Source organism: Nocardiopsis potens DSM 45234 (assembly GCF_000341105.1).
Lineage (GTDB): Bacteria > Actinomycetota > Actinomycetes > Streptosporangiales > Streptosporangiaceae > Nocardiopsis_A > Nocardiopsis_A potens.
Genome location: NZ_ANBB01000035.1, coordinates 1 through 115,343, shown reverse-complemented (window position 1 = coordinate 115,343; position 115,343 = coordinate 1). Strand labels below are relative to the sequence as shown.

The 115,343-nt window shown below is 74.3% G+C and carries 89 protein-coding genes and 1 other RNA gene (1 of these 90 running past the window's edge); 39 read left to right on the top strand and 51 right to left on the bottom strand.

The annotated features are described in order from the left end of the window. The 6 genes from D459_RS0113370 to D459_RS0113345 form a co-directional block, all read left to right on the top strand. On the top strand, window positions 1-94 hold the final stretch of the coding sequence (locus D459_RS0113370; RefSeq protein WP_026120357.1) for an ABC transporter ATP-binding protein. It extends 629 nt beyond the left edge of the window; 94 of the gene's 723 nt are visible here — the last part of the coding sequence; its start codon lies beyond the left edge, outside the window; the stop codon is at window positions 92-94. Beyond that, window positions 91-2,277: a YhgE/Pip family protein gene (locus tag D459_RS0113365; protein WP_017593515.1), complete on the top strand. Its 2,187-nt coding sequence runs from the start codon at window positions 91-93 to the stop codon at window positions 2,275-2,277. The genes D459_RS0113370 and D459_RS0113365 overlap by 4 nt, the downstream gene beginning before the upstream one ends. Before the next feature lie 80 nt (window positions 2,278-2,357). Continuing rightward, complete coding sequence (locus tag D459_RS0113360; RefSeq protein ID WP_026120356.1) at window positions 2,358-2,948, top strand: TetR/AcrR family transcriptional regulator; 591 nt, start codon at window positions 2,358-2,360, stop codon at window positions 2,946-2,948. Between the two features lie 133 nt (window positions 2,949-3,081). Then, on the top strand, window positions 3,082-3,873 hold the full coding sequence (locus D459_RS0113355) for an ATP-binding cassette domain-containing protein (protein WP_017593513.1): 792 nt from the start codon (window positions 3,082-3,084) through the stop codon (window positions 3,871-3,873). Then, complete coding sequence (locus D459_RS0113350) at window positions 3,874-6,312, top strand: YhgE/Pip family protein (protein WP_017593512.1); 2,439 nt, start codon at window positions 3,874-3,876, stop codon at window positions 6,310-6,312. A 401-nt stretch (window positions 6,313-6,713) separates the two neighbouring features. Further along, the gene (locus D459_RS0113345; RefSeq protein ID WP_017593511.1) at window positions 6,714-7,112 is read left to right on the top strand and encodes a DUF3592 domain-containing protein; all 399 of its coding nucleotides are present in this window, start codon (window positions 6,714-6,716) and stop codon (window positions 7,110-7,112) included. 88 nt (window positions 7,113-7,200) lie between these two features. On the opposite strand, the gene D459_RS0113340 is transcribed toward D459_RS0113345, so the two are convergent. From D459_RS0113340 to D459_RS0113315, 6 genes are all read right to left on the bottom strand, one after another. Further along, the gene (locus D459_RS0113340) at window positions 7,201-8,427 is read right to left on the bottom strand and encodes a cytochrome P450 (protein WP_017593510.1); all 1,227 of its coding nucleotides are present in this window, start codon (window positions 8,425-8,427) and stop codon (window positions 7,201-7,203) included. A gap of 62 nt (window positions 8,428-8,489) precedes the next feature. Then, window positions 8,490-10,115, bottom strand: coding sequence for an AMP-binding protein (locus tag D459_RS0113335; RefSeq protein WP_017593509.1), 1,626 nt, complete (start codon window positions 10,113-10,115; stop codon window positions 8,490-8,492). Between the two features lie 48 nt (window positions 10,116-10,163). After that, a complete protein-coding gene (locus tag D459_RS0113330; RefSeq protein ID WP_017593508.1) occupies window positions 10,164-11,321 on the bottom strand; it encodes a thiolase domain-containing protein in 1,158 nt (385 codons plus the stop codon). After that, window positions 11,318-12,349 carry a hypothetical protein gene (locus D459_RS0113325; protein WP_017593507.1) on the bottom strand — a complete coding sequence of 344 codons (1,032 nt, stop codon included), beginning with the start codon at window positions 12,347-12,349 and terminating at the stop codon, window positions 11,318-11,320. The genes D459_RS0113330 and D459_RS0113325 overlap by 4 nt, the downstream gene beginning before the upstream one ends. Continuing rightward, window positions 12,346-13,305, bottom strand: a complete 960-nt coding sequence (locus D459_RS0113320; protein WP_017593506.1) for a Zn-ribbon domain-containing OB-fold protein — start codon at window positions 13,303-13,305, stop codon at window positions 12,346-12,348. The genes D459_RS0113325 and D459_RS0113320 overlap by 4 nt, the downstream gene beginning before the upstream one ends. Then, complete coding sequence (locus D459_RS0113315; RefSeq protein ID WP_017593505.1) at window positions 13,295-14,854, bottom strand: acyl-CoA synthetase; 1,560 nt, start codon at window positions 14,852-14,854, stop codon at window positions 13,295-13,297. The genes D459_RS0113320 and D459_RS0113315 overlap by 11 nt, the downstream gene beginning before the upstream one ends. Before the next feature lie 161 nt (window positions 14,855-15,015). Here D459_RS0113315 and D459_RS0113310 point away from each other — a divergent pair, with 161 nt between their 5' ends. Further along, window positions 15,016-15,828, top strand: coding sequence for a crotonase/enoyl-CoA hydratase family protein (locus D459_RS0113310; RefSeq protein ID WP_017593504.1), 813 nt, complete (start codon window positions 15,016-15,018; stop codon window positions 15,826-15,828). Window positions 15,829-15,873: 45 nt separating this feature from the next. Here D459_RS0113310 and D459_RS0113305 read toward each other — a convergent pair whose 3' ends face one another. Then, a complete protein-coding gene (locus tag D459_RS0113305; RefSeq protein ID WP_017593503.1) occupies window positions 15,874-16,977 on the bottom strand; it encodes a VanZ family protein in 1,104 nt (367 codons plus the stop codon). Between the two features lie 512 nt (window positions 16,978-17,489). On the opposite strand from D459_RS0113305, the gene D459_RS0113300 reads away from it, so the two are divergent. The 6 genes from D459_RS0113300 (at window position 17,490) to D459_RS0113275 (ending at window position 24,173) form a co-directional block, all read left to right on the top strand. Beyond that, window positions 17,490-20,096, top strand: a complete 2,607-nt coding sequence (locus D459_RS0113300) for a sensor histidine kinase (RefSeq protein ID WP_017593502.1) — start codon at window positions 17,490-17,492, stop codon at window positions 20,094-20,096. 20 nt (window positions 20,097-20,116) lie between these two features. Beyond that, window positions 20,117-20,506, top strand: a complete 390-nt coding sequence (locus D459_RS0113295) for a roadblock/LC7 domain-containing protein (RefSeq protein ID WP_017593501.1) — start codon at window positions 20,117-20,119, stop codon at window positions 20,504-20,506. Between the two features lie 12 nt (window positions 20,507-20,518). After that, entirely contained in the window at window positions 20,519-20,893 is a 375-nt protein-coding gene (locus tag D459_RS0113290) for a DUF742 domain-containing protein (protein WP_017593500.1), read from the top strand. Further along, window positions 20,874-21,476 (top strand): GTP-binding protein, encoded by a 603-nt coding sequence (locus D459_RS0113285; RefSeq protein WP_017593499.1) that lies wholly within the window; start codon window positions 20,874-20,876, stop codon window positions 21,474-21,476. Before D459_RS0113290 ends, D459_RS0113285 begins: the two co-directional genes overlap by 20 nt. Window positions 21,477-21,635: 159 nt before the next feature. Then, window positions 21,636-22,604, top strand: a complete 969-nt coding sequence (locus D459_RS0113280; protein ID WP_017593498.1) for an oxygenase MpaB family protein — start codon at window positions 21,636-21,638, stop codon at window positions 22,602-22,604. Between the two features lie 192 nt (window positions 22,605-22,796). Continuing rightward, window positions 22,797-24,173: an MFS transporter gene (locus D459_RS0113275; protein WP_017593497.1), complete on the top strand. Its 1,377-nt coding sequence runs from the start codon at window positions 22,797-22,799 to the stop codon at window positions 24,171-24,173. A gap of 93 nt (window positions 24,174-24,266) precedes the next feature. Here D459_RS0113275 and D459_RS0113270 read toward each other — a convergent pair whose 3' ends face one another. The 5 genes from D459_RS0113270 to D459_RS0113250 all read right to left on the bottom strand — a co-directional run bounded on the left by D459_RS0113270 (window position 24,267) and on the right by D459_RS0113250 (window position 29,561). Then, window positions 24,267-25,382: an NAD(P)H-dependent flavin oxidoreductase gene (locus tag D459_RS0113270; protein WP_026120353.1), complete on the bottom strand. Its 1,116-nt coding sequence runs from the start codon at window positions 25,380-25,382 to the stop codon at window positions 24,267-24,269. A gap of 90 nt (window positions 25,383-25,472) precedes the next feature. Further along, window positions 25,473-26,243, bottom strand: coding sequence for a decaprenylphospho-beta-D-erythro-pentofuranosid-2-ulose 2-reductase (locus tag D459_RS0113265; protein WP_017593495.1), 771 nt, complete (start codon window positions 26,241-26,243; stop codon window positions 25,473-25,475). 30 nt (window positions 26,244-26,273) lie between these two features. Further along, complete coding sequence (locus tag D459_RS0113260; RefSeq protein WP_017593494.1) at window positions 26,274-27,632, bottom strand: FAD-binding oxidoreductase; 1,359 nt, start codon at window positions 27,630-27,632, stop codon at window positions 26,274-26,276. Between the two features lie 50 nt (window positions 27,633-27,682). After that, window positions 27,683-28,627: a decaprenyl-phosphate phosphoribosyltransferase gene (locus D459_RS0113255; RefSeq protein ID WP_017593493.1), complete on the bottom strand. Its 945-nt coding sequence runs from the start codon at window positions 28,625-28,627 to the stop codon at window positions 27,683-27,685. A 10-nt stretch (window positions 28,628-28,637) separates the two neighbouring features. Then, complete coding sequence (locus tag D459_RS0113250) at window positions 28,638-29,561, bottom strand: DUF3068 domain-containing protein (protein ID WP_026120352.1); 924 nt, start codon at window positions 29,559-29,561, stop codon at window positions 28,638-28,640. A 152-nt stretch (window positions 29,562-29,713) separates the two neighbouring features. Between D459_RS0113250 and D459_RS0113245 the strand changes: the two genes are divergently transcribed. Beyond that, the gene (locus D459_RS0113245) at window positions 29,714-30,991 is read left to right on the top strand and encodes an acyltransferase family protein (protein ID WP_020380163.1); all 1,278 of its coding nucleotides are present in this window, start codon (window positions 29,714-29,716) and stop codon (window positions 30,989-30,991) included. 14 nt (window positions 30,992-31,005) lie between these two features. Here D459_RS0113245 and D459_RS0113240 read toward each other — a convergent pair whose 3' ends face one another. Then, window positions 31,006-33,051, bottom strand: coding sequence for a hypothetical protein (locus tag D459_RS0113240; RefSeq protein WP_017593490.1), 2,046 nt, complete (start codon window positions 33,049-33,051; stop codon window positions 31,006-31,008). A 172-nt stretch (window positions 33,052-33,223) separates the two neighbouring features. On the opposite strand from D459_RS0113240, the gene D459_RS0113235 reads away from it, so the two are divergent. Beyond that, a complete protein-coding gene (locus D459_RS0113235) occupies window positions 33,224-33,997 on the top strand; it encodes a methyltransferase domain-containing protein (RefSeq protein ID WP_017593489.1) in 774 nt (257 codons plus the stop codon). Next, window positions 33,994-34,767, top strand: a complete 774-nt coding sequence (locus tag D459_RS0113230; protein WP_017593488.1) for a class I SAM-dependent methyltransferase — start codon at window positions 33,994-33,996, stop codon at window positions 34,765-34,767. Before D459_RS0113235 ends, D459_RS0113230 begins: the two co-directional genes overlap by 4 nt. 234 nt (window positions 34,768-35,001) lie before the next feature. Here D459_RS0113230 and D459_RS0113225 read toward each other — a convergent pair whose 3' ends face one another. The 5 genes from D459_RS0113225 to D459_RS0113205 form a co-directional block, all read right to left on the bottom strand. Continuing rightward, window positions 35,002-36,081, bottom strand: a complete 1,080-nt coding sequence (locus D459_RS0113225) for a DUF3068 domain-containing protein (RefSeq protein WP_017593487.1) — start codon at window positions 36,079-36,081, stop codon at window positions 35,002-35,004. Beyond that, a complete protein-coding gene (locus tag D459_RS0113220) occupies window positions 36,081-40,529 on the bottom strand; it encodes an alpha-(1->3)-arabinofuranosyltransferase (RefSeq protein ID WP_017593486.1) in 4,449 nt (1,482 codons plus the stop codon). Before D459_RS0113220 ends, D459_RS0113225 begins: the two co-directional genes overlap by 1 nt. A gap of 40 nt (window positions 40,530-40,569) precedes the next feature. Further along, window positions 40,570-41,922, bottom strand: coding sequence for a glycosyltransferase family 4 protein (locus tag D459_RS0113215; RefSeq protein ID WP_017593485.1), 1,353 nt, complete (start codon window positions 41,920-41,922; stop codon window positions 40,570-40,572). A 205-nt stretch (window positions 41,923-42,127) separates the two neighbouring features. Beyond that, the gene (locus tag D459_RS36140) at window positions 42,128-42,268 is read right to left on the bottom strand and encodes a hypothetical protein (RefSeq protein ID WP_017593484.1); all 141 of its coding nucleotides are present in this window, start codon (window positions 42,266-42,268) and stop codon (window positions 42,128-42,130) included. After that, window positions 42,265-44,094 carry a hypothetical protein gene (locus D459_RS0113205; protein WP_026120350.1) on the bottom strand — a complete coding sequence of 610 codons (1,830 nt, stop codon included), beginning with the start codon at window positions 44,092-44,094 and terminating at the stop codon, window positions 42,265-42,267. Before D459_RS0113205 ends, D459_RS36140 begins: the two co-directional genes overlap by 4 nt. A gap of 115 nt (window positions 44,095-44,209) precedes the next feature. Here D459_RS0113205 and D459_RS0113200 point away from each other — a divergent pair, with 115 nt between their 5' ends. After that, window positions 44,210-44,626, top strand: coding sequence for a peptidase inhibitor family I36 protein (locus D459_RS0113200; RefSeq protein ID WP_040709968.1), 417 nt, complete (start codon window positions 44,210-44,212; stop codon window positions 44,624-44,626). Between the two features lie 11 nt (window positions 44,627-44,637). Further along, a complete protein-coding gene (locus D459_RS0113195) occupies window positions 44,638-45,060 on the top strand; it encodes a peptidase inhibitor family I36 protein (RefSeq protein WP_017593481.1) in 423 nt (140 codons plus the stop codon). A gap of 384 nt (window positions 45,061-45,444) precedes the next feature. On the opposite strand, the gene D459_RS31555 is transcribed toward D459_RS0113195, so the two are convergent. From D459_RS31555 to D459_RS0113170, 4 genes are all read right to left on the bottom strand, one after another. After that, window positions 45,445-46,863, bottom strand: coding sequence for an AfsR/SARP family transcriptional regulator (locus D459_RS31555; RefSeq protein WP_017593480.1), 1,419 nt, complete (start codon window positions 46,861-46,863; stop codon window positions 45,445-45,447). A gap of 1,752 nt (window positions 46,864-48,615) precedes the next feature. Next, window positions 48,616-49,626, bottom strand: coding sequence for a GNAT family N-acetyltransferase (locus D459_RS0113185; protein ID WP_017593479.1), 1,011 nt, complete (start codon window positions 49,624-49,626; stop codon window positions 48,616-48,618). Between the two features lie 174 nt (window positions 49,627-49,800). After that, window positions 49,801-51,450, bottom strand: coding sequence for a GDSL-type esterase/lipase family protein (locus tag D459_RS0113175; protein WP_017593477.1), 1,650 nt, complete (start codon window positions 51,448-51,450; stop codon window positions 49,801-49,803). 8 nt (window positions 51,451-51,458) lie between these two features. Beyond that, window positions 51,459-53,711, bottom strand: coding sequence for an acyl-CoA dehydrogenase (locus tag D459_RS0113170; protein WP_017593476.1), 2,253 nt, complete (start codon window positions 53,709-53,711; stop codon window positions 51,459-51,461). Between the two features lie 210 nt (window positions 53,712-53,921). Between D459_RS0113170 and D459_RS0113165 the strand changes: the two genes are divergently transcribed. Continuing rightward, the gene (locus D459_RS0113165; RefSeq protein WP_017593475.1) at window positions 53,922-54,824 is read left to right on the top strand and encodes a hypothetical protein; all 903 of its coding nucleotides are present in this window, start codon (window positions 53,922-53,924) and stop codon (window positions 54,822-54,824) included. Between the two features lie 79 nt (window positions 54,825-54,903). Here the strand turns inward: D459_RS0113165 and D459_RS0113160 are convergent, their stop codons facing one another. Next, window positions 54,904-55,422, bottom strand: a complete 519-nt coding sequence (locus tag D459_RS0113160; RefSeq protein ID WP_017593474.1) for an NADPH-dependent FMN reductase — start codon at window positions 55,420-55,422, stop codon at window positions 54,904-54,906. A gap of 608 nt (window positions 55,423-56,030) precedes the next feature. Between D459_RS0113160 and nagA the strand changes: the two genes are divergently transcribed. The 6 genes from nagA to D459_RS0113130 all read left to right on the top strand — a co-directional run bounded on the left by nagA (window position 56,031) and on the right by D459_RS0113130 (window position 63,493). Beyond that, window positions 56,031-57,179 (top strand): N-acetylglucosamine-6-phosphate deacetylase, encoded by a 1,149-nt coding sequence (gene nagA / locus D459_RS0113155; protein ID WP_017593473.1) that lies wholly within the window; start codon window positions 56,031-56,033, stop codon window positions 57,177-57,179. 248 nt (window positions 57,180-57,427) lie between these two features. Next, entirely contained in the window at window positions 57,428-59,911 is a 2,484-nt protein-coding gene (locus D459_RS31545) for a glycosyltransferase family 4 protein (RefSeq protein WP_051065419.1), read from the top strand. A gap of 111 nt (window positions 59,912-60,022) precedes the next feature. Further along, the gene (locus tag D459_RS0113145) at window positions 60,023-60,334 is read left to right on the top strand and encodes a hypothetical protein (protein ID WP_017593472.1); all 312 of its coding nucleotides are present in this window, start codon (window positions 60,023-60,025) and stop codon (window positions 60,332-60,334) included. A 470-nt stretch (window positions 60,335-60,804) separates the two neighbouring features. Then, window positions 60,805-61,119 (top strand): TetR/AcrR family transcriptional regulator C-terminal domain-containing protein, encoded by a 315-nt coding sequence (locus tag D459_RS31540; RefSeq protein ID WP_017593470.1) that lies wholly within the window; start codon window positions 60,805-60,807, stop codon window positions 61,117-61,119. A gap of 111 nt (window positions 61,120-61,230) precedes the next feature. Next, the gene (locus tag D459_RS0113135) at window positions 61,231-62,157 is read left to right on the top strand and encodes a LysR family transcriptional regulator (protein ID WP_017593469.1); all 927 of its coding nucleotides are present in this window, start codon (window positions 61,231-61,233) and stop codon (window positions 62,155-62,157) included. Between the two features lie 67 nt (window positions 62,158-62,224). Further along, window positions 62,225-63,493, top strand: a complete 1,269-nt coding sequence (locus D459_RS0113130) for an MFS transporter (protein ID WP_017593468.1) — start codon at window positions 62,225-62,227, stop codon at window positions 63,491-63,493. A gap of 81 nt (window positions 63,494-63,574) precedes the next feature. Here the strand turns inward: D459_RS0113130 and ssrA are convergent. The 8 genes from ssrA to D459_RS0113095 all read right to left on the bottom strand — a co-directional run bounded on the left by ssrA (window position 63,575) and on the right by D459_RS0113095 (window position 76,530). Continuing rightward, window positions 63,575-63,947: a transfer-messenger RNA gene (ssrA, locus tag D459_RS34350) on the bottom strand. Window positions 63,948-64,428: 481 nt separating this feature from the next. Then, complete coding sequence (locus tag D459_RS0113125; protein WP_026120349.1) at window positions 64,429-66,492, bottom strand: penicillin-binding transpeptidase domain-containing protein; 2,064 nt, start codon at window positions 66,490-66,492, stop codon at window positions 64,429-64,431. 23 nt (window positions 66,493-66,515) lie between these two features. Next, on the bottom strand, window positions 66,516-66,980 hold the full coding sequence (gene smpB, locus D459_RS0113120) for an SsrA-binding protein SmpB (RefSeq protein WP_017593466.1): 465 nt from the start codon (window positions 66,978-66,980) through the stop codon (window positions 66,516-66,518). 102 nt (window positions 66,981-67,082) lie between these two features. Beyond that, entirely contained in the window at window positions 67,083-67,991 is a 909-nt protein-coding gene (gene ftsX, locus D459_RS0113115) for a permease-like cell division protein FtsX (protein WP_026120348.1), read from the bottom strand. 90 nt (window positions 67,992-68,081) lie between these two features. Further along, on the bottom strand, window positions 68,082-68,771 hold the full coding sequence (ftsE, locus tag D459_RS0113110) for a cell division ATP-binding protein FtsE (protein ID WP_017593464.1): 690 nt from the start codon (window positions 68,769-68,771) through the stop codon (window positions 68,082-68,084). 328 nt (window positions 68,772-69,099) lie between these two features. Then, window positions 69,100-70,218 (bottom strand): peptide chain release factor 2, encoded by a 1,119-nt coding sequence (gene prfB, locus D459_RS0113105; RefSeq protein ID WP_026120347.1) that lies wholly within the window; start codon window positions 70,216-70,218, stop codon window positions 69,100-69,102. Between the two features lie 156 nt (window positions 70,219-70,374). Continuing rightward, window positions 70,375-75,285, bottom strand: coding sequence for an NAD-glutamate dehydrogenase (locus D459_RS0113100; RefSeq protein WP_017593462.1), 4,911 nt, complete (start codon window positions 75,283-75,285; stop codon window positions 70,375-70,377). 546 nt (window positions 75,286-75,831) lie between these two features. Continuing rightward, a complete protein-coding gene (locus D459_RS0113095; protein WP_017593461.1) occupies window positions 75,832-76,530 on the bottom strand; it encodes an HAD family hydrolase in 699 nt (232 codons plus the stop codon). Window positions 76,531-76,666: 136 nt separating this feature from the next. On the opposite strand from D459_RS0113095, the gene D459_RS0113090 reads away from it, so the two are divergent. Then, window positions 76,667-78,259, top strand: coding sequence for a hypothetical protein (locus D459_RS0113090; RefSeq protein ID WP_040709964.1), 1,593 nt, complete (start codon window positions 76,667-76,669; stop codon window positions 78,257-78,259). A gap of 99 nt (window positions 78,260-78,358) precedes the next feature. On the opposite strand, the gene D459_RS0113085 is transcribed toward D459_RS0113090, so the two are convergent. The 4 genes from D459_RS0113085 to D459_RS31535 are packed head-to-tail and all read right to left on the bottom strand — an operon-like array spanning window position 78,359 to window position 80,142. Continuing rightward, on the bottom strand, window positions 78,359-78,844 hold the full coding sequence (locus tag D459_RS0113085) for a hypothetical protein (RefSeq protein ID WP_017593460.1): 486 nt from the start codon (window positions 78,842-78,844) through the stop codon (window positions 78,359-78,361). Then, window positions 78,841-79,092 (bottom strand): DUF397 domain-containing protein, encoded by a 252-nt coding sequence (locus tag D459_RS0113080; protein ID WP_081620554.1) that lies wholly within the window; start codon window positions 79,090-79,092, stop codon window positions 78,841-78,843. Before D459_RS0113080 ends, D459_RS0113085 begins: the two co-directional genes overlap by 4 nt. After that, window positions 79,034-79,237 (bottom strand): DUF397 domain-containing protein, encoded by a 204-nt coding sequence (locus tag D459_RS34345; RefSeq protein WP_081620553.1) that lies wholly within the window; start codon window positions 79,235-79,237, stop codon window positions 79,034-79,036. The genes D459_RS0113080 and D459_RS34345 overlap by 59 nt, the downstream gene beginning before the upstream one ends. A 5-nt stretch (window positions 79,238-79,242) precedes the next feature. Beyond that, on the bottom strand, window positions 79,243-80,142 hold the full coding sequence (locus tag D459_RS31535; protein ID WP_338044417.1) for a helix-turn-helix domain-containing protein: 900 nt from the start codon (window positions 80,140-80,142) through the stop codon (window positions 79,243-79,245). A gap of 101 nt (window positions 80,143-80,243) precedes the next feature. Between D459_RS31535 and D459_RS31530 the strand changes: the two genes are divergently transcribed. From D459_RS31530 to D459_RS0113050, 4 genes are all read left to right on the top strand, one after another. Beyond that, on the top strand, window positions 80,244-80,705 hold the full coding sequence (locus tag D459_RS31530) for a hypothetical protein (protein WP_051065417.1): 462 nt from the start codon (window positions 80,244-80,246) through the stop codon (window positions 80,703-80,705). A gap of 43 nt (window positions 80,706-80,748) precedes the next feature. Beyond that, a complete protein-coding gene (locus tag D459_RS0113060) occupies window positions 80,749-81,192 on the top strand; it encodes a hypothetical protein (RefSeq protein ID WP_017593456.1) in 444 nt (147 codons plus the stop codon). 274 nt (window positions 81,193-81,466) lie between these two features. Next, entirely contained in the window at window positions 81,467-81,763 is a 297-nt protein-coding gene (locus tag D459_RS0113055; protein WP_017593455.1) for a DUF1330 domain-containing protein, read from the top strand. A 607-nt stretch (window positions 81,764-82,370) separates the two neighbouring features. Then, window positions 82,371-83,486 carry a methyltransferase domain-containing protein gene (locus D459_RS0113050; RefSeq protein WP_017593454.1) on the top strand — a complete coding sequence of 372 codons (1,116 nt, stop codon included), beginning with the start codon at window positions 82,371-82,373 and terminating at the stop codon, window positions 83,484-83,486. A gap of 331 nt (window positions 83,487-83,817) precedes the next feature. Here D459_RS0113050 and pruA read toward each other — a convergent pair whose 3' ends face one another. From pruA to D459_RS0113030, 3 genes are all read right to left on the bottom strand, one after another. Then, window positions 83,818-85,446 (bottom strand): L-glutamate gamma-semialdehyde dehydrogenase, encoded by a 1,629-nt coding sequence (pruA, locus tag D459_RS0113045; RefSeq protein ID WP_017593453.1) that lies wholly within the window; start codon window positions 85,444-85,446, stop codon window positions 83,818-83,820. 191 nt (window positions 85,447-85,637) lie between these two features. After that, the gene (locus tag D459_RS31525) at window positions 85,638-86,090 is read right to left on the bottom strand and encodes a DUF6912 family protein (protein ID WP_017593452.1); all 453 of its coding nucleotides are present in this window, start codon (window positions 86,088-86,090) and stop codon (window positions 85,638-85,640) included. 82 nt (window positions 86,091-86,172) lie between these two features. Next, window positions 86,173-86,835: an HAD family hydrolase gene (locus tag D459_RS0113030; RefSeq protein WP_017593451.1), complete on the bottom strand. Its 663-nt coding sequence runs from the start codon at window positions 86,833-86,835 to the stop codon at window positions 86,173-86,175. A gap of 161 nt (window positions 86,836-86,996) precedes the next feature. Here D459_RS0113030 and D459_RS0113025 point away from each other — a divergent pair, with 161 nt between their 5' ends. After that, window positions 86,997-88,193 (top strand): acyl-CoA dehydrogenase family protein, encoded by a 1,197-nt coding sequence (locus tag D459_RS0113025; RefSeq protein ID WP_026120343.1) that lies wholly within the window; start codon window positions 86,997-86,999, stop codon window positions 88,191-88,193. A 95-nt stretch (window positions 88,194-88,288) separates the two neighbouring features. On the opposite strand, the gene D459_RS0113020 is transcribed toward D459_RS0113025, so the two are convergent. From D459_RS0113020 to D459_RS0112990, 7 genes are all read right to left on the bottom strand, one after another. After that, entirely contained in the window at window positions 88,289-89,944 is a 1,656-nt protein-coding gene (locus D459_RS0113020) for a glycoside hydrolase family 3 protein (RefSeq protein ID WP_017593449.1), read from the bottom strand. A 345-nt stretch (window positions 89,945-90,289) separates the two neighbouring features. Continuing rightward, on the bottom strand, window positions 90,290-91,972 hold the full coding sequence (gene ptsP, locus D459_RS0113015) for a phosphoenolpyruvate--protein phosphotransferase (RefSeq protein ID WP_026120342.1): 1,683 nt from the start codon (window positions 91,970-91,972) through the stop codon (window positions 90,290-90,292). An 11-nt stretch (window positions 91,973-91,983) separates the two neighbouring features. Further along, a complete protein-coding gene (locus D459_RS0113010) occupies window positions 91,984-92,241 on the bottom strand; it encodes an HPr family phosphocarrier protein (RefSeq protein WP_017593447.1) in 258 nt (85 codons plus the stop codon). 27 nt (window positions 92,242-92,268) lie between these two features. After that, on the bottom strand, window positions 92,269-92,943 hold the full coding sequence (locus D459_RS0113005) for an HAD family hydrolase (protein WP_017593446.1): 675 nt from the start codon (window positions 92,941-92,943) through the stop codon (window positions 92,269-92,271). Then, complete coding sequence (locus tag D459_RS0113000; RefSeq protein ID WP_026120340.1) at window positions 92,940-93,389, bottom strand: PTS sugar transporter subunit IIA; 450 nt, start codon at window positions 93,387-93,389, stop codon at window positions 92,940-92,942. The genes D459_RS0113005 and D459_RS0113000 overlap by 4 nt, the downstream gene beginning before the upstream one ends. A 61-nt stretch (window positions 93,390-93,450) precedes the next feature. Then, window positions 93,451-93,741: a PTS glucose/sucrose transporter subunit IIB gene (locus D459_RS0112995; protein WP_275041853.1), complete on the bottom strand. Its 291-nt coding sequence runs from the start codon at window positions 93,739-93,741 to the stop codon at window positions 93,451-93,453. Between the two features lie 98 nt (window positions 93,742-93,839). Then, on the bottom strand, window positions 93,840-94,883 hold the full coding sequence (locus D459_RS0112990) for an SIS domain-containing protein (protein WP_026120339.1): 1,044 nt from the start codon (window positions 94,881-94,883) through the stop codon (window positions 93,840-93,842). A gap of 208 nt (window positions 94,884-95,091) precedes the next feature. On the opposite strand from D459_RS0112990, the gene D459_RS0112985 reads away from it, so the two are divergent. Further along, on the top strand, window positions 95,092-95,832 hold the full coding sequence (locus D459_RS0112985) for a GntR family transcriptional regulator (protein WP_017593442.1): 741 nt from the start codon (window positions 95,092-95,094) through the stop codon (window positions 95,830-95,832). Between the two features lie 85 nt (window positions 95,833-95,917). Further along, window positions 95,918-97,312 carry a PTS transporter subunit EIIC gene (locus tag D459_RS0112980; protein WP_017593441.1) on the top strand — a complete coding sequence of 465 codons (1,395 nt, stop codon included), beginning with the start codon at window positions 95,918-95,920 and terminating at the stop codon, window positions 97,310-97,312. 1,600 nt (window positions 97,313-98,912) lie between these two features. Here the strand turns inward: D459_RS0112980 and secA are convergent. Continuing rightward, the gene (gene secA, locus D459_RS0112970) at window positions 98,913-101,801 is read right to left on the bottom strand and encodes a preprotein translocase subunit SecA (protein ID WP_017593440.1); all 2,889 of its coding nucleotides are present in this window, start codon (window positions 101,799-101,801) and stop codon (window positions 98,913-98,915) included. Window positions 101,802-102,022: 221 nt separating this feature from the next. Between secA and D459_RS0112965 the strand changes: the two genes are divergently transcribed. After that, window positions 102,023-102,388 carry a hypothetical protein gene (locus D459_RS0112965; RefSeq protein WP_017593439.1) on the top strand — a complete coding sequence of 122 codons (366 nt, stop codon included), beginning with the start codon at window positions 102,023-102,025 and terminating at the stop codon, window positions 102,386-102,388. Window positions 102,389-102,468: 80 nt separating this feature from the next. On the opposite strand, the gene hpf is transcribed toward D459_RS0112965, so the two are convergent. From hpf to mtrA, 5 genes are all read right to left on the bottom strand, one after another. Further along, window positions 102,469-103,128, bottom strand: a complete 660-nt coding sequence (gene hpf, locus D459_RS0112960) for a ribosome hibernation-promoting factor, HPF/YfiA family (protein ID WP_017593438.1) — start codon at window positions 103,126-103,128, stop codon at window positions 102,469-102,471. Between the two features lie 600 nt (window positions 103,129-103,728). Next, the gene (locus D459_RS31520; RefSeq protein ID WP_020380156.1) at window positions 103,729-104,523 is read right to left on the bottom strand and encodes a ComF family protein; all 795 of its coding nucleotides are present in this window, start codon (window positions 104,521-104,523) and stop codon (window positions 103,729-103,731) included. Window positions 104,524-104,961: 438 nt separating this feature from the next. After that, complete coding sequence (locus tag D459_RS0112950) at window positions 104,962-106,728, bottom strand: LpqB family beta-propeller domain-containing protein (protein ID WP_017593436.1); 1,767 nt, start codon at window positions 106,726-106,728, stop codon at window positions 104,962-104,964. Further along, on the bottom strand, window positions 106,725-108,476 hold the full coding sequence (mtrB, locus tag D459_RS0112945; RefSeq protein WP_017593435.1) for an MtrAB system histidine kinase MtrB: 1,752 nt from the start codon (window positions 108,474-108,476) through the stop codon (window positions 106,725-106,727). Before mtrB ends, D459_RS0112950 begins: the two co-directional genes overlap by 4 nt. 18 nt (window positions 108,477-108,494) lie before the next feature. Continuing rightward, window positions 108,495-109,172 carry an MtrAB system response regulator MtrA gene (gene mtrA, locus D459_RS0112940; RefSeq protein WP_017593434.1) on the bottom strand — a complete coding sequence of 226 codons (678 nt, stop codon included), beginning with the start codon at window positions 109,170-109,172 and terminating at the stop codon, window positions 108,495-108,497. 424 nt (window positions 109,173-109,596) lie between these two features. Here mtrA and D459_RS0112935 point away from each other — a divergent pair, with 424 nt between their 5' ends. The 5 genes from D459_RS0112935 to D459_RS0112915 all read left to right on the top strand — a co-directional run bounded on the left by D459_RS0112935 (window position 109,597) and on the right by D459_RS0112915 (window position 115,113). After that, window positions 109,597-110,925 carry a glycerophosphoryl diester phosphodiesterase membrane domain-containing protein gene (locus D459_RS0112935; RefSeq protein ID WP_017593433.1) on the top strand — a complete coding sequence of 443 codons (1,329 nt, stop codon included), beginning with the start codon at window positions 109,597-109,599 and terminating at the stop codon, window positions 110,923-110,925. Next, window positions 110,922-111,557, top strand: a complete 636-nt coding sequence (locus D459_RS0112930) for a DUF4129 domain-containing protein (RefSeq protein WP_017593432.1) — start codon at window positions 110,922-110,924, stop codon at window positions 111,555-111,557. Before D459_RS0112935 ends, D459_RS0112930 begins: the two co-directional genes overlap by 4 nt. Next, window positions 111,554-112,717, top strand: a complete 1,164-nt coding sequence (locus tag D459_RS0112925) for a DUF4350 domain-containing protein (RefSeq protein ID WP_017593431.1) — start codon at window positions 111,554-111,556, stop codon at window positions 112,715-112,717. Before D459_RS0112930 ends, D459_RS0112925 begins: the two co-directional genes overlap by 4 nt. A 67-nt stretch (window positions 112,718-112,784) precedes the next feature. After that, window positions 112,785-113,768, top strand: a complete 984-nt coding sequence (locus D459_RS0112920) for an AAA family ATPase (protein ID WP_017593430.1) — start codon at window positions 112,785-112,787, stop codon at window positions 113,766-113,768. A 43-nt stretch (window positions 113,769-113,811) separates the two neighbouring features. Further along, entirely contained in the window at window positions 113,812-115,113 is a 1,302-nt protein-coding gene (locus D459_RS0112915) for a DUF58 domain-containing protein (RefSeq protein WP_017593429.1), read from the top strand. Window positions 115,114-115,343: the final 230 nt, after the last annotated feature.

Genomic DNA, 115,343 nt, shown 5'->3' with positions numbered 1-115,343 from the left:
GGCACTGGCCGGCGACGAGCAGGGCCCGGCGGGCCGGCACGCCCGCGCCCTGGCCCCCACCCCCGAAGACCTGTCCGACAAGGAGAACGCGTGAAGCTCCGGAAGCCCCGGGCCCTCCCCTCGCTCAGGCTGGGCGGACTGTCCGTCCGCTCGTTCTTCCGCGCCCGGCTCACCGCCGCGGCGATCGCCGCGCTGACCATCATCCCGCTGCTCTACTCCGGGCTCTACCTGTGGTCCTTCTGGGACCCCTTCGACCGGATGAGCAACCTCCCGGTGGCGCTGGTCAACGAGGACCGCCCGGTGAAGGTCGACGGCGAGGAGATGAACGCCGGCGCCGAGATCACCGACGAGCTGCTCGAAGGCGGCGACCTCAACTGGAAGGTGATGGACGCGGAGGAGGCCGAGGCGGGGGTGGCCGACGGCCGCTACTACGTCTCGCTGACCATCCCCTCCGACTTCAGCGAGCGGCTCTCCTCGCCCAGTGAGGACGGGGCCGAGCCCATCCCGGCGATGCTGGAGGCGCACTACAACGACGCCAACGGCTACATCGTCCGCCAGCTCATGTCCTCGGCGTTCAAGGAGGTCCGCTCGGCCGCCGCGGACAGCGCCGTCGCGGAGTACCTGGACTCGATGTTCGTCGGCTTCAACGACGTCCACGAGGCCACCGAGAAGGCCGCCGACGGCGCGTCGCAGCTGGCCGACGGCGCCTCCGACGCCAAGGACGGCTCCTCCCAGCTGGCCGACGGCACCTCCGACGCCAAGGACGGCGCCGACGAGCTGAACGGCGGCCTGTCCGACGCCAAGGACGGCTCCTCCGACCTCTCCTCCGGCCTCGGGCAGCTCTACGAGGGCTCCAAGACCCTGGCCGACGGCGCGGGCACCGCCTCCGACGAGGTCTCCGACGCCGTCGACAAGCTCGACCCGCTGGCCGACGAGTGGATCCCGGTGCTGCGCGAGAAGGCCCCGGAGATCCAGTCCGGCGCGCAGGCCGCCGCCGACGCGGCGAGCGCGCTCTCCGACGCCCTCTCCGAGCTCCCGGCCGACTCCGCCCAGGCGGCGCAGTCCGCCCGCGACCTCTCCGGGCGGATCCAGGCCCGGCTGGACTCCTCCCCCGACCTGGAGCAGACCGACCCCGGCCTGTACACGCTGCTCACCGACGCCAAGGCCGCCGCCGACGAGGCCGCGAAGCTCAACGACTTCGTGCAGACCAACCGGGAGAGCATCACCTCGGTCAAGGACGACGCCGACGCGGTCGCCTCGCTCGCCTCCGACCTCGCCGAGAGCGCCCCCGACCTGGCCGACGACGCCGAGGACGCGCGGGACAAGGTCGACGAGCTCAACGACGGGCTGTCCCAGCTGGCCGAGGGCAGCCGGGAGCTGCGCGACGGCCTGGAGGAGGCCTCCGGCGGCGCGGGCGAGCTGGACTCCGGGATCGGGCAGCTCAAGGACGGCTCCGGCGACCTCTCCGACGGCCTGGGCCTGCTCAAGGACGGTTCGTCCGAGCTGGACTCCGGCATCGGGCAGCTCAAGGACGGCTCCGGCGACCTCTCCGACGGCCTGGCCGAGGGCGTCGAGGAGATCCCCACCTTCGACTCCGGCGACCGCGAGTCCCGCGGCGACATGATGAGCCAGCCGGTGCGGCTCTCCTCGGCCACCTCCAACGAGGCGCCGAACTACGGGACCGGCTTCGCCCCGTTCTTCATCGCCCTGTCGCTGTGGGTCGGCGCGATGATGGTGTTCATGGTGCTGCCGCCGCTGTCCCGGCGGGCGCTGGCCTCCACCGCGCCGTCCTGGCGGATCGCGCTCGCCGGCTGGGTCCCGGCGCTGCTGATCGGGATCGCCCAGGTCGTGGTCAGCCTGGCCGCCCTGCACTTCCTGCTGGGGCTGCAGGCCTCCCGGTGGGCGGCCACCGCCGGGCTGCTCACGCTGACCGTCGCCGCCTACACCGCCGTCGTGCAGTGGGCCAACGCCCGCTTCGGCGCGGCCGGCCGGGTCGTCGCGCTGGTGCTGCTCATGCTCCAGCTCACCTCCGCCGGCGGCACCTACCCGATCGAGACCAGCCCCGGCTTCTTCCAGGCGATCTCGCCCTACCTGCCGATGAGCTGGGTGGTCTCCGCGCTGCGGGTGCTGATCAGCGGCGGCGACACGGGCATCGTGCTGGGCGCGTGCGGCGTGCTCACCGCCTACCTGGTGGTGTTCCTGCTGCTCACCTGGCTCACGGTGGCCCGGAAGCGGATGTGGACCATGACCGAACTGCACCCGGCGCTGAAGCTGTGACCGGGGCTACAGGAAGGGGCGCGATAATGATGGCGGGCAGCACCGCTGCCGATCCGGTCCCCCGCACCCAGGAGCAGCACGTGAGCGCGCGACGCGAGGCCACCCGGCAGCGGCTGTTCGAGGCCACCCTCGAACTGGTCTCGGAGAGCGGGTTCGAGCACGTCACCGTGGACCGGATCGCCGAGCACGCCGGGCTGGCCAAGGGCACCGTCTACTACAACTTCGGCGGCAAGACGGAGCTGTTCACCGCCTTCATGGAGTGGGGCGTGGACCGGTTCGCGGCGATGCTGCGCGAAGGCGCCGCCGGGCCGCCGCGCGAGGCGCTGTCCGGGGTGATCCGCGCCGAGCTGCTGTTCATCCGGGACCGGGAGGGGCTGGCGCGGCTGCTGCTCTCCGAGGCCTGGCGGTCCAACCAGGCCTGGGAGGCCACCGCGCTGCGCATCCGCCGGCAGGCCATCGACGTGCTCACCGGGCTGCTGGACACCCTGGTCGAGGCGGGCGAGCTCCGCTCGGACCTGGACACCGGCGTGGCCGGGTCGGCGTTGTTCGGCATGGCGCTGACCGCGGCCCTGGAGTGGCGCACCCTCACCCCGGACCGCCCGCTGGAAGAGGTGCACGCGGCGCTGATGCGCCTGGTCGACGCGGTCCTGGCGGCCGAGCGCCCGGCCTGACCTCGGGGCGGCAAAGGGGGCGCCAAGTCGCAGCGCGCCGCATTGCCCGCACCCCGCCCGTATTCCACCCTCGTGTCCTGAAAAGGGGCGCACCGCGCCCTTCCCGACCGCTCGGGGCGAGGGGGGCGAGCCGATGCGCCGTGCCACGGGGGCGCTCGTGCAGGCCGACGGGCTGGAGCTGCGGACCGGCGAGGGGCCGGTGTTCTCCGGGGTCGGCTTCACCGCCGAGCCCGGATCGCTCACCGTGTTCGAAGCGGACGCCGGCGGCGGCCGCACCGCCCTGCTGCTCGCCCTGGGCGGGCGGATGCGCCCCACCTCCGGGACGCTCCGGGTGGACGGCTACGAGCTGCCCCGGCAGGCCCGCCGGGCCCGGCGGGTCGCCGCGCTCGCCCTGGCCCCCGGGGTCAACGACCTGGACGAGCGGCTGCGCGTCTCCGAGCACATGGCCGAGCGGCTGCTGCTCCGGTTCCGCCCGGCGCCGCGCTCGGCCTCCGAGCCGGCGCTGGCCGAGGCCGGGCTGTCCGAGCTGGACCCGCGCACCCTGGTGAAGGACCTGACCGCGGTGGAGCGGCGCCGGCTCGGGGTGGCCCTCGCCCTGCTCGAAGAGCCCCGGCTGCTGCTGGTGGACGACGCCGACGCCGGCCTCGGCGAACGGCACCGGCGCGCGTTCTGGGGCCTGCTCCGCGACCTGGCCGGCACCGGGCTGACCGTCATCGCCGCCTGCGCCGACGCCCGCGGCGCCGGGGACGGCGTCCCGGTGCACCCGGTCCCCCGGCCGCCGCGCCGGGCCCGCGCCGCCAAACCGCTGGCCCGGTCGGTGCTGAACGCGCTGCGCCCGGGGGCGCAGGCCAAGGGCCGGCACAGCAGGGGCGGCGACACCGAGCCGCTCTCCCTGGGCGAGATCTTCCCCCGGGCGGAGGAGTGAATGCCCGCCACCCCGTTCCGCACGCTGCCCGCGCCGCGCCTCGGGTGGCTGTCGGTGCGCTCCTTCTTCCGCCACCCGCTGCTGATCGCCGCGGTGGTGGCGCTGGCCGTGATCCCGCTGCTGTACACCGGCATGTACCTGTGGGCGTTCTGGGACCCGTTCGGCAGGGTGCACAACCTCCCGGTGGCCCTGGTCAACGAGGACCGCCCGGCCACCGTCGACGGCGAACCGGTGCACGCCGGCCGGGAGCTGACCGAGCGGCTGGTGGACCGCGGCGACCTGGAGTGGCGGGTGACCGACGCCGAGGACGCCGCCGCGGGCGTCGCCGACGGCCGCTACTACGCCTCGGTGACCGTCCCCGCCGACTTCAGCGCCGACCTGGCCTCCCCCGCCGACACCGGGCGCGACCCCACCCCGGCCATGCTCCAGGTGCACTTCAACGACGCCACCAACTACATCGCCACCGAGCTGCTCGCCATGGGCTTCCGCGAGATCGAGCAGGCGGTGAGCCGGACCGCGATCGCGGAGTACCTGGACACCCTGTTCATCGGCTTCAACGAGATCCACGACCGGACCGAGGAGGCCGCCGACGGCGCCGGGGAACTGGCCGACGGCGCCGCGCAGGCCGAGGAGGGCGCCGGCGAGCTGGACGGCGGGCTGGGCGACGCCGAGGACGGCGCCGGGGCGCTGGACAGCGGGCTCGGCGAGGCCGAGGACGGCGCCGGGGCGCTGGCCGACGGCGCCGGGACCGCGCAGGACGGGGCGTCCGCCCTGGCCGGCGGGGCCGCCTCGGCCGAGGACGGCGCCGGGGCCCTCCTCGACGGGCTGGAGAGCGCCGAGAGCGGGGCCTCCGACCTCGAATCCGGCCTGGACGAGCTGCACGGCGGGTCGGTGGAGCTGGCCTCCGGCGCGGGCGCCGCCTCCGCCGCGGTGGACGAGAAGACCGAGGAGCTCAACGCGCTGGCCGACGAGTGGATCCCGCTGCTGCAGGAGCACTCCCCGGACATCGAGGCGGCCGCCACCGCGGTGGCCGACGGCGCCGATCTGCTCGCCGACGCGCTGGAGGGCCTGCCGGTCCTGACCGACGAGGAGGCGGCGGTGCTGTCCGGGCTCCGCGACCGGCTCGCCGCCCACCTCGCCGCCCACCCGGAGCTGGAGACCGAGGACCCCGGCCTGTACCTGCTGCTCTGCGACGCGGAGTGGGCCGCCGGCGTCGCCGTTGACCTGCACGGCTTCACCACCGAGCACCGGGACGACATCGATGCGGTCGCCGCCGACGCCCGCACCGTCGCCGACCTGGCCGGGGAGCTCGCCGACGCCGCACCGGACCTGGCCGACGACGCCGAGGACGCCCGGGACCAGATCAACGAGCTCAACGACGGCCTCAAGGACCTCGCCGAGGGCTCCCGGGACCTCCGCGACGGGCTGGAGAGCGCGCACGACGGCGCGCAGGACCTGGACGACGGGCTGAGCAGGCTGGTCAACGGCGCCGACGAGCTCCACGGCGGGCTGGGCGACCTCCGCGACGGCGCCGACGAGCTGGACGCCGGGCTCGGTTCGCTCTCCTCCGGCGCGGACGAACTCGACTCCGGCCTGGGCGAGCTGTCCGGCGGCGCGGGCCGGCTCTCCGAGGGCATCGCCGCGCTGCACATCGGCGCGGGCGAGCTCGACTCCGGGCTGGGCGACCTCCGCGACGGCGCGGACGAACTGGCCGAGGGCCTCGACGAGGGCGCGGAGGAGGTCCCCGTCTTCGACCGGGACTCCCGCGACGCCCGCGGCGACATGATGAGCGCCCCGGCCCGGCTCTCCGCCTCGCACGACAACGCGGTCCCCGACTACGGGACCGGCTTCGCCCCGTTCTTCCTCGCCCTGTCGCTGTGGGTCGGCGCGATGGTGGTCTACATGGTCCTGCCCGCCACCCCCGATCGCGGCCTGGCGTCCACCGCGCCGTCCTGGCGGCTGGCCCTCTCCGGCTGGCTGCCCGCCCTGGCCCTGGGCACCGCGCAGGGCTTCGTCATGGTCGCCGCCCTGCACCTGCTGCTCGGCCTGCAGGCGGTGAACTGGCCGGGCCTGCTCGGCTTCCTGGCGCTGACCGCCGCCGCCTACACCGCGATCGTGCACTGGGTGGACGCCCGGTTCGGCGCACCGGGGAAGGTGGTCGTCCTGGCCCTGCTGATCCTCCAGATCACCTCGGCGGGCGGCACCTACCCGCTCCAGACCAGCCCCGACTTCTTCCAGGCCATCGCGCCCTACACCCCGATGTACTGGGTCGTCTCCGCCACCCGCCACCTGATCAGCGGCGGCGGCGGAGCGGTGGTCCTGCACGCCTGCCTGGTCCTCGGCGCCTACACCCTCGGCGCCCTCCTGCTCGGCTGGGCCGCCACGGCCGGGCGGCGCACCTGGACGATGTCCCGCCTGCACCCGGTCCTGAAGATCTGAGCGCACAACGGGCCGGAACCCCTGTGCGAGGTTCCGGCCCGGGCGATTCCGGGGTCCGAGCGCGCCCGTCCGGGCCCCGTACGGGCGGGTGCGCGGCCCCGTATTCCGCGCTTCCGCCGTCATCGAAGAAGGTACGGGGAGGTCCGGGGTCCGCGCATCGGCCGAGGAGCGTATCCGCTCTACGACCAAAGGCGGTGCCCGAAGGCCCCGGGTGTCGTCCTCCGGAGGGACCGGTGTCATGGGCCGGCCGGGACCGGTGTCATGGGTCCCTCATGGCCTGCCCCGGCCGCCCCTCCTCCCTGCGGGCGGCCGGTGCTCTAACCTGGGCCCCGGACGCCGGTGCCCCGCGACGCACCGAAGGCCGTGCCGGACGCGGAACCGAGACCGACGGAGCTCACACGATGGTCGACCTCTACCCGCTGCTGCCCATCCTGGCCGGGCTCGGCATCCTGGGCGTCTACTTCCGGCACGTGCTCTGGACCGGGCTGCTGCTGCGCAACGGACTCTACGCCGAGGGCGAGATCGTCGGCTACGCCGAGTCGAGCACCGCCGCCCGGATGATCGTGCGGTTCGAGACGCACGAGGGCGAGGAGGTGCACGCCACGCACGAGAGCACCGGCTGGACCGCCTCCAAGCACGGCGACGCCGTCACCGTCACCTACCACCCCAACCGGCCGGAGCAGGCCCGCATCATCGACGCCCCGTGGCTCAGCACCTGGGTGCACGGCATGTTCGGGGTGGTCGGCTGCGCCCTGATCGGGATCGGCTGCTTCCTGGGCTACCTGCAGTGGTGGGCATGACCCCTTCCCCGCGCCGGCCTCGGCGCCGTCGCCGCCTCGACGGGCTTCGAGACGGCGACGGGGTCGGGATCGGCGCAGGGGGCCGGCGTCAGGTGTAGCGCGCCGGGAGGTGCTTGACCCCGTTGATCCAGGACGAGCGGAACCGCTCCGGGCCGCCGGTGACCTCGATGTCGGGCATCTGGTCGGCGATGGCGTTGAAGATCAGGTCGATCTCCATCCGGGCCAGGTTGGCGCCCAGGCAGTAGTGCGCGCCGGTGCCGCCGAAGCCCAGGTGCGGGTTGGGGTCCCGGGTGATGTCGAAGGTGAACGGGTCGTCGAAGACCTCCTCGTCGAAGTTGGCCGAGCTGTAGTAGAGCCCGACCCTCTCCCCCTCCGCTATGGCCTGGCCGCCGATCTCGGTGTCGGCGGTGGCGGTGCGCTGGAAGGCGATCACCGGGGTCGCCCAGCGGACGATCTCGTCGGCGGCGGTGCGCGGCCGCTCCCGCTTGTACAGCTCCCACTGCTCCGGGTCGGAGTGGAACGCCAGCATGCCGTGGGTGATGGCGTTGCGGGTGGTCTCGTTGCCGGCGACGGCCAGCAGGATCACGAAGAAGCCGAACTCGTCGTCGGTCAGCCCGCGGCCGTCCACGTCGGCCTGGACCAGCTTGGAGACGATGTCGCCGCGCGGGTCGGCGCGGCGCTCGCCGGCCAGGGCCATCGCGAAGCCGAGGATCTCCGTCGAGGCGACGGCCGGGTCCATGCCGAACTCCGGTTCGTCGTAGCCGAGCATCTCGTTGGACCACTGGAAGAGCTTGGCCCTGTCCTTCTGCTCCACCCCCATCAGCTCGGCGATGGCCTGCAGCGGCAGCTCCATCGCCACGTCGGCGACGAAGTCCCCGCCGCCCTTCTCGGCGGCCCGGCTCGCGATGCGGGCGGCGCGCTCGCGCAGCGCCTCCTCCATCCGCCCGATGGCGCGCGGGGTGAACCCGCGCTGCACGATCTTGCGGAGCTTGGTGTGCGCCGGCGGGTCGAGGTTGATGAGCAGGCTGTCCTTCTGCACCTGCATCCCGTCCGGCCCCATGCCCGGGTAGTAGCGGACGATCGAGGTGTTGGCGTTGCTGGAGAACAGCCGGGAGTCCACCGAGGCGCGGCGGACGTCCTCGTGCCTGGTGAGCAGCCACAGGCCGCCGTCCTCGAAGCCGTACCCGCCGGGCTGGGGGTTCCACCGGACCGGGCTGGTGCGGCGCAGGGCGGCGAACTCCCGGTGCGGTACGCCGCGGACGATCACGTCGGGGTCGGTGAAGTCGAATCCTTCGGGCACGGGCGTCTCGGTCATGTCCTCTCCCGGGTCGTGCTGGTCGCGCCCTCGGTCTGTCGCTCGGCCGGCGCGCCCCGCGGTCAGCGCGGGGCGGGCTCCTCTCCTGCGGCGGCGGCCTCCCTCGCCCACCGGTAGTCGGCCTTCCCGCTCGGGGACCGGCGCACCTCCTCCACCAGGCGGTACAGCCGGGGCGCCTTGTATCCGGCCACCCGGCCGCGGACGTGCGCGTCGAGTTCGGCGGGCGCGGGGCCGTCCCCGCCCCGGCCCGCCACCACCGCGGCGACCCGCTGGCCGTACCGCGGGTCCGGCACCCCCACCACGACCGCGTCGGCCACCCCGGGGAAGCCCTTGAGGACCGCTTCGACCTCCTCGGGGTAGACCTTCTCCCCGCCGGTGTTGATGCAGACGGAGCCGCGGCCGAGCACGGTGACGGTGCCGTCCTCGGCGACGGTGGCCATGTCGCCGGTGAGGGTGTGCCGCACCCCGTCCACCTCGACGAAGGTGCGCGCGGTCTTCTCCGGGTCCTTGTAGTAGCCGATCGGGACCCGGCCGGCCCGGGCCACCTGGCCGATGTCGCCCGAGCCGGGGGCGACCGGGCGCAGGTCCGGCCCGAGGACGGTGATCAGCGGGTCGTCGAAGCGGAACCGCAGCCCGGTCTCGGGGGCGGAGCCGGGCACCCCCCAGGCGGCCAGCCCGGCCTCGGTGGACCCCAGGTTGTCCAGGATGAAGCGGTCCGGGAGCGCCCGCTCCAGCCGCTCCCGCACCGCCCCGGAGAGGATCGCCCCCGAGGAGCTGACCACCACCAGCGAGGAGGGGTCGTGGCGGCCGGCCTCCAGTTCGTCGGCGAGCGGGGCGGCCATCGCGTCGCCGACGATGTTGACGGTGGCGACCCGCTCCCGCTCGATCGCCCGGAGCACCTCGGCGGCGTCGAAGGAGCGCACCAGCACCACCCGCCCGCCGCCCCAGAACCCGATGAAGCTGGCGAACTGGGCGGCGCCGTGCATCAGCGGGGCGGCAGGCATGATCACCGCGCCCTGCGCCAGGGCGGCCTTGTCCACCAGCTCCTCGGGGGAGGCGACCGGCTCCCCGCCGGGGTTGCCGCCGCCGTGCCCGGCGAAGAACAGGTCCTCCTGGCGCCACATCACGCCCTTGGGCATGCCGGTGGTGCCGCCGGTGTAGATGATGTAGACGTCCGAGCCGGAGCGCTCGGGGAAGCCCCGCTCGGGCGAGGAGCCGGCGAGCGCCTCCTCGTAGTCGGCGGAGCCGAGCAGCGCGGCGGGCCCGGGGGACTCCGGGCCGGACCCGGCCGCGGCGCCGACCCGGACCGTGTGCCGGAGGGTGCGGGCGGCCGGGGCGGCCCGGGCGACCCGGGCCTCGAACTCGGCGTCGTAGACCAGCGCGGCCAGGTCGGCGTCGGCGTACAGGTGGGCCAGTTCCCGGGGCAGGTAGCGGTAGTTGACGTTGACCGGCACCGCGCGGATCTTCAGCGCGCCGAGCAGGGTCTCCAGGTACTGCGGGCCGTTGTAGAGCTGGATGCCCACGTGCTGCCCGGGGCGGACGCCGGCCCCGGCCAGGTGGTGGGCGACCCGGTTGGCGCGGGCGTCCAGTCCGGCGTAGCTCCGGCGGTCGGCGCCGCAGACGAGGGCGGTCCGGTCGCCGAGGCGGTCGGCCACCCCCTCGTACATGTCGGCGAGGTTGAACTGCATCCGGCCTCCCTGGGTCGGATCCTGCGGACGGGGGTGAGAGGGGGCCGGTCACGGGCGCTCCGCGCCCACGACCCACATGGCGAAGAACTGGGATCCGGCGCCGTAGGCGTGGCCGAGCGCGGTGCGCGCCCCGTCCACCTGGTGCCCTCCGGCGAGGCCGCGGACCTGCTGGGCGGCCTCGGCGAAGCGGATCATTCCGGAGGCGCCGATGGGGTTGGAGGAGAGCACCCCGCCGGAGGGGTTCCACGGGATGTCGCCGCCGGCGGCGGTGGCGCCGGACTCGGTGAGCCGCCAGCCCTCGCCCGGGGCGGCGAAGCCGAGGTTCTCCAGCCACATCGGCTCGTACCAGCTGAACGGCACGTACACCTCGGCGGCGTCCAGGTCGCGGCGGGGGTCGGCGATGCCGGCCTGGGCGTAGACGTCGGCGGCGCAGTCCCGCCCGGCGCGGGGGTCGACCGCGTCCCGGCCGGCGAAGGTCATCGGTTCGCTGCGCATCGCGGAGCCGAGGATCCAGGCGGGCGGGCGCGGTGCGGCGCGGGCCTCCTCCTCGCCGGCGATGACCAGCGCGCAGGCGCCGTCGGAGGAGGGGCAGGTCTCCAGGTAGCGGATCGGCTCCCAGAGCATCGGGGTGGCCGCCACCGCCTCCGGGGTGATGTCGGGGATGCGCAGGTGGGCGTAGGGGTTGCGGAGGGCGTTGCGCCGGTCCTTGGCGGCGACCAGGTGGCCGATGTGGCCGGGGGCGCCGGACCGCTCGATGTAGGCGCGGATGAACGGGGCGAAGTAGCCGCCGGCGCCGACCACCAGGGAGGTGGAGAACGGGTGCGCCATGGTCAGCGCCCAGGTGGCGTTGGACTCCGACTGCTTCTCCCAGGCCACGGCGAGCACCCGGCGGAACGCGCCGCTGTGCACGTGCCCGGCGGCGACCACCGCGGTGGAGCCGCCGACCGACCCGGCGGTGTGCACCCGGAGCAGCGGCTTGCCGCGCGCGCCGAGCGCGTCGGCGAGGAACAGGTCGGGCATGGCGACGCCCTCGAACAGGTCCGGGGCCTTGCCCAGCACCACCGCGTCGATGTCGGCGAAGCCCAGCCCGGCGTCGTCCAGGGCGCGCAGTGCGGCCTCGCGCACCAGGCCCGGCATGGACACGTCGTCGCGCCTGCTCCGGTAGCGGGTCTGGCCGACCCCGATGACCGCCGCGGACCGGCTCATCGCGCGCCTCCTTCCAGGACGGCGACCAGGTTGTGCTGGAGGCAGGGCCCCTGGGCCGCGTGCGCGGCGGCCCGGCGGGCGGTGCCGTCGGCGATCCGCCGGGCGGCCTCGCCGATCCGGATCAGGCCGGTGGCCATGACCGGGTCGGCGGCGAGCGGGCCGCCGGAGGGGTTGACCGGGACCTCCGGGCCCAGGCCGAGCGCCTCGCGGAGCAGCACCTCCTCGTGCGGGTGGCGGGTGTGCAGCTCGGCGAGGTCGACCGGGGCGCCGGGGAGTCCGGCCCCGGCGGCGGCGCGCTCGGCGGAGGGGCAGCGGGCCAGGTCCCGGCCGGCCGGGGAGTGGCCGTCGATCCGCTGGTCCAGGCCGCGGATCCAGACCGGGACGGTGCCGTGCTCGGCGGCGAGCCGACGGGCGGTGTCCCCGGCGGCGAGCACCACCGCGGCGGCGCCGTCGGCGGGCCGGGCGGTGTGCCCGGGCAGCAGCGGCAGCGGCGGCGGGTCCTCCCCGCCGCCGGGTGCGGGCCGGCCGGAGCGGGCGGCGATCGCGGCGAGCCCGGCCTCGTCGGTCCGCCCGGCGTCCAGCACCGCCCTGGCCTGCAGCGCGGCCAGCGAGACGGCGTCCACGCCGAGCGGGGCCAGGTGGTAGGGGTCGAGCTGGCGGGCGAGCACCTCGGGCAGCGAGCCCTGGGTGGCCTTGCCGAACCCGTAGACCAGGGCGGTGCCGATGTCGCCGTGGCGGAGCCGCAGCCAGGCCTCGTACAGCGCCCAGGCGGCGTCCATCTCGACGTGGCTCTCGCTGATCGGCGGCCAGGCGCCGATCGCGTCCAGGGCGCCGACGAAGGAGAACGGGGTGCCGGACAGGTAGTCCAGGCTGCCGGAGACGGTGAACCCGATGCCGGTGCGGTCCAGTCCGGCGTCGTCCAGGGCGCCGGTGACCGCGGTGTGCACCAGTCCGGCCTCGCTCACCGCGGTGCCCTCGGGGTGGATCCGGGCGGCGTAGCCGACGACGGCGATGTCGGGGGCGCTCATCTCGGCCCCTCTTCCGCCCCGGCGCCCTGGTCGGGGACGAACCAGCGGATGCTCGGCCGGGTGCGGGTCCGCTCGTCCGGCGGCAGCCATTCGGCGCGCACCCGCATGCCGGCGTGGACCTTCTCCGGTTCCACCCCGCTGATCAGGGCGAGCAGGTCGACGTCGGCGCCGTCCAGCCGGACGTACCCGGTGACGAAGGGGACCTCGGGTGCCCGGGGGTCGGGCACGTGGTTGACGGAGAAGGTGGTGAGCACCCCGGTTCCGGGCAGTTCGACCTCGCCGGCCATCGGGGTGCCGTCCACCGGGTCGAGGTCGCGCAGCGGGACGTGGACCCGGCCGCCGCGGGTGCGCGAGCCGAGGATGCGGCCGTGCAGCTGCGCCTCCAGGTAGCGGGTGAGCGCGGCGTCGGCGCGGACGGTGTAGTCCAGCCGGCGGTCGTCGATGATCCGGTCGACCTCGGGGCGGAAGCAGCGGATGTCGGTGATGGAGCCGGTGCGCTCGTCCTCGGGGCGGAGCCGGGCCCGGACCCGCAGCCCGGTGCGGAGCCGCGCGGGCGGGCGGTCGGCGGGGGCGTCCGGGCCGAAGTCGAGGGCGTGCAGCACCGCGGTGTCCGCGCCGTCCAGCCGCACGGCGGCCCAGGCGAAGGGGTGGTCCAGCGGGTGGGCGGGGCGGGGGGCACCGACCCAGCACCAGGTGCGCACGGTGCCGCCCGGTCCGACCTCGGGGAACTCCGGCGGGTCGGGCAGCGGCGCGCCGTCGCCGGGGTCGTACTCGACCGGCGGGAAGAGCACCCGGCCGGCGGCGGTGCGCACCCCGACCAGGCGCCCGTCGCGCAGCTCGGTGAGGAAGCGGCCGATGACCGGCCCGGTGCTGCGGGTGTAGCCGCCGGGGAAGCGCACCGTGTGCGTGCCGACGAGCTCCCCGGGGGCGTCCTCCCCGGTCCGGTCAGATCGCATCGGCCCGCCCCTCCCAGTAGGGGGCGCGGAGTCTGCGCTTGGGCAGCTTCCCGTTGGGTTCGCGGGGCATCTCCGCGATGAAGTCGATGGAGCGGGGCCGCTTCATCCGGGACAGCCGGCCGTCCAGCGAGGCCAGCAGCCGCTCGGCGAGCTCCGGGCCGGGTTCGCTGCCCTCGGCCGGCTCCACCACCGCCTTGACCTGCTCGCCCCAGTCGTCGTCGGGGATCCCGAACACCGCGGCGTCCATCACCTCGGGGTGGGCGAGCAGCGCGTTCTCGATCTCGGCCGGGTAGATGTTGGCGCCGCCGGAGATGATCACGTCGGCGGCGCGGTCGGTGAGGTAGAGGTGGCCGCCGCCGTCGAGGCGGCCGATGTCGCCGAGGGTGAAGAAGCCGCGGAGCCGGGCCGCCTCGGTCTTGGCGGGGTCGCCCTTGTACTCGAAGGACGGCCCCTGCATCCGCATGTACACCAGGCCGGTCTCGCCGGCGGGCAGCTCCTCGCCCTTCTCGTCGGCGATGAGGAGTTCGGTGATGGGCCAGGGGCGGCCGACCGAGCCGGGGTGGGCGTGCCGGTCCTCGGGGCGCTGGATCGTGCCGCCGCCCTCGGTGGCCGCGTAGTACTCGTAGACGCACTCGCCCCACCAGCCGATCATCGCCTCGCGCACCTCCGGCGGGCAGGGCGCGGCGCCGTGCACCAGCCAGCGCATGGAGGAGAGGTCGTAGCGGGAGCGGGTCTCCTCCGGCAGGTGCAGCATCCGCTTGAAGTGGGTGGGGACCATGTGGGTGCTGGTCACCCGGTGCCGCTCGACCAGGCGGAGCGCCTCCTCGGCGTCCCAGCGGTCCATGAAGACCAGGGTGTGGCCCATGTGCAGCGCCGTGGTGCCGAACCGGGCGACCGCGGTGTGGTAGGTCGGCGAGGTGACCAGGTGCGCGTGGTCCGGCCCGGGTTCGATGCCGAAGAACCCGAGGAAGGCGGTGGACAGTTCGGCCGCGGTGTCCGGGTCGAGCCCGTTCAGCGGCCGGCGGACCCCTTTGGGCAGGCCGGTGGTGCCGGAGGTGTAGTGCATCGCCTCGCCCGCGGTGCGGTCCGGGGGCGGCGAGGCGGGGCGGTCGGCGATGAACTCCTCCAGGCCGGTGCAGCCGGGCACCTCGCCGATGCCGATCCGGGCGGGCCCGGGCAGGGCGGCCAGGTCGGCGCCGCGCAGCCCTTCGGCGGCGAACCGCTCGTGCAGGAAGAGCGCCTTGGCGCCGCTGTCGGAGAGGATGTGCCCGATCTCCGGCCCGGTCAGGTGCCAGTTGAGCGGGGTGTGGTACAGGCCGGCCTGCATCGCGGCGAGGTGCACGGTCAGCCCGGCCGAGCCGTTGGGGGTGAGCGCGCAGACCCCGTCTCCGGCGCGCAGGCCCAGCGCGCGCAGCGCGTGCACCAGGCGGTCGGCGCGCTCCAGGATCCGTCCGGCGGTGTGTTGCGACCCGTCGGGGTCGACGCACGCGATCCGCTCGGGGTCGGCGCGGGCGATCTTCCAGAAACCGAGCAGGGGGGCGTCCGCCATGGAGACCTCCGTTGCGGGGGGTGCCCTTCGAGTGCGAGTAGAGCACGTTCTCTTTTTACTGCCAACCCCCTGTCAGCCTGTGACTTTCCTATCTAGAATCAGTTCTCACAGGAGAACCGTGAACGGCGTTCGCGAATACGCAGCGCAGCAGGGAGGACACGATGGTCGAGCGGCTGGACATCTCCACCCCGCACTGCGAAGTGGTGCGCGACGGCCCGGTGGTGACGGTGGTGATGGACCGCCCGGAGGCGCGCAACGCCCTCTCCACCGACATGCTGGTCGGAATGGCCGACGCGTTCGGCTACATCGACGCCGAGCCCGGCGTCCGGGTCGGGATCCTCACCGGCGCCGGCGGGGTGTTCTGCGCCGGCGCCGACCTGAAGGGGATGGGCGCCCCGTCCGAGGACGAGCGGGTGCGCCGCCGCGCCGCCGAGATCGAGAACTTCCACTGGAAGGGCCTGCTCCGCGAGGCCCGCCCGGGCAAGCCGCTGGTCTGCGCGGTCGAGGGGCCGGCCGTGGCGGGCGGCACCGAGCTGGTGGTCGGCACCGACGTCCGGATCGCCGCCGAGGGGGCCGTCCTCGGCCTGTACGAGGCCCGGCGCGGCCTGTTCCCGATGGGCGGCTGCGCGGTGCGCGTCCCCCGCCAGCTGCCCTACGCCCACGCCATGGAGATGCTGCTCACCGGCCGCTCCTACACCGCCCGGGAGGCCGCCGACATCGGCCTGGTCACCCGGGTCGTCCCGGACGGCACCGCCCTGGCCGAGGCCCGCGCGGTCGCCGACTCCATCGCCGCCTGCGGCCCGCTCGCGGTCCAGGCGATCCTCCGCGTCCACCGCGAGACCGAGGGCCTGCCCGAGGCCGAAGCGCTGGAGGTCAGCGACGCGCACGGCTGGAAGGTGATGGCCTCCGCCGACGCGAAGGAGGGCGCCCGCGCCTTCGCGGAGAAGCGGCCGCCGTCCTTCACCGGCGAGTGACCCGGATGCGCTCCTTGCCCCGAGCCCGGGGCGGGGCCCCGTTCGTCAGCCGGCCCGCGGGGCCGGGGCGCGGGGTTCGGCGGGCGGGGCGTACCGGATGAGCTTGGCGGGCAGGCCGCCGCCCTCGGTCCAGGCCCGGGTGGCGGTGCGGGTGCCGCAGATCAGGTCGGCCAGGCCGGCTCCGTCCGCCCGGGCCAGGGCGGGCAGGCCGTGCACGATCGGGACGAGCAGCGCCCACCAGTGCAGGCCGGCCGCGAAGAGCACGGTGACCGGGGCGTACAGCAGCAGCGAGCGGACCAGGACCCGTGGCCGGGAGGCCGGTTCGGGCAGCGGGCCGGCCGCGGCGGTGGCCAGCATCAGGCAGGCCCGGCCGGGCGTGCACCGGTCGCCGCGGAGCACCGGCTGCACCAGTCCGAACAGGACCGCCGCCGCGATCAGGGCCGCGGCGTGCAGCTCCGATTCGGGCAGCGGGGCGTACCCGGCGCGCACGATCAGGGCCGCGGCCAGCAGGGTGCCGTACCACCACAGCGCCAGGTCGATCAGGTGCCCGGCGGCGCGGCGGCCGAGCCCGGGCGGGAAGATGTCGGCCAGGCCGCCCGGCCAGGGCCGGGGCAGCACCCGGTCGGCGGCCAGGCCGAGCAGCCACCCGGCCAGCGCGCCGGCCGTGCCGAGCAGCACATCGTCGACGGCGGCGACCCGGTGCGCGCAGGGCAGCGCGCCCAGCACCCCGGTGGCCTGGACCGCCTCGATCGCCAGCGCGGTCAGCGCGCCCAGCGCGGCGGTGGCGAGGACGCCCCTGCGGTACCGGTGCCGGGCCAGCAGGCCGACCGGGACCAGCACCGCGAAGGCCAGGGCCGCGTGCCGGAGCGGCCCGCCCGGCCGCCCCTCCAGGGCGCCCAGCGAGAACGGCGAGGCCAGCGGATCCGCGGCGCATTCGGCGGGGCCGGGCAGCGGCCAGACCGCGTACGCCCCCACCCCGATCCCGGTGAGCAGCACCGCCTGCGTCACCCGGCCCGGCCAGCCGGCGATCCGTCCGTACCGCCCCAGGTGCAGGCGGAGGAAGACGGCGCAGCACGCCGCCACCGCCACCGCCGCCACCGGGGCCGCGATCCCGCCGGTGCCCGCTCCGGCCTCGAAGAACCCTCCCATAAGGCCCCCAGGCTAGCGGCGCCGTCCCACCGTCCGCCGGGGAACCGGGGAAACCCCGCGGCCGGAGGCCCCGCCGTACCCGGAGCGCACTCGACGTGTAACTATTTGATAATTCTTCGCGTCTGACCGGGCCCTACCGGCGAGTTTCGCGAAACCGGCGATCCGCCCAGCGGAATCCGCAGATGCCCAGTTGGGACCCGAAGCCCCTCCGGGCGCATCCGCCGCATGACCGCCGACTCCGCCTCTACCCGGCTATTCGCCGTCTTCGGGGGCGAGATACGATCCCCTGGCCGATTTCTCGCGTTCCACACGAACCTCGGCATCATCGGTCGTACCGGAGACCGCCCACCGGCCCCGGCGGCCGCCCCGCATACGGCAAAAGCACCGGAGCGCCCCGTCCCCCGCGCTCCGCAGCGTCCCGGCGTGCTCAGATACGGGCCCCTAGGAGAGCAGTGCAGGCAGCAAAGCAACGACGGACGCCGAGCATCCGCGCCCGTCTCCGCAGGATCGTCTTGGCCCCCACCTCGGCCCTGGTCGTGCTGTGGCTGGGCGTCAGCGGCACGCTGTTCGCCAACGCCGCGATCGACGTCGCGCTCGCCGACGGCAACGAGAAGTACCTGACCCCGTCGGCCGTCGCGCTGACCGCGGTGATGCAGGAGCGCTCGGTCACCGTCGGGTACCTGGAGCACCCCGACGAGCTCGCCGACGAGCTCACCGAGGCCCAGGAGGACTCGGACGAGAAGATGGGCACCATCATCACCGACTACGACGAGCTGAAGCCCGTCGTACCGGAGCCCTCGGCCGAGCGGATCACCACCCTGCAGGAGCGCTACTCCGGCATCCACGACCTGCGGGCCCAGGTGCGGGCGGGCAGCGCCTCCCGCGAGGACGTGATGGAGTTCTACGGCGGGGTGACCACCGCCGCCGCGGACCTCTTCGACGACCTGTCCCGCAACGGCAACGACACCCAGACGATCGGCCACGGCGTCAGCGCCACCTCGGTGTTCCGCGCGGTCGACGAGCTGGGCATGGCCGACGCGCAGCTGGTCCGCTCGTTCAGCGAGGACGAGCTGAGCCACCCGGACATGCACGCCTTCGTCCAGGAGTACGGCGCCTTCCGGTCCCGGATGGAGCAGACCGCCGACTTCCTCGGCCCGGACCAGCGCGAGCAGTACCGCGAGCTGGTCGAGTCCGAGGAGTACGAGCGGCTGCAGGACTACGTCACCCAGATCATGGAGCGCCCCGCGGTCACCGAGACCGACCCGGTCACCGGCGAGATCGTCGAGCGGTTCCCGATGCCGGTCTCCAAGGAGGACTGGGAGGCCGCCTTCGACCCGGTGTTCGAGGAGATCACCTCGATCGGCGCGAACGAGGCCACCTACGCCGGCGAGATGCAGGGCGAGGCCGCCTACCGCTCGATCGGCCTGGCCGCGCTGGGCAGCGCCGGGGTGGCGGTACTGGTCGTGCTGGCCTTCATCGCCGCCAACCGCTCCGCCCGGCGCCTGGTCGAGCGGCTGCACCGGCTGCGCGACGACAGCCACGAGCTCACCGAGAAGAGGCTGCCCGGCATCATGGAGCGGCTGCGCCGGAACGAACCGGTGCAGGTGGACGCCGAGCTGTCCAGCCTGGAGGCCAACCAGTCCGCCGACGAGATCGGGCAGGTCGCGCACGCCTTCGACACCGCCCAGCGCACCGCGGTGGAGGCCGCGGTCCGCCAGGCCGAGCTGCGCGAGGGCGTCAACCGGGTGTTCCTCAGCATCGCGCACCGCAGCCAGACGCTGATCCACCGGCAGCTCCGCCTGCTCGACCGGATGGAGCGCGAGCAGGAGGACCCGGCCCAGCTCACCGAGCTGTTCAAGCTGGACCACCTGGCCACCCGCTCCCGGCGGAACGCGGAGAACCTGCTCATCCTCGGCGGCGAGAACCCCGGCCGCACCTGGCACCGGCCGATGCCGCTGGTCGACGTGGTGCGCGGGTCGATCTCGGAGTCCGGCGACTACACCCGGGTGCAGCGCAACCACATCGCCCGGGTCTCGGTGGTCGGCCCCGCCGTGGCCGACGTCATCCACCTGGTCGCCGAGCTGGTGGACAACGCCACCACCTTCTCCCCACCGCACACCCGGGTCATGCTCTCCGCCGAGCAGGTCCCCAACGGGGTCTCGATCGAGATCGAGGACCGCGGCCTGGGCATGCAGGAGGACGAGTTCGAGGCGGCCAACGCGCTCCTCTCCGACCCGCCCGAGTTCGACGTCATGCGGCTCAACGAGAAGATGCGGCTCGGCCTGTTCGTGGTCTCCCGGCTGGCCCGCCGGCACGACATCAAGGTGTGGCTGCGCTCCTCCCCCTACGGCGGCGTGCAGGCGATCGTGCTGCTGCCGCCGGAGATCATCGCCGACGCCGCGCCGCTGCCCCCGGGCCGCCCCGAGGAGGACACCGGCGAGCAGCCGGTGGCCATCGGGTCGCTGGCGCGCAAGCGCCCGGAGAGCGGCGGCGACCTGCTCAAGACCGGCGCCACCGGGGAGAACCCGGCCGTCCCCGCCGCCGGCGGGGACTCCGCCGGGCGGAAGGAGCCCGGCGGGAAGGACGGCGGCGAGCAGGACGGGAAGAAGGACGTCGGGAAGGACGCCGCGGCGCCGGCGCCCTCCGGCGACCGCCCGCCGCTGCCGCGGCGCGGCCGGAACGCCTCCGCCGGGAACGGATCGACCACCGCGTCGGGCCTGCCGCGGCGCGGCGCCGCCCCGGCGGACGGCTCCGCGAACGGCTCCCTGAACGGCTCCGCCGGCGGCGCCCCGGAGGCGCCCGGGCAGAAGAGCGGGGCGAACGGGAGCGGCGGCGCGCCGGAGGGCTCCGCGCCCGCGGCGCCGACGGACGCCTCCGGCCGCCCGGCGCTGCCCAAGCGCACCCCGCAGACCAACCTGGCGCCGCAGCTCGCCGAGTCCTGCCCCGCCATGGAGGAGGACCGGCAGGCCGCGCCCGCCTCGCACGACCCGGAGCGCTCGGAGAAGCTCCGCCGCAACATGGCCGCCTTCCAGGCGGGCACGCTCCGCGGCCGCAAGGAGAGCCGCGCCAAGCAGGGCGGCAACGACACCGAGGACACTGAGAAGGATTCCCGACCTTGACGAACAACGCTGCTAAGGACTTGAACTGGCTTCTCGACAGCCTCGTCGAGCGCGCCGTGGGGGCCAAGTACGCGATCGTCCTGTCCGCCGACGGACTCCTGCTGGGCAACTCGGCGGACCTCGGCAAGGACGACGCGGAACAGCTCTCCGCGATCGCCTCCGCCTTCCAGAGCCTCGCCCGCGGCACCGGCAAGCAGTTCGACGGCGGCGAGGTGCTGCAGACCGTCGTGGAGATGGAGCGGGCCTACCTGTTCGTCACCGGGGCGGGCCAGGGCGCCTGCCTCGCCGTCCTGGCCGAGGAGAGCTCCGACGTCGGGCTGATCGCCTACGAGATGAACGTCCTCGTCGAGCAGGTGGGGCGGTTCCTCGACGCGGCCCCGCGGCACAGCGCCGATGGATCCGCCCGATAAGGGAGGCCCTTCATGTCCGAGTCCAACGACGCGGGGCTGAACGCCGACGGCATGGGTTCCGTCGTCCGCCCCTACATCCTCACCGAGGGCCGGCAGCGCTCCGACGCGGTCCGGCTGGACATGGTCAGCGTCGTGATCGCCGCCCGCGCGGAGGTGGACGAGATGGCGCTGGAGCCGGAGCAGGTCCGCATCCTGGAGCTGTGCCGGCGCGCCCAGTCCGTCGCCGAGGTCTCCGCGCACCTGGACATCCCGGTGGCGGTGGTCAAGGTGCTGCTCGGCGACCTCATCGGCCGGGGATACGTCCTGGCCCGCGCTCCCTACACGTCCGAGAGCCCGGTGAACCGGGACGTACTGCAGGCGGTACTCGATGGCATCCAACGACTCTGACCCGCGCGCCTCCGCAGCGGAGGAGGAGCACATCCCCGCCGCGATCAAGATCCTGGTCGCGGGCGGTTTCGGCGCGGGGAAGACCACCATGGTCGGCTCGGTCAGCGAGGTGGCCCCGCTGCGCACCGAGGAGGTGATGACCGAGGCCAGCCTGGGGGTGGACGACCTCTCCGGGATCGAGGCCAAGGGCACCACCACGGTGGCCCTGGACTTCGGCCGCATCACCATCAACGACGACCTGGTGCTGTACATGTTCGGCACCCCGGGCCAGCAGCGGTTCTGGTTCATGTGGGAGGAGCTGGCACTGGGGGCGCTGGGGGCGGTGGTGCTGGCCGACACCCGCCGGCTGGAGACCTGCTTCCCGGCGGTGGACTTCTTCGAGCGGCGCGGCCTGCCGTTCGTGGTGGCGGTGAACTGCTTCGAGGGCGCGCACTCCTACAGCGCCGACGAGGTGCGCTCCGCGCTGAGCATCCCCGAGGGGATCCCGGTGGTGCTCTGCGACGCGCGCAGCCGGGCCTCCAGCAAGGAGGTCCTGCTCACCCTGGTGCGCAGCGTGGCCGACCGGATGGCCGCGACCGCCTGATCGCCTTTCTCACAGGGGACGCCGCCGGGTCGGTTCCGTCCCGGCGGGCGCCGGGGAGTAAGGTCCGTACCGACCGGTACCCGCCACCGGTCTCCGGTGGGCGCCCCTCCTCGGCCCGCCCTGCCCCCGCATCCCCCGACCGCCGATCCGGAGAGGCCGATGAAACGGTTCGACTGGTACGACGAGATCCACCGAATGGACGCGGAGAAGGACGCTCAGCGCATCACCTTCATCCTGTCCGCGCACGAGTTCCCGTGGGACATGAGCCAGGCCCTGGGCCTGGCGCTGTACCGGACCTACGCGGTGCCCAGCATCGGCGGGCTGCTCGGCGACACCGAGGAGTTCACCGACCGCACCCAGCACCGCTACGACGACACCGCGCTGCTCCTCGGGCAGATGATGCGGTACGGGTTCGAGCCGGGGCGCGGCCGCGACGCGCTGCGCCGGATGAACCAGATGCACCGCAGCTACGACATCAGCAACGACGACTACCTGTACGTGCTGAGCACGTTCGTGGTGATGCCGGTGCGCTGGCTCAACGACTGGGGCTTCGGCTGGCGCCGGCTGAGCGAGCACGAGATCCGCGCCAACACCAACTACTACCGGTCGCTCGGCAGGCACATGGCGATCAAGGACATCCCGGAGACCTACCAGGAGTTCCTTGAGCTGTTCGACTCCTACGAGGCCGAGCACTTCGGGTTCAGCGAGGGCGGCCGGGCCGTCTCGGACAGCACCCTGGACCTGATGCTGACCTTCTCCCCCGAGTGGCAGCGCCCGCTGATGAAACGCTTCACCATGGCGCTGATGGAGGACCACCTGGTCAAGGCGTTCGACTACGAGCCCGCCTCGGGCTTCTGGAAGGGCGCCGCCCGGTTCGCGCTCAAGGCCCGGGCCAAGGTGGTCCGGCGGATGGCCCCGCGGGTCGAGCCGCGCACCGAGGAGGAGAACCCCAACATCAAGAGCTACCCGGACGGCTTCGACCCGTCCCGGATCGGCACCTTCCCGATGAAGTGCCCGGTCCCGCACGACCTCAAGGTCGTCGAGGTGTCCGGCTCCCGGGACCGGGTGCCGGCCCCCGGGCAGGCGCTGCCGCCCAAGGAGAGCGAGCAGCCCCGGCAGCAGGCCTGACCCGCCCCGGATCCGGGCGCCCCGCAGTCCGCGCGGCGGGGCGCCCTTCCTCTGCCCGCCTTCCTCCCCCTCCCCTCCCCCGATGATCTTGACGCTGCGGGGGTGTCAGAGCGCTCTGACACCCCCGCAGCGTCAAGATCATCGCCGCGGGGCGGGCCCCTCCCCGTCGACGAGATAGATCGGTCCCCCAGCGTGCCCTCCCCCGCCTCCGCGGACGCCGCCGCCCGGCGCGGCCCCGCGCTGCCCCGCTCCGTGCACGCCGGCTACGGCGTGGGGGCCATCGCCACCCACGTGTTCAGCACGGTCCCCTCGCTGCTGCTGCTCATCTACCTGACCGACGCGCTGGCGGTCTCGCCCGCGCTGGCCGGGTTCGTGGTGGTGGCGCCGAAGGTCGTCGACGTGTTCGCCGGGCCCTACATCGGGGTGCGCTCCGACCGGACGGTGTCCCGGTGGGGGCCGCGGCACCCGTGGATGGCGGCCGGCGCGGTGGCGCTGCCGGTCTCCTTCGCCCTGCTCTTCTTCGGCTTCCCGGTCCCGGGCACCCCGGCCGCGATCTACGTGCTGGTGGTCTTCGTGCTCGCCGCGGTCTCCGCGTCGGTGTTCCAGGTGCCCTACTCCGCGATGCCCGGCGAGATCACCGACGACTACCACGAGCGGTCGGTGCTGCAGAGCTGGCGCACCGTCTTCGTCGGGGTGGCGCTGCTGCTCGGCGGGGCGCTGGCCCCGGTGCTGGTGGAGAGCGCCGGACCGGGGAACGCGCTGGCCGGCTACCGGCTGATGGGCGCGGTGATGGCGCTGATCGTGCTGGCCGCGATGGTCGGCTGCATCCTGGGCACCCGCCGGGCGCCGCTGCGCCGCCGGGTGCAGGACTCCCAGCCGCTCCTGGCGCAGTTCCGCACCGCGCTGGGCAACCCCTACTTCCGCCGGCTGCTCCCGGTGGCGTTCCTCGGGGTGGTCGCCTCGGGCACGATGATCGCCGGGGTGCCCTACGTGACCCGGCACGTGATGGGCGACCCGGGCTACACCGCGCTGCTGGTGGTCTGCGTGACGCTGCCGCTGATCGGCACCATGCCGATCTGGATGGCGGTCTCCCGCCGCCTGGACAAGGGCCCCACCCTCGCTCTGGCCTGCGGCTTCTTCATCGCCGGCGCGATCGGGCTGTTCTTCATCCCGGTGATGGGCGGGCTGCCGTGGGCGATCGCGATGTCCGTCGTGGTGGGCACCGGCAACGCGGGCTGCACCATGCTGCCCTACTCCATGCTGACCGACTGCATCGCCGCGACCCGCGCGGTGAGCGGGCACCACCAGGCCGGCGTGCTCTCCGGGATCTGGTCCTCGATGGAGGCGCTCGGCGGCGCTCTGGGCGCCTGGCTGCTCGGCGCGGCGCTGGCGGTGAGCGGCTACCGGGAGTCCGCGGCGCACGAGGCGGTCCGCCAGACCGAGCAGGCGCTGCACGGCATGCTGGTGGGCAGCACCCTGGTGCCGGCCGCGGTGATGCTCGGATCGGCGCTCTTCCTGCTCCGCTACCGGTTGAACGCCGCCGCGATGGCCCGGCTGACCGGGGACTGATCCCCTGCCCCTCCCCCGATGATCTTGACGTTGCGGGGGTATCGGAGCGCTCTGATACCCCCGCAACGTCAAGATCATCGGAGTGCCGGGGGGTCAGTCCTCCGCGGCCGCGTTGAGCCGGTCCAGCGCGTCGCCGAAGCCGCTCATGAACTCGTAGACCACCTGGGAGCTGGAGCGGATCCGGTTCAGGCTGCCCACGATCTGGCCGACCGGCGAGGGGGTGAGGGTGGGGTGGGCGACCCGCCCCACCCGGCGCAGCGCCTCGGAGACCAGCATGAACTGCAGCGGCATGGGCAGCGTTCCGGGCGATTCGGCGCTCTCCCAGGCCTCGGTCCAGTCGTTGCGCAGCATCCGCGCGGGCTTTCCGGTCATCGACCGGGAGCGCACGGTGTCCCGGGAGTCGGCCTTCAGGATCTGGGCCAGGGCCCCTGCCGGGGTGTCGGCCTCCTCGGTGGCCAGCCAGACCGAGCCGGTCCACACGCCCTCGGCGCCCAGCGCCATGCCGGCCGCCATCTGGCGCCCGTCGCCGATGCCGCCGGCGGCCAGCACCGGGGCCGGGGCGACCTCGTCCACCACCTCGGGCACCAGCACCATGGTGGACACCTCCCCGGTGTGCCCGCCGGCCTCGGTGCCCTGGGCGACGACCACGTCCACCCCGACTTCGCGCTGCTTGGCCGCGTGCCGGCGGCTGCTGGCCAGCCCGGCCACCGCGACGCCGTGCCGGTGCGCCTGGCGCACCACGTCGGCCGGGGGCGCGCCGAGCGCGTTGGCGAGCAGCGCGATCGGGTGCCGCAGCGCCACCTCCACCTGGGGGCGGGCGGTGGCGTCGGTCCAGCCGAGCAGGAACCGCCCTGCTCCGGCCCTGGTGAGCTCCGGTACGCCGTGCTCGGCCAGCAGGCCGTTGACGAAGCGGCGGTGCCCGTCCGGGATGAGGCCCTCCAGGCTCCGCTGGAGCTCCTCGCCGGAGTCGGCGCCGAGGTCGGCCCCCTCGTAGCGGGACGGCATGACGACGTCGACGCCGTAGGGGCGGCCCCCGGTGTTGGCGTCGATCCAGGCGAGTTCGGTCTCCAGTTCCTCGGGGGTGAAGTAGAGGGCGCCGAGGACGCCCATCCCGCCGGCCCGGCTGACCGCGGCGACGACGTCCCGGCAGTGGCTGAAGGCGAAGATCGGCAGCTCGATGCCGAACATCTCGGTCACTCGTGTCCGCATGCCCTCATGGAAACACGAAACTGAAACATGTTCTAGATAGGTTCCCGGGCTTCTTTCCCGCCCCGCCGCAGCGGACCCGGCGCGGCGGGCTCAGCGGGGCAGGCGCCGCCAGACCGAGCGGGGCAGCACCCGCATCCCGGCGAAGACGTAGCGGAGCACGCCCGGCACCCAGACCGTCTCCGCGCCGCGGCGCAGCCCGGCGGCGACCGCGTCGGCCACCTCGCGCGCGCTGGCCGGGAACGGCGCCGCCGAGACGTGCGCCGACATCTTGGTCGGCACGTAGCCGGGGCGGACCACCATCACCCGGGCGCCGGTGCCGTGCAGCGCGTCGCCCAGCCCCTGGGCCAGGCCGTCCAGCCCCGCCTTGGCCGCGCCGTAGACGAAGTTGGCCCGGCGCACCCGCACCCCCGCCACCGAGGAGAGCACCACCAGCGTGCCGTGGCCCTGCTCGCGCAGCCGGGCGGCGACCGCCAGGTCGGCCGAGACGTGCCCGGTGAAGGTGGCCGCGGCGGCCGCGGCGGCCGCCGCCGGGTCGGCCTCGAAGGCCGCCTGCTCACCGAGGACCCCGAAGGCGTCGACCACCGCGTCCAGGTCGCCGACGAGCTTCACCGCCTCGGCGACCACCGCCTCGTGGCCGGCGGTGTCGGCGGCGTCGAACTCCACCGGGTGCACCTCGGCGGCGCCCGCGGCGCGCAGCCGCTCGGCCTCCCCGGCGAGCCCCCGCCCGCCGGTCGCCTCCCGGGCGGCCAGCACCACCCGGCGGGCGCCGCCGCGCACCAGCCGCTCGGCGATGGCCAGCCCGATCTCGCTCCGCCCGCCCAGCAGCAGCACCGTGTCCACCGCGCCGACCGCGTTCCGCATCCGTGTCTCCCGTCGTTTTCCGTCCCGCCGTCACAGCTCCAGGCGGCGGGCGAGGTCGGAGGTGAGCGCCCCGTCCGGGTCGACCCGGGCGCGGACCTCGCGCCACTCGTCCAGCCGGGGGTACATCGCGCGGATCGCCGCGGGCGCCGCGCGGGAGTCCTTGGCCAGGTACAGGGCGCCGCCGGCCTCCAGCACCCGCTCGTCGAAGGAGGTCAGCAGCCGGGCCAGGCCGGGCAGGTCCGCCGGGAGGTCCAGGGCCAGCGTCCAGCCGGGCCGGGGGAAGGAGAGCGGCGCCGGGGTGCCCGGCCCGAACCGCTTGAGCACCGCGAGGAAGGAGGGGGCGCCGACCGCGGCGAGCCGGGAGACGATCCCGCGCAGCACCGGCTCCGCGCCGAACGGCACCGCGAACTGGTACTGCACCAGCCCTGCCGGGCCGTACAGCCGGTTCCAGTCGCGCACCGCGTCCAGCGGGTGGAAGAACGGCCCGACGCCGGTGATCCGGTCCCGCTCCCGGCGCGGCGCCCTGGCGTAGTAGGCGGCGTTGAACGTGCGCACGCTCCAGGTGTTCAGCAGCCCCGGCGGCACCCGCGGCGGGACCGCCGCCGCGCTGCGGTCGCGGAAGCGGAGCGGGTCGCGGCGGAGCCGGGCGGGCAGCTCGGCCGCGCGCGCGTGCCGCCCCCGGGTGAGCACGCCGCGGCCGGTGGCGCGCCCGGTGGCCAGCAGGTCGATCCAGCAGACCGTGTGGTGGTAGCGGTGGTCGGTCGCGGTCATCACCGCGAGCGCCTCGTCCAGGTCGGCGGTGCGGTCGGTGTCCACCCGGACCGCGGAGGTCTCCACCGGGACGACCGCGAACTCGGCCTCGGTGATCACCCCGGTGAGCCCCATCCCGCCGACGGTGGCCCAGAACAGTCCGGGGTCGCGGTCCGGGCCGACGGTGCGCTCGGCGCCGTCCGGCGTGACCAGGCGCAGCCACCGCACGTGCGCGCCGAACGAGGAGTCGGCGTGGTGGTTCTTGCCGTGGATGTCCGCGGCGATCGCGCCGCCCACGGTGACCTGCCTGGTGCCCGGGGTGACCGGGAGGAACCGGCCGTGCGGCAGCAGCCGCTCCATCAGCTCGGCCAGCGAGGTGCCGGCCGCCGCGGTGACGGTGCCCGCCTCCTGGTCCAGCCGGAACCCGGGGGCCAGCTCGGCGGTGTCCAGCACCAGCCCGCCGGCGCACTGCGCGGCGTCGCCGTAGGAGCGGCCCAGCCCCCTGGGGATCGCGCCGCGCCCCGGGCCGGCCTGCTTCAGCAGCGCGGCGGCCTCGGCGGCGGTGCGCGGCCGCGCGACCGTCGCGGAGGTCGGGGCGGTGCGCCCCCATCCGGTGAGGAGGCGGCGTTGCGTGCGCACGGTCGGGCCTTCCCGCTGGGGTTCGGTGGTCGGGCGCTGCTCCGGCGGCGTCACGGCAGGTGGACGCCGAGGCCGACGAGGACGGCCATGCCCAGCAGGCACAGCTGCAGCGGCCGGTCGCGCAGCGCGATCTCCTCGGGCTCCTCGCCCACCCCGCGGTCGACCAGGAGGTGGTAGCGGAGCACGAAGACGATGAACGGAACGATACTCAACGCGGGGAAGACCCCGGCGGCGCCCTCCCCGTGGCCGTCCAGCGCCCACAGGCAGTAGGTGACGATCATCGCCGCCGAGGCCATGGTGCGCACCTGCACCAGGTAGGAGACGGTGTAGCCGCGCAGCGCGGCCCGGCCGCCGCCGGCCTCGGGGTTGCGCAGCTCGGCCTCGCGCTTGCCGACCACCACCAGCAGCGCCCCCAGCGACACCACGATGAGGAACCAGGCGGTGAACGGGACGCCCACCGCCACGCCCCCGGCCAGCGCGCGCAGCACGTGGCAGCCGGCCACCGCGACCACGTCGCCGATGATCACCCGCTTCAGATAGAACGTGTAGCAGGCGGTCAGCGCGAGGTAGCCGAGCAGCACCCCGAGCAGCGCGGGGTTGCCCAGCGGCAGCAGCGCCAGCGGGGCGGCGGCGGTCAGCGCCGCGCCCAGGCCCAGCGCGAGCGGGACCGGCACCGCACCGGAGGCGACCGGCCGGTGCCGCTTGCGGGCGTGCGCCCGGTCCGCCTCCACGTCGCGGACGTCGTTGAGCAGGTAGGTGCCGCTGGAGGCGACGCAGAAGGCGGCGAAGGCGATGGCCGCCCAGCCGGCCGAGGCCGGGTCGGTGAGCACCCCGGCGGCGCCCGGCGCGGCGAAGACCAGCAGGTTCTTCAGCCACTGCTTGGGCCGGCAGGCCCGCAGCAGCGCGGCCGCCCGCGCCGCGGGGCGCACCCCGGACCGGTCCTCCGGTCCCGGTGCGCCTCCGGCGCGGGCGGCCGCCGCCTCGGTCTCCGCCACGGCGTCCCGGTCAGCCCCGCCGGTCCGCGCCTCTGGCGCTGGCCGCCAGCAGGGCTCCCAGGATGATCAGTCCGGCACCGACGCCGAGCAGCACCAGCGGGACGGTGGTGCGCAGCAGCGGCAGCGCGGTGAGCGCCTGCTGGGCGTTCTCGACGTTGGCGTCCACCGTCTCGTCGGTGAAGCGCATGTCCCCGTCGAACAGCACCAGCTTCTCCTCGCCGTCGACGAAGGCGCCGCGGTGCTGGTCCTCGCTGAGCATGATGGGGGCGCCGCTGACCGGCTCGATCCAGTAGGTCCGGGTCACGCTGTACATCTCGTCGGTGACCACGTCGCCGTCGCCGTCCATGCCCAGCAGCGACCGGGGCAGCTCTCGCTCGCCGGTCTTGGTCGGCTCGATCTCCTGGACGAACTTGTAGGTGTTGACGCCGTTGATCTCCTCCTCTTCGACGAACTCGATCGGGAGGGACTCCTTGACGGTGGTGTCGTAGTACTCGTAGTCCTTCTTCTCGGTGAAGAAGGGGAACTTGAAGGCCTGGCCGCTCTGGACCGCGGCCTCCTCGTTCACCGCCGCGTCGCAGCAGTCCACGGCCTCACCGGTGACCCGGTCGTGGGCGGTGCGGCGGCTGGAGGAGAGAATGGCGAAGTCGCGCTCGATGTCCTCGACCCAGGTGAACTGGTCCCAGACCACGATGTCGTCATCGCTGGCGGCGACGTCGCCGCGGACGGTGGTGTAGGCCTCCACCGTGGCGCCCTCGACCTGCTCCAGCTCCTCGGCGCTGAAGTAGGTGACGTCCTCCCCCCGGTTGACCGTTTCGCTGTACTGGTCCATGGGGGTTTTCATCAGGGCGCTGGCCATCCAGAATCGCAACAGGGGGGCCAGGACCAGACTGAAGACCCCCAACGCGATGCAGACGACTGCAACGGTGCGGCGCATTAGCCCTCCTGGGCGGAACGGGTCGAAGAAAGACTCAGAGCTGGAACTTGCTTCATTTTGGGGTAGAGTACTCCCCAGTAGAGGCCAACGTCACCAGGGCGTGTCCGAATGTTTATAACAGGTTCTAGTCTGGCGCTCGCCCGGTGCGACCGGTGAGCGCGGCGCCCGACGCCGGCGCCCTGCCGCAGGTCCGCGGCCACCTCGAACCCCTCGACGGCGTCCGCGCGCTCGCCGCGCTGATGGTCCTCGTCTTCCACGTCTCGGTGGAGACCGGCGACGCGCTCGCCCCCGGGGTTCTGGGCGCCCTGCTCTCCGCCGCCGAACTGGCGGTCCCGCTCTTCTTCGCCCTGTCCGGGCTGCTGCTGTACCGCCCCTGGGTGCGCGCCTGCCTGGACCGGACCCCCTCCCCCGCGGTCCGGGTCTACCTGTGGCGGCGGGCGCTGCGGGTGCTGCCCGCCTACTGGCTGGTCGCGGCCGCCGCCATGCTGATCTGGTCCGACGACAACCCGGGCACGCTCACCGCCTGGCTGGAGGTGCTCACCCTCACCTTCACCTACAACACCGACCCCTGGTGGGTGGGGACCGGCCCCTACGGGCTGGGCCAGATGTGGAGCCTGTGCGTGGAGGTCAGCTTCTACCTGCTGCTCCCGCTCTTCGCCGCGGTGCTCGGCCGCTACGCCGCCCGGGGCGCCGATCCCGGCGCCCGCGCCCGGCGGCTGCTCACCGGGCTGGGCGCGCTGAGCGTGCTCGGGCTGCTCGCGTTCATCCCGCAGTTCTATCCCGAGCACCACTCCTACATGCACGCCTGGCTGCCGCGCTGCCTCGGCCTGTTCGCGGTGGGCATGGCGCTGGCCGTGGTCACCGAGTGGGCCTGGCGGGAGCCGGGGCCCGACCGCCCGGTCGCCCGGTTCTGCGCCACGCTGCGCCGGAACTCCGCGCTCTGCTGGGGCCTGGCCGCCGTGGTCTACGCGCTCAACTCCACCCCGGCCGCCGGCCCCCGGTTCGTCGGCGTGGACGGGTTCTGGATCTCGGTGATCGCGACGCTCACCTCGATGCTCTTCGCGTTCTTCGTGATCGCCCCGGTGGCGGTGCTGCCCGGGCGCGGCGCGGAGCCCCGGCCGCACCGCTGGCGGGAGGGCGCCTGGCTGGAGACCCTGCTCTCCCACCCGGTCGCGCTCTACCTGGGCCAGATCTCCTACGGGATCTTCCTCTGGCAGTTCGTCGTGCTCTACCTGTGGCGGGCCTTCACCGGGCAGGAGATCTTCACCGGCTCGTTCTGGCTGGACATGGTCCCGGTGGCGGCGGGCACCGTGCTGCTGGCGGCCGCCACCCACCGCTGGATCGAGGAGCCGATGCGCCGGTTCAACGGCCTGGTCCGCCCGCCCGGCGCTCCGCGCCCGCGCAAGCCGAGCCTGGTCGACGGCTCCTGACCGGCCCCGCGGGGTCAGTCCTCCTCGTCCTTTTCGCCCTTCCCGTCCTTCTTCCCGCCGTCCTCGGAGTCCTCGGCGTCCCCGCCGCCCTCCGCGTCCTCGGCGTTCTCCTCCGACCAGGGGTCGCCCTCGGTGGCGGGGACCAGCTCGCCGAAGGTCACCCAGTTCATGCAGAGGTCCTCCTCGCTGGTGCTCAGCGCCAGCCGGGTACCGGCGCCGTCCAGCGGCAGGTACCAGCTCCCGCCGTCCGGCGCGGCGGGCAGCACCGCGGAGCGCCAGGCGTCGCCGATCACCGCGTTCACCTCGGTGTCGGTCTCCGAGGTGTAGGTGATGGTCAGCACCATCGTCGGCCCGCCGAACGAGCTGACCTCCCACATCGCCTGGCCGCCGAAGGTCACCAGGCACTCCTCGTCCTCCGGCGGGCCGAAGAACGCGCTGCCCTCGGCCGGCCTGGCCGGGACCAGGTAGCCGGCGTCGTTGAAGACCAGCGCCGAGTCGGCCGGCCGGGGGACCCGGATCCGCTCCGCCACGCCGTCCGGCGCCAGCGGGCTGAGCACGTTGGAGCTGAGCCGCCGCTGCCCGTTCCACGGCAGCACGATGTCCTCGGGGACCGGCCGGGAGTAGATCCCGGCCTCGGCCGGGACCCCCTCCACCGAGGCGCGCACCGTGTCCAGGTACCAGCGGACCCGGTCGCCGCTGAGGGTGTCGGCGAAGGTCCAGGTGGAGTAGGCGCCGAGCAGGGTGAAGGCCAGCGTCCCGGCGACCGCCCCGGTCCGGGCGGTCCTCGGCGGCAGCGGCCGGCGCCGGACCCCCGGGTCGGCCCGCCGCTCCTCCAGGGTCGGGATGAACGCCAGCGCGACCACCACGGCGAGGACGAGCGCGGCGTCGGCGACGTAGCGCGGGTCGTAGCCGATCGTCTCCTGGTAGCGGCCGCGGGCGATGACGGTGGGCAGCGCGTCCACCACGACCAGGTGGCCGGCGAGCAGCGCCCAGGCCCGCCAGGCGCGCCTGCGGTACACCACGCTGGCCGCGACCACCGCGAGCAGCACCCCCCAGGCCGCGCCGACCGCCCAGGCCGCGGGTTCGAGCAGGCCGCCGGCCGGGGTGACCGGGCCCCACTCCCCCGGGCCGCCCACCGCGCCCACCGGGAACGTCTCGCCGAGCATCCGGCCGGCCAGGCCGAGCGCGGTACCGCCGTCCGGGCGGCCCGCCCCCTCGCCCTCCGCGGTCTCCTGCAGCGACAGGTAGACGAGGCCGTGGACGACGCTGAGCAGCGCCATGCCCACCCAGAACGGCATGTCCCGGTCGAGGGTGCGCCAGAGTACCCGGGGCAGCCGGCCCTGCACCACGAAGGCGGCCGCGAACACGAACAGCAGCGGCGGCAGGAACATCGCCTTGACCGAGAAGGCCATGCCGAGCACGACCGCCCCGGCGGCCATCCAGGCGTGGCGCGCCTCGCCGCCGCGCAGGTAGCGGACGGTCCACAGCAGCGCCAGCACGATCGCCAGCTGGTAGGGGACCGCGTTCAGCGCCGCCGACCACCAGGCCAGCACCGGCATGGTGAGCGGGGCGAACAGGAAGAGGGCCAGCGGCGGGACGATCGCCCAGCGGCGGCCGAACACCACCCACAGCAGCCGGAACAGCCCGATCGCCGCCCCGGCCTGGAAGAGCACCATGACGCCGGCGGTCAGGCCCCAGTTGTACGGGGAGATCGCGGTCTGGATGTAGGCCAGCAGCTTCGCACCGGGCATCAGGTGGCCCTTGTGCAGGTCGGTCAGGTACTCGACGGTGAGGTCGTGCGCGGCGGCGTCCGCGACGAACAGGAAGTCGTCCTCGATGAAGTAGGCCTGCCGCAGCACGTAGGCCTTGAGCACCAGGGAGGCCAGGATCAGCGCGCCGCCCAGCATCACGACGGGGTCGCGCACGCCCCGCTCCAGCAGCGCGGCCGCCCTGCCCCCGGAGGCCCGTTCCGCCCGCTCCCCGGCGGACTCCGCGTCCGGTTCCCCGGCGCCGTCCGCGGCGGCCGGCTCGGAGGGGGCCTGTCCATCGGATCCGCGCATGCCGCTCTCTTCCCCGGCCCGGTGGCCGACCGGTTGACGTGACCGCGTAAGAGAGTGTCACAATACAACAGGTTCCACATCCCTCCCCGTTGATCATCGCAGGTATGAGCGCGATACCCGACGGTAGCCGAAGGTAGATGAGAACTTGATCCACCAGCCTCCGGAGGAGGGAGTGAGCGCGGTGAGCCTGGACGAGGTCCGCCGGGACTGGACCCTGCTCGGATCGGCCGAGCCCCTGTGGGCCGTGTGCGTCGACCCGGACAAGCGCAACGGCGGCTGGGACGACGAGGAGTTCCTCGCCTCCGGGGCCGCGGAGATCGACGGGGCCCTGGCCCGCCTCGCCGAGCTGGGCATCGGGCACGGCACCGGCCGCGCCCTGGACTTCGGCTGCGGCGCCGGCCGGCTCTCCAACGCGCTGGCCCGGCACTTCGAGGCGGTCGACGGGGTCGACATCTCCGCCCCCATGCTGGCAGAGGCCCGCCGGCTGGACCGGAGCGGGGGGCGGATCGCCTTCCACCTGAACGAGGCCCCCGACCTGTCCGCCTTCCCGGACGCCTCCTTCGACCTGGTCTACACCGACCTGGTGCTGCAGCACCTGCCGCCCGCGCTCGCCGCCGGCTACCTGCGCGAGTTCGCCCGGGTGGTGCGGCCCGGCGGCGCGATGGTGCTCGGCGTCCCCGCGCGCGAGCGCGCCACCTTCAAGGGGCTGGTCTTCCGGTACGCCCCCTGGCCGCTGATCCGCTGGGCCCAGCGGGCGCTGCTGCGCTACCCGGCGCCGATGCGGATGCACACCTGGAGCCCCGAGCGGATCGCCGCCGCGCTCGCGGACGGCGCCGCCCCGGGCCGGGCGCCGCGGATCGCCGTCTCCGAGGAGTACTGGGGCGGCGACCACTGGCAGCACCTCCGGCACTTCGTCGCCGCACCGCCCCTGGAGGAGTCCCCGTGACCGGTTCCCCCGCCGAGCCCTCCGCGCCCGCCCGGCGCCCCCCGTTCCGGGCGACGCTGGGCCGCTCCGCGGCCCTGTTCTCCGCGTTCCGCAAGGAGCAGACCGACCCGGACCTGTTCTACGGCACCCTGGCCCGGGACACCGTGGACCAGCTGCGCGGCTACACCTCGCTGGACGGCGCCGTGGTGGTGGACGTCGGCGGCGGCCCCGGCTACTTCGCCGACGAGCTGCGCGCCGCCGGGGCGCACTGCGTGTGCGTGGACGCCGACGCCGGGGAGATGCGGCTGCGCGGCGGCGACCTGCCCGACACCGCGCTCCTGGGCAGCGCCCTCGACCTGCCGCTCCGCACCGGCTCGGTCGACGTGTGCTTCTCCTCCAACGTGCTGGAGCACGTGCCCGACCCGCGCCGGATGGCCGGCGAGATGGTCCGGGTGACCCGGCCGGGCGGCCTGGTCTACCTCTCCTACACCCTGTGGCTGTCGCCGTGGGGCGGGCACGAGACCTCCCCGTGGCACTTCCTCGGCGGCCGCTACGCGGCGGAGCGCTTCGCCCGCAGGCACGGCCGCCGCCCCAAGAACGACTTCGGCCGCACCATGTTCGCCGTCTCCGCCGCGGAGATGCTGCGCTGGCTGCGCACCCGGGACGACGTCACCCCGGTGGACGTGCTCCCGCGCTACCTGCCCTCCTGGATGAAACCGGTGGTCCACGTCCCCGGCGCCCGCGAGATCATCACCTGGAACCTCCTCCTCGTGCTCCGCAAACGCACCTGACCCCGCACCGGGAGGGCCCGAGAGAACCGACAGCGGGAGAGGGGCAGGGGCAGGGCGAGCAGAACCGCGCGAGTGGGCCCTCTGCGCCCGCCCTCTCGAGCCCAGGGCCACCGCTCTCCCCAGAACCCCGGCCCCGGGGCTCAACATCGTCGTCGTACCACCGCGACGAGGCGGGCGCGCCCGGCCCGGGCGGGTACGGGACAGCCCGGCGAGAAGAAAACCCCGTCAACGATCTCAGGGCACCGGCGACCGGTACTCCCGGTGGCCGTTCTCCGGGCCGCCCGGGCTCCCGCCGTCCTCGCCGCCTCCGTCTTCGCTCTCGTCCTCTTCATCATCGTCCGCGTCCTCTTCCTCGTCGCGGGCGCGGAAGCGGAGGATCGGGGCGGCGGCCAGGGCCAGCGCTCCCAGGGAGCCCAGGGCGATCGGGGCCCAGACGTGCACGGCCCGGAGCAGCAGCCGGGCGTCCCCCGCCGCATCGGCGTAGCCGGAGACCTGGCCCGAGTCCAGGGACAGGTCGGCGTCGAGCAGCGTGCGCTCGCCGCCCTGCTCGCCGCGGAGGCCCCCCCCCCGCCGCTCCTCGGCGTCGACCAGCCGGCCCGAGACCGGCTCGATCCGGTAGGTCCGCTCCACCTCCAGCCAGACGGTGGCGGTGACCGTGCCCCGGCGCTCCAGGCCCAGGGCGCTCGCGGGCACCTTCCGGGCCGAGTCCGGGACCTGGGTCGCCTCCACCTCCTGCACGTACTCGTGCACCGGCACCCCCGCGGCGCTCCCGGCGCCGGTGTAGCGCATCGGCGGCGCCGAGCGCACGTCCGCGTCGTAGAACGGCCGGTCGCCCGGTTCCGCGCCGGCCGGCCAGTACAGCACCAGCCCCGCCTGGCGGACCGCCCGGTCGCCGCCGACGTGCTCGCCGCAGCAGTTCACCGCGCGGCCGGTGGTCCGGTCCACGATGACCCGGCGGTCCATGTGGCCGATCATCGAGGAGCCGCTGGTGGTGTCGGTCGACATCTCCCAGGTGGCCCAGTCGGCGTTGCCCGCGGAGACGCCCCCGGTGATCTCCGTCTGCCGGACCACCTCGGCGCCCTCCACCGTGCGCCAGGTGGAGGTGTCCAGGTAGGAGGCGTCCTCGTCGACCATGCGCAGCCGCAGGTCGGTACTGGACGGGACGACCGCCAGCCGCTCGTGCACGTAGAACCGCAGCATCAGCGCCGAGGTGAGCAGGAACGCGCCGAGGGCCGCGGCGATCAGCGCGGCGTTGCGCCCCGGCACCCGCTTCCGGGAGCGGCGCGCCGCGCCGCCCGCCCGGTCTCCGCCCATCAGGCGTTCACCCCCGCGCTCTCCTCGTCCTCCTCGTCGCTGCGGCCCGCGCCCGCCCGGCGCGGAGCGCCGTTCCCCGCGGACGCCCCGGATCCCCCGGACCCGGGCGCGCCCTCCGGTTCCCCGGCGTCCTCTGCCGCCTCCTCCGCCCCGGCCGGCCCGGTCCGGGCGGCCTCCGCGAGCCCGGAGGGCGCGTCCGGGGCCGGGGCGGCGGAGCCGCGCGGGGCCTCGCCGAGCGCCAGCACCAGCCGGATCAGCGCGGGCAGGCAGAGCAGCTGGGCGACCCAGCCGCGGAGCGGCTCGCTCAGCAGGCCGCTGATGTCGTGGAAGGGCATGGACATCGCCAGGTAGGTGCCGAGCGCGGTGCTCAGCCCGGCCGCTGCCAGGAAGGCCGGCACGGTCCACGGTCCGGCGAGCCAGTGCAGCACGGCGCCGCCCAGCGCCGGCCGCCCCGGTTTGGCGTGCTTGAGCGCCGACGACGGGGCCCGGCCCAGCCACCAGACCGCCAGCATCATCGCCGCGGCCACCGCGGCGCCCGCCGCTCCGGCCACCCAGGTGCCGTAGAGCGGGGCGACGGCCAGCAGCGGGGCGCGGCCGATCCGGCCGGCCACCGCCGCGGGTGCGGCGGCCGCGGCCGGCCGCCGCACCCGGCGCAGCGCGAGCACGCCGAGCAGCAGCGCCAGTGCGGCGCCGGCGCCCAGGGCCAGGTGGTACGGCCCGTCCGGCCGGTAGCTGAGCAGGACCGTCCCGCTGCTGCCGGCCGGCAGCACCCAGGCCTGCTTCCAGCCGTCCAGGCGGACCGGCTCCAGCTCGGTGCCGCCGAGCTCGGCCTGCCAGCCCTCGTTGAAGTTCTCGTTGACGACGAGGTAGCTCTCCGCGCCGACCGCGACGTCCACGCTGCGCTCGCTGGGGCCCCAGCCGTTCACCGCGGCGACCTCTTCGGTGCCGACCTCCTCGGCTCCGGCCGGCCCGTCCTCCGGGCCGATCAGGGCGGAGAGCACCTGGTACTGCGGGCCCGGTGCGACCTGGACCCGGTTGGCGCCCTCCCGCAGCTCCACCGGCCCGCAGCCCTCGAAGCGGAGCGGGCGGCCGGCGAGCTGGTCCTCCAGCGTCCCGCCGGAGATCCGGGTGTCCACCCGCTCGCCGTTGACCCGCAGCACCGGGCCCAGGCCGCAGGCGGTCTCGGCGCCGCCGCCCTCGATCGGCTCCAGCGGCTCCACGTCGGGCAGCGCGATCCGGGAGACCTCCAGCGGCTGCCCTTCGGGCGGGTCGAAGGAGAGGGTGAGCTCGTCGGTGCGGACCGGGGCGAAGCCCACCCAGCCGTCGCCGTCGGCCCAGGCCTCGCGGACCGTCCCGCCGGCGTCCACGGTGACCCGGATCGGCCGGGTGACCGCGTCGGGCCGGGGGAACTCCACCCGCATGCCGTCGATCTCGCGCCGCTCGCCCAGGTCCACCCGGAGCGAGGGCTCGTCCTCCTCGGGGTCGGGGTACCAGACCGTGGCGGGGTCGCCGTCGAAGGCGTTGCGGCCCATCGCCGCCGGGTGCTGCACCGAGGTCGAGGAGGAGGTGACCTTCGGGTGGCCGCCGGCGCGGTTGGCGGCGTTCTCCACCGCGCGCGGGTCGGTGGCCACCACCCGGCCGGAGACGGTGTGCCCGCCGGCGGCGGCCTCGGCGTCCAGTTCGACGGTGCGGTCCATGCCGAGGGCGTCCTCGCCCTGCACCGCCAGCTCGGGGTTGCACACCCAGGCCTCGGAGCCGGGCATGCACCCGGGGACCGCGCCGGTGGCGCCGGTGAACAGCAGCGAGCCGGCGCCGGCCGGCGCGGGCACCTCCAGGGTGCGCGAGGGCGTGACGCCGTCGACGGCGAGCCCGGTGATGCCGACCCGGGTGCCGAACCGGTACTCCGGCTCGTAGGCCAGGTCCTCGACCTTGATCCGCAGCTTCCCGGTCCGGCCCTCGGGGGCGGCGAACTCCTGCGGCTCCCCGGTGTCGGCGACCGCGGCGGTGGTGCGGCCCCCGTCGGTGGAGAGGCTGATCTCCGAGGGCGGCGGCTCGCCGGGGATCTGCTCGAAGGCGATGGAGACGGTGCCGACCTCGCGCGGCTCCTCGAACTCGATCTCCAGCCACTGCCCGACGGCGCCGGTGAAGCCGCTGGACCGCCAGGAGGTGCCGGGGGTGTCGTCCAGGGCCGCGTAGGGGGTGCGGCCCGGGTCGCGCACGCTCGCCGCGGCGCCGGCCCCGGCCTCGCTGGAGGAGGCGGTGACCGCGGCGATGCCGTCGTCCACCGCGACCGCGGTGTAGCCGTCCCAGGCGGGGTCGGCGATGTCCGGGGCGGGGGCGTCCCGCTCCAGCTCCTCGTCGGCGGTGAGGGTGCCGCTGACGTTGCGGCGGACGTCGGAGTAGACGATCTCGCGGCGGCGCGCGGTGTCGGTGGCGATGGTGTCCGCGCCGTCCACCGCCTCGGCCCCGGGGTCGTCGCCGATCAGCACCGGGCGGTCGCCGTCCAGGGCGCCCTGCTCGGCCAGGGCCAGCAGCGACTCGGGGCCGCCGGTGACGCGCAGCGTCCCCTCGGTGGGGACCGTGCCGACGCGGGGCGCGGCGCCCTGCACCTGGTAGACCTCGAGCGCCTGGTAGGGCTGGTCGTACCAGCGCGAGGCGGGCTGCGGGTCCTCCGATCCGACCACCGGGCCGAAGGAGGCCCGGTGCTCGATGCCGGGCGAGTCCGCCAGGGCCTGGTGCACCCGGGCCGGCCAGCCGCCGTTGTTCCCCTCCCGCTGCAGGTCGTTGCGGACCAGCAGGTGGGTGACGCCCATCCGGGCCAGGGCCTCGGTGAGCCCGGCCGAGCCGCGCCCCGAGGAGATGCGCTGGTCGATCTCCTGGTTGAGCCGGGACACCCCGGCCGAGCCCCAGGGGATGATCTGGTGGTTGGTCCAGGCGCTGTCCAGCAGCGGCTGCATCGGCTCGTCCATCGGCCGGCCCCACTGGTACTCGCCGCGGGCCGATCCGGGGACCGCCATGGTCGTCCCGCCGGAGGCGGAGTTCGCGTCGATCCAGGCGGCCGCCTCGTACCAGTACCCGGGGATCCGCTCGAAGCCGCCGCGGGTGGCGATGCCGACGGTGGCCAGCGGGGTGAGGGTGGCGAAGAACGCCACCGCGCACACCCCGGCGGTGGCCCGGTGGGCGAACCCCGGGGAGAGGCCGAGGGCGCGCAGCAGCCCGCCGCGGCGGCCGCGCGCGTCCAGTCCGACGACCACCGGGAGCTGGGCCAGGCCGAGCACCACGGGCAGCCGGATCAGCGCGTCGAACTTGTGGATGTTGCGGAACGGCCCGAGCGGCCCGTCCAGCAGCGCGGCCATGGTCGGGCCGAGCGGGCCGGAGAGCTGCCCGGTGTAGCCGGCCACCACGATCGCGGTGCCCAGCAGCACCGAGGTGAGCAGGAACGGCCGCTCCGGGGTGCGCCGGTTGATCAGCCCGGCCAGGCCGAGCCCGGCGACCACCGCGGTCATCACCACCAGCCACGGCTCGGTGGAGAGCTCGGCGCCGGCGGGCAGCGCGGGCTGCCCGGCGCTGGGCACGTAGCCCATCCAGTTGGAGGTGCCGCGCAGCGCGTTCATCAGCGAGGTGATCGCGGTGGTGGTGGCCGCGTCCTCGGTGTAGGGCATGAAGGACCACACGTAGCGGCCCATGATCAGCAGCGGCACCAGCCACCAGAAGGAGGCCAGGAAGAGCGCGGTGAACCACCAGAGCAGCAGCCGCCACTTGCGCGGGCCGTTCCTCCGGGTCAGCAGGTAGACCAGCGGGACGACCAGCACCGCCAGCTCGGAGGCGGCGTTGGTGCCGCCGCAGAAGAGGAAGGCCAGGCCGGACAGCATCGCCGCGCGGCGCGGGTCGGCGCCCTTCCGCGCCCCGTGCACCAGCGGCAGCACGATGAGCGGCAGCAGCATCATCGGCTGCAGCTCGGCGGAGTTGTAGGAGATGAGGGTGAGCACCCGGGGGGCGAGCGCGTAGGCGACGCCCGCGGTGATCCGGGTGTGCAGGGTGCCGATGCCCAGCGCCTCGGCCAGCTTGACGGTGCCGAGGAAGGCGGCGCACAGCAGCACCGCCATCCACACCCGCTGGACCAGCCACTCCGGCATGTCCAGCGCGATGAGCAGCGCGTGGAACGGGCCGTTGGGGAAGAAGTAGCCGTAGGCCTGGTTCTGCAGCTGCCCGAAGTAGGACGGGTCCCACAGGTACAGCGCCCGCTCCAGGAAGCCGAGCGGGTCGATGGTCAGGTCGATCTTGGTGTCGCCGACGATCATCGGCGGGTCCAGGCTGAGCGCGGCGCCGATCAGCAGCAGGCAGACCCCGAACAGCTTGAGCCTGCGGACCAGTGCGCCGTCGGTCCCGGGCGCGCCGGAGGGGCGCCGGTCACCGGTTCCGTCGGTGGTCGGGGAAGAGGTCACCATGCGTCTCCGAGGGGTCCCCGGGGTCGGTCCCGGAGGGAGGTCACGTCCCTGCCCTGCGCGCCGGGCGGGCGCCGGCCGCGCCGGTCTCATCCGCGATCAGCCGGGCCATCGCCGCTCCGCTCGCCTCCCAGGTGAACCGGGCCGCCCAGGCCCGGCAGGCCGCGCCGACCTGCTCGGCGCGGACCGGGTCGCTCAGCTCGGCGAGCGCCTTGCCGACCACCCGGGTGAGGTCCTCGCCGTCCCGGACCAGCCAGCCGGTCTCGCCGTCGCGGACCGAGTCGCGCAGGCCATCGACATCGTAGGCCACAGTGGGAACGCCGAGCGCGGCGGCCTCGATGACGGTCAGCCCCCACCCCTCGAACTCCGAGGCGGTGACGTGCAGCAGCGCCCCGGCGAGCACCGCGCGCTTCTCTTCCTCCGGGAGGAATCCGTGCAGCTCGACCAGGTCGTGCAGGCCTTCGCGGCCGATCCGCTCGCGGAGCGGCTCGGATTCCGGGCCGCGGCCGACGATGTGCACGCGCAGCCCGGGGTGCTCGCCGCGCAGCCCGACGGCGGCGTCCACCACCCGGGAGACCCGCTTCTGCACCACGAGCCGGCCGAGGCTGACCACGGCGGGGGCGCCCAGGCCGGCGGCCGGGCGGACCGGGGCGCTCTCCCGCTCCGGCGGGCGGCCGTTGTGGATGACGGTGATCGGCGCGCGCCAGCCCAGCTTCTCCCGCATGGCGCGGCGGGAGGACTCCGAGACGGTGACGGTGGTGCAGTTCCGGTAGACCCGGCTGGCCACGGTGCTCTCCACGAACCGGCCGAACCAGGCGAGCGGCCGGCTGAAGTAGGCGTTGAACTGCAGGTCGTGCACGTGGTGGACGACGCTGACCACGCGGGTGCGGCGGGGCAGCACCAGGCGGGAGAAGAACGGGATGCCGTTCATGCAGTCCAGGGCGGCGTGGAACTCGCGGCGCCAGAGCAGCAGCCAGAGCATGACCAGCGGGTAGACGGTGAACTTGCCGCCCATCCGGCGGATGACGATGCCGTCCCGGGTCTCCACCCGGGGCTGGTCCGGTTCCCGGCTGGTGAGGAAGGTGACCACGGCGCCCCGGCCGACCAGGTGCCGGGAGATCCGCCAGGCGTACTCCTCGGCCCCGCCCGCGGTGGACTGCCAGGGGCAGCGCCAGTTGACCACGACCAGCCGGACGCCGTCCAGGCGCGGGCCGGGGCCGCCGCCGCGGCCGTCCGCCGCGCCGATGGCCCGCACGGCGTCCTCCGCGTCCTCGGCGGGGCGCGCCTGCGGCGGCGCGGCCGCGGCCCGGGGGGCCTCCGGTTCCAGGGTCACCGGCGGGCCGAAGGAGACGTCCGGGATCTGGGGGGTGGTCTGAGCCGCCTTGTGAGGGGCCACATGCTCTCCTGTTCCGTCCGGCTCTCCCCAAACGAACGTTCGTTCACCGGCCGCGGCACGTGGATCACCGGAGGCAGGGGGAGCGAGAGGCCGGAAGGGGAAGAGGGAGCACGGCCGACGCGCCGCTCCGCCGGAGCGGGCGGGGCCGGTGCCGACCGCCGTGGGCGCCGGCCGGCGGCCCCGCGCGCGGCGGGGCCGTCGGCGGCTAGCGGTCGCCGTAGTTGTACAGGGACTCGTTGACGGGCTCGGCCGACGACGAGGCGTTGGTGGCCACGGTGGTGCCGACCAGAGCCAGTCCACCTGCCAGGGCCGCGCCGATCACGCAGGCGGCCAGGACCTTGATCATGTGGGGGTCTCCTTCCGCGACCGGTTCCCCGCGGGTCGGGGAGGCCGCACGGGAACGAGATTAGAACCTGATGCAGCCAACGAACAGATGATTGACCCGACTGTAGCCGACCAACCAGTAACTTCCAACCCCGAAAGCTCCTCCTTGACCGCTTCTACATGGAGGTCTGGGATCCGGTACAGGGCCAGCCGGGGGCCTTCATGCACCTGTTCCAGGGGGTCGGAATCCGACAAGAACTTGTTCTCATGGAGGGGGTCTCCGGTGGTGGCGGCGGTGTCCGGGAGCGCTTCGCGCTCGACCAGGACGTATCGGACGCCCAGGGCGCCCAGGGACTCGGCGTCGGCGCGCCCCTCGGCGGCCAGCCGGGCCGCCTCGCGGGCCGCGGGGTCCTCGCCCCGGACCGTCCGCACCTCGCCGTCCTCGGCCACCCGGAGGTCATCGTTCCACACCGTGCGCCGCTCGAACAGCTTCGCGGCGGGATCCAGTACGACGACGGTACGCCCTCCGCCCGCCCAGTCAAGGCCCCGGTAGGCGCTCCACGGCAGGACCAGCACCGACCCCGGGTCCGGGTCGCCGTCGACGATCCGCCGCACCTCGCCCCACTCGGCCGGGTAGCGCACCGGCACCAGCTTTCCGCCCGCCCCCCAGAGCAGCCCCGGGAGCAGCACCACCGGGGCGAGCACCAGCAGCGCGGCGGCCACCGGGCCGGCGCGCCCCTCCCCCTCCGGCCCGTGCAGCCACTCCGCCGCCCCGCCCAGGCCGACCGCCTGGAGCAGGGCGAGCGGGGCGACGTAGAGCTGCCCGTCGCGCAGCGGCCCGAATCCGGGCCAGGCCCCGATCAGCCAGCGCAGCAGCTCCCGGCCGGGTTCGGTGGTGCCCAGCAGCGCCAGGCCGAGGCCGGCCGCCGCCGCGGCGGTCAGCCCGGTCCCGGCCGCGCCCAGCCGCCCGCCGCGCAGCAGCCGGACCCACCCGGCCAGCGCGGCCAGCGACAGCGCCGGCCGCAGCGCGGCCAGTGCGGGGTGGCCGTAGAGCTCCGGCACGGCCCGCGCGTTCCAGATCCCGCCCAGCGAGAGCAGCGAGCCGGCCGCACCGAACGGGGTGTCGGCGCGGGCCGCGAACAGGTCGACCGCGGCCGGGTCGGTGCTCGCCCCGCTGCCCAGCGCCGGGACCAGCCAGGGCAGCGAGACCAGCGCGATGCCGGCGGCGGCCAGGGGCACGGTGCGCGGCCGCGCGGCGGCCGCCGCGGGCAGCGCCACCAGGGCGGAGAGCAGCGCCGAGGAGAACCCGCCGACCGCGGCGGGCAGCAGCGCCGTGATGAACCGGGCCGGGCCGCGCCGCCGCCCCAGCCGCACCGCGGCGGCCAGCACCCACGGCAGACCGGCGTAGCCGAGCAGCACCGCCCACTGGCCGAGCAGCAGCCGCTCGGCGAGGAAGGGGTTCCAGACGTAGAACAGGGCGGCGGCGAGCCGGGGCGCCTGCGCCCGGCCGGATCCGGCCGGGACCAGCCGGGCGGCGCCGGCCGCGCCGACCGCGAAGACCGCCAGCAGGAGCAGCGTCTGCACGATGTCGGCGGGCAGCAGCCGGGAGAGCAGCGCGGCGACCGCGTCGCTGGGCACCGCCCTCGGGAACCCGTCCCCCGCACCGAGCTGCACCGGGCCGAGCGGCGGATCCGGGACGAAGACCATGTCGTAGCGGAGCAGGTACCCGCGCCCCAGGCCGGGCCCGAGCGCCAGCGCGCCCGCGGCGAGGCCGACCAGCCACGGCGCCGCGCACCGCACCGCGGCCCGCGTCCGGCTCTCCCCGCTCCGGGGGACATCCCTGGTCATGGTGGGGCGAATCTAGCAATCCCCCCGTTCGGCACCGGCCTCCGCCCCGGTAACCGATCGATAAGGCGGTGATAACCCGATCGCCTAGCGTTCCAGCGTCCTTCGCAGTCCCCGCATGGCAAGGAATGGAGCGAGCATGGGCAAGGTCGGCAGGGCGGTCGCCGCCGCCTCGGCAGCGGCGCTCACCGCGGCGGGCCTCCTCACCGCGGGCGCGGCCCCCGCCTCCGCACAGCCCTGGCAGGGGCAGTGCGCCAAGGGCGACGTCTGCGTCTGGAGCGGCCCCAACGGCACCGGCACCCGGTGCGCCTGGACCGGCGACGACCCCGACTGGCAGGGCGGCGCGGTCCAGTGCCGCCCGCACGGCTTCCGGGTCAACTCCATCTGGAACAACGGCCACCCCGGCGCCTACGACGTGGTCCAGTTCTTCCGGGACGCGAACTACCGCACGCCCTACCACGGGGCGGTCCCGGCCGGGCAGCGCAACAACGTGAACAACCTGGCGATCCGCTCGCACAAGTGGATCAACCCGTGAAGGGACCGGACATGACCTCTCTCCGACGGCTGCGCCGCTCCGGCACCGCCGCCCTGCTCACCGCGGCGGCCCTGCTCGCCCCGGCGGCGCCGGCCGCCCCCGCGGCCGCCTCCCCCGTCGCCCCGGCGTCCCCCTCCGCCTGGCAGGGGACCTGCGCCAAGGGCGACGTCTGCGTCTGGAGCGGCCCCAACGGCACCGGTACCCGGTGCGCCTGGACCGGCGACGACCCCGACTGGCAGGGCGGCGCGGTCCAGTGCCGCCCGCACGGCTTCCGGGTCAACTCCATCTGGAACAACGGCCACCCCGGCGCCTACGACATGGTCCAGTTCTACGGCGGCCCGAACTACACGAATCCGCTCTACGACCCCGTCGTGATCACCTCGAAGCCGATCAACGCCAACAACGTGGCCATCCGCTCACACCGCTGGGTCTGACCGCCCCCGCAGGAACGCGGCGGGCCCACCCGGCCCTCCCCGGGCGGACCCGCCGCCCCGCCCCTCTCGGCACCCCCCGGGGCGGGCCCCTCCGCCTCCCCGGACCGCCGCAGCGCCCCGGCCGCCCCGCACAGATCGCCGCTGCGGGCAGTGCACCCCGCCTCCCCACGGCGTCCCGGGGAACCCCGTTCCATTCCCCGTGCCGGGCGTCCGGCACGCCCACGTACCGGCTCCCGCCCGTCGGCGGCGGAAGCGGGAGGACCTTCCCGCCCCGGCACCGCCGATAGGGGGTTCCGGCCGCCCCGGCACCGGGCGGAGCACCGCCCCGCCGGTCCCGGAACACGGCCGGAAGGGCCCCTCCTCCCCGGGGTCGGCTCTCCGGGCTCAGCGGGGGCCGGAGTGGCGGGCGACCGCCATCCGGATCCCCAGCGGCATCCGCCCGCACGCCTCGGTGAGCCGGAGCGCGTCCGCCCCCAGCGCCCCTCCGGAGAGGCGGCAGGCCAGGTCCACCGCGTCCTGCGGCGGCAGCGGGCCCAGTTCCAGGCGGCGGGCGCCGTACCGGGCGACCAGGTCGCGCAGCGGCTCGCGGGAGGTGACCAGGACGCAGCAGGAGGGCGACCCGGGCAGCAGCGGCCGGACCTGCTCGGCGGAGGCCGCGTCGTCCAGCACCACCAGCACCCGGCGCCCGCGCAGCAGGGTGCGGTAGAGCCCGGCGCGCTCCTCCGGGGCCTCCGGAACCCGGTCCGCGGCGGCGCCCAGCGCGCGCAGGAACCGCCCCAGCACCTTCCCCGGCTCGATCGGGGCCCGGGGTCCGCCGTGCTCCGCGCCGTGCAGGTCGGCGAAGAGCTGGCCGTCCGGGAAGGCGCGGGCCGCCTGCTGCGCCCAGTGCAGCACCAGCCCGGTCTTGCCCGCGCCCTCCGGGCCGGTCACCACGGCCAGCCGCAGGTGCCGCGCGGCGGAGGCGGTCAGCCCGTCCAGGGCGGCCAGCTCCGCGGTGCGCCCGGTGAACGAGGAGACCGCCGCGGGCAGCTCGCCGGGGCGCGGCCCGCCCCCGTCCTCCTCCCCGCGGGCCTCGCGCAGGATCGCGCCGTGCAGCGCGCGCAGCCTCCGTCCGGGGTCCACGCCCAGCCGCTCGCCGAGCAGCCGCCGCCCCTCCGCGTAGACCTCCAGCGCCTCGGCCCGGCGGCCGGACCTGGCCAGCGCCGCCATCAGCAGCTCGCGCGGGCGCTCGCGGAGCGGGTCCCGGGCCACCAGGGCGCCCAGGTCGCCGATCTGCTCGCGGTAGCGCCCCTGGGCGAAGCCGGCCTCGGCCAGCTCCTCGGCCGCGGCCGCGCGCAGCTCCTCCCAGTGGTGGGCGGCCGCCTCGACCGCCGCTCCCTCCAGCCCGCACAGCACGGGACCGCGCCACAGCGCCAGCGCGCGGCGCAGCCCCTCCTCGGCGGCCGCGTGCCGGCCCGCGCGGGCGGCGGCCCGGGCCGCGGCGACCTCGCGCGCCGCCTCCTCCGCGTCCAGCCGCACCTCCTCGGCGCGGAGCCGGTAGCCCGCGCCGGCCGTGTCGATCACCGGTCCGCCCCCGGCCTCCCGGAAGGCCCGGCGCACCCCGGAGACGACGATGGCCACCTGGGTGCGGGCCGAGGCCGGCGGCCGCTCGGACCACAATTCGTCGATCAGCCGCGCCACCGGGACCACTCGCCCCTTCTCCACCGCCAGCAGGGCCAGCAGCAACCGCGCCCGCCGCCCGCCCAGCCGCACCGGGCGCCCGCCCGCGCTCGCCCGCAGCGGACCGAGGATGTGCAGTTCCACGCGCCCCCTCCTCTCCCCCGTCACCGGTCGGCGCCCCGCACACCGCCCGACCACCACTGTGCTGCACGGTCCGCACCCAAGTGAACACCGAGCGTTGAATCGTCCTGTTCCGGCCGCTCGAAAAGAAGGCCTCGGCTCCCCGGAGGCACTCGCAGCCACACCGAGCGGGCCCGACGGGACCAGAGTTCAGACCGGCAGCGACGGCAAAGGCAGGAACAGGGCGAGCGCCCCACCCGAGCGCGGCACCTCACGGAGCGGAGGTCCAAGCAGGCGGCGAAGGCGGGAAGGGGAACCGGCCGGTCGGTCGGGTGCAGCGCCTCGCGGAGCGAAGGCCAAGACGGGCGGCGACGGCAGAGGAAGGGGCGGGGCGGAGGCGATCGCCCGAGCGCGGGCCCCACGGGGCTGGGGTTCAGGCAGGCAGCAAGGGCGGCGGTGGGGACCGGCCGATCGGTTCGGCGCGGCACCCCGCGAAGCGAAGGCCAAGACGGGCGGCAACAGCAGCGGCAGGGCCGGGGCGGAGGCGATCGCCCGAGCGCGGGCCCCACGGGGCTGGGGCTCAAACGGGCAGCGACGGCAGGCAGAAGCACCGGCCGGTCGGTCGGGTGCGGCAGGGCGGGTGGGGCGGTCGGGGTGGTCCGGGTGGCGGGATCGCCGTTCCCGCGTCGCCCGGGCGCCGGGGCCTGCCGCCTTCGAAACCACTACACCTCTCCGACCTGGGTAAATACGCAGGGTGATGGCGGGGAGGGGCGCCCTGCGCACCGCGAGAGCACCCCGGTGATTCCCGGGCGCGCATCCCGGCCCGGATCGGGCCTCCCAGGCCCCGATTGGCCCTGATCGGGCCGGTGTTCGGGGGTTCGAGCCACCCGGAAGGCCGGAAGACGGGGGCCGGAACCCGGGAAGAGCAGAGGCAGGGGCGGGATGTCGCATTTATCCTGCCGGGAGGGCCCACCTTGGCCACTCTGGGTAACCGAGGAGGGGGCAATGGGAGCTTCGGGGCTTACTACTCGCTGGTAGATGTAATCGGGGTGCCGCCGAGGTGCGCAGGGCGCCCCCACCCCCGCCCGATCCCCGCCGTAAATCGGGCATAGGGGATACGGCCCCCTGGCGGGTGCGGGCGGGCCCCCCTTCACCGGAGCGCCGCCCCTTCCCGTCGGGAGCAGGCGCCGCCCCGCCTGAACCCCGCCCCCGCGAGATGCCGCACCCGGCTGGGGCGCCCGGCCCCGCCCCTACCTCCGCCGTCGCCGCCCGCCTGAACCCCGCCCCCGCGAGATGCCGCACCCGGCTGGGGCGCCCGGCCCCGCCCCTACCTCCGCCGTCGCCGCCCGCCTGAACCCCCGCCACGTGGGGCGCCGCGCCGGACCGACCAGCCGGTTCCCACCGTCGCCTTCGCCGCCTGCTTGAACCCCCGCCACGTGGGGCACCGCGCCCGACCGACCAGCCGGTCCCCCTCCCGCCCTCGCCGCCCGCCTGAACCCCGCCCCCGCGAGACGCCACACCCGGGTGAGGCGCCGGGCCCCGCCCCTACCTCCGCCGTCGCCGCCCACTTGAACCTCCGCTCCGCGAGACGCCGAGCCCGACCGACTGGCCGGTGTCCCTCCCCGCCTTTGCTTCCTGCTTGGGCCTTCGCTCCGCGAGATGCCGCGCCCGGGTGAGACCTGCGCCCTGGCCCTCCCCTCGCCGTCACTGCCGGCCTGAACACACCCAGCGGCTGCCGGTACGCAGAGTCGGCCGCTTGTTCGGCGGTTCCTCTCCTCAGCGGGCGTCGCGTTGGAGGCGGTGGGCGACTTCGACCGGGCGGAAGCCGAAGCCGCGGTTGATCCGCTGCATCGGGCCGTTGACCGCGGCCGTCCAGGTGTGCACCCGGCGCCGCTCGGGGTGGTCGGCGGCGAGCCGGGCCAGGTTGCCGGCCTTGAGCGCCGCCCCCAGGCCGCGGCCGCGGTGCGGGGTGAGGACCACCGTGTCGTCCTGGTAGACCTCGGCCGGGTTGTGGCCGGGCACGAACAGCTCGCTGTACCCCGCCGGGGCGCCGTCGGCGGCGCGGGCCAGCGAGGCGATCGAGGTGAAGCCCTGCCGCAGCAGGCGCCGCTCGACCTCCCGGACCCGCTCGGGGTCCCAGGTGCGCGGTGCGAAGTGCACCCCGCCGGTGGGCACGGCGCGCTCCATCGCCGAGCGCAGCCGGGCCACCTCCGCCACGAACTCCGGCGGGCAGGGCCCGCTCCAGGTGTCCAGCCGGTAGCCGGAGCGCCGCCGCGCGGCCCCGGCCAGCAGCGCGGCCACCGCCTCCTCGTCGGCGGGCAGGTCGAGCACGAGGTGGTCCTCCCGGTGCACGCTGCGGAAGCCGCGGCCCAGCGCGAACCGGGTCCCCGGGTGCTCGGCCGGGGCCTGCCCCGCCGGGACGTGCGCCTCCGCCAGCAGCACCCGACGGCCGGCCCGCGCGGCCAGCCGCTCCGCGTGGGCGAGCAGCGCCGACCCGTAGCCCTGGCCGCGCTCGCCTGCGGGGACGCTCACATCGACCTCGGCGACCCGCCGGTTGCCCTCCCCGTACAGCTCCACCAGCAGGCTGCCCACCACGCCGCCGGCGGCGACCGCGGCCCACACCGAGCGCTCCGCCCCGGCGCCCGGCTCCCGCAGCGCGGCACGGACCTCCTGGTAGGCGGCGATGAGCGGCCGGTCCCTGCCCGCCGCGGCCCCCGCCCGCAGCGCCCGATACCAGGCCTTCAGCGCCTGCTCGTCATGCGGATCGACCTGCTGGATGACCGGCACTGGCGCCCCCGTGCTCCCGAAGACCGATGCGCCCTCCGTTATCCCGCACCGGGGCGCCATCGGGCAACCGGTTCGCCGGGACCGGTCACTCCCCCGGCATGCACTCCACGGCCCCGAAGCGACCGCCCTCGACGTGGTCGCGGTGCGAGCGGACCGCGGACTCGCCGGGACCGGTCACTCCTCCGGCACGTACTCCACCGTCGCGGAGTGGCCGCCCTCGACGTAGTCGCGGTGCGAGCGGACCGCGAACTCGTAGGCGCCGCCGGCCGGGGCCGACACGGTCCACTCGGTGGCGCCGCCCTCCACCAGGGCCGCGGTGCTCCATCCCGCGCCCCGGCCGGGCCCGTGCCCGTCGACCGGGGAGCAGTCGCCGGGCCCGCTCCCGCCGTCCGGGTCCCCCGCCCCGTCCTCGCCGTCCGGGTCGGCGGGCCGCTCGCAGCTCATCGCGCGGCGGAGCACCTCGTAGTGCCCGGCCTCGGGGACCTCGTCCCAGGCCAGCACAGTGCCGCTTTCGGTGCCGCCGTCGGTGCCGCCGTCCTCCAGCCGGACCCGGTCCGGGGCGGGCGGCGGGTCGGTGTCGACGGTGATCCGGGCCGGTTCGGAGCCGGCGCCGCCGTCGCCGCCCTTGTAGGGGCGCACCACGAACTCGTAGGTGGCGCCGCTGAGCAGCCGGTCCACGGTGGCGGTGCGCGGCTCGCCGCCGGAGCCGCCGACCTCGGCCGGCAGCGGCACCCGGTCGTCCGGGTCGGGGTCGACCCGCTGCTGGAGCACCTGGTAGCCGGTGGCGCCCGGCACCGGGTCCCAGGTCAGGACCACCTCGCCGTCCTCCTCCTCGGCCTGCACCGACGGCGCCCGGCGCGGGCCGGTGTCCACGTCGGGCAGCGGCCGCGGGTAGGGCTCGCCCAGCCCGAGCGGGCCGGCCAGCGCGTCGGCGAAGGCCGCGGCGATCTTCAGCTCGCCGCGCGCGTTGGGGTGCGTGGTGTCCCAGTTGTCGTCGGCCGGGGCGTAGTCCTCGGCGGTGTGCGCGACCACGACCGGGGCCGGTCCGCTCAGCTCCTCGGCCAGCCCGGGGAGGAGCCGGTTGAACTCCACCGCCTTCTCGTTCAGCTCCTCGTCGCGGCCGGTGCCCCAGTGCGGGGTGACCTCGCCGAGCACGATCTGCAGGCCGCCGTCGGCGACCCGGGCGTTGCCCACCGCGTCCCGCACGCCCTCCAGGGCGTCCGCGGCCGAGCCGCCGTGCACGAAGTCGTTGGTGCCCGCCATGAGCAGCAGGTAGTCCGGTTCGTGCTCGGCGACCTGCTCGCCGATGCCCGCGGCGACGTTCTCCGCGGTGGCCCCCCACACCCCGGCGTGCGCGGTGTCGAAGTCCGGGTCGGCGTAGCCGTCGTCGCCGAACTCGCCGGTCTCCAGCTCGACCATGTCGTCGTAGGGGCCGACGAAGTCGACGTCGGCGCCGGAGGCGGCGAGGTGCTTCCAGAGCCGGTAGCGCCAGGTGAAGTCGCCGGTGCTGCCCTGCACGAGGGAGTCGCCGGCGATCATCACCCGCGCGGTGCCCTCCGGCGGGGTGCCGACCGCCGGCGGCGCGGAGGGGTCCGGTTCCGGCTCCCCGCCGGTGCGGAACGTGCCGCCGAAGGTCTGGATGACGACGAGGGTGGCGCACATCGCGGCGAGCGCCACGCCGGCCAGGCCGAGCGCGCCGGGCTGGAAGCGCCCGCCGGCGCGCGGGCGCCGTGCGGCGCCGCGCAGCCGGGCGAGCGCGCGGGAGAGCCTCCCGGGGCCGCCGGGGGCGGGCGGGGGGTTCCCGCCGTGGTCAGGATCGTGCACGGCCGCCGCTATGCCTCCGGGTCGCGGGGGAGCCCGAGCAGCCGCTCGGCGATGATGTTGAGCTGCACCTCGGTGGTGCCCCCGTAGATCGTCATGGAGCGGCTGAACAGCATATAGCGGGCCCAGGCGCCGGTGGAGTCCGAGGGGTCGGCGCAGACCGCCGCCCCGCCCTGGCCCTCCCAGATGTGGTCGGCCACCCGCTGGTTGAACTCCACCCCGAGCAGTTTGCGCACGCTGGACTCGGCGCCGGGCTCGGTCCCGGAGAGCTGCTTGAGCGTCACCCGCAGCCCGAGCAGCTCGATCGCCTGACCGAGGGCGATCAGCCGCCCGGCGGAGACCCGGACGTCGCGGTCGGCGGGGTCGGCCGGGGCGGCGGCGCCCCACTCTCCGGGTCCCGGCGCCTTGCCGAGGAAGTCGAGCAGCTCCGGCACGCCGGCGCCGAGGCCGCTCCCGCCGGACAGCGCCACCCGCTCGTTGCTCAGCGTGGTGCGCGCGACCCGCCAGCCGTCGCCGACCCCGCCCACCACCTGGTCGTCGGGGACGAACACGCCGTCGAAGAAGACCTCGTTGAAGACCGCGTCCCCGGTGAGCTCGCGCAGCGGGCGCACCTCCAGGCCGGGGGCGGCCATGTCCACCAGGAAGTAGGTGATGCCCTGGTGCCGGTCGGAGGCGCCGGGGTCGGTGCGGGCCAGGCAGATGCCCCACTGCGCCAGCTGCGCCATGGAGGTCCAGATCTTCTGCCCGGTGAGCCGGTAGCCGCCGTCGACCCGCTCGGCCCGCATGGCCAGCGACGCCAGGTCGGAGCCGGCGCCCGGCTCGCTGAACAGCTGGCACCAGGTGATCTCGCCGCGCAGCGTCGGCCCGAGGAACCGCTCCTGCTGCCCGGGGGTGCCGTGTCCGGCCAGTGAGGGCACCACCCAGGCGCCGATGGCCAGGCCGGGTCCGCGCAGCCCGGCGCGGCGCGCCTCCTGCTGGATGAGGACCTGCTCCAGCGGCGCGGCGCCGCGCCCCCAGGGCCGGGGCAGGTGCGGCATGACCCACCCCTGCTCGGCCATGGCGGCGAACCGCTCGCCGTCTCCGGCGATCGCGGCCAGCGCCTCGGCCTCCTCCCGGATCCGCTCTCGGAGCCCGGTGTCCTCGGCGTCCTGCGGGCCGATCTCGACCGGGCGCCGGTGCCCGGCCAGGGCCAGGTCGGCGACGTCGGCCGCGCGGTCGGCGGCGGAGCCGGCCAGGATCCGCAGGGTGGAGGCCCGGCGCAGGTAGCGGTGGGCGTCGTGCTCCCAGGTGAAGCCGATGCCGCCGTGCACCTGGATGCAGTCCCGGGCGCATTCGAGGGCGGCGTCGGGGGCGATGAGGCCGGCGACCGCGGCGGCGAACCGCACCTGCTCGGGCGCGGGCCCGCCGGGGTTCTCCGCGTAGCCGCGCGCGGCGTCCCACACCGCGGCGCGGGCCTTCTCCAGGGCGATGGCCATCCGGGCGCACTTGTGCTTGACGCCCTGGAACCGGCCGATCGGCCGGCCGAACTGGACCCGGACCCCGGCGTAGTCGGCGGCGGCCGCCGTGCACCAGGCGGCGATCCCGGCGGCCTCGGCTCCGAGCAGCACCGCGGCGATCCCTTCCGCGTCCTCCCGCTCCAGGCCGGCGAGCAGGGCGCCGTCGGGCACCGGCAGGGCGTCGGCGTCCAGCCGGGCGACGCCGCGGCCGAGGTCGAGCGCGGGCAGCGCGGTGCGCCGGAACGCCGCGCCGTCCAGGACCGCCCAGGCCTCTCGGCCGCCGGTGAGCAGCGGGACGAGGACGTGGTCGGCCCCGGCGCCCTCCAGGACCGGCCGGAGCGTTCCGGAGACCGCGATCCCGCCGCCCGGTGCGGGGACGGCGGCCAGGGCGGGGCCGGGGGCGACGGCCGCGGTGCGGCTCCCGTCGGCCAGTCCGGGCAGCAGCCGCTCGCGCAGCTCGGGCCCGCCGAACCGGTCGATCAGCGCCGAGGCGAGCACGGTCGGCAGGAACGCGCCGCCGGCCAGGCCGCGGCCGAGCTCCTCCAGGGCCACGGCGAGCTCCGGCAGGCCGCCGCCCTGCCCGCCGTACTTCTCCGGCAGGTGCAGGCCGAGCAGGCCCTGGGCGGCCAGGCCGGCCCGGAGGGCGGGCGGGTCCTGCCCCTCCTCCCCCGGCCCGGCGCCGCCCGGGCCGTCCGGTACGGTGCGTTCGATCAGGCCGCGCACCGCCGCGGCCAGCTCTTCGTGTTCTCCGGTCAGTCCGATCGCCATCGGCAGCTCCTCGGTCCGGTTCGCGCTGGTCCTGCCGCGACACCAGACTAGAACTCGTTATATATACAGAGTCAACTAGGATCGGCCTTTCCGGTCTGGGCGAGCCGTCCAGCTCCTGCTGGTTCGGCGCACCGACCCCGGTACGTCCGCGGAAGATCCGATACGAACAGGTTTCACGCGCCGACCCGGTCGGCGGAAAGGCGGTCGCCCGTGACCGGTCTGGTCGCCGCGCTGCTCGCGGCCGCGGTCTACTCCGTCGGCCTGGCCGTCGAGCAGCGCGCCCTGCACCGCGCGCCCTCCATCTCGGTGCGCCGCCCGCTGCACCTGGCCCGGACCCTGCTGGGCGATCCGCGCTGGGTGGGCGGCTGCCTGCTGGCCGCCCTCGGCAGCCTCGGCCTGGTGGTCGCCCTGGGGCTGGCCCCGGTCTCGGTGGTCCAGCCCGCCTTCGCAGGCGGCATCGCGCTGATGCTGCTGCTGACCGCGCTGGTGCTGGGCGACCCGATCTCCCGCGGGGAGAAGGCCGCGCTGGCGCTGATGCCGGTCGCGCTGCTGCTGCTCAGCCTCTCCCTAGGGAACGGCGGGAGCACCGGGACCACCCCGGACATGCCGTTCCTGCTCGCGGTGAGCGTGGGCACCGTGGCGGCCTGCGTCGCCGCGGTCGCCTTCGCCTCCGGCGGCGGGCGCTCGGTCTCCGCCGCCGCCATGGGGGCCGCGGCCGGCCTGGCCCAGGGCGTCGCCGGCCTGCAGGGCAAGGCGCTCGGCGGGCTCCTGGCCGACGAGGGCCTGCCCGGGGCGCTGCTCCCCGCCCTCGCCTCGCCCTTCCCCTACCTGTACGCGCTGGGCTGGGCGGTGGGCATCGTGCTCTTCCAGGCCTCCCTGCAGCGCGCCCGCGCCTCGATCACCGCCCCGGTCGCCAACGTCACCGGCAACGTCTTCATGGTCGTGCTGGGCACCCTGATCTTCAGCGAGAGCCTGCCCGAGGACCCGCTGATGCTGGCGCTGCGCGCGGCCGGGTTCCTGCTCACCCTGGTCGTCGTGGTCCTGGTGCGCGGCAACGCCGCCCAGGCCGAGGCCGACACCTCCCGGATCCGCGAGGCCGCCCCTCCCCGGTGACCCCGGCGCCGGGACCGGCGGAACGGCGGAGCGGCCCGGCGCCCTGGGACGCGGGGCCGCTCCGCCGCTGCGGGCCGGGTCAGGCCGAGACGGCGACCGCCTGGCGCAGGGCCGGGGCGGCGACCTCGGCCCAGGCGCCGATCACCCCGGCGGGCTCCTCCAGCTCGGTGGAGGCCAGCAGCAGGGCCGGCTCGACCACCCAGGCGCCCAGGTCGGACAGGAGCACCCGCAGGTCGGCCTCGATGTTGCGGCCATTGCGCAGGTCGGGCACCGAGGCCATCGGGACCGCCACGCCGCGGCCCAGGCCCAGTTCGGGCAGCCGGTCCAGGAAGACCTTGAGCAGGCCGGTGTAGGAGCCGTGCGTCTGCGGGGTGGCGACCAGCAGCACGTCGGCGGCGCGGACCGCGTCCAGCGCGTCGGCGACGTCCCGGCCGGTGTCGGCGGCCAGCAGCGCCGGGCCGAGGCGGGCCAGGTCGATGGTGTCCGGCTCGGCCTCCAGGCCGGCCTGGGCGGCGAGCGCCCGGGCGGCGCGGACCGCGGCGGAGCCGAGGGCGGAATCGGAGGCGTGGTCGGCGACGAGCACGGTGAAACGGGTCATGGGGCGGTCTCCAGTGTGCGGGCGGCGCGGGCCGCGAAAGCGCTGTGGGTTCGTCGGGCGCGACGCGTACGGTGCGCGCGCGGGCCTGATCGATGGGCCTGGATACCGGGGTGCCGCACCTCTCGGCCGACGACGGCGCTGTGGACGGCCGGGTGCACCGCACGCGGAGCGGGCGGCGGAGAGGAGGGAGAGGCGGAGGGACACGACCGGTGCGGATCCCGGGCGGGCTCGCGGCGGGAACGGCGGCGAGGGCGCTCCGGGCGTCGGGGCCTGGCCCCGACGGCGCTAACTACGACACAGGGCGCTGGCCTGCTGCCTCAGATCGACATGCAGGCGCTGGACGAGCAGCTCACCGGCGGTCATGCCCACCATCATGGGGTGAGCGGGCGCTATGGTCAATGCATGTTGGGCGGAAATGTCGCGCGCGGAACCGCCGCGGCCTCCGCCCTCCGCGACACCTCCCCGCCTCGGCGTGCGCAACGCCCCAGTTCCCTTCGGGAGCCGGGGCCGCCCCGCGCCCTGCCGGGGACGGTTCGGACGGCAGTGTGGCATCGGGCACAGGCGTGCCAGGAGAGCCCCAGAGGGCATTCGGGAGGACGCGGAACCACATGGGCGCGAACACGACGACCCTGACCAACGCACGGCTGCTCACCCCCGAGGGGTTCCGGCTCGGCTGGCTGCACATCGAGGACGGCCGGATCCGGTCACTGGGCGCCGGCGCGCTGCCCGCCGAGGCCGGCCCCGGTGTCGACGTCGGCGGCCGCACCGTGCTGCCCGGCGCGGTCGACGTGCACGTGCACGGCGGTGCGGGCGCGGCGTTCACCGAGACCGACCCCGAGCGGCTCCTCTCCATCGTCCGGTTCAACCGCGAGCAGGGCGTCACCACCGTGGTCGGCGGCCTGGTCGCCGCCTCCCCCTCCGACACCCTGGCCCAGGTCGCGGCGCTGGCCGAGCTGACCGAGGCGGGCGAGATCGCCGGGTCCTACCTGGAGGGCCCGTGGATCTCCGAGCACCGGCACGGGGCGCACGACCCGGCCCTGCTCCGCGAGCCCGACCTCGCCGAGTTCGCCCGGATCGTCAAGGCCGGGCGCGGCCACATCCGGATGATCACGGTCGCCCCGGAGCTGCCCGGCGCGCTCGACCTGGTCCGCGCCGCGGTCTCGGAGGGGATCACCGTGGCGGTGGGGCACACCGAGGCCACCTACGACCAGGCCCGGGCCGCCTTCGACGCGGGCGCCTCCATGGCCACCCACCTGTACAACGCGATGCGCCCGCTCAACCACCGCGAGCCCGGGCCGATCGGCGCGGCGCTCACCGACGAGCGGGTCGTGCTGGAGCTGATCAACGACGGCGTGCACGTCCACCCGGCCGCCGCGCAGGTGGCCTTCGACGCCGCCGGGGGCGACCGGGTCGCCCTGGTCACCGACGCGATGGCGGCCACCGGGCTGGGCGACGGCACCTACAGCCTGGGCAAGCTGGAGGTCCGGGTGGAGGGCGGCCGGGCGCTGCTCGCCGACGGAACCATCGCCAGCAGCACGATCGTCCTTCCGGACGCGATCCGCCGCGCGGTGCGGACCGTGCCCGGCGTCGACCTGGCCGCCGCGGCCCGCTCGGCCGCCACCGTCCCGGCCCGCGCCCTGGGCATCCCCGAGGTCGGCTCGCTGGAGCCCGGTTTCCACGCCGACCTGCTGATCCTCGACGACGACCTGGAGGTGGCCGGGGTGGTGCACCGCGGCGAGTGGGTCCGCCCGCTCTGACCCCGGAGCACCCGGCGCCCGATCCCCTTTGCGGCGCGCACCGCCGGCCGGCGGTGCGCGTCGTGCTTTTCGCCCCGGTACATCCCACCGGTGCACTCCGTGGCGATTTCCGGTGCGGCGTGTCGTAATGCCCGAATCACCCCTTGTGTGGAAAATGGCAGGTCAGGCGGCGGACCGCACCCTTGCCCCGGCATGCGGTCCGAGCTCCCCCTCCGCCGACCGATGAATCGGGCCACCACGGGGGAAACGTGAAGATCGTCTACCTCATCCACAACCTGTACGGCATCGGCGGCACCATCCGGACGGTGATCAACCAGGCCGAGGCCCTGGCCGAACTCGGCCACGGCGTGGAGGTCGTCTCGGTCTTCCGGCACCGGGAGGACCCGGTCCTGCCGGTCGGACCCCGGGTGGGCGTCCGCCCGGTGATCGACCTGCGCGACCCGCCGGCCGGCGAGTCCGCCCGGCGGCCCTCCCGGCTCTACCCGGTCGAGGAGAAGCTCCACCGGGACCACAGCGCCGCCTCCGACGAGCTCATCGCGCGGGCCCTCGCCGAAGCCGGGCCCGACGTCGCGGTCGGCACCCGGGCCGGACTGAACATCCTGCTCACCCGGCTGCCGCTGCGCGAGGACGGGATCGCCGTCGTCGGCCAGGAGCACCTCACCCACCGGATGTACGGCCGCGGGCTGATGGCCGCCATGTCCCGCGCCTACCCGCACCTGAGCGCGCTGGTCCCGGTCACCGAGGCCGACGCGGCCGCCTACCGCGAGCGGATGCGGCTGCCCGGCGTCGTGGTCCGGGCGATCCCCAACTGCGTTCCGGAACCCGCCCTCACCGCGGGCGGAGCACCCCGCCGCACCGTCGCCGCGGCCGGTCGGCTCACCGGGATGAAGGGCTACGACCTGCTGATCGACGCGTTCGCCCGGGTCTCCGACGAGCACCCGGGGTGGACGCTGCGGATCTACGGGCGCGGCAAGGGGCTGGACGCCCGCCGGCGGCAGATCTCCGCGCTCGGCCTGCACGACCGCGCCTTCATGATGGGCCCGCACCCGCGGATGGACGAGGCCTGGGCGATCTCCTCGTTCTGCGCGGTCACCTCGCGCGACGAGCCGTTCGGCATGACCATCGTGGAGGCGATGCGGGCCGGCCTGCCGGTGCTCAGCACCGACTGCCCGTTCGGTCCGGCCGAGATCATCACCGACGGCCACGACGGGCTGCTGGTGCCCAACGGCGACGTCGGCGCGATCGCCGACGGGCTGGACCGGCTGATGGGCGACGACGCGCTGCGCGGCCGGATGGCCGCCGCCGCCCTGGAGAGCTCCCGCCGGTACGCGCCCGAGGCCATCGCCCGGCGGCACGAGGAGCTCTTCACCGACCTGCTCGCCGCCCCGTCCGTCCCCGCGCCGCGCTCCGCGCGGACCGTGCGCCCCACCGCGCCGCCGGAGGACGGGCCCGCCCCGGACCACTGCGCCGCCGAGGCGGCGGCCGACGGGTCGGTGCGGCTGCGCTTCGCGCACCCGCCGCAGGCCGTCGTGCTCCAGGGCAAGGAGGGCGAGCAGCTCATCCCCGCGCAGAACGGGTCGGTGCCGATCACCCCGGCCGACATCAGGCGGGCCGGCGGCGCCTGCTCGGTGCTGCGCCGGGACGAGGACGGCGCCCCGGTCCCGGTCCCGGCCACCCTGCTGGACCTGCGCTCCGCGCCGGCCCCGGCCTCCGGCGGCCTCGCCGAGCACCCCGGCGGCCTGGAGTTCGTGCTGCCGCAGCGGGCCGCGGCCGGCCTGCTCCGGGTCTCGGTCCGCGGCGCCGCCCGGTACGCCGAGGTCCGCGACGTCCAGGTGGCCGCCGAAGCGGTGACGGTGACCGGCAGCGTGCTCGGCGCCGGCCGGGGCGACCCGGACGGCCTGCTGGTGCTGCGCCCGGGCGCGGGGGCGGACCGGGTCACCGCGGCCGCCCCGGTGGACGCCGCCGGCGTGTTCACCGCCGCGGTGCCCACCTCCGAGGTGGCCACCGGGCACTCCCGGCTGCTCCCCGCCCTGGACGACCCCGCGGCGCCGGTGAACTGGAGCCTGGTGCTGCGCGCGTTCGGCGCCGAGCACCGGGTGGGCCGGCTGCTGCTGGGGGCCGCCGACTGGTCCCGGATCACCGGGTACCCGCACGCCGTCGCCTGCGCCGACGGCCGGGGCGGGGCGTTCCTGGTCCAGCCCCGCTACACCCGGGCCGGCCGGCTGGCACTGCGCACCGCGCCCTGCGGCCCGGACGAGGGCGCCGACCCGCTGGCGCACGCGGTCAGCGACCTCGCGGTGCGCTGGGCGACGCCCGAGCCGCTGCCGTCCCTGCTGATCAGCGGGGCGATCCGGTCCCAAGCGGTCTCGGCCGACTCGCTCCGGCTGCTGCTCGTCGGGGACGCGCCGGACACGGTTCCGCTCCCGCTCAGCACCGAGCAGGACGCCGGCGGCGTGTACTACACCGCCTGGGTGACGCTGGCCCGGCGCGCCGTGCCGTTCGGCCGCCGGCGGGTGGTGCTGCAGACCGGCGGCGCGCTGGGCGACGCCGAGCCGGGCTGCCCGGATCCGCCCGGGCCGCGCCGGTGGTGGATCGGCCCGCTCCCGGTCTACGCGCGGATCCGGGAGGTGGACGGGGCGACCGTCATCGAGTACGCCCCGGTCGACCTCCCGCACGCGCTGCGCAGGCGAATCCGCAGGTGGCGGCGGAAGTTCCCGGGGCTCCCCGGGTGAGGGCCGGGCAGGTCCGCCCGGCGTGTCGAAGCCATGGTTACGACCTGGTAACCGTACGCAGGGTGACAATGGCGGCTACAGCAGGTCACCCGTCCGTGAGGAGGAGGCGCCATGGCCGACATCGAGAACGCCCGCTACCGCTCGGCGTCCGAGGCGCCGGAGAGCGTCGAGCGGAGGCAGCTGTCCCTGCTCGCCGAAGCGCTCACGAAGTACGGTGTCACCTCCAGCCTGGTCGGCCCCGAGCCGCCGGTCCTGCGGGTGCGCAACCCCGGTTCCGACTACGCCGTCGAGGACATCGGGTGCGAGCGGCGCGAGCACAACCACGCCTTCCTCGCCTCCTTCGGCGTCCACCTCGGCACCAGTGAGAGCATCCCGATGACCGCCAAGAAGGTCGCGTGGCTGGTCGGCGCCACCGACCCCTGACCGCCCGGATCCAGTGCCCCGCCGGCCGGCGGGCCCCTCCGCGGGCCCCGGCCCCGGGGCGCGTTCCGGGCGGTCGTCCCCCCGGAACGCGAGCGCCTCCGGCCCCGCGGCCGGAGCCGGACCGCCGCCCGGCCGGGGGATCCCCGGGCCGGCCGCCGCACCCGCCGCGCCCCGGGAGCGCCCGGAGGGCCTTCCCCCCGCGCCGGGCCGCGGACCGCGGCCGCACCGCCCCGGGAAGCCGCCGGCACCGGGGTCAGGACCGGACGGCCACCACCGACTTGCCCTGCGCATGCCCCTCCCCCTGGCGGGCCAGGGCCTCCGCGACGCCGGCCGGTGCGCAGGTCCACCCGACTGCGGGCCGCACCCGTCCGGCCCCGATCACCTCCGTGAGCACCGCGAGGTCCCCCGGTTCGGCCTCGCCGCGAACATCACCGCCCTGGGGCCGCGGCGCCGGGACGCGAACAGCCCGGATGCGCTACCTGGACGGCGCGCTGCGGACCCTGCGCGGGGCGGGCTTCCCGCCGGACCTCCTCGACCTCGCCTTCCACACGGTGGAGAACCGCATCGTCGGCCACGCCCTGCAGGAGCCGGCCTTCCCCCTCGCCCCGGACCGGGCGGAGGAGACCGGCGAGCGCATCCTGCGTTCGCTCCCGCCCGGGGACCACCCCGACCTGGCCGCGCACATCCGCCACCGCCTCCGGCAGGGGGGCGGGGACGACGGCGGGTTCGAGTTCGGGCTCCACCTGACCCTCGACGGCCTCGAACGCAGGCGCGCACGCCCCTGAAGCGGCGCGGGCGCCCGCGTACCGGCCGCGGGCCGGGCGGGCGCCAGGGTATAGGCTCGCCCCCGGGCGGGACGGGGCCCGGCTCCGTCCCCCGCGCGGACCAGGCAGGAGGTGCTCCTCCGCTTCCGGGGGCTGATGGTGGAACGGCTGGAGATCGAGAGCTTTCTGACGCTCGCCGACGAACTGCACTTCGGGCGCACCGCCGAGCGGCTGCTCGTCTCCCGGGCCCGGGTCAGCCAGACGATCCGGAGGCTGGAGCGGCGGATCGGCGCCCCGCTGTTCGAACGGACCAGCCGCAGGGTCCGGCTGACCCCGCTCGGGCGGCGGCTCCACGACGACCTCGAACCCGCATACCGGCGCATCCAGGAGGGCGTGGCCAGGGCGCAGGCCGCCGCCAAGGGCGTCGAGGGGGTGCTGCGGGTCGGCTACCTGGGGGCCGCGGCGGGCGAGTTCGTGCTCGACGTGACGGACGCCTTCACCGCCCGCCACCCCGGTTCCGAGGTGCAGATCCGCGAGACGCAGATCAGCGACCTGCTCGGGCCGCTGCGCACGGGGGAAGTGGACGTACTGGTCACCCAGTTCCCCGTCGACGAGCCCGATCTCACCCGGGGCCCGGTGGTCTTCTCCGTGCCGCGGATGCTCGCCGTACCCTCCCGGCATCCGCTGGCCGAGCGGGAGTCCGTCTCGCTCGAGGACCTCGCCCACGACAAGGTGTTCGCCTGCACCGGCGAGGTGCCGGCGTACTGGCAGGAGCACAACGCGCCGCTGCGCACCCCCGGCGGCCGGCCCGTCGAGCGCGGCCGGTCCGCCGCCACGCTGCAGGAGACCCTCGCCCTCATCGGCGCCGGCAAGGGCATCTCCCCCGTGGGCGCCGACGTCGCCCGGCGGCACACCCCGCGGGGCGTCGCCTACGTCCCCTTCACCGACGCCGAGCCGGTGGAGTACGGGATCGTGTGGCGGGCGGCCGGGGAGACCGCCCGGGTCCGCGCGTTCGTGCAGGTCGGTGCGGAGGCCGCGGCAGCGGCGGGCGATCGGTGAGCCCGGCTTACCGCACGTTGCGCTTTTCGGCGTTGTTCCAGGTCGGCAGGGGTTCGACAGTGGACCGGTGAGCAATGACCCTGCGCGTCCGAAGACGCGCCCCCAGAACCGTTCCTCCGCGCCCGCCGCGCTGTCCGCCCTCGCGCTCGGCGCGTTCGCCGTCGGCACCACCGAGGTCGTCATCGCCGGCCTGCTTCCCGAGATCGCGGCCGACTTCGGCGTCTCCATCCCCACTGCGGGGTTCCTGGTCTCCGGATACGCCCTGGGCATGGTGGTGGGCGCCCCGCTGCTGGCCGCACTCGGCACCCGGGTGCCGCGCAAGACCATGCTGCTGTGGCTGATGGCCCTGTTCATCGGCTCCAGCGTGATCAGCGCCGCGGCCCCCGCCTACGCCGTACTGATGGCGGGCCGGATCCTGTCCGCCCTGGCCGGCGGCGCCTACGTCGGCATCGGCGCCGTCACCGCCGCCGACCTGGTCCCCGAGGACCGCAGGGCCCGGGCGATCGCCACCCTGTTCATGGGGCTGAGCATCGCCAACGTGCTCGGCGTCCCCGGGGGCACCGCCCTGGGGCAGGCGCTGGGCTGGCGCTCCGCCTTCTGGGCGGTGACCGCGATCGGGGTGATCGTCCTCCTCGGGGTGCTCAGGCTCGTTCCCCACAGGCCGGCCGGGCGGGACGCGAACCTGCGCGGGGAGCTGGCGGTGTTCAAGCGGGGCCGGCTGTGGCTCGCCTACGGCGCGACCGCTCTGGGCTGGGCCCCCGCCCTGGCCGTCGTCACCTACATCTCCCCCCTGCTCACCGAGGTCACCGGCTTCTCCGACGGCGCGGTCCCGGTGGTGCTGGTCCTGTTCGGGGTCGGCATGGTCATCGGCACGCCGATCGGCGGCAGGCTCGCCGACCGCGCGCTGACGCCGGCGCTGTACGGGGTGCTCACCGCGGTCACCGCCGCCTCGCTGGTGCTGCTGCCCGCCGTGCAGGGCAAGGCCGCCGCGGTGGCCGGCTTCATCCTCTTCGGCGCGGCGGTGGCCGCGGTCATCCCGCCGGTGCAGGCCACGGTGATGGCCACCGCCGAGGGCGCGCCGAACCTGGCCTCGGCCTCGAACGTCTCCGCCTTCAACATCGGCAACGCCGCCGGCCCCTTCCTCGGCGGGGCGGCCATCGGCGCCGGGTACGGATACACCTCCCCCATCTGGATCGCCGCCCTGCTCGGCGCGGGCGGCCTGCTCTTCGCGCTGCTCTCCGGTGCGCTCGACCGGCGGGCGCGGCCGGGGCGGGGAGGCGCCCGCGGCCGCACGGGCGGAGCCGGCCGGAGCGCCGTTCCGGCCGCCGGCCGCTGAGGCCGGTGCGGCGGCCCCGCACCCCGGCACGCGAAAAGCCCCTGGTCCGCGAGTACTCTCGCGGACCAGGGGCTCTCCCTGAGGTGGAGGTGGCGGGAATCGAACCCGCGTCCTTCAGCAACGAACCAGGGCTTCTCCGGGTGCAGTCCGTGCTGCCGTTCTACTCGGCCCCAGTGCTACCACGAACAGTTCACTGACGGGCCCAGCCACGAAGGTGTCCCACCCGGGCCTCGTGGCCCGATCCGGGTGGTGAGTCCTCTTAACGATGCCGGACACTGAGCCGAGGACGGGCTCAGGCCGACAGAGTCGCTATCGCTTAGGCAGCGAGGGCGAACTCAGTGCGCTTGGAATTGGCACTTGATATTTATGCGAATGCAGGATTTACGAGGTCACAAACGCAACCCTCGACCCGCTTCCCCTGATACGGCTACCGAAGTCGAAACCGATCACCCCCTGTGCAGTTTTCAACGGGCCCGGGGGCCCGCGAGCGGAGCTCGCGGCTCCGCGGGGCACCGGAGTGCCCCAGCGATCCAACGCTACCGGTACAACGCCCCGAAGGCCAAGTGGATTCCCGCGGGGCGCCGGGCGCGCCGGACCGTTATCCGTCCGTGTCCTCGGCGGGGACCGAGGAGCACTCCCCCGGCCGGTCCGCCGGGGCCCGGGTCCTGCGGGCCCGGACAGGAAGAAACCCTCGCGGGCGCGGACGAGATCCATCAACGCCACCCGCGAGGGCGGCCGGCAGGGTCGGGCCGGCCTTCCTACGGCGAGACCTCCCCCGAGATGAGGTCCCGCCTCATGGACTGGCTTCCGCAACCCCCCATTACGTCACCCAGTCAAGGGGGAAGACGCACGCAGGGCGCGCGATGGTTGCTCGCTCCCGCGAACTTTTCCGCGGGCCGTGCCCGGGGCCGCTCCGCGGCGGCCCCGCGAGCGGCTCAGCCGCCCATCGGAGGCTGCGCCGCGCCCTCCTGGCCGGCCTGGTCCGCGCCGTCGGCACCGGCGCCGGCGCCGGCGCCAGCGGCGCCCTCCTCGCCCTGCTCCGCGTCCTCGCCGTCCTCGGCGCCGCCGAGCACCGGGGCCTCGTACTCGGCCTCGACGTAGCCGACCGGCAGCCCCTGCAGGAAGCCGGTCCCGCCGAGCAGCGCGTACTGGTCCCAGACCTGGTCCGCCGGGACCTCGGCGACGGCCGCGAAGGCGACGTGGCCCTGGTAGCCGACGAACCACTGGACCGCGGTGTCCTTGCCGCCGATCTTCTGCTCGACCTGGGAGACCTGGCCGTGCACCGGGACGGTGCCGATGTTGGCCGGGGTGGCCTGGCCGCGCTCCACCGTGGCGCGCATCAGGGCGCGCAGCTCCTTGACGGTGCCCGCGTCCAGCTCCCGGTCCTCGCCGGGCTTCTCCGCGATGTCGTCGTCGGCGTCGACCGCGAGCCGGGGGGCGTGCCAGGTGCCGTCGGCCACCGCACCCGCCACCAGCGCCATCGACAGCGGGCTCACCGTGACCCCGTCGGTGCCGGCCATGCCCGCGGCGGTGCCGGCCTCACCGGAGGCGGAGAGCTCGCCGCTGTAGGTGGGCAGGGAGAGCTGCCAGTCGCCGCCGATGCCGAACTGCTCGGCCGCCTCGGCCAGGCCCGCCTCGCCGGTCTTCTCGCCCAGGCCCGCCAGGGCCGAGGTGCAGCCGGTGGCGAAGGCCGTGGCCAGGTCCTGCGGCTGGGTCCACTGCCCGGTCTCGTTCTCGTTGCCGAACTCGGTGCCGCCGACCTCGACGCCGGGCTCGCAGGCCAGCTGCGCGTCGGCGCCGGAGACCGCCCCGGTCTGCAGGGCGGCGGCGGCCGAGACGATGCCGAAGGCGCCGCCGGGGCGGTACTCCTCGGTGAACGCGCCGGTGTTGTCGAAGGCGTTCGGGCGGCTGGCCGAGGCGAGCACCTCGCCGGTGCGGGAGTCGACGGCGACCAGGTGGCCGCGGCCCGGCATGCTCTGCAGCGCGCTCTCCGCGGCCTGCTGCACCTCGGCGTCCAGGGTGGTGGTGACGGAGCCGCTGGGCGTGCCGGGCCACTCCTTGAGCACGCCGGTCTGCTCGCCGTCCTCGCCGAGGGTGACCACCTCGGTGGTGGCGGTACCGGCCAGGCGCTGCTGGAAGACGTTCTGCATGCCGCTCAGCCCGACCGTGTCGCCGGCCTGGTAGGCGCTGGCGACCCGGGAGGAGACGTTGTGCTCGGCGGTGCCGGCGACCTCGCCGACCACGCCGCGGGCGGTCTCGGGGGTGAGCGGCATCGCGAGGGACCTGGTCTCCACGCCGGGGATCGCCTTGGCCTCGGCCAGCACCCCGGCCTTCACGTCCTTCTTCCGGAGCAGCACCAGCGGCTGGAACTCCTCCGGCGGGGCGGAGCGGACCCGGTCCATCAGCGGGTCGGGGTCCTCGCCGAGCAGCTCGGCCAGCGCGGTGATGTTCTTCTCCGCGTCCTTCAGGCCGGACGGGACCACGCCGAAGGCGGTCACCGCGTCCTCGCCGACCAGCGCCCTGCCGGTGCGGTCGTGGATGCCGCCGCGGTCGGGCACGTCGTAGCTGACCGCGAGGCGCTCGCCCGCGCCGAGGTCGGGGTGGATCACCGAGGGGTCCCAGACCACGCGCCAGCCGTCGCCGCCGCGGCGCAGCTCCATCCGGCCGGTGTACTTCCACACCGGGTCGCCGATGCCCAGGTCGGCCTGGGCCTCGAACTCGGAGACGGCGGTGTCGCCGTCCTGCTCCAGCGGCCCCAGGCCGAACCGGACGCCGGCCAGGTCGAGCTGGTCGTGCGCCTCCTCCAGCGCGGCCGCGACCTCTTCGGGGTCGCCGTCGGTGAAGGAGGCCGCGGCGGCGTAGTCACCGGCCTGCCAGTCCAGCAGGAAGGTGCGGACCGCCACGTCCGGCCGGGGCTGGGTGGTACATCCGGCTAGTGCCGCCGCCGCGATGACACCGGTGCCTGCGGCGATGAAGCGGCGGAAGTGGCGGGGGGACACCCTGGTGAATCCTTTCCCGGTGCCTAGCGCCGGCGGCGCAAGGCGCGTTCGATATCGCGCTGCGCCTCCCGCGCGGCGATGTCCTGGCGTTTGTCGTGGCTGCGCTTACCGCGGGCCAGGGCGATCTCGACCTTGGCCTTGCCGTCGCTGAAGTAGAGCGAGAGCGGGACCAGGGTACGCCCGGGCTCCTGGGTCTTCCCGATCAGCCGGGAGATCTCGGAGCGGTGCAGGAGCAGCTTACGCGGTCGGCGGGAGGCGTGGTTGGTCCAGGTCCCGTGGGCGTACTCCGGGATGTGGACGTTCTCCAGCCAGACCTCGCCGTTCTTCACGTGGGCGAAGCCGTCGGCCAGCGAGGCTCGGCCGGCGCGCAGCGACTTGACCTCGGTCCCGGTGAGGACGAGGCCCGCCTCGTAGGTGTCGTCGATGTGGTAGTCGTGCCGGGCGCGCCTGTTCTGCGCGATGAGTTTGCGCCCTTTTTCCCGAGGCACAGGACCTCTCCTCTTTCCGGTCCGTTCCCTGATGGGGGCGGGCCGCCGGTCCGCGGAACCCCGGGGCCCGCCCGTCGGTGCGGGCGGGCCCCGGAGGGTGCATCACACCCGCAGGTAGCGCCGGAGCGTCAGGAACGACGCGATGGTGCAGAGCAGGATGCCGAGGATCAGCGAGAGCCCGATGACGTAGGCGACGGAGCCGCCGCTCAGTGAGACGTCGAAGTTGAACCAGCTCTGGATCCGGTCCAGCAGCAGGAACTTGGCCCCGACGATGAAGCCGGAGGCGATGACGCCGCCGATCAGGCCGGAGATGGCGCCCTCCAGCAGGAAGGGGAGCTGGATGTAGAAGTTGGACGCACCGACCAGGCGCATGATGCCGGTCTCCCGGCGCCGGCTGTAGGCCGACAGCCGGATGGTGTTGCCGATCAGCAGCGCGGCGGCGGCCAACTGGACGAACGCGACCACCAGGGCGGCCCACTTGAGGCCGTCGAGCAGCTCGAAGAACTGGTCGAGGACCTGCTGGTCGTTGTGGACGGAGTCGACCCCCGGGCGGCCCTCCACGGCGTTGAGCACCGCGTCGAACTGGTTGGGGTCCTTGAGCTGCACCCGGAAGTTGTCCGGGATGTCGCCCTCCTGGGCGGCCTCGGTCAGCGCCTGGTTCTCCGAGAAGCGGTCCTGGAACTCCTTCCAGGCCTCCGCCGCGGTGACGTACTCGACGTTGCTCACCTCGGGCAGGGACTCAAGGTCGGCCTGGAGGCTCTCCCGGTCCTCCTTGGTGGCCGCCCCGTTCTCCTGGCAGACCTTGGACGGGGAGACGTCGGTGCACATGTACACCGTGACCGAGACCCGCTCGTCCCAGAACTGCCGCATGTGCGAGATCTGCTGCTGGACCAGGAGACCGCTGCCGAAGAGGGCGAGCGAGATCGCCACCGTAATGATGACGGCGATCGTCATCGTGAGGTTTCGGCGCAGGCCGATCCACATCTCGGAAAGTACGAATTGTGCTCGCATGAGTGTTGAAGGTCCATCCTTGAAGGCTTCGGCGCTGCTCCGGCCGGGTCAGCGGCGGGCTCTCGCCACCCGTCGTTCGGTAGGGCCGGGTCAGTAGGCCTGGCCGTAGACGCCGCGCGTCTGGTCTCGGACGACCACGCCCTCTTCCAGCTCGATGACGCGCTTGCGCATCGAGTCGACGATGGCGGCGTCGTGCGTCGCCATCACCACGGTGGTGCCGGTCCGGTTGATTCGGTCCAGCACCTTCATGATGCCGATCGAAGTGGCGGGGTCGATGTTTCCGGTGGGCTCGTCGGCCAGCAGGATCTGCGGGCGGTTCACGAACGCGCGGGCGATCGCCACGCGCTGCTGCTCACCGCCGGACAGCTCGTCGGGCATCCGGTTGGACTTGCCCTCCAGGCCGACCAGCTCGACCACCTCCGGCACGACCTTGCGGATGAACCGGCGCGGCTTGCCGATGACCTCCAGCGCGAACGCGACGTTCTCGAAGACGTTCTTGTTCGGCAGCAGGCGGAAGTCCTGGAAGACGCAGCCGATGCGGCGCCGCAGGTGCGGGACCTTCCAGTTGGACAGGCGCGCGAGGTCCTTGCCTGCGACATGCACCCTGCCCTTGGTGGGCTTCTCCTCTTTGAGGACGAGCCGGAGGAACGTTGATTTACCCGAGCCGGACGGGCCGACGAGGAAGACGAACTCCCCCTTCTCGACGTCGATGGAGACGTTCTCCAGTGCGGCGCGCTTCTGGGTCGGGTAGACCTTGGTGACGTTTTCGAAGTGGATCACAGGTGCATCACAAGGTTCTCGAAGGTAGGGGCACCCAGGCGGACACAGCGCTTCCGCTCAGGGCAGTACCGGCCACGGGGCCAAACGACAGTGTAGAGGCGATCGCAACCCGGAATGTCCTTGAAGATACGGACCCCGGGCCCCGCCGCCGGGGCGGGGCGATCCGGCGGAGAGCGGGTCTGCACCCGGCTCCCGCCTGGCCCACCTGCCGCATCGGCCACGGCCGCCCGTCGACCGGGCAGCAGAAACGAGCATATCGGAACTGTCAACCGAACATAACGGTAACGTATCGCGAGCCTCGTCCCCGGGCCGCCGCTGCTACCCCCGACTACTCCCCGGAAGCCCCTTCTGCACTGCGCATCCAGCGGATCTCGGCGTCGATGAACCCGTCGATGTCGCCCTCCAGGACGCCGGCCGTGTTCCCCGTCTCCATCCCGGTGCGGGTGTCCTTGACGCTCTGGTACGGGTGGAGCACGTAGTTGCGGATCTGGGTGCCCCAGCTGCTGGTGCCCTCGCCGCGCAGCTCGTCCAGCTCGGCCCGCTCCTCCTGGCGCTTGCGCTCCAGCAGCTTGGCCTGGAGCATGCCCATCGCGGTGGCCTTGTTCTGCAGCTGCGAGCGCTCGTTCTGGCAGGAGACCACGATGCCGGTGGGCAGGTGGGTGATGCGCACCGCCGAGTCGGTGGTGTTCACGCCCTGGCCGCCGGGGCCGGAGGAGCGGTACACGTCGACCCGCAGGTCGCCGTCGTCGATGTCGATGTGGTCGCTCTGCTCCACCACCGGGACGACGTCGATGCCGGCGAACGAGGTCTGCCGCCGGTTCTGGTTGTCGAACGGGGAGATCCGGACCAACCGGTGCGTGCCGTGCTCGCCGCGGAGCGTGCCGTAGGCGTAGGCCGCCTTGACCGCGAAGGTGGTCGACTTGATGCCGGCCTCTTCGGCGTAGGAGGTCTCGTAGACCTCGGTGGAGTAGCCGTGCTTCTCGGCCCAGCGCAGGTACATCCGCTGCAGCATCTGCGCCCAGTCCGCCGCGTCCACCCCGCCGGCCTGCGCGTTCACCGTGACCAGCGCTTCGCGTGCGTCGTAGGGGCCGTTCAGCAGGGTGCGGACCTCCAGCTCGCCGATGTCGGCGCGGAGCGCCTCCAGGTCGCGGTCGGCCTCGGCCCGGGTGTCCGCGTCCTCCTCCGCCTCGGCCAGCTCGTAGAGGACGCCCAGGTCCTCCAGGCGCTGCCCGATGGAGGTCACCTTGTTGACGGTGGACTCCAGGTCCGACAGCCGCCGGGTGACCGACTGCGCCCGCGCCTGGTCGTTCCAGAGCTCGGGGTCGGCAGACTGCTCGCGCAGTTCGGCGATCTCGGTGTTCTTGGCGTCCAGGTCGAGCACGGCCTCGACGCTCGCCAGCGTCGAGGCGAGTTCCTTGAGCTTCTCTGCGGGGTCTACGTCTGCCACGGACCCAAGTCTAGGGCGTCCGCGCCGTGCTCGCGGAGAGCGGCTCCGCCGCCGTGCGCCCCGCCCTCTCGGAGGCGGAGCGCACGGCGGCGGAGGAGCGGGACCGGGGCCGGCCCGCGCGGGCCGGCCCCGGTCACCGGTGTCCGGTCGTCCGGGTCACTCCCCGGTCAGCGAGCGGATGGAGCGCAGCGCCACGGAGAGCGTGGCCAGGTCGAACCGCTCGGTCTCCCAGATCTCCGAGGTGGTCTCCCCGGCCCGCTTGACCGACTCCAGGTTCTGCTCGGCCCAGTGCGCCGACAGCGACTCGGCCGACTCCTCGGCCCCGCCGGAGCGGAGCACGTCCCGGGTGAGCTCGGCGTGCGTGGCGTACAGGTCGTCGCGGACCGCCGAGCGGGCCATGGTGGCCCACCGGTCGTCCCGCGGCAGCGCGATGATGCGCTCCCGCAGCCGGCTGATCTGCAGCCGGTCGGCCAGGTCGAAGTAGACCTCGGCGGCCTTGCGCAGCGGCCGGCCGGTCTGGTCGGCGACCGAGACCAGGTCGAACACCGAGTAGGCCGGGACCATCCCGGCGACCCGCTCGGCGAGCTCGGCGGGCACCCCGCGCCCCTTGAGGGCGTCCCGGCGCTCCTGGTAGGCGGCCAGGTCGCGGCCCTCCAGCAGCTCGGGCAGCTGCGGCACGATCTCCGCGGCGCCCTCGGCGAAGTAGGCGACCTCCTCGCCGATGCCGAACCGGCCCGGGCGGTTGCGCAGCAGCCAGCGGGTGCAGCGCTCGGTGAGCTTGCGCGCCTCCAGCAGCATCTGCAGCTGGGTGTCGACGTCGATGACGTGGTCCAGCTCCTCCACCGCCGACCAGAAGCCGCGCAGCCCGAAGACGTCCATCGCCACCAGGTAGGCCCGGGCGATGTCGGCCGGGCCCGCGCCCAGCTCCTCGTTCATCCGGAAGGCGAACGTGGAGCCGGACCGGTTCACCATGTCGTTGACGACCCGGTTGGTGATGATCTCCCGGGCCAGCGGGTGCTCGGGCATGGCGTCGGCGTAGCGCTCGCGCAGCGCCGTGGGGAAGTACTCGGTCAGGGTGGACCGCAGGTAGGGGTCGCCCGGCAGGTCGCTCTCGGCGACCGCGTCCTTCAGCGTGATCTTGGTGTACGCGATGAGGGTGGCGAACTCCGGGCCGGTCAGCCCCTGGCCGCTGGAGCGGCGGGCCGCGATGGCCTTCTCGTCCGGCAGGAATTCCAGCTTGCGGTCCAGGTCGCCGTCGCGCTCCAGCCTGCGCATGTAGCGCGAGTGGACGTGCAGCATCTCGTTGGTCTGCTTGCGGGCCGCGGCCAGCACCACGTTCTGCGCGTAGTTGTCGTCCAGGACCAGCTCGGCGACCTCGTCGGTCATCCCCAGGAACAGCTCGTCCCGGTCGGACTGGGAGAGCCGGCCGGCGCGGACCTCGCGGTCCAGCATGATCTTGATGTTCACCTCGTGGTCGGAGGTGTCCACCCCGGCGGAGTTGTCGATGAAGTCGGTGTTCACCCGGCCGCCGGCCAGCGCGTACTCGATCCGGCCCAACTGGGTCAGGCCGAGGTTGCCGCCCTCGCCGACCACCTTGCAGCGCAGCTCGGAGCCGTTGACCCGGACCGGGTCGTTGGCCTTGTCGCCGACCGAGGCGTCGGTCTCCACCGACGACTTGACGTAGGTGCCGATGCCGCCGTTCCACAGCAGGTCCACCGGGGCGCGCAGGATGTGCTGGATGAGCTCGAACGGCGTCACCGCGGTGACGTCGTCCGGCATGCCCAGCGCGGCCCGGATCTGCGGGGTGACCGGGATCGACTTCGCGGTCCGCGGGAAGACCCCGCCGCCCGCGGAGACGAGCTTCTCGTCGTAGTCCGCCCAGGAGCTGCGGGGCAGCTCGAACAGGCGGCGCCGCTCGGCGTAGGAGACCGCCGCGTCCGGGTCGGGGTCGATGAAGACGTGCCGGTGGTCGAAGGCGGCCACCAGCCGGATGTGCTCGGAGAGCAGCATGCCGTTGCCGAACACGTCGCCGGACATGTCGCCGACGCCGACCGCGGTGAACTCCTCGCTCTGCACGTCGGTGCCCATCTCCCGGAAGTGGTACTTGACCGACTCCCAGGCGCCGCGGGCGGTGATGCCCATGGCCTTGTGGTCGTAGCCGACCGAGCCGCCGGAGGCGAAGGCGTCGCCGAGCCAGAATCCGCGCCGCTTGGCGATGGCGTTGGCGGTGTCGGAGAAGGTCGCGGTGCCCTTGTCCGCGGCGACCACCAGGTAGTAGTCGTCGCCGTCGTGCCGGACCACGTCATCGGGGTGCTCCACGGTGCCGCCGACGAGGTTGTCGGTGACGTCCAGCAGGCCGCTGATGAACTGCTGGTAGCACTCCACGACCTCGGCCATCACCGCGTCCCGGTCGCCGCCGGCGGGCAGCCGCTTGCAGACGAAGCCGCCCTTGGCGCCGTTCGGCACGATCACCGAGTTCTTCACCATCTGCGCCTTGACCAGGCCGAGGATCTCGGTGCGGAAGTCCTCCGGCCGGTCCGACCAGCGCAGGCCGCCGCGGGCGACCGGGCCGAAGCGCAGGTGCACGCCCTCCACCCGGGGCGAGTACACGAACATCTCGAATCTGGGCCGCGGGTCCGGCAGGTCCGGGATGGCCTGCGGGTCCAGCTTGAGCGTGAGGTAGGGCTTGCGCAGCCCGGCCGCGTCGGTCTGGAAGTGGTTGGTGCGCAGGGTGGCCTCGATCGCGGCCAGGAAGGAGCGCAGGATGCGGTCTGAGTCCAGGCTGGCGACCTGGTCCAGCTCGCCGCGGATCTCCTCGGTGATGCCCTCGGAGCGCTCGGCCCGGCCGGCGTCGGAGTGCGGCGTGAAGCGCGACTCGAAGAGCTTCACCAGCAGGCTCGCGATGCGCACGTTGGAGACCAGCACATCGGCCATGTAGGCGGGGGTGAAGGTGCTGCCGGTCTGGCGCAGGTACTTGGCATAGGCGCGGAGCACGGTGAGCTGGCGCCAGTCCAGGCCGCCGTTGAGCACCAGCGCGTTGAAGCCGTCGGACTCGCCGCGGCCCTCCCACAGCGCGGTGAAGGCGTCCTCGAAGAGGAACTTGAGCCGGTTCGGCTCGGTCTCGACCGCGCCGTCCAGCGGCGCCAGGCCGAAGTCGTAGACCCAGGCGCGGGCCTCGCCCCCGCGCCGCGCCCCCGGGCCGGTGATGCCGTAGGGGCGCTCGTCGACCACCTCGACGCCCATGTTCTCCAGCAGCGGGAGCACCCGGGAGAGCGAGACCGGCGCGCCGCGCCGGTACAGCTTGAGGTGCCAGGGGCCGTCGCCGTCGCCCTTGCGGTGCAGGTTGACCGCGAGCTCGTCCTCGCCGAGCGCGGAGATCCGGGAGATGTCGTCGACCGCGGTGCGCGGGTCGGTGTCGACCTTGTACCCCTCGGGCAGCGCGGTGCCGAACTCGCGCATCACGTCGGCGGCCTCGTCGGCGCCGAACCGCTCGGCGAGCTCGACCAGCAGGTCGTCGTCCCAGGAGCGGGAGGCGCGGACGATCTCGGCCTCCAGCTCGGCGTGGTCCACCTCGGGCAGCGCCGACTCGCGCGGGGCGCGGACGATGATGTAGAGCCGGGCCAGCGGCGCCGAGCCGACCATCACGCTGTGGTCCAGGGTGGCGCCGGCGAACGCCTCGCCGAGGACCCGCTGCACCTCCATCCGGACCTTGGTGTTGTACCGGTCGCGCGGCATGTAGATGAGGCAGGACATGTACCGGCCGTACACGTCGCGGCGCATGAACAGCCGGGTGCCGCGCCGCTCGCGCAGCCGCAGCACGCCCATCACGACCCGGTGCAGCTCCTCCACCGAGGTCTGGAACAGCTCCTCGCGCGGGAAGCCCTCCAGCACCTCGGTGAGGTCCTTGCCGTCGTAGGACTCGGGGTCGAAGCCGGCCAGGTCGAGCACCTCGGCCAGCTTGCGGCGGAGGATCGGGATCTGCTTGATGCTGCTGGTGACCGCCTCGTGGGTGAACAGGCCCAGGAAGCGGCGCTCGCCGACGATCTCGCCCTCGGCGTTGAACTCCTTGACGCCGATGTAGTCCAGGTAGCGCGGGCGGTGCACGGTGGCCCGCGAGTTGGCCTTGGTGAGCACCAGGACGTGCGGCTCGCGCGCCTTGGCCCGGACCGCGGGCGGCAGCGCCGCGAAGCTCTCCGAGACGTGCGCGTCCATCCGCAGGATGCCCAGGCCGCTGCCGGCGCGGGGCTTGAGGGCCTCGTTGCCCTCCGCGTCGGTGACCAGGTCGTACTCGCGGTAGCCCATGAAGTAGAAGTGGCCGTCGGCGGCCCAGCGGAGGAACTCCTCGCTCTCGCCGATCTCCCGGGCCGGCACGCCGCCCTTGGCGAGCACCGGTACGGAGGAGGCGACCTCCTCGGCCAGCGCCGTGGCGCGGGCGCGCATCTTGCCCTTGTCCTCGTCGACCTCGCGCACGTCGCCGAGGACCCGCTCCAGGTCGGAGGCGAGCTGCTTGAGCATCGCGGGGTCGGTCTGGCGGTCCAGCTCCAGGTGCATCCAGGACTCGGCGATCGGCAGCAGGCCCTCGCCGTCGTCCTCCGGCTCGACCTCCAGGAGGCGGCCGTTCAGGTCGCGGGAGACCCGCAGCTGGGGGTGGACCACCAGGCGGACGCCGATGCCCAGCCGGGTCAGCTCCATGGTGACCGACCCGACGAGGAAGGGGGCGTCGTCGGTGACGATCTGGGCGACGGTGGCGCCGCTGTCCCAGCCGTCCTCGGCCGAGGTGGGGTTGAACACGCGGACCTTGGCACGACCCTGCTGCCGCTCCTCGGCGAAGGCGCGGTGCGCCAGCGCGGGGCCGCAGACGCCGGAGGCGGTCCGCTCCTTGAGTTCCTCGGGGGCGACGTGGCGGTAGTAGAGCTTGAGGAAGCGCTCGGCGCTCTCGGGGCCGCCGGCGGCGCCGATCCGCTCGGCGGGGTCGGCGCCGTCGGGGGCGCTCCCGCTCCGCTCGGTCCATTCCGCGATTGATTCGCTCACCAGTCGGTCCTGAACGGCGTCAGGCTGGGCGGGCATGTTCGATCTCACTCCTTTGTGAGTCGTCGGGGGTCGCCGTGGTTCCGGCCCGCCGGCCGGCGCCACGCCTCGTCACGTGGATCATCGGGTGATGTGACTTGTGAAGTTCTGTTACCGCCGGCGGCGCCGTACCGCCCAGCGGTCACCCGCGGAGGCGGCACGGCCCCGCACGGGGTGCCTGTGCGCACAGGTCGTGGCCGTATCGGCCGGACGCCCTTGTCCGGCCTTCGCCTTGAGACAGGCTACTCCGATTAACACGGGTTCACCCCACTCGACACCTTCATAGCCGTTAACGTTACGTAACCCCACGTTTCAGCTGGAAGAACGCAGCTCGGCACAGGAGGGCCCACTCAGGACGCTACGGCGCCGCACCGGAAGGGGCCAGTGCCCCGGCGCGGCCGTCCGCTTCCGGACAGGGGTTCGGGGAGGGCGGGTTCCCCTCCTTCATACCCGATCCCCTCCGCCACCGCCGCCCTCCGCATCGATTCCCCCGCGCACGCCGCGCTCCCGGCACCGGAACCGGCGCCGGGGAGGGCTGGGGGAGGGTCAGCCGGGGAGGGCGGTGGCCCGGCGGACCGCGCTCACCACCGCCTGGGGGTCGGTGAGGTCGGGCAGCACCTGGCCGGCCCCGGCGGCGCGCAGCTGCGACTCGGTGGCCGACCCGCTGAGCACCGCGATCGGCGCGGCCCGGCCGATCACCGCGGCCTCCACGTCGCGCACCGAGTCGGTGATATAGACGGTGGACTCCTCGGGGAAGGCCGCGCCCTTGGCCTCCCCCGCCCGCATCCGGGTGAACTGGATCAGGCTGGCCTTGGGGTAGTGCTCGGAGCCGAAGCCGCCGATGGCCAGGTCGAGGTGGGCGTCCAGGCCGAACGCGGCGAGCTTGGCCACCGCGTTGGGCATGATCGTGCCGGTGACCACCGTCTGCACGGTGTCGTCCATGGCTGCGACCGCGGCCAGCGCCTCCCGCGCGCCCTGGGCCGCCCGCCCGCGCGCGGTGAGCTGGTCCCGCCGCCGGGCGAAGCCCTCGGCCAGCGCGTCCAGGTAGGCCGCGAGCGGCTCCTCGCCGGGTTCGCCGTCCACGTCGTTGCGGGCGAAGAACTCGAAGAAGATCTCGGAGTCGGTGCGCCCCGCCGTCGGGGCGAGGTAGACCAGCGGCACCCCGGTGACCCTCTCGAACGCCTCGGCATAGGCGGCGCGCGTGACCTGCGCGGCGTCGACGAGGGTGGGGTCGACATTCCACAAGACCAGGCGGCTGATGGCGGCTCTCCTTGCTGGCGAAGGGCTGTCGGTGGCCCCTCTATCTTGCCGCACCCCGGAACCGACCCCCCGCCCGCGGCGTCCCAGTCGGAGGACGGTGCACCGCCGGGAAGGGGATCGCGTGCAGGACAGGCTGATCGACCCGGGGCTCTTCTCCGGGGACAACTCCTGGGGCGGGGCCGCCAGCGACCGCGCGCAGAACGAGGCGATCCGGGAGCTCAACGCCGAGCTGAGCAGCGCCCGGCGGCGGCTCAACTCCGAGCTCAAGCACATCCGGGGCACCCTGGAGCAGCGGATCGACCGCATCTCCGCCTCCTTCGACGCCTTCGTCGAACTCAGCGACGTGCGCGAGCGGCTGGCCCTGTTCACCCCGTGCGCACTGGTCCGGCACCGGGTGCTGGGCATGCTGGACGGCGCCGAGCCGCCCCTCGACGACCTCCCCGACCCCGCCGGCTACTGGCTGGCGCCGTGCGCCCGCGGCCTGGACGCGCTGCTCTCCGGCGACGTCGCGGGGGCGCAGCGGCACTTCTCCGAGGGCGCCGACCGCGACCCGCTGCGGGCGGGGGTGTTCGCGCTGCTGGCCGCGGCGGTGAAGGCGCCGGAGGCGGCGCCCGGCCTGGCCGCGTGGATCCTGCCCGGCGTGCTGCCCTCACTGCCCGAGCAGGTCACCGCCTACCAGCGGGTGCTGCTGCTCCTGGCCGTCGAGGGCCGGTTCGGGGAGACCGCCGCCGAGCGCGCGCTGGCCGTCTCCGAGGAGCGGCTGCGCGACGGGGAGGAGGGGCGGGAGGCCTCCGAGTCCGCGGCCGAGGAGGTGCTGCGCCGGGTCGGCCGGAACGCGGCGGCGCCGAAGCCGCCGTCCGGGGTCTCCCCGGCCGAGCCGCTGGACGGGCTCTTCACCGCCGCCGCGCGGCTCGCCGCCATCCGGTCCCGCCTGGAGGCCGCACCGCCGGACGGCGGAGACGAGGTCCCCGACGCCCCGGCCGAGCTCGCCGAGGCCGAGCGGGTGCTGCGCCTGCTGGTCGAGGAGGGGAGCCGGGAGGAGGCCCCGCTGGTCCGCCGGGCCGCGCAGCTGCGCGCCGTGGTGGAGAGCAGCGGCGACGCCTCCGCCGACGTCGAGGTCCCGGCCTGGGACGCGGTGACCGACCCCGCCGCCGAGCTGCTGGTGGAGATCTGCACCGATGCGGACGCCTCGCCGGCGGGCGCCGTGTTCGCCCGCCGGCTGCTCGCCCCGGAGCTGCGCGCCGCCGCCGAGCGCTGCGCGGAGCAGGTCCGGGGGCCGCTGCCGGACCGGGCCGCCGCGCAGAGCGGGGGCGTCTCGGTGCGGATCGGCGCGCAGGGGGCGGACCAGGGGGAGCTGGCCGCGGGCGAGCGGCGCGCGGTGGAGGCGTACGACGGGCCCGGCGGGTCCCGGATGCTGCCGATCGCGATCGCGGCCGGCGGCGCCGTCTTCGCGGTGGGCGCACTGCTCTCCGGCGAGATGTCGCTGTGGGCCTTCGCCGTCGGCGGGTTCCTGGTCGGCGGGCTGCTCCACCTCTCCGAGCGGAAGAAGGACGACGAGGTCCGCACGTCCGCGGAGGCCGAGGGCGCCCGGCTCCGCACCCGGGTGGAGAAGGCCGCCGACGAGTGGCGGGCCTACCTGGAACGGGCCGAGGAGACCCGGTCCCGGGCCGCCGGCGACCTTGAGGCGATCCGGCGCCTGCTCGCCTCCGGCTGACCCGGGGCCGGGCCGCCCCGACCCCGTTGATCTTGACGTTGCGGGGCCATCAAGGCCCGTTGACAGCCCCGCAACGTCAAGATCAACGCCCGGGCCGGGTCAGCCTTCGCGGGCGGCCCCGTCCGGCCAGATGACCTCGACCGGGACCCCGGCCGCCCGTGCGGCCTCGACGGCGTCCCCGGTGCCGCCCTTACCGCCGGCGGGACGGCCGTCCCAGACCGCGAAGAGGCGGTCGACGCCGTTCAGGACGGTGGCGTTGGCCTCGGCGTAGGCGGCCTCGCTCGCGGTCCGGTGCGGCATGTAGCGGACCAGGTCGGAGCGGATGAGCAGCCCGTCGAAGGCGTCCCGTTCGGCGGGGGCGACCTTGGCCTCCCGGTAGTCGGCCGAGGGGAGGATCGCCTCCAGCCGCCCGCCGGCCTCCAGGACCTCCTCGGCGAACAGCTGGTCGGCGCCCTTCGCCAGGCAGGAGAGCCCGACCAGCCCGTTCCCGGCGTAGGGGGCGAGGGCCTCCTTGAGGGCTCGCCGCACCAGGTCGATGGTGTCGGCGGTGAGGTTGGAGTGCCCGGTGATCCCGATCCGAGTCAAGAGGCCACCTCGCTGTTCTTCAGGGTCCGGAGGAAGGAGGCCCATTCCACGCCGCTGAAGGCGAGGTGCCCGGCCTCCGGGTTCACGGAGTCCCGCACCGCCGACCGACCAGGCAGGTCAGCCACTTCGACGCAGGCTCCCCGGTTCTGGGAGTAGTTCGACTTGCGCCATACCGCGTTCGCGCACGATTCATACACAAAAGCCACCACCCTTGAGGGTTCGAAGGAAACTCGTCCATTCAGTACCATCGAACACGAGGTACCCGGAAGCGAGGTTCTTGGAGTCCCGCACAGCCATCTGCTCAGAGAGCCCGGCGACTTCAACACATTCTCCCTGAGAGCCGCTGTAGCTGGACTTCTTCCAGCACAGCCTCTCCCTTGAAACCGAGGTCATCGGAATCATTCCTCCCGCTGCTCATGGACTTGGGCGATGCTCTCCAGCAGCGACCGCGTGGCCTTCCCCTCCTCTGTGGAGACGGCTTGGAGATGCTCGAACACCGAGGAGTAGTCTGCTATCTCCTCCTGCTCGGAGGAGAACCGGCTGGAGTCTTGTCCCTCGATGTAGACCGCCTCGAGCTCTTCCTCCTCGACCCGGAGGATGACGAATGACGTTCGGCGCATGCCGGGATGAGCCCCGGCAGAGAACGGAAGTACCCGCAGAGAGACAGCGCCGTCTCCAGAAAGAGTGATCAGTCTCCGGACTTGCTCGGCCATGACGGCAGGTGGGCCGACCTGCTGTCGGAGCGCTCCTTCAGCGATGACCAGTTTGAGATGCGGAGGACGTTCACTTTCCAGAACGGCCTGTCGCTCCTTCCGCACCTCGACTTCACGATCAACATCGCTGTTGGGGCGGAGCGTCGCCTCGATCACGGCTCTGGCATAAGCCTCGGTCTGCACAAGCCCGGGCACGAGCTGCGAGTGAAACATCTCGACGACCGACGCCTGCGCTTCCACATTGGCATATGTCCGATAGCTGCGCTCCAGATCGTAGGGCTGCCAGTAGTCGGGCCGACGCGCCTGGCGGCGGAGCTCCATGAGCTCCTCGAAACGCTCAGTGGCTTCGTACACCTGGCAGAGGCGTTCGAGAGCAGCCGGGCCGGGAACCGCGCCACGATCTCCCGGGGTCTCCCAGCGCGCCAGACTGCCACCGCTCGTACGCAGCGCCTTGACGACATCATTGAATTTTCGATCACCACGCAGCTGCCTGAGCTGTCGAGCGAGGCGCCACTGGGCGAGAGTCGGATTCCGCTCCATGCTGGGATCTTGCCGTTTCTTCACATCGGGGGACAAGTCGCTCAACTTCTAAATGAGACTTGCAGATAGCAGTTGACTGCGCTTCACTGTAATCGCGTTCACACCGAGCGTGTCATCTTCCGCTCTCTCCCTTGAGGTGAGCTCCTGTGTCCCTCGCACACGGCTTCCAGCCCGATGTCACGACACTGTTCCTGCCCGGCCTGCGGCTGGGCGAGGTGCGCACCACGCGGGAGTACGTCTCCCTCGTCCTGCGCGCCGAACCGGCGGACACCCACAGCACCGCCGCCCTCCTGACCAGCGAACTCGTCACCAACGCGCTGATCCACGGGGACTCCCGCAACACCGCCTGCCCGCGCACCGGCCTGCTCGCCCGGTGCCGCCCGCTGCACGTCACCGTCGAAGTCCTGGCCGCCCAGGTCTGCGTCCTCGTCTGCGGCGCCGGCTCGACCCGCCCCCGCATCGCTCCGAAATCCACCCTGACCTGGGACTCGTCCGGCCGCGGGCTGGCCCTGGTCGCCGCGCTCTCCGCCGCCTGGGGCACCCACGGCGACACCTCCTCGCGAACCGTCTGGTTCGCCCTCGACCGCACCGCCGCGGTCGCCGCCTGACCCGAACGCCTGATCCGAACCGAGAGGAAACGGGTGAACCCCCATGCCGTCCAGCTCATCGACGCCCCCGGCCGGCTTCCCGGCAACGTCCCCGACCGCGTCCCGGACCACCGACCGGCTGCGCGCCGTCACCTCCCGCCCGCGCGGACGCCGCTTCGCCCCGGCCGGAGCCCGGCACCGCGCCTACGCGACCGCCCCTCGCCCCGCCGCCGGCCCCGCCCCGGGCCCGCGCACCGGCCCGTCCCCGCACGCCCCCGCCTCCTACCGGGCCGACACCGGCTCCCTCCCGCCGTGGATGCGCCGCACCATGGAGGAACTCGCCCCGGACCGCGCCCCCGCTCCCCCAGCACGGCACCACCGCGCCCGCCCCGCGCCCCACCCGCACCCGGCCGCCCGGCAGCGGCTCCCGGCTCCCCTCTCCCCCGCCGCCTTCGCGGTCCTCTGCGCCGCCGTCCTCACCGCCTACGCCATCGGCCTGCTCGCCTGACTCCCCAGGGAGAACACTCTGTACCTGTTCCGCCGCTCTGTGCCGCTGTACTCTCCGGGCATGGCCGGTCCTCAGGCCGGGCCTCCGCACCCGAGGCGGCCGCGATCGTCGGGATCGAAGAGCCGCCGCGCACTCCCGGTCGACCCGGCATGGGCGTCGGCGACGCGTTCACGGCTCTCCGTCAACCCTTGTGCTTCGGATTCCGAAACAGTAGCGTCGCACATCGCAACAGCGCTTCGGAATTCGAAGCACTCATCCCGGTACTGGAGGTTCCATGCCCAAGGGCTACTGGGTCAGCGTCTACCCGACCATCGAGCACCCCGAGACGCTTGGTGTCTACAACGAACTGGCAGGTATAGCCGTCAAGGCCGCAGGCGGGCGGGTGCTCGCCGGCATCGGTGGCCGGGTCGACGCACACGAAGCCGGAATCGCCGAGCGCGTCGTCCTGATCGAGTTCGACAGCTTCGAACAGGCGGTCGCCGCACGCGCGAGCGCGGCCTACCAGAAGGCGCTGGCCGCACTCCCCGACGGCTTCGAGCGCGACTTCCGCATTGTCGAAGGCCTCAACTGACGATCGAAGCCGCGTCGGCGACGAACACGAAGCCGACCCGCCCCGGTGGCCGGCGGCGCAGCCGTTCCCACTGGTCATCGGTCAGATCTCCACGTCCTGTCACGTTCGACGATTGAAGCCTCCGGCCGGGTCCTGTTGCAGCACAACAGATTCGACCGGAGGCTTCCTCAATTCTCGAACACGGCTTAAGAGCCTCATGACGATCTTGTCGGAACCGCAGTGACGCCCCCTCCTGAAGCGGCTCGCCGATGACCTCACCCGACATCGGCATCACCTCGATGAGCGGCAAGACCCTGCTGTTCGCTCCGGACGGCGATGAGATAGGAGCCCCCTACCCTCACTGCCTTCGCAGCCCTGTGCGCCGCCGTCTTCACCACCTACGTCATCAACCTGCTCGCCTAGACGCCCTGCGCCGGGAGAAACTGTGGCCATGGTTTTCCCTCTCCCCCTGCATCCGAGAGTCGGTGCACCGCTCCAAGTGCCGAGAACGGCGGACTGCGGCAAGTGCGGCGGCTCCGGTGTGATCTGGTTCGACAAAGACGGCACCGGCCCTTGGAAGAAAGAGGCCGTGGCCTGCCCCGACTGCGGCGGAAGCGGAGTCCTCTGAATGGATCTGGGCAAGGCGCACGCCCGGCTGGTCGCCGGGATCGACACCACGCCCGAGATCCGCGGTGCGTTCGCCGCCCACCCCCGGCACCGGTTCATCCCGGATGTGATCTGGCCGGATCCGACCGGGCTCCCGCTCATCCGCTCGCAGAAACCCCATGCGTGGGCGAGAACCGTCTACACCGACGACGCGGTGACGACCCAGGCCAACGACGGCGGCGCGGGAACCGTCAACACCCCCACATCATCGTCGTCGGCGCCCCAGGTCATGGCCGACATGATCGAAGCGGCCGGCCTCGGGCCCGGCATGCGGGTGCTGGAGGTGGGCGCCGGGACCGGGTGGAACGCCGCCGTCCTCTGCGAACTCGTCGGCGCTCGCGGGCGGGTGACCACGGTGGAGGTCGACCCGGGCGTGGCCGAGCACGCCGAGCGGGCCCTCTCCGGCACCTCCGCCCGGGTGGTGACCGGGACACTGCACGATGCGCCCGGCTCCTACGACGCCGTCCTGGTGACGTGCTCGATGAACCGCATCCCCGCAGAGCTGGCGGGGTTCCTCGCCCCGGGCGCCGCGGCCGTGCTCCCGTGGTCGCCCGACCCGCAGTCGCACAGCACCCCCGTCGTCGCCGTGCGCGCCGAGGGCGACCGCCTGACCGGCGGGTTCGTGCGCGAAGGATCGTTCATGCGCTCCCGGGACCAGCGTCCCCCGGCGGAGCGGTTCCCCGGCCTCGGTGCCGCGCCCGACGCGGTGGGGACCTTCGAGGCCGCCTCGGACGAGGTGATCGACTCCGGGGCGATGACGCCTCTGATGCTCATGCTTCCGGGCGTGCGTATCGGGGTCGGCATGCGCCCCTTCGACGGATCCCCGCGCCGGATCGTCTACCTCGGCGCCCCGGACGGCTCATGGGCCTACCTGTGGCCCGACGGCGCACTGACGATGGGCGGCCCGACGGGGCTCGCGGACCGGTTCACCGCCGCCTACCGAACACTGGAGGGGGCCGGGTTCCCCGCCCTGACCGCCTTCCACTTGGACGCCGCCCCTGAGCACGGCTTGTACCGGGTCAGCGCCGAGGAGATCGGCGAGTGGGTGCACGAAGCGGATCGCCCTGCCTCTGGTTGAACCGTTCCGCGAACAGCACCAATGCCCCTGACGGATCAGCCGCCCGCCGAGCCGCACCACCAGCGCATCAGGGGGCGGGTGGGCCCGGCCGCCTGCGTGAAGTGAAGTGGCGGACGGTGGGGACGGAGCCGTCTCGGCCGCAGGCCGGACCGCTCCGAAGAAGCAGCCGCAGAACGCCATGTGCCGTTTTCCCCTCCCACCGGGGCGGACGGTGGGGATGGAGCCGTCGGCCGCAGAGCGGCGGTGCCGATGGCGGACCGCGCGCGGAGCGCGACGATAGGGGCCGTGCGGGGCCCGCCCCCGGTTCGCGGGGCGGGGGCGGGCGGTCCGGTCAGCCCATGTACGGGTAGCGCCAGTCGGTGGGCGGGACGAAGGTCTCCTTGATCGCGCGGGGGCTGGCCCAGCGGATGAGGTTGAAGACCGAGCCGGCCTTGTCGTTGGTGCCGGAGGCGCGAGCGCCGCCGAAGGGCTGCTGGCCGACGATGGAGCCGGTCGGCTTGTCGTTGACGTAGAAGTTCCCGGCGGAGAACCGCAGCGCCGCGTCGGCGGCGGCGACCGCGGCCCGGTCGCGGGCGATGACGGCGCCGGTCAGCGCGTACGGTGCGACGTCGGCCATCTGCGCCAGCACCTGCTCGTAGCGGTCGTCGTCGTAGACGTGCACCGCCAGGATCGGGCCGAAGTACTCGGTGCTGAACACCTCGTCCTCCGGGTCGTCGCACTCCAGCACGGTGGGGCGGACGAAGTAGCCGACCGAGTCGTCGGCGGTGCCGCCGGTGAGCACGGTGATGGAGTCGGTGGCCTTGGCCCGGCTCAGCGCCGCGCTGTTCTTGGCGAAGGCGCGGTCGTCGATCACCGCGCCCATGAAGGTGGACACGTCCCCGGTGACGTCGCCCATGGTCAGCGACTCGGTCTGGGAGAGCAGGTCGTCCCGGACCGCCGCCCACACGCTGCGCGGCACGTACGCGCGGGAGGCCGCGGAGCACTTCTGGCCCTGGTACTCGAAGGCGCCGCGGATCATCGCGGTGCGCAGCACCTCGGGGTCGGCCGAGGAGTGCGCGACGATGAAGTCCTTGCCGCCGGTCTCGCCGACGATCCGCGGGTAGGACCGGTAGTTGGCGATGTTCTCGCCGGCCGTCCGCCACAGGTGCTGGAAGGTCCGGGTGGAGCCGGTGAAGTGGATCCCGGCCAGGTCCGGCTGGGCCAGGGCGGTCTCGGAGACCGCCTCGCCGACGCCGGTGACCATGTTGATCACCCCGGGCGGCAGCCCCGCCTCCTCCAGCAGCCGCATCAGGTACCAGGCGGAGAAGGTCTGGGTGGGCGAGGGCTTCCACACCACGGTGTTGCCCATCAGCGCCGGGGCGGTGGGCAGGTTGCCGGCGATCGCGGTGAAGTTGAACGGGGTGATGGCCAGGACGAAGCCCTCCAGCGGGCGGAGCTCCTGGCGGTTCCACACCCCGCGGGCCGAGATCGGCTGCTCCTCGTGGAGCCGCCGGGCGAAGGAGACGTTGAACCGCCAGAAGTCGATCAGCTCGCAGGCGGCGTCGATCTCGGCCTGCTGCACCGACTTGGACTGGCCGAGCATGGTGGCGGCGTTCAGCGTCTGCCGCCACGGGCCGGCCAGCAGGTCGGCGGCGCGGAGCAGGACCGCGGCCCGCTCGTCGAACGGCATGGCCCGCCAGGCGGGCGCCGCGGCCCGCGCCGCCTCGATCGCGGCCATCACCTCGGCCGGGCGCGCCTCCGGCATCCGCCCCAGCACGTGCCCGTGCCGGTGCGGCTGCACCGCGGGGATGACCGCGCCGGTGCCCATCCGCTGCTCGCCGCCGATGGTCTGGGTCAGCTCGTGCTCCCGGCCGGCCAGCCGGGCGATCTCCGCCTCCACCTCGGCCCGCTCCGGAGAACCCGGCGCGTACCCGAGGTTCGGCTCGTTGACGGGATCGGGAACCCTGGTCACGGCATCCATCTCGTCGCCTTTCGGGAAGGTCGTTCGCGGGGTCTGTGCTGTCCCCCTACCCGACCCGCACCCCGAACATGACTCGGATCACATTCCGGCGGCCCCTCCTGCCCGCCCTCCCTCCCCGTCGATCTCGGCGCCGCCGCCGCCCCGAGTCCGGTCGAGACGGCGACGGCGCCGGGGAGGGCGCCGGCCGGGTCCTATTCGACGAGGTACTTGAGCTCCTGCACCGCGTACCACATGAGCTCGTGCTCGTCCTGGTGCCCGGCCTCGGGGTCGGCGGCCGCGGCGCCGATCGCGTCGGCCGCGTCGGCGTCGTCGACGTGCCCCGAGGCCAGCCGCTTCACCGGCACCGCGCCGCCGATCGCGACCGAGGCCGGGCCGGCCTGGTCCGGGGTGGCGACGACGACGGCGTCGGGGACGTCCGCGGCCAGCACCACCCGGCGGCGCGGGGCGGACGGGTCGGCGGCCAGCAGCCGCAGCGAGGCGTCGCCGGCCGCGAGCATCGCCTCGTACTCCAGCTCCTCGTCGTCGCCGCCGGTGGCGCGGAGCGCGTCGGTGACCGCGAAGGCGGCGAGCGGCTCTCCGCCCACCCGCCCTTCGGCGAGCACTGCGGCGAGGGCGGGCAGGGTGGTTGGCAGGTAGACGCGCATGGTCGGGTTCGTCCTCCGTCGGACCTCGGTTTACCCGTCGAGTCTGCCAAAGGCCGGGGGCCGCTCGGTGCGGCGCGCCCGGTCAGGAGGGGGCCGGGTCCAGCCGCAGTCCGCACGCCTCGGCCAGGCGCTCCCGGGTCTCCCCGGGGTCGCGGTGCAGGATGCCGGTCATGCCCAGTTCGGCGGCGGCCCGGACGTTGTGCTCCAGGTCGTCGATGAACACGCACTGCTCGGGGGGAAGCCCGGTGACCTCCAGGGCGTGCCGGAAGATCTCCGGCTCCGGTTTGCGCATGCCGACCTCGCCGGAGATGACCAGGGCGTCGAAGGCCTCGGCCAGCCGGGCCCGGGGGTAGCCGTTGCCCCAGGAGTTGGAGAGCAGGGTGGTGCGCACGCCCTGCCGGCGCGCCTCGCCGAGCACCCGGTACATCTCGTCGACCGGCTGGAACGCGGAGAACATCCGCTCGATCAGCCCTTCGGCGGGGACCGGGCCGCCGTCGACCAGGCGCAGCTCGGCGGCGAGGGACCGCTCGAACTCGGGGACGGAGATCTCGCCCCGCTCCAGGGCGTGGATGGCGTTGCCGGGGGCGCGGGCGTCGCCGATGCCGGCGAACCATTCGGCCATCACGGCGGCGTAGTGGTCGCGGTCGATCCGGTCGGCCGCCAGCCACGCGTCGATGGTCTCGGGCAGCGGCCCGGTGAGCACGCCGCCCCAGTCGCTGATGATGCCGCGGTGGACCTCGGGCATTGCACCGCCTCCTCGGCCTTCTCGCGGCGCCGGTCCGGGAGACCGGCGCAGGGGCGGAGTTCCTTCCCTCCGCGGAGGGGTTCCAACCCCCGGAGGGGCCGCCGGGAATTCCCACCAAGGAAGGGTACCGACTGGTCGGTCTAATTGGCATACTCGTGCCCATGGACTTCGGACTCAGCCCCAAGGCCCGCGACCACCTGGCCGACCTGCAGGAGTTCATGGACTCCCACGTCTACCCGGCCGAACCCGTCTACCGGAAGTGGCGGGCCGAGGCCGGCCCCGACAACCACGACCTCCCCCCGATCATGGAGGACCTCAAGGCCGAGGCCCGCCGGCGCGGCCTGTGGAACCTCTTCCTGCCCGACGTCGGCGGCCTCAGCGTCACCGAGTACGCCACGCTGGCCGAGGTCACCGGGCGCTCCCCGCTGGCCCCGCAGGCGCTGAACTGCTCCGCGCCGGACACCGGCAACATGGAGGTGCTGCACATGTTCGGCACCCCGGAGCAGAAGAAGCGCTGGCTGGAGCCGCTGCTGGACGGCGCCATCAGGTCCGCGTTCGCGATGACCGAGCCCGACGTGGCCTCCTCCGACGCCTCCAACATCGCCACCTCGATCGTCCGCGACGGCGACTCCTACGTGATCAACGGCCGCAAGTGGTGGATCAGCGGCGCCGCCGACCCGCGCTGCGAGGTCTTCATCCTGATGGGCAAGACCGACCCGGACGGCCCCGCGCACCGGCAGCAGTCGATGATCCTGGTCCCCCGGGACGCCCCCGGCGTGGAGATCGTCCGCGCCCTTCCGGTCTTCGGCTACCAGGACCAGGAGGGCCACTGCGAGATCACCTTCACCGACGTGCGGGTGCCCGCGGAGAACCTGATCGCCGGCGAGGGCGACGGCTTCATGATCGCCCAGGCCCGGCTCGGCCCCGGCCGGGTGCACCACTGCATGCGCGCCCTCGGCGTGGCCGAGCGCGCGCTGGAGCTGATGGTGCGCCGGGCGAACGAGCGGGTCGCGTTCGGCAGGCCGCTCGCCGAGCAGGGCGTGGTCCAGCAGCAGATCGCCGAGTCCCGGCTGGCCATCGAGCAGGCCCGGCTGCTGGTGCTCAAGACCGCCTGGCTGATCGACGCCAAGGGCGCCAAGGAGGCCCGCACCGAGATCGCCGCGATCAAGGTCGCCGCGCCGCGCGCCGCGATCGAGGTGATCGACCGCGCCATCCAGGTGCACGGCGGCGCCGGGGTGAGCGACGACTTCCCGCTGGCGCTGATGTACGCGCACGCCCGCGCCATGCGCATCTTCGACGGCCCGGACGAGGTCCACCTGCGCTCGATCGCCCGCCGGGAGATCAAGCGCCGGGGCTGACCGCCTCCCCCGGTGATCTTGGCGTTCCGGCCCTGTCAGAGCGCTCTGACAGGGCCGGAACGCCAAGATCACCGCAGGGGCGACGCGGGGCCGGCTCAGTAGCCGATGCCCGCGCCGAAGCCGTAGTCGGTTCCGGGGACGGCCACCGGGAGCCTCCCGGACGGGGCGACCTCGCCGGCGATGGCGCGGGCCGCTGCGGTCCGGGAGGCCTCCACCGCGGAGTAGACCGCGAGGTAGGCGTCGGACTCCAGCTCGGCGGCGTCGTAGGGGGTCCCCTGCGCGACCACGGCGACCGGGGTGGAGCCTGCGGCGGCCACGGCCTGCCGGTCCTCGGGGTCGACGCGGCCGCCGTCGGTGCCGACCACCACCAGGTCGGCCTCGGCGGGGGCGTCCACCACCTTCAGGCCGGCCTTCTCCAGGGCCTCCCCCAGCTCTTCGGCGCCCACCCCGGTGGCGGCGACGGCGGCGCCCTCCCCGACCGGCAGCGCTCCCCCGCCGTTGCGCAGCAGGGTGACGGAGGCGTCGGCGAGCCGCGCGGCGGCCGCGGTGTGCTCCGGGTCGTAGACCTTCTCGGCGGCCTGGTCCGCCGCGACCGGCTCCGCGCCGAACAGGCCGCGCTCCGCTTTGAGCTCCAGCACCCGCCGGACCGACTCGTCCAGCCGCTCCTCGCTGATCCGGCCCTCCTCCACGGCCGCCTTCACCGCGTCGAAGGCGGCGGCCGGATCCGGGGGCATGAGCAGCTGGTCCGCGCCGGCCTCGACGGCGCGCACCGCGACCTCGCCGTCGTCGTGGGTCTCCCGCACGCCCTCCATGTTGAGCGCATCGGTGGTGACGACGCCGTCGTAGCCCAGTTCACCGCGGAGGATCCCGTCGATCACCTCGGCGGAGAGGGTGGCGGGCTCGCCGGAGGGGTCCAGCTCGGGCATGACCACATGGGCGGTCATGATCATGTCCACCCCGGCCTCCACCGCCTCCCGGAACGGCGGAAGGTCGGTCTCCTCCCAGGCGGCGCGGTCCTTGTCGATCACCGGCAGGCCGGTGTGGCTGTCCACGTCCGTGTCGCCGTGGCCGGGGAAGTGCTTGACCACCGGCACCACGCCGCCCTCCTGGAACGCCTCGGCCTCGGCCACCGCCATCTCCCCGACCAGGGCGGGGTCGGAGCCGAACGAGCGGTTGCCGATGACCGGGTTGTTCGGGTCGGTGTTGACGTCGGCGACCGGGGCGTAGTCGAGGTTGACGCCGACCGCGGACAGCTGGGCGGCGGTGGCGGAGGCCAGCGAGCGGGCCTCATCGGGGTCGCGGGTGGCGCCGACCGCCATCGCGTCCGGGAAGCGCACCCCCGATTCCATCCGGGAGACCATCCCCTGCTCCTGGTCGATGCCGAGGAACAGCGGGATCCCGGCACCGCTGTCGGCCGCCAGGTCCTGCAGCCCGTTGGACATCTCGGGCACCCGGTCGACCTCGGCGAGGTTCTCCGGGAAGTAGATGAACCCGCCGGGGCGGTAGGCCTCGATCGCCTCGGCGTTCTCCTCGGCGGTCGTTCCCGCGGCGGTGAGCACCAGCAGCTGGCCGACCTTGTCCTCCAGCTCCATGCCCGCCATCGCCTCCTCGGCGGTGGCGGCGGCGTCCGGGCCCTCCCCGGCCCCGGCCCCGCCGGATCCGCCGGAGGAGCCGCCGCCTTCCTGTGCACAGGCTGTGGAGAGCAGCAGCAGGCCCGCGCCGAGCGGCGCGAGGAGGCGTCGAAGGGGCATCGTGTGTCGGACTCTCGGTTCGCAGGGCCGCACCGGCGGTGTGCGCCCGCGGGCGCACGGCCGGGACCGGCGCGGAACGGCCGGTCGCGCGGGACCGGGGACGCGCTCCCCGGACGCGGCGCCCACTGTAGCCGGAACCGCCCCCGCCGGGGGCGCCATCGGCGGCGGGGCGGCGGGCCGCTCCGCGGGCCCGGCCCGGAGCGGGCCCCGCCCTCGGCCCATCGGGCTCGGGCTCCGGACACGCACCGAGGCCGGGCGGCGATCGCCGCCGGAGAGGCCGGGCCGGGGCTGAAGCACAGCGGCCGCCCCGGCCCGGAGCGGGTCGGGGCGGCCGCCTCTGCGGTCCTACAGGCCCAGCTCGGCCAGGCCGGGCAGGGCGGTGCGGGCGGCCGCGCGGGCCTCCGCCGGGCCGCGGGCCTCCAGGGCGGCCTCGGCCGCCCCGCGGCACTGCTCCCGGGTGGCGCGGGCCAGCGCCGCGCGGACCATCGGCAGCGCGGTGGCGCCCATGGACAGCGTGGTCACGCCCATGCCGACCAGCACGCAGGCGAGCAGCGGGTCGGCGGCGGCCTCACCGCACACCCCGCACGGGCGCCCCGCCGCCTCCGCCGCGCGGGCGGTGGTCGCGACCAGCTCCAGCACCCCCGGCTGCCAGGAGTCCTGGAACCGGCCCAGCCCGCCCACCTCGCGGTCGGCGGCGCAGGTGTACTGGGTGAGGTCGTTGGTGCCGATGCTGAAGAACGCGGCGTCCCGGGCGAGGTGCCGGGCGCGCAGCGCCGCGGCGGGGACCTCGATCATGATCCCGGCCCGCTCGATCCCGGCCTCGGCCGCGCGGGCGGCGAACCACTCCGCGTCCTCGGCGTCGGTGACCATCGGCGCCATCACGCTGAGCTCGGCCGGGGCGCCCCGGGCCGCCTCGGCCAGCGCCGCCAGCTGGGAGGAGAGCATCTCCGGGTGCCGGTGCATCATGCGCAGCCCGCGCTCGCCGAGCGCCGGGTTGGGCTCCTCTCCCGGCGGCGGCAGGAACGCCAGCGGCTTGTCCGCACCGGCGTCCAGGGTGCGCACCACGACCTTGGCCCCGGGGCCGAACGCCTCCAGCGCGGCCCGGTAGGCCGCCACCTGCTCCTCGTGGCTCGGCGCGTCCCCGCGGTCCAGGAAGAGGAACTCGGTGCGGTACAGCCCGACGCCCTCGGCACCGTTGTCCACCGCGGCCGGCAGGTCCTTGGGACCGCCGATGTTGGCGAGCAGCGGGACCGGGTGGCCGTCGGCGGTGCGGCCGGGGCCGGAGCTCTGCTCGGCGGCGGCCCGCCGGGCGGCGTCGCGGGCCAGCGCCCGGTCCGCCTCGGCCGGGTCCGGGTCCGCGGCGACCTCCCCGGAGGAGCCGTCGACCAGCAGCATCGCCCCGTCGGCGATTTCATCGGCGCCCGGCCCGGCCACCACGGCGGGCAGGCCGAGCGAGCGGGCCAGGATCGCCGAGTGGCTGGTGGGGCCGCCCTCCCGGGTGACGAAGGCGAGCACCTTCGCCGGGTCCAGGGTGGCCGTGTCGGCCGGGGCGAGGTCCCGGGCGACCAGCACGAACGGCGTCTCGGACTCGGGGATGCCGGGTACCGGGACGCCCAGCAGCCGGGCGACGATGCGGTCCCGGACGTCGTCCAGGTCGGTGACCCGGGCGGCCATGTACTCCCCGGCCGAGGCGAGCATCTCCCGGTAGACCGCCATCGCGTCGGAGACCGCGCGGGCGGCGTCGGCGCCCTCGCGGACCCGGCGGGCGACGTCGTCGGCGAGCGACGGGTCGTTCGCCATCAGCGCCTGCGCGGAGAGCACCTCCTGGGCCTGGCCGCCGGCGCGGGCCCCGCGCTCGGTCAGCTCCCGGGCGGTCAGCTCCATCGCCTCGGCGGCGCGGGCGGCCTCCGCCTCGGCGTCGCCGGAGTGGCCCGCCTCCGGCGGCTCGGGGACCGAGCGCGCCAGCCGCAGCGCCGGCCCGTAGCCGACGCCGGGGCTGACCCCGACCCCCTTCAGCGTGTCAGCCATGGTCTCCCCCACTAGCCGGCGCCGGCGATCTCGGCCAGCCGGTCCAGGACCTCCTCGGCCCCGTCGCCCTCGACCCGGACCACGATCTCGTCGCCGTTCCGGACGTCCAGGCCCATCACCGCGAGGATGCTCTTGGCGGAGACGGGGGCACCGTCGCCCTTGGCGACCGTGGCCTCACCGGCGGCCTTGGCGGCGGCCTCGACGAACAGGGCCGCGGGGCGGGCGTGCAGCCCGACCTCGGACTCGACTTTGACGCGGCGCTCTGCCACAGCTCTCTCCTCTTCCCTTTGTTCAGGTCATTCGGGCGCGCGGCCGCTCGGGCCGATCCCGTCCCAGTCCACCTCGGTGAGGTGGTCGACGATCAGATCGGCCTTCTGCAGCACCGCGGGCACGTGCGTGGTGGTGATGGCGACGACGCTCATCCCGGCGCGCAGCCCGGCCTCCACCCCGGCCGGGGTGTCCTCGAAGACCGCGGTCCGCGCCGGGTCGGCGCCGAGCAGCCGGGCGCCGGCCAGGTAGCCCTCCGGGTCGGGCTTGCCCCGGCGCACGTCGGCGGCGGTGATCACCCCGGTGAACAGCTCTGCGACGCCGACCATGTGCAGCGCGGCGTGCGCCCATTCCGGTCCGGCCGAGGTGACCAGGGCGATCGGCACGCCCCGGGCGTGCAGGGCGCGGACGAACTCCGCCGACTCCGGCAGCGGCCGCACCGGCGGCAGGTCCGGCGCGGAGCCGATCTGCTGCAGCTCGCTGAGGAGCACGTCCCAGGAGACGCCGGGGAACAGGTTCGGGTCCTCGGCGATGACGTCCGGGCCGCGCCGGCCCATGAACCGGTGCAGGGTCGCCTCGTCGTAGGGCACGTTGTGCGCGTCGAGCAGCCTCGACCAGACCGCCATCGACCGCGGTTCGCTGTTGATCAGTGTCCCGTCCAGGTCGAACAGGGCCGCGCGGCCGCCGGCCATGGCGGCGCTCACCGCCAGCCGAACAGCGGGGCGCCGGAGGCGACCTCGCCGGAGGAGACGACGTCGGCCAGCGCCTCGGCGGAGGCGTCCAGCGCGACCACCGGGACCGCCGGGGAGCGGCCGCCCTTCTCCACCTCGGCGGGGTTCCAGCGGACCAGCGGAGCGCCGGCCTCCACCGCCGCGCCCTCCTCGGCCAGGGTCTCGAACCCCTCGCCCTTCAGGTCGACGGTGTCGATGCCCAGGTGGACCAGGACGCCCTTGCCGTCCGGGGTGGCGATGACGTAGGCGTGCGGGTGCAGCTTGACGATGGTCCCGGCGACCGGGGCCACCGCGGTCTGCGGCTCGCGCACCGGGTCGATCGCGGTCCCGGGGCCGACCATGCCCTGCGCGAAGACGGGGTCGGGGACCTGGGCCAGGCCGGTGGCCGTGCCCGGCACGGGAGAAAGCACAGAGAGCACGGGGATTACCTCCAGGTGGGGCGCGGACCAGGGCGGCGGCCCGCGCCGGCGGGCGGGTCTGTCAGTCCTCGAGGAGATCGTTGATGTCGTCGGTGAGCGAGTCGGCCTCCGGGCCGACGACCACCTGGACGACGTTGCCGGAGGAGAGCACCCCGTGGGCGCCGGCCGCCTTCAGCGCGGCCTCGTCCACCTTGGCGGGGTCCTTGACCTCGGTGCGCAGCCGGGTGATGCACGCCTCGATGTCGTCGATGTTGTCCGCGCCGCCGAGCCCTGCGACGATCGCGGCTGCCTTGTCGGCCATGTGGGTGTTCCTGCCTTCCCTTTCGGAGCGGGCGGACCGCCCTCCGCGCAGGAGGGGGCCGCCCGGTGAAGAAGCGTTGCGGGCCGCGCCGGTGGCCGGAGCCGTGCGGCGGGGCCCATGCCGAGCTTAGATCCACTCGGCGCCGTCGCCTACGAGGTCTGGGTGACCTTGCCCAGGCCGCGGGGGGCGTCGGGGTTGTACCCGAGGCGCCGGGCGAGCGTCTCGGTGAGCAGCTGGGCCGGGACGATCAGCGAGATCGGGGCGGCCCACTCCGGCAGGTCGGGGGCGGGGACCGACAGGTCGCAGGCGCCGGCCAGGGCCTGGCCGCCGCCGATGCCGAAGACCGGGGCGCCCGCGGCGGAGACCCGCTCGGCCAGGGCGACGGTGCCGGGCAGGGTCGGCCCGGAGTTCGCCGCGACCAGGATCGCCGGGGTGTCGGCGTCGACCACGGCGATCGGGCCGTGCAGCAGGTCGGCGTAGGAGAGGCCCATGGCGTGCAGGTAGCAGGCCTCCTTGAGCTTGAGCGCGGCCTCCAGCGCGGTGGAGAAGGCCATGCCTCGGCCGGAGATGACCGCGCCCTGCACCCCGGCCAGGCGCTCGGCGATCAGCTCGATCGGGCCCTGCGGGGCGGCGATCGCCTCGCCGATGGCGTCCGGGACCGCGCGCAGCACGCCGGCGTCCAGGTCGGCGCCGAGGCCCAGGGCGAGCACCGCGAGCGCGGCCAGCTGGGTGGTGTAGGTCTTGGTGGCGGGCACCGCGAGCTCGTTGCCGGCCCGGGTGACCAGGGCCAGGTCGGCTGCCTCGGTCAGCGGGGAGCCGGCGCCGTTGGTGATGCCGACGGTGCGGGCGCCGCACTCGGCCGCCCAGTTCATCGTGTCGACGATCTCCTCGGTCCGCCCGGACTGGGAGATGGCCACCGCGAGCACCCCGGACAGGTCCACCTTGGACCCGTAGGTGGTGGCGATGGACGGCGAGGCCAGCGTGGCCAGCCGGCCGGCGTGCGCCTGGAGCAGGTAGCTGCCGTAGACCGCGGCGTTGTCAGAGGAGCCGCGGGCGATGAAGAGCACCTGCCGGGTCTCCCGGCCGAGCTCGGCGAGCTCGGGGACCAGCGGCAGCAGCGCGTCCAGGGTACGGCGCAGTGCCTCGGGCTGCTCGGCGATCTCCGAGCGCATGACGCTCGTACTGGTGGTCATTGTCGATTCTTCCCATCCGCTCGGTGCCGCTGCCGGGTGTGTCGCCGCGGGGCCGGGCGACCGTGTCGACCTGCGGACTCAGGTCCGAAACGTCTTGGTTTCAATCTGCCCGAAAGGGAGATTCGCCAGACAACGGACACTGTACTCTGGTCTAGTCCGGCCTATACCAGTCATACCAGAGCGTCTAGAGAGCGAACAGGCGGTCGTCATGGAGATCGACCCGGCGAGCCCCGCCCCCAAATACGCCCAGCTCCGTGAGCTTCTGCTCGACTGGATCGTCGAGGCCGGTCTCGGGGTGGACGACCTGATCCCCTCCGAGCGCGAGCTCGGCCGGAAGTACGGGTTGTCCCGGATGACCGTCCGGCAGACCATCGACATCATGGTCTCCGAGGGCAAGCTGTACCGGGTGCCCGGAAAGGGCACCTTCGTATGCCGGCCCAAGATCGAGATGCCCCTGGCGCTCGCCTCGTTCACCGAGGATATGCGGGCCCGCGGGTTCGTCCCCGGATCCCGCGACCTGTCCCGCAGGAGCGCCCCCGCCAGCCCGCACACCGCCCGGATGCTCGACGTACCGCCGGGGACTCCGGTGCACCACATCGAGCGGCTGCGCACCGCGGACGGGGAGCCCATGGCGGTGGAGCGCACGATGCTCCCGCTGTCCCTGCTGCCCGGCCTGGAGCGGATCGCGCTCACCGGGCGCTCCCTGTACGAGGTCCTGGAAGAGGAGTTCGGAATCCTGCTCGACTCCGGAGAGCAGACCATCGAGGCCGGGCTGTGCGACCCGGCCGACGCCAAGCTGCTCGGGCTCGCCCCGGGCAGCCCGATCCTGTCCATGCAGCGCCGCAGCTTCAGCAACGGCGCCTGCGTGGAGGTCGCGCTCTCCGGCTACCGGGCCGACCGCTACCAGCTGCACTCGCGGCTGGACCCACGCCGTCCGGGGACGGCCTGAGCGCCGCCCCCGTGCCGCGACCGGCCGCCCGCACGCGGCCGGTTCCCGTCATAACTCACCGGTTAACGATTCAGGAGGACCAGTTGTGAGTTCCTCAGCAACCGCGGACAGCGGCGTCGGCGGCTCCTCGAAGGTGCTCGGCGTCCTGCAGCGCATCGGGCGCAGCCTGATGATGCCCATCGCGGTCCTGCCCGCCGCGGCGATCCTGCTCCGCCTGGGCCAGGGCGACATGCTCGGCAGCAACGGCGCCGAGCCGGGCGGTCTGGCCGACGTGCCCGGCATGCACTGGATGGCTCCGGTCGCCAGCATCATCGGCGCGGCCGGCGACTCGCTGTTCCAGGCGCTGCCGCTGCTGTTCGCGGTCGGCGTGGCGATCGGCTTCGCCAAGCGCGCCGACGGCTCCACCGCGCTGGCGGCCGTGGTCGGCTACATCGTCTTCGACCGCGTCACCAAGTACATGTTCTTCAACTTCGACCCCAGCGGCGAGATGAAGGAGGCGGTCACCGCCTTCGACGCCGGGGGCGCCGAGGTGATCAACTGGGGCGTGAAGAACCCGACCGACGTGCTCGGCGGCATCGCCATCGGCATCCTCGCCGCGGTGCTCTGGCAGCGCTACTACAAGATCAAGCTGCCCGCCTGGCTCGGCTTCTTCGGCGGCCGCCGGTTCGTGCCGATCGTCACCGCGGTCTCCGCGCTGCTGCTCGCCGTCGTCTTCGGGTTCGTCTGGCCGACCGTGGGCGGCTGGATCAACGACCTGGGCACCTGGATCGTCGCCTCCGGCCCGGTCGGCGCCGGCGTGTACGGCGTGGTCAACCGCCTGCTGCTGCCGTTCGGCCTGCACCACGTGGTCAACTCGGTGGTCTGGTTCGTCTTCGGCAGCTACACCGACCCGGCCACCGGCGACGTGTTCAACGGCGAGATCAACCGCTACCTGGCCGGCGACCCCACCGCGGGCGGCTTCCTCTCCGGCTTCTTCCCGGTGCTGATGTTCGGCCTGCCCGCCGCCGCCATCGCCATGTGGCGCGCCGCGCACCCCAGCCAGCGGGCCACCGTCGGCGGCATCATGATCTCCGCCGCGCTGACCGCGTTCGTCACCGGCATCACCGAGCCGATCGAGTTCGCCTTCATCTTCATCGCGCCGGTGCTGTTCGCCGTGCACGTGGTGCTGACCGGCATCTCGATGGCGGTCCTCAACGCGCTCGACGCGCACCTGGGCTTCGGGTTCTCCGCCGGCCTGATCGACATGGTGATCAACGCGTTCAAGTCCAACACCACCGGGCTGGTGTGGATCCTGCTCATGGGCGTGGTCTACTTCGCCATCTACTACCTGGTGTTCTACTTCCTGATCACCAAGATGAACCTGCCCACCCCGGGCCGCGAGCCGATCGAGGAGAAGGCCTCGATCGCCACCAACCCGGACCAGCCGGGCGGCTCCGCCCAGAGCCCGGCGCGGGGCGCCGAGGGCGGCAAGCAGGGCTAAGAGCCCGGCGCCCGGCCCCGAGGGGCCGCGGCGCACTGCAGAGAAGCGAGGGGTCCGCATCCGCGGGCCCCTCGCCGCTTTCCCGGGCCTCTCCCGACGATCTTGACGTCGCGGGCCCAGCAGAGCCCGGTGGTTTCCAGCGCCTGTTGCAACACCGCACACCGGAGGGCAGGAGGAAACCGGTCGGTCGGGCGCGGCGCCCCACGGAGCGAAGGTCAAGACGGGCGGCGAAGGCGGGAAGGGGCACCGGCCGGTCGGTCCGGCGCGGCACCCCACGGAGCGAAGGCTCAAGCAGGCAGCGACGGCGGGAGAGGGACCGGCCAGTCGGTCCGGCGCGGCACCCCACGGAGCGAAGGCTCATACCTGCGGCGACGGCAGCGGTGAGGGCATGGCGAAGGCGATCACCCGGGCGCGGCGCCCCACAGGGCGAAGGTTCAAGCGGGCAGCGAAGGCGGGAGGGGGACCGGCTGGTCGGTCGAGTGCGGCAGAGCGGGCAGAGGCGGGGTGGGGCGGGCCGGGATGGCGGGTTCGCCGTGCCCGCGTCGCCCCGGGCGCCGAGGCCGGCCACCCCGGAAACCATTGCACCTCCCCGACCTGGGTGAATACGTAGGGTGATGGCGGAGTGGGGCGCCCTGCACACCGCGAGAGCACCCCGGTGATTCCCGGGCGCACATCCCGGCCCGGAACAGGGCCCCAGGGCCCCGGATCGCCCTGCTCGGGCCAGTGATCGGGAGTTCGGGCCACCCGGAAAATCGGAAGGCAGGGGGCCGGAACCCGGGCAGGGGCGCCGCGGAGGCGGAATGCCGCTTTTGCCCTCCCACAAGGCCCCGCCTTGGCCACTCTGGGTAACCAGAGAGGAGGCGGCGAGGGCTTCGGGGCCTACTACTCGCTGGTAGATGTAATCGGGGTGCCGCGGAGGTGCGCAGGGCGCTCCCGCCCCCGCTCGACCCCCGCTGCGAACCGGGCATACAGGGATAAGGCCCCCGGTGGGCCCGGGCGGGCGGCCCGCCCGCACCCCCGCCCCGCGAGGCGCCGCACCCGGGCGAGGCCTGCGCCCCGCCCCTACCCCCGCCGTCGCCGCCCGTCTTGACCTTCGCTCCGTGAGGCGCCGCGCCCAACCGACCAGCCGGTCCCCTGCCGCCTTCGCCGCCCGCTTGAACCTGCGCTCCGCGAGGCGCCGCGCTCGGGTGAGGAGCCCGGCCCCGCCCCTTCCTTTGCCGTCGCTGCCGATTTGAGCCTTCGCTCCGCGGGGCGCCGCACCCGACCGACCAGCCGGTCCTCCTCCCGCCGTCGCCGCCTGCTTGAACCTCCGCTCCGCGAGGCGCCGCGGCCGGGCGACCACCCCCAGCCTCGTCCCCCTCCCGCCTTCGCCGCCCGCCTGAACCTGCACTCCGCGGGGCGCCGCGCCCGGTCGGGGCACCTCCCGTCCCTCGCCCCTCACCGAGTTCCTCGTTCTCCTCGTTGCAACGGCCACTTGACGACAAGCGCTCTGATGGGCCCGCAACGTCGAGATCATCGGGAGAAAAGCGGAAGGACCCCCGCCCGGTCGCGCCGGGCGGGGGTCCTTCGGTGTGCCGGTGGGCCGCTCAGGCCCCGGGCCCTACTTGTTCTTCGGATCCCCGTGGCACTTCTTGAACTTCTTGCCCGACCCACAGGGGCAGGGCGCGTTCCGCGGGGTGCCCTCGTAGGAGTCGGAGACGGTCTCGGTGCGCTTGGTGACGCCGCCGTCCTCGGAGGGCGCGGAGTACTGCAGGCGGCCCGGGGAGCGCGGCTCCTCCAGCCCGGGGACGACGACGTCCTCCTCGGAGACGCCCTCCTTCTCCGCGGGCTCCTCCGCCTTCTCCTCCGCCTTCTCCTCCTCGGCGGCCTCCTCGGCGGCCTCCTCGGCCTCCGCGGACTCCTCCTCGGTCGCGGTCGCGGTCGTGGCGGCCACCGCGGCGCCGTTGGCGGCGGCCGCGGCCGCCGCCGACGCGGCGCTCACCGTGGTCTTCTGCTTGACCTGGACCTCGACGTTGAACAGGTAGCGGACCGAGTCCTCCTTGATGGCCTCCAGCATCTCCTGGAACATGTCGTAGCCCTCGCGCTGATACTCGATCAGCGGGTTGCGCTGCGCCATCGCCCGCAGGCCGATGCCCTCCTGGAGGTAGTCCATCTCGTACAGGTGCTCGCGCCACTTGCGGTCCATCACCTGCAGCACCACGCGGCGCTCGACCTCGCGGACGGCCTCGGAGCCCAGCTCCTCCTCGCGGCGCTCGTAGGCCTCGTGCGCGTCCTCGCAGACGCGGGCGGAGATGAGGTCCGGGGTGAGCGAGCCGAGGCCGCCGTTCTCGTCGATGAACTCGTCGACGGTGAAGCTGACCGGGTAGACCTGCTTGAACGCGGTCCACAGCTTGTCCAGGTCCCAGTCGGAGGCGTCGCCCTCGGCGGTGGCCGAGCGGACGTAGCCGTCCAGCACGTCGTCGATCATGCCGGCGATCTGCTCCTGGAGGTCCGCGCCCTCCAGGACCTTGCGGCGCTCGGCGTAGATCACCTTGCGCTGCCGGTTGAGCACCTCGTCGTACTTGAGGACGTTCTTGCGGATCTCGAAGTTCTGCTGCTCGACCTGGCCCTGGGCGCTCTGGATCGCCTTGGTGACCACGCCCGACTCGATCGGCTGGTCGTCCGGGAAGTTGGTGCGCTCCATGATCATCTCGACCCGGGCGCTGTTGAACATGCGCATCAGGTCGTCGCGGAGCGAGAGGTAGAACCGGGACTTGCCGGGGTCGCCCTGCCGGCCGGAGCGGCCGCGCAGCTGGTTGTCGATCCGCCGGGACTCGTGCCGCTCGGTGCCCAGCACGTACAGGCCGCCGGCCTCGACGACCTCCTCGTGCTCGGTCTTCACGGCCTCCTCGGCCTTCTCCAGCGCCTCCGGCCAGGCCGCCTCGTACTCCTCCGGGGTGTCCAGCGGGTTCAGCCCGCGGGCCTGGAGCTCCTCGTCGGCCATGAACTCGGCGTTGCCGCCGAGCATGATGTCGGTGCCGCGGCCGGCCATGTTGGTGGCCACGGTGACCGCGCCGAGCCGGCCGGCCCGCGCGATGATCGCGGCCTCCCGGGCGTGGTTCTTCGCGTTCAGCACCTCGTGCGGGATGCCCTGGCGCTTGAGCATCTTGGAGAGCAGCTCGGACTTCTCCACGCTGGTGGTGCCGACCAGCACCGGCTGGCCTTCCTCGTGCCGCTCGGCGATGTCCTCGACGATCGCGTCGAACTTGCCTTCCTCGTTCTTGTAGACGAGGTCGCGGTCGTCCTTGCGGACCATCGGGCGGTTGGTCGGGATGGGGACCACGCCGATGCCGTAGGTCTGGTTGAACTCGGCCGCCTCGGTGGTGGCGGTACCGGTCATGCCGGCGAGCTTGTCGTAGAGCCGGAAGTAGTTCTGCAGGGTGACCTTGGCGAGAGTCTGGTTCTCGTCCTTGATCTTGACGCGCTCCTTGGCCTCGATGGCCTGGTGCATGCCCTCGTTGTAGCGGCGGCCCCGCAGCACGCGCCCGGTGAACTCGTCGACGATGAGCACCTCGCCGTCCTTGACGATGTACTCCTTGTCCTTCCGGTACAGCTCCTTGGCCTTGATCGAGTTGTTCAGGAAGGAGACCAGCGGGGTGTTCGCGGGCTCGTAGAGGTTCTCGATGCCCAGCTCGTCCTCGACCTTGGCGACACCGGACTCGTTGACGCCGATGGTCCGCTTCTTCTCGTCGACCTCGTAGTCGACCTCGCGGCGGAGCCGGGGGGCGATCTTGGCGAACACCTCGTACCAGCGCGAGTTCTGCTGCGCCGGGCCGCTGATGATCAGCGGGGTCCGGGCCTCGTCGATGAGGATGGAGTCCACCTCGTCGACGATGGCGAAGTTGTGGCCGCGCTGCACCAGGGCGTCCATCGACAGCGCCATGTTGTCGCGCAGGTAGTCGAAGCCGAACTCGTTGTTGGTGCCGTAGGTGACGTCCGCGGCGTAGGCGGCCCGGCGCGCCTCCGGGCGCATGTCCGGGCTGATCACCCCGACCTCCAGGCCGAGCAGGCGGTGGATCCGCCCCATGCTCTCGGCGTCGCGCCGGGCCAGGTAGTCGTTGGTGGTGACGACGTGCACGCCCTTGCCGGCCAGCGCGTTCAGGTAGACCGGGAGCGTGGAGGTCAGGGTCTTGCCCTCACCGGTCTTCATCTCGGCGATGTTGCCGAGGTGCAGGGCCGCACCGCCCATCAGCTGGACGTCGAAGTGGCGCTGGCCGAGGGTCAGCTGAGCGGCCCGGCGCACGGTCGCGAAGGCCTCGGGCAGGAGGTCGTCCAGCGACTCGCCGTCTTTGATCCGCTCGCGGTACTCGTCGGTCAGCTCGCGCAGCTCGGCCTCTTCGAGCTTCGCGAAGTCCTCCTCGATCGAGTTGATCTGATCCGTCAGCTTCTTGAGCCTGCGCAGGATCTTGCCTTCCCCCGCGCGGAGGACCTTGTCGAGTATGCCTGGCACTTGCTATGCGCTCCTCGCGATTCGGGGCCCGCGTCCGGAGGCGGGACGGAGTCCTTGACCCCCAGCATTCCATCCTAGGCGAGCCTATTGCCCCCTTGTGCTGCCCGCGCCCCTTGGCCGCGGCACCCCCGCGGAGCGCCCGTTTAGTGGCGCTCGGTCCGGAAATCCCGAATATGTGCAGGTCCGCACTTCTGCGGGCCGTCGGGGGGAGGAGCGCCGCCATGAGCGAGGTCCACGGGACCGGCTCGTCCGGAGGAATCGAATACTACATCCGCGGCTACCAGCACGAGGGCGGACGCTGGGCGCCGACCAACGACCACCGGGGGAGGCTGCTCTCCTGGATCGCGGTGGGCCTGATCCTGGTCGGGGCCGCCGCCGCGGGGCTGGGCATCGTGCTGGCCGCCTGGTGGATGATCATCGCCGGCGGCGTGCTGGCGATCGCCGGGGCGGTGCTCTGCGCGGTCGACGACATCTTCACCGACGTGGTCCTCGACGACCCGCGCCGGGAGTCGGAGGAGCCGCACACCACCCCGCTGCACCGGATCAAGAAGCGCGACCGGGAGATCGCCGAGGCGCGACTGCCCTGACCCGCACCGGGGGACGGGGTGCGGCGGCGCCGGAGGGGCCTCCGGCGCCGCCGCGCGTCGGCCGGGGACGGCGGGTGCGCCTAGTCGACCAGGCGGAGGACGCCGTAGTTGAAGCCCTTGCGGCGGTAGACGACGCTCGGCAGGTCCTTCTCCTCGTCGTGGAAGAGGTAGAAGTCGTGTCCGACGAGTTCCATCTCCATGAGGGCCTGGTCGATGCTCATCGGCTTGGCCGAGTGGAACTTCTCCCGCACGACCACCGGGGCGTCGCCCTGGGTGTCCAGCTCGACGAACTCGTCGGAGAACCGGCCGTCGACCTCGCCGCCGTCGAACGGCTCCTCCTCCGCGGGCTGCGGGACCTGCACTTCGCCGAGCGCGACGTCGTTCCCGTTCAGTCCGGCCGTCGCGTCGGCCACCGAGACGGGGGTGCGGCCGCTCTTGCTCACCTTGCGCCGGTCGGCGAGCTTGCGCAGCCGCGACTCGATGCGGTCGATGGCCTGGTCGAGGGCTCCGTAGCGGTCGTCGCCGGAGGCCTCGCTCCGGATGACCGGCCCGGTGGAGTGGATCGTGAGCTCGATGCGCTCGCTCTGCGAAGCCTGGCGCGGGTTGCGCTCCCGGGACACCTCCACGTCGATGGTCATGCCCTTTTTCTCCCACTTGGAGAGCTTGTTCAGCTTGTTCTCGACGTGCTGCCGGAACTTCTCGCTGATGTCGGTGCGCCGCCCCTTGACGATGATGTCCACAAGACCCCCTTCATCGCTCAGCCGCCGCCCCGCGGCGGCCAGGCCGTACGTGCCGCCCCCCGCGGGTGCGGAGGGCCTCGCTACCGGGTCCTCCTCTCGGCCGCCCGCGCCCCGGGCGGCTCGTTTCGCCAACCGTATACCCATGAGACGCCGCCTGATCACCCGCTCTCCAGGTGACGTTCGACCAGTTCAGAGGGTGAAACCGGACACTCTCGGCGGCCCGGTGCGGCGCATGGGCGCCCGCGGCGGGGCGCACTGAACGCAATTGGCATGCCACCCGCCCGGCCGACCTGGTCTTCGTCCCCACATCCGCCTGCCGAGGGGTTCGCCGCTTCGTATGCGACTACTGCCCTTCTCCCGCTCACGAGGGACATCGGGACCCTGTGCGGGGCAGGACTTACCTCTAAGGCGCACCGTGATCGGTCGACGAAAAGTCGCCTTACGTGGGCCGTTTCGCCTGCGCCTGGCATCGGCTTGCCGGAACTCCGCCTCACCTGGCGGCGGGGCGGCGACTCCGGCGCAACCACGGACCCGGGCGGGTGCCATGTCCGAAACGCTAACCCCTTATCCCTCGCTTGTCAGGTGCGGGCCGCTCCCCACCTACCCGATCCGGGCGCTCAAGGGCCGGTGGAGCGGTATCGGCGGGTCTTTTCCGCCCTGCGAGTAAAGGCTTCTTGACGCCGCGCGGCGCCCGCGCTCGACCAGCACGGCGGCGCCGTGCACGGACGCCCCCGCCGCGCGCAGCGCCCGGGCGGCCTCGGCCAGGGTGGCACCGGTGGTCAGCACGTCGTCGACGAGGAGCACCCGGCGGGCCCCGGCGCGGGCGAGCCGGCCCGGCCGCGCGGCCAGCGCCCCGCGCAGGTTGCCGTACCGCTCGGCGCGCCCCAGGCCGACCTGGTCGGCGACGGCGCGCACCTGGCGCAGCGCGGGCACCGCCCGCACCGGCCGCGCCGGGGCGTCGAGCAGCCCGGCGGCGCGCCGCGCCAGCAGGGCGACCGGGTCGTAGCCGCGGCGCCGCACCCCGCCCGGCCGGGCCGGGACCGGGACCAGCAGCAGCGGCCCCGCGCGCGGTGCGGCCGCCCGGGCCGCGCCGGCCAGCCGGGCGGCCAGCGGCCCGGCCAGCGAGCGGATCCGCCGGTGCTTGTAGGCGAGCAGCAGCGCGCGGTCCGCCCCGGTGTAGCGGCCCGCGGCCCAGGCGGGCGGGCAGCCCTCCCGGGCGGCGCACCGGTGCGGCCGCGGGGCCAGGGCGTCGGCGCACTCGGCGCACACCCGGCCGCCGGGCGCACCGCAGCCGGCGCAGCACTCGCCGAGCAGCAGCGCGGTGAGCGCCGCGGTGAAGGAAGGGGCCGGAGTCGGCCCTGGGGACGGTGGGGGAAGCGGGGCGAACGGTGCCATGTCCCCAGGCTGCCCGGTTCGGACCGGGCGGAGAAGGGCGGTCTCCCCGGCTGTGGACGGAGCGCACCGCGCCGGCCGGAGCGCCCTCGGCCGGGGCCGGGCGCGGGTGCGATCGCGTCCGCGGAGCCGGCGCGGTCGGGCCCGTTCGCCCAGGGCCCGCCGTCCCCACTGGGTCGGCGGACCGGGCGGAGGCCCCATCGCCCCGGGGCGGACAGGCCGGCCGCGCCCGGCCGCAGAACGGTCTTCCACAGGACGGTCGTCCACAGCCCGGCTCGTCCACAGGCCGCGGAATCGGGGTGGCCGGCCGGGCGGGCCGCCGAGCAGCCTGGGGGCATGCTCTTCTTCCCGTTCTCCCCCGTCCCGCCGCTCCGCTCCGTGCTCCGCGGTCTCCTCCGGAACGCCCTGTCCGGGCCGTGCCGCCTCCGGCTGCGGCCCCGGTCAGCCCGGGAAGACCGGGTCGGTGCCGTCGGTGGCGCGCTGCCAGAGCACCCGGTCGCTGGTGAGCCAGAGCTGGTCGTCGTCGCCGCCGGCGATCAGCGGGCGCTCCGGCGCGGCGGCGATGGTCTCCGCCGAGGTGATGGTGCCGACGCTGGTCGGGTCGGTGGCCCCGTCCAGCGGCACCAGGTAGCCGCGCATCGCGCCGTTCTTCTCGCCGAGCACGGCGAGCTGGTCGCCGCCGCGCCAGGCCGCGTCGGAGACCGAGCCGACGTCGGAGGCGAGCTCCATGAACCCGCCCAGCGCGACGCCGCCGGCGTCCTCGGCCACCACCCGGCCGACCCAGAGCCGGCCCTCGGGGTCGCCGTCGGCGGTGACCACCGCGGCCCGGGTGCCGTCCCGGGACAGCCGCAACTGCACCACCTCCCGCTTCTTCAGCGCGGGGGCGTCCACCCGGACCGGATCGGCGCCGCCGCGCAGCATCCACAGCCGGGACCCGGGGTCGTCGCCGTCGGAGGTGTCCTCGGCGACCCACAGGTTGCCGTAGCCGTCCCAGGAGAGCGCGGTGTACTCGCCGCCCTCCAGCACGGTGCGCACCTCGTCGGAGCCGTCCTCGGTCAGCAGCACCTCGCCGCCGTCGGCGGAGACCGCGGCGAAGCGCTCCTCGTTCAGCGAGACCGCGTAGTGCGCCGGGCCGCCGGCGCCGAACGAGACGTCGGCCTGCTCGACCTGGTCGACGTCCTCGTCCCCGCCGCCGCTCAGGCTCCACAGCCGCCCGTCCCGGACGAAGTAGGCGTTGAGCTCGCCGGTGACCCCGGAGGGGTTGACCGCCTTCCAGTAGTCGGTGTCGGTCTGCAGGTTCTCGTCCTCGTCCCGGGGGATGCGCACCTCGTCGTCGCCGAAGCGGAGCACCACCTCCTGGACCTCGGGCAGCTGCTTGAGGGTCCAGCCGAGCTGCGCCTCCATGCCGAACCGGGCCTGGTTGCCCGGGGTCTCGCCGTCCAGGCTGACCACCACCCGGCCCGCGTCGAAGGCCACGTCGGCGGTGGAGTCGGCCGGGAAGGAGGAGCGCACGGCCGGCTCCAGCCACTCGGTCGGCCCGGCGACCAGCTTCTTGGCCAGCCTGGTGGCGACCTCGTCCGAGGTGACCGGGAGGAACACCGGGTCCGGCACGAGCGTGCTGGAGTCGGCGTTGAAGTAGTACAGGTTGAGCGGCCGGTAGACCCGGTCCACGTCGGCCCGGGAGAGCAGCAGCCGGTCGGGCAGCTCGGTGATCCGCCACTCCCCGTCGGCGTCCCGCCGCAGCTCGAAGGTGACGTCGATGATCTCGGAGCCGTCCGCCGGGACGTACTGCCCGTCGGCCCGGATCATCGCCGCCTCGGGGGTGCGCATCCGGACCGTGGCCGCGGTGTCGTCGGCGGAGGTCTCCACGTCCAGCGAGACGGCGTCCATGTTCTCGTAGACCAGTGCCGAGTCGTCGGGGGACCACTCCGCCCGGGTCTCCGGGAGCAGGAACCGGCGGGCCGCCGCGTGGTTCTCCTCGAAGCTGGCCATGTCCTTGAGGAAGCCCTTGATCAGGCCCTCCTCGCCGACGCCGGGCTGCGGGCCGACCGGCAGCATGCGCACGTACCCCTCGTAGGGGTCGGGCGACTCGCCGACCCGGTCGGCCTCCACGATGGGGCCGCCGGTGGGCACGGTGGCGCACCCCGCCGCCAGCAGGACGGCCGCGATCCCGCCCGCGGCCGCGGCCCGTCCGCCTCTGAGGCTCATCGGCCCTCCCCCGTCACCGCGGGCCGCCCCTGCTCCGCGTCGGCCGCCGGCGCGCCGGCCGGGCGCGCCCGGCCCATCGGCTTCTCCGGCGGGACCAGCGGCAGCGGCGAACCGCGCAGCTCCTGCCCGGACTTGCGCGGCAGGGAGAGCCGGAACTGCGATCCGGCGCCCGGCTCGCCCCAGGCCTGCAGCCAGCCGCCGTGCAGCTGGGCGTCCTCCTTGGCGATGGAGAGCCCGAGGCCGGTGCCGCCGGTGGTCCGGGCCCGCGCCGGGTCGGCCCGCCAGAAGCGGTCGAAGCACAGGTGCTCCTCTCCCTCCTTGAGGCCGACGCCGAAGTCGCGGACGGCCACCGCGACCGCGTCCCGGTCCCCGGCGACCGTGACGATCACGTCCTTGCCCTCGCTGTGCTCGATCGCGTTCACCACGAGGTTGTTCAGGATGCGGTTGATCCGGCGGGTGTCGAACTCCGCGACGCACGGCTCGGCGGGCAGCCGGAGCACCACCTTGATGCCGCGCTTCTCGGCGATCTGCTCGGAGTCGCCGACCGCCTTGAGCACCGCGTCGCGGACGTCTGCGGGCTCCACCGCGAGGGTCGCGGCGCCGGCGTCGTGCCTGCTGATCTCCAGCAGGTCCGCCAGGAGCTCCTCGAACCGCTCCAGCTGCCCCTGGAGCAGCTCCACCGAGCGGGCCATGGTGGGGTCGAGGTCGTCGCGCTCCTCGTACAGCAGGTCGCCGGCCATCCGGATGGTGGTGAGCGGGGTGCGCAGCTCGTGAGAGACGTCCGAGACGAACTGGCGCTGCGCCCGGGAGAGCTCCTCCAGCTCCTGGATCTTCTCCTGCAGGTTGCCGGCCATCTCGTTGAAGGAGACCGCGAGCCGGGCGAGGTCGTCGGCGCCGCGGACCTCCATCCGCTCGTTGAGCTCGCCCTCGGCGAGCCGCTCGGCGGAGCCCGCCGCCGCGCGCACCGGGCTGACCACCTGCCGGGTGACCATGTAGGCGATGACGCCGAGCACCAGGCAGAGCAGGGTCGCGACGAACACCAGGGTGTTCTGCACCAGGTCGAGGATGCCCTGCTCGTGGGTGAGCGGGAAGACGTAGTACAGCTCGTAGGCGTGCGACAGCGGCGCCCCGACCACCAGGCCGGGCTCGTCCGTGCCGCGCTCGCGCTGGATGGTGGTGTAGGTCCAGTAGGAGGAGTCGATGCCGTCGGCGGACTGCACCCGCTCGCGCAGCCGCTCCGGCACGGTGGTCTCGAGCACGCCCCCGGCCACCCAGCCGGACGAGCCGTCCACGCTGGGCAGGATCATCGCGTCGTGCCCGCTGGAGGAGGTGCCGCTGCCGCCGCTCAGCTCCTCGACGATGTCGTAGAGCTGCTTGTCCCGGTCGACCGCCTGCTCACCGTCCTGCAGCTCGCTGAGCGCGGTGCTCAGCCCGGCCGCGTGCTCGCGCAGGGCGGACTCGCGCTGGGCCTCCAGGAGCCCGCTGCGGATCTGCTGGACCAGGAAGAAGCCGAGCACCGCGGCGACCGCGACCGAGATGAGCAGGGTGGTGCTGACCACCCGGAGCTGCAGGGAGCCCCGCCAGCGCTGGTTCACCCCGCGGACCAGGGCGCGCGCCGCGCGCTGGGCGAACTGGTAGCCGACGAGCAGGCCGCCGCTGAGCCGCTGCCAGCGCGTCCGAGCGGCTTCCCCGGTCTCTCTCGGGGAAGCCGTCTCGGGCGGTACTGCCGCGGACTCTGCGTTCGGCACGGGAGGGTCCCGGTTTCCTCAGACCGTGCCGGCCTTGTAACCGACGCCGCGGACGGTCACCACGACCTCGGGGTGCTCGGGGTCCTTCTCGATCTTGGCGCGGAGCCGCTGGACGTGCACGTTGACCAGGCGGGTGTCGGCGGCGTGCCGGTAGCCCCAGACCTGCTCCAGCAGGACCTCGCGGGTGAACACCTGGCGGGGCTTGCGGGCCAGGGCGACCAGCAGGTCGAACTCCAGCGGGGTGAGGCTGATCTGCTCGCCGTCCCGGCGCACCGAGTGGCCGGCCACGTCGATGGTGATGTCGCCGATCTGCAGGACCTCGGGGGCGGGCTCCTCGGTGCGGCGCAGCCGGACCCGGAGCCGGGCCACCAGCTCCTTGGGCTTGAACGGCTTGACCACATAGTCGTCGGCGCCGGACTCCAGGCCCAGCACCACGTCGATGGTGTCGCCCTTGGCGGTGAGCATCACGATGGGCACGCCCGACTCGGCCCTGATCTGGCGGCAGACGTCGATGCCGTCGGTGCCGGGGAGCATCAGGTCCAGCAGGACGAGGTCGGGCTTGGCCTCGCGGAAGGCCTCCAGTGCCTTGTCGCCGTCGTGCACGAACGTCGGCTCGAAGCCTTCGCCCCTGAGCACGATGCCCAGCATCTCGGCGAGTGCGGGGTCGTCGTCGACGACCAGTACGCGTCCCTTCATCAATGCATCCGGCGCCCGGTCCCTCCCCCGATCCGGGGTGCGGCACCCGGCGCCTTCTCCTTTCTGGACACTCAAGCGGCGAACTGCGGTCACTTCTGCCGGGGTCCCTGGCGGGAGCCGTGCTCCCACCCCACCTTGCCATCTCCTCGCCGTTTCCGGCTGCGGTTCTCCCGGTCGCCCGCGGCGGGCGCCGCCCGGCCCCCGTCGTTACCGCGGCCGCCGCGCCCGGCCCGCGCCCTCAGGTACGCGCGACTTGGTCGGTAGACAACCGAAAGCATACAAAACGAACGAACGGATTCGCCGCCTCAAATCGGACTAAACCCCCAGGGGGCGGAGGGAACGGCCGCCGCTGCGCCGATCTGGCATAGCGTGGGTATCCCCACGCCTGGCGTACGGCACCGGCCCGCGGGACAACGGAGGATCAATGACGCATGAGGACGGCCGCGGCGCAGGCCGCCCCGAGGGCGGCGACCGCCCTGAGGAGGAGCGGCCGGCCGCGGGCGGCTGGGCCGCCCCCGGCGGCGGCGCACCGGGACCCGGTGCCCCCCGCCCCTCCTTCGCGCCTCCCGGCCAGGAGGCGCCCCAGGAGCCCCCCGCCGCGCAGGACCCCGCTTCCGGCGCTCCCGGCTGGGCCGCCCCCGGCGGCGCACCGGGCGGGGCACCGCGCCAGGAGGGCGCGCCGCAGTGGCAGGCCGCACCGCAGTGGCAGCAGCAGGCATGGGGGCCGCCGCCCCCGCCCCGGCCCGGCATCGTCTCGCTGCGGCCGCTGCTCCTCGGCGACATCCTCAACGGCGCCTTCGGCTACATCCGCGGCAACCCCAAGACGGTGCTCGGCCTGGCCGCGATGCTCAGCGCGGTGATCGCGCTGCTGCCCTCGTTCGGCATGGGCAGCCTGCTCAACGACATCGACCGGTTCGACGCCCAGGTGGCGTCGGGCGCCTCGCCCGGCGACGCGTTCCCCTTCTCCGGGGGGACCCTGGGGCTGCTGGCCGCCGGAATGCTGGTGCAGTTCGTCGGTGCGGCGGTGCTGTCCGGCGTGCTCGCCACGGTCATCGGCATGGCGGTACTGGGCCGCCGGCTGGGCATCCGGGAGGCGTTCGCCGCGGTCGCCCCGCGGATCGGCGCCGTGCTCGGGGTGGCCGGCCTGCTCGCGCTGCTCGGCGCGGCCTGGATGGCGCTCGCCGTCGGCGCGCTCTTCGGCGGGATCCTGATCATCGCGGCCTCCCCGGACTCCGCGCCGCTCGGCGTCGGCGCGATCCTCCTCGGCTGGACCGTCCTGGGCCTCCTCGCCGCCTGGATCTACGTGCGGACCTCCCTGGCCATGCCGGTCACCGTGCTGGAGCGGATCGGCCCCGGCCGGGCACTGGCCCGGTCCTGGCGGCTCACCCGGGGCTCCTGGTGGCGGGTGTTCCTCATCCTGCTGCTGACCACGCTGATCACCTCGATGGTGGCGCAGGTGGTCACCGTCCCGTTCTCGGTGGTCGGGGCGGTCGCCATGGTCCTGCTGGAGGGCACGGCCCTGGCCGCGATCCTCTACGGGGCCTCGATCTTCCTCGGCTCCGTGCTGGGCGGCGCGATCACCGCCCCCTTCGCCAGCGGCGTCACCGGGCTGCTCTACGTCGACCTGCGGATGCGCCGCGAGGGACTGGACCTGCGGCTGCAGGCCGCCGCGCAGGAGGGCCGGGAGATCGGCCCCGAGGTCTACCTGGCCGAACCCGCCCCGGGGGCCGCGGCGCCGGGAGGGCCGGCGTGATCCTCCCGCTCATCGCCTCGGCCGCCGAGGTCACCCGGGAGGAGGGCGCCCGCATCGCCGGCGAGGAGCTGTCCGACCCGGCCTACGCCGAGGCCGAACCGAGCCTGATCCAGCGGATCCTGGACGCGGTGCAGGATCTGCTCGCGGAGCTGCTGGACGGCGTCTCCGCCGGGGTCCCCGGCGGCTGGTGGACGCTGGGGCCGCTGCTGCTGGTGCTCGCCGCGGCCGCGGTGCTGCTGGTGCTGCGCGCCCGGCCCGCCCGCGCCGCCCGGATGCGCGGCGCCCTGTTCGACGCCGACGCCCCGATGACCGCCGCGGACCACCGGGCCGCCGCGGAGCGGCACGCCGCCCGCGGCGAGGACGCCGAGGCGGTCCGCGAGTTCCTCCGCGCCATCAGCCGCGACCTGGAGGAGCGCGCGGTGATCACCGCGCGGCCCGGCCGCACCGCCACCGAGCTCGCCGCGGACGCCGGCGCGGTGCTGCCCGAGCACGGCGCCGCCCTGGAGCGCGCCGCCGCCGTCTTCAACGCCTCCGCCTACGGCGGCGTGCGGCCCGGCGCCGAGGACACCGCCGCCCTGCGCGGCCTGGAGGCGGCGCTGCGCGCGGCCCGGCCCGCGGAGGCCGCCCGATGAGCGCCGCCGTCGCGCCGCCGCCCGCCGCACCGCCGACCGCCCCGCCCGGCCCCGCCGCGCTGCTCCGCCGGCACCGGGGGACGATCGCCTTCATCGCCGTGCTGGTACTGCTGGCGGTCCTGGCCTCGCTGGGCCAGCGGTCGGAGCGCAGCGGCCGGCTGGAACCGGAGAGCACCGCCCCCGAGGGGTCCCGCGCCCTGGTCAACGTGGTCCGCGACCGGGGCGGCGAGGTCACCGTGGTGCGCGGCAGCGGCGCCGCCGTGCAGGCCGCCGAGGCGGGCGCGCTGGTGGTGCTGCCCGCCTCGCACCGGCTCGGCCGCGCCGAACTGGACCGGCTCGCCGCCACCCCCGCCGACCTGCTGCTGGTGCAGCCCACCGGGCCCGCGCTGGAGTCCCTGGCCCCGGGCGTGCGGGTGGCCGGGCGCGCCGAGCCGGGCGCGCTCGAACCCGGGTGCGCGCTGCCCGGCGCCCGCGCCGCCGGCGCCGCCGACCTCGGCGGGGAGACCTACACCGGCGGTGATCCGGGCTGCTACCCGGCCGACGGCGGGTCCGCGCTGGTCCGCACCGAGCGCCCCGGAGATGCGGTGAGCACCGTGATCGGCACCCCGGCCCCGTTCACCAACGAGCGGCTGGGCCGGGAGGGCAACGCCGCGCTGCTGCTCAACCTGATCGGCGACCGCGACGTGGTGTGGTTCCTGCCCGACGTGCCGGTCGAGCAGGGCTCCAAGGACCTGGTGGACCTGGTGCCCCCGGCGGTGCGGCTGTCCGCGGTGCCGCTGGCCGCCGCGCTGCTGCTGCTCGCCTTCTGGCAGGGCAGGCGGCTCGGGCCGCTGGTCACCGAGCGGCTGCCGGTGGTGGTGCGCGCCGCGGAGACCACCGAGGGCCGGGCCCGGCTCTACGCCTCCCGCAGGGCGCGGGACCGGGCCGCGCTGGCGCTGCGCACCGGGGCCGCGGAGCGGCTCCGGACCCGGCTGGGGCTGGCCGCCGACGCGCCTCCGACCGAGGTGGCCGACGCCGCCGCCGTGCGCACCGGAGACGACCCGGGCCAGCTGCGGACCCTGCTGTACGGTGTGGCCGGGGACGGCTCCGACATCACCGACGACACCGCCCTGGTCCGGCTCGCCGCCGAGCTGGACCGGCTGGAGGAGCGGATACGGTGACCGCGCCCCTCCCTCCCGCCTCCCCGCACGCCCCGACCATGCCCGCCCGATTCACGGAGGTTCCCCGGTGACCGCCTTCAGCCCCGACCAGACGCCCTCCGCCGATCAGGCGCGGGAGGCGCTGGCCGCAGTGCGCACCGAGGTCGCCAAGGCCGTGGTGGGCCAGGACGAGACGGTGACCGGGCTGGTCGTGGCGCTGCTGTGCCGGGGGCACGTGCTGCTGGAGGGGGTGCCCGGCGTCGCCAAGACGCTGCTGGTGCGCTCCCTGGCGGCCGCGCTCGACCTGGACCACAAGCGCACCCAGTTCACCCCCGACCTGATGCCGGGCGACGTCACCGGGTCGCTGGTCTACGACGCGCGCACCGCGAAGTTCGAGTTCCACGAGGGGCCGGTCTTCACCAACCTGTTCCTCGCCGACGAGATCAACCGGACCCCGCCCAAGACGCAGGCGGCGCTGCTGGAGGCGATGGAGGAGCACCAGGTCAGCGTCGAGGGCTCCCCGATGCGGCTGCCCGACCCGTTCCTGGTCGCCGCGACGCAGAACCCGGTCGAGTACGAGGGCACCTACCCGCTGCCCGAGGCCCAGCTGGACCGGTTCCTGCTCAAGCTCATCGTGCCGCTGCCGCCGCGGGACGCCGAGATCGACGTGCTGGGCCGGCACGCCGCCGGGTTCGACCCGGGCGACCTGGAGGCCGCCGGGATCCGGCCGGTCGCCGGGCCCGCGGACCTGCGCGCCGCCCGGGCGGCCGCCGCCGAAGTGCGGGTCGCCCCGGAGGTGCTGGGCTACATCGTCGACCTGTGCCGGGCCACCCGGCAGTCCCCCTCGCTGCAGCTGGGCGCGTCGCCGCGCGGCGCCACCGCGCTGCTCCGCACCAGCCGCGCCTGGGCGTGGCTGTCCGGCCGCGACTACGTCACCCCTGACGACGTGAAGGCGCTGGCCAAGGGGACGCTCCGGCACCGGGTGGCGCTGCGCCCCGAGGCCGAGCTGGAGGGCGCCACCTCCGACGGCGTGCTGGACGGCGTGCTCGCCTCCGTCACGGTCCCGCGCTGACCGGAACCGGCCACAGGACCGACGGGATTCGGGGGAGGCACGGATGGCGATCACGGGACGGGCGGTCCTGGCGGCGTTCGCCGGGACGCTCGTAGTACTGGCGATCGGCTCCCTGGGCACCTGGACGGCCTGGGCGGTGGTGGGCGTCCTGGTGCTGCTGATGGCGGTGGACCTGGCGCTGGCGCCGAGCGCCCGCCGGGTCTCCTTCGAGCGGTCCGGGGAGACCGGCATCCGGCTGGGCGAGTCCGCCCGGGTGGAGCTGGTGGTGGCCAACCCGTCCGGCCGCAGGCTGCGCGGCGTGCTCCGGGACGCCTGGGCACCGAGCTCCGGTGCCCGCCCGGAGCGGCGGCCGCTGGAGGTGCCGGCCGGGGAGCGCCGCAGGCTGAGCACCGTGCTCACCCCGGTGCGCCGCGGCGACCACCGTGCGGCCGGGGTGACGGTGCGCAGCGTCGGACCGCTGGGCCTGGCCGCCCGGCAGGCCACGCACTCGGTGCCGTGGACCGTGCGGGTGCTGCCGCCGTTCCACAGCCGCCGCCACCTGCCGGGGAAGCTGGCCCGGCTGCGCGAGCTGGACGGCCGGCACAGCGCGCTGGTGCGCGGCCAGGGCAGCGAGTTCGACTCGCTGCGCGAGTACGTGCCCGGGGACGACGTCCGCTCCATCGACTGGCGGGCGACGGCCCGCCGGGACGGGGTGGTGGTGCGCACCTGGCGCCCGGAGCGGGACCGGCGCATCCTCATCGTGCTGGACACCGGCCGCACCTCGGCGGGGCGGGTCGGCGACACGCCCCGGCTGGACCACGCCATGGACGCCGCGCTGCTGCTGGCCGCACTGGCCGCGAAGGCGGGCGACCGGGTGGACCTGCTCGCCTTCGACCGCCGGGTGCGCACCCAGGTGCGCAGCACCGGGCGGGGCTCGGCGGTGCCCGCGATCGTGCAGGCGATGGCGCCGCTGGAGGCGGAGCTGGTCGAGTCGGACCAGGCCGGCCTGGTCGCCTCGATCCTGTCCGGCCAGGGCCGCGCCCGCCGGCTGGTGGTGCTGCTGACCGACCTGAACGCCTCCGCGGTGGAGGAGGGGCTGCTCCCGGTGCTGCCGGCGCTGACCTCCCGGCACCTGGTGATGGTCGCCGCGGTCGGGGACCCCGCGGTCACCGCGATGGCCGCGGAGCGCGGCGACGCCCCCGCCGTGCACCGCGCCGCCGCGGCCGCCCGGACCCTGGGCGAGCGCCGCCGCGTCACCGCCGAACTGCGCCGGCACGGCGTGGAGGTGGTCGACGCCGACCCGGAGCACATCGCCCCGGCCCTCGCCGACGCCTACATCGACCTCAAGGCCCAGGGACGGCTGTAGGGCCCGCCCCGCGCCGGTCCCCGCAGCTCCTGCCCGGGTACAGCGCCCCACAGAGTGAAGGTTCGAACAGGCGGCGACGGCGCAGGCAGGACCGAGGCGAAGGCCTCACCCGAGCGCGGCGCCCCACGGGGCGAGGGTTCAAGCGGGCGGCGAAGGTGGGGAGAGGCACCGGCCGGTCGGTCCGGTGCGGCGCCCCGCGAAGTACAGGTTCAAGCAGGCAGCGACGGCAG

Coding starts and splice junctions, on each gene's coding strand:
- D459_RS0113355 (WP_017593513.1), top strand. CDS start 3,082: ATGCGCCGTGCCACGGGGGCGCTCGTGCAGGCCGACGGGCTGGAGCTG.
- D459_RS0113350 (WP_017593512.1), top strand. CDS start 3,874: ATGCCCGCCACCCCGTTCCGCACGCTGCCCGCGCCGCGCCTCGGGTGG.
- D459_RS0113345 (WP_017593511.1), top strand. CDS start 6,714: ATGGTCGACCTCTACCCGCTGCTGCCCATCCTGGCCGGGCTCGGCATC.
- D459_RS0113340 (WP_017593510.1), bottom strand. CDS start 8,427: ATGACCGAGACGCCCGTGCCCGAAGGATTCGACTTCACCGACCCCGAC.
- D459_RS0113335 (WP_017593509.1), bottom strand. CDS start 10,115: ATGCAGTTCAACCTCGCCGACATGTACGAGGGGGTGGCCGACCGCCTC.
- D459_RS0113330 (WP_017593508.1), bottom strand. CDS start 11,321: ATGAGCCGGTCCGCGGCGGTCATCGGGGTCGGCCAGACCCGCTACCGG.
- D459_RS0113325 (WP_017593507.1), bottom strand. CDS start 12,349: ATGAGCGCCCCCGACATCGCCGTCGTCGGCTACGCCGCCCGGATCCAC.
- D459_RS0113320 (WP_017593506.1), bottom strand. CDS start 13,305: ATGCGATCTGACCGGACCGGGGAGGACGCCCCCGGGGAGCTCGTCGGC.
- D459_RS0113315 (WP_017593505.1), bottom strand. CDS start 14,854: ATGGCGGACGCCCCCCTGCTCGGTTTCTGGAAGATCGCCCGCGCCGAC.
- D459_RS0113310 (WP_017593504.1), top strand. CDS start 15,016: ATGGTCGAGCGGCTGGACATCTCCACCCCGCACTGCGAAGTGGTGCGC.
- D459_RS0113305 (WP_017593503.1), bottom strand. CDS start 16,977: ATGGGAGGGTTCTTCGAGGCCGGAGCGGGCACCGGCGGGATCGCGGCC.
- D459_RS0113290 (WP_017593500.1), top strand. CDS start 20,519: ATGTCCGAGTCCAACGACGCGGGGCTGAACGCCGACGGCATGGGTTCC.
- D459_RS0113285 (WP_017593499.1), top strand. CDS start 20,874: ATGGCATCCAACGACTCTGACCCGCGCGCCTCCGCAGCGGAGGAGGAG.
- D459_RS0113280 (WP_017593498.1), top strand. CDS start 21,636: ATGAAACGGTTCGACTGGTACGACGAGATCCACCGAATGGACGCGGAG.
- D459_RS0113270 (WP_026120353.1), bottom strand. CDS start 25,382: ATGCGGACACGAGTGACCGAGATGTTCGGCATCGAGCTGCCGATCTTC.
- D459_RS0113265 (WP_017593495.1), bottom strand. CDS start 26,243: ATGCGGAACGCGGTCGGCGCGGTGGACACGGTGCTGCTGCTGGGCGGG.
- D459_RS0113250 (WP_026120352.1), bottom strand. CDS start 29,561: ATGCGCCGCACCGTTGCAGTCGTCTGCATCGCGTTGGGGGTCTTCAGT.
- D459_RS0113240 (WP_017593490.1), bottom strand. CDS start 33,051: ATGCGCGGATCCGATGGACAGGCCCCCTCCGAGCCGGCCGCCGCGGAC.
- D459_RS0113225 (WP_017593487.1), bottom strand. CDS start 36,081: ATGGGCGGAGACCGGGCGGGCGGCGCGGCGCGCCGCTCCCGGAAGCGG.
- D459_RS0113220 (WP_017593486.1), bottom strand. CDS start 40,529: ATGGTGACCTCTTCCCCGACCACCGACGGAACCGGTGACCGGCGCCCC.
- D459_RS36140 (WP_017593484.1), bottom strand. CDS start 42,268: ATGATCAAGGTCCTGGCCGCCTGCGTGATCGGCGCGGCCCTGGCAGGT.
- D459_RS0113205 (WP_026120350.1), bottom strand. CDS start 44,094: ATGACCAGGGATGTCCCCCGGAGCGGGGAGAGCCGGACGCGGGCCGCG.
- D459_RS0113200 (WP_040709968.1), top strand. CDS start 44,210: ATGGCAAGGAATGGAGCGAGCATGGGCAAGGTCGGCAGGGCGGTCGCC.
- D459_RS0113195 (WP_017593481.1), top strand. CDS start 44,638: ATGACCTCTCTCCGACGGCTGCGCCGCTCCGGCACCGCCGCCCTGCTC.
- D459_RS0113170 (WP_017593476.1), bottom strand. CDS start 53,711: ATGGCGATCGGACTGACCGGAGAACACGAAGAGCTGGCCGCGGCGGTG.
- D459_RS0113160 (WP_017593474.1), bottom strand. CDS start 55,422: ATGACCCGTTTCACCGTGCTCGTCGCCGACCACGCCTCCGATTCCGCC.
- nagA (WP_017593473.1), top strand. CDS start 56,031: ATGGGCGCGAACACGACGACCCTGACCAACGCACGGCTGCTCACCCCC.
- D459_RS0113145 (WP_017593472.1), top strand. CDS start 60,023: ATGGCCGACATCGAGAACGCCCGCTACCGCTCGGCGTCCGAGGCGCCG.
- D459_RS31540 (WP_017593470.1), top strand. CDS start 60,805: ATGCGCTACCTGGACGGCGCGCTGCGGACCCTGCGCGGGGCGGGCTTC.
- ftsX (WP_026120348.1), bottom strand. CDS start 67,991: ATGCGAGCACAATTCGTACTTTCCGAGATGTGGATCGGCCTGCGCCGA.
- D459_RS0113100 (WP_017593462.1), bottom strand. CDS start 75,285: ATGCCCGCCCAGCCTGACGCCGTTCAGGACCGACTGGTGAGCGAATCA.
- D459_RS0113080 (WP_081620554.1), bottom strand. CDS start 79,092: ATGGTACTGAATGGACGAGTTTCCTTCGAACCCTCAAGGGTGGTGGCT.
- D459_RS34345 (WP_081620553.1), bottom strand. CDS start 79,237: ATGACCTCGGTTTCAAGGGAGAGGCTGTGCTGGAAGAAGTCCAGCTAC.
- D459_RS0113060 (WP_017593456.1), top strand. CDS start 80,749: ATGCCGTCCAGCTCATCGACGCCCCCGGCCGGCTTCCCGGCAACGTCC.
- D459_RS0113055 (WP_017593455.1), top strand. CDS start 81,467: ATGCCCAAGGGCTACTGGGTCAGCGTCTACCCGACCATCGAGCACCCC.
- D459_RS0113050 (WP_017593454.1), top strand. CDS start 82,371: ATGGATCTGGGCAAGGCGCACGCCCGGCTGGTCGCCGGGATCGACACC.
- pruA (WP_017593453.1), bottom strand. CDS start 85,446: ATGGATGCCGTGACCAGGGTTCCCGATCCCGTCAACGAGCCGAACCTC.
- D459_RS31525 (WP_017593452.1), bottom strand. CDS start 86,090: ATGCGCGTCTACCTGCCAACCACCCTGCCCGCCCTCGCCGCAGTGCTC.
- D459_RS0113030 (WP_017593451.1), bottom strand. CDS start 86,835: ATGCCCGAGGTCCACCGCGGCATCATCAGCGACTGGGGCGGCGTGCTC.
- D459_RS0113025 (WP_026120343.1), top strand. CDS start 86,997: ATGGACTTCGGACTCAGCCCCAAGGCCCGCGACCACCTGGCCGACCTG.
- D459_RS0113020 (WP_017593449.1), bottom strand. CDS start 89,944: ATGCCCCTTCGACGCCTCCTCGCGCCGCTCGGCGCGGGCCTGCTGCTG.
- ptsP (WP_026120342.1), bottom strand. CDS start 91,972: ATGGCTGACACGCTGAAGGGGGTCGGGGTCAGCCCCGGCGTCGGCTAC.
- D459_RS0112990 (WP_026120339.1), bottom strand. CDS start 94,883: ATGACCACCAGTACGAGCGTCATGCGCTCGGAGATCGCCGAGCAGCCC.
- D459_RS0112985 (WP_017593442.1), top strand. CDS start 95,092: ATGGAGATCGACCCGGCGAGCCCCGCCCCCAAATACGCCCAGCTCCGT.
- D459_RS0112965 (WP_017593439.1), top strand. CDS start 102,023: ATGAGCGAGGTCCACGGGACCGGCTCGTCCGGAGGAATCGAATACTAC.
- D459_RS31520 (WP_020380156.1), bottom strand. CDS start 104,523: ATGGCACCGTTCGCCCCGCTTCCCCCACCGTCCCCAGGGCCGACTCCG.
- D459_RS0112950 (WP_017593436.1), bottom strand. CDS start 106,728: ATGAGCCTCAGAGGCGGACGGGCCGCGGCCGCGGGCGGGATCGCGGCC.
- mtrA (WP_017593434.1), bottom strand. CDS start 109,172: ATGAAGGGACGCGTACTGGTCGTCGACGACGACCCCGCACTCGCCGAG.
- D459_RS0112935 (WP_017593433.1), top strand. CDS start 109,597: ATGACGCATGAGGACGGCCGCGGCGCAGGCCGCCCCGAGGGCGGCGAC.
- D459_RS0112925 (WP_017593431.1), top strand. CDS start 111,554: ATGAGCGCCGCCGTCGCGCCGCCGCCCGCCGCACCGCCGACCGCCCCG.
- D459_RS0112915 (WP_017593429.1), top strand. CDS start 113,812: ATGGCGATCACGGGACGGGCGGTCCTGGCGGCGTTCGCCGGGACGCTC.